General features: G+C 54.0%; 90 protein-coding genes. 9 read left to right on the top strand and 81 right to left on the bottom strand.

Annotated elements, in window-relative coordinates; genetic code table 11:
- Positions 1-32: 32 nt before the first annotated feature.
- From IDH41_RS10525 to IDH41_RS10430, 20 genes are all read right to left on the bottom strand, one after another.
- The gene (locus IDH41_RS10525) at positions 33-1,508 is read right to left on the bottom strand and encodes a sulfatase-like hydrolase/transferase (RefSeq protein ID WP_190860779.1); all 1,476 of its coding nucleotides are present in this window, start codon (positions 1,506-1,508) and stop codon (positions 33-35) included.
- Positions 1,509-1,560: 52 nt separating this feature from the next.
- Positions 1,561-3,822 carry a helix-turn-helix domain-containing protein gene (locus IDH41_RS10520; RefSeq protein WP_190860778.1) on the bottom strand — a complete coding sequence of 754 codons (2,262 nt, stop codon included), beginning with the start codon at positions 3,820-3,822 and terminating at the stop codon, positions 1,561-1,563.
- Positions 3,823-3,904: 82 nt separating this feature from the next.
- The gene (locus IDH41_RS10515) at positions 3,905-5,509 is read right to left on the bottom strand and encodes an extracellular solute-binding protein (protein ID WP_190860776.1); all 1,605 of its coding nucleotides are present in this window, start codon (positions 5,507-5,509) and stop codon (positions 3,905-3,907) included.
- A 58-nt stretch (positions 5,510-5,567) separates the two neighbouring features.
- Positions 5,568-6,458, bottom strand: coding sequence for a carbohydrate ABC transporter permease (locus IDH41_RS10510; protein WP_190860775.1), 891 nt, complete (start codon positions 6,456-6,458; stop codon positions 5,568-5,570).
- A gap of 30 nt (positions 6,459-6,488) precedes the next feature.
- Entirely contained in the window at positions 6,489-7,439 is a 951-nt protein-coding gene (locus IDH41_RS10505; RefSeq protein ID WP_190860774.1) for an ABC transporter permease, read from the bottom strand.
- 581 nt (positions 7,440-8,020) lie between these two features.
- Positions 8,021-9,451, bottom strand: a complete 1,431-nt coding sequence (locus IDH41_RS10500; protein WP_190860772.1) for a sulfatase-like hydrolase/transferase — start codon at positions 9,449-9,451, stop codon at positions 8,021-8,023.
- 680 nt (positions 9,452-10,131) lie between these two features.
- A complete protein-coding gene (locus IDH41_RS10495; RefSeq protein ID WP_190860770.1) occupies positions 10,132-11,580 on the bottom strand; it encodes a sulfatase family protein in 1,449 nt (482 codons plus the stop codon).
- Between the two features lie 15 nt (positions 11,581-11,595).
- Complete coding sequence (locus tag IDH41_RS10490) at positions 11,596-13,275, bottom strand: extracellular solute-binding protein (protein ID WP_190860769.1); 1,680 nt, start codon at positions 13,273-13,275, stop codon at positions 11,596-11,598.
- A gap of 43 nt (positions 13,276-13,318) precedes the next feature.
- Complete coding sequence (locus tag IDH41_RS10485) at positions 13,319-14,215, bottom strand: carbohydrate ABC transporter permease (protein WP_190860768.1); 897 nt, start codon at positions 14,213-14,215, stop codon at positions 13,319-13,321.
- Between the two features lie 18 nt (positions 14,216-14,233).
- The gene (locus tag IDH41_RS10480) at positions 14,234-15,049 is read right to left on the bottom strand and encodes an ABC transporter permease (protein ID WP_190860766.1); all 816 of its coding nucleotides are present in this window, start codon (positions 15,047-15,049) and stop codon (positions 14,234-14,236) included.
- 243 nt (positions 15,050-15,292) lie between these two features.
- Complete coding sequence (locus IDH41_RS10475; RefSeq protein WP_190860765.1) at positions 15,293-17,626, bottom strand: helix-turn-helix domain-containing protein; 2,334 nt, start codon at positions 17,624-17,626, stop codon at positions 15,293-15,295.
- A 218-nt stretch (positions 17,627-17,844) separates the two neighbouring features.
- A complete protein-coding gene (locus tag IDH41_RS10470; RefSeq protein WP_190860763.1) occupies positions 17,845-18,594 on the bottom strand; it encodes an ABC transporter ATP-binding protein in 750 nt (249 codons plus the stop codon).
- On the bottom strand, positions 18,587-19,399 hold the full coding sequence (locus IDH41_RS10465) for an ABC transporter permease (RefSeq protein WP_223829638.1): 813 nt from the start codon (positions 19,397-19,399) through the stop codon (positions 18,587-18,589). The genes IDH41_RS10470 and IDH41_RS10465 overlap by 8 nt, the downstream gene beginning before the upstream one ends.
- A gap of 5 nt (positions 19,400-19,404) precedes the next feature.
- Positions 19,405-19,998, bottom strand: coding sequence for a nitrous oxide reductase accessory protein NosL (locus IDH41_RS10460; protein ID WP_190860760.1), 594 nt, complete (start codon positions 19,996-19,998; stop codon positions 19,405-19,407).
- Positions 19,995-21,404 (bottom strand): right-handed parallel beta-helix repeat-containing protein, encoded by a 1,410-nt coding sequence (locus IDH41_RS10455; RefSeq protein ID WP_190860759.1) that lies wholly within the window; start codon positions 21,402-21,404, stop codon positions 19,995-19,997. The genes IDH41_RS10460 and IDH41_RS10455 overlap by 4 nt, the downstream gene beginning before the upstream one ends.
- Positions 21,401-21,796 carry a hypothetical protein gene (locus IDH41_RS10450; RefSeq protein WP_223829619.1) on the bottom strand — a complete coding sequence of 132 codons (396 nt, stop codon included), beginning with the start codon at positions 21,794-21,796 and terminating at the stop codon, positions 21,401-21,403. Before IDH41_RS10450 ends, IDH41_RS10455 begins: the two co-directional genes overlap by 4 nt.
- Before the next feature lie 194 nt (positions 21,797-21,990).
- Positions 21,991-22,638 (bottom strand): response regulator, encoded by a 648-nt coding sequence (locus IDH41_RS10445; RefSeq protein WP_190860758.1) that lies wholly within the window; start codon positions 22,636-22,638, stop codon positions 21,991-21,993.
- A 1-nt stretch (position 22,639) separates the two neighbouring features.
- Complete coding sequence (locus tag IDH41_RS10440) at positions 22,640-23,575, bottom strand: sensor histidine kinase (RefSeq protein WP_317890730.1); 936 nt, start codon at positions 23,573-23,575, stop codon at positions 22,640-22,642.
- Entirely contained in the window at positions 23,569-23,901 is a 333-nt protein-coding gene (locus IDH41_RS10435) for a hypothetical protein (protein ID WP_190860756.1), read from the bottom strand. The genes IDH41_RS10440 and IDH41_RS10435 overlap by 7 nt, the downstream gene beginning before the upstream one ends.
- Positions 23,894-24,418 carry a redoxin domain-containing protein gene (locus tag IDH41_RS10430; protein WP_223829618.1) on the bottom strand — a complete coding sequence of 175 codons (525 nt, stop codon included), beginning with the start codon at positions 24,416-24,418 and terminating at the stop codon, positions 23,894-23,896. The genes IDH41_RS10435 and IDH41_RS10430 overlap by 8 nt, the downstream gene beginning before the upstream one ends.
- 208 nt (positions 24,419-24,626) lie before the next feature.
- Here IDH41_RS10430 and IDH41_RS10425 point away from each other — a divergent pair, with 208 nt between their 5' ends.
- Entirely contained in the window at positions 24,627-25,058 is a 432-nt protein-coding gene (locus IDH41_RS10425; RefSeq protein WP_317890721.1) for an SCO family protein, read from the top strand.
- Positions 25,059-25,078: 20 nt separating this feature from the next.
- Here the strand turns inward: IDH41_RS10425 and IDH41_RS10420 are convergent, their stop codons facing one another.
- Entirely contained in the window at positions 25,079-26,380 is a 1,302-nt protein-coding gene (locus IDH41_RS10420) for a hypothetical protein (protein ID WP_190860750.1), read from the bottom strand.
- Positions 26,381-26,670: 290 nt separating this feature from the next.
- Positions 26,671-27,378: a DNA alkylation repair protein gene (locus IDH41_RS10415; RefSeq protein WP_190860748.1), complete on the bottom strand. Its 708-nt coding sequence runs from the start codon at positions 27,376-27,378 to the stop codon at positions 26,671-26,673.
- Between the two features lie 216 nt (positions 27,379-27,594).
- Between IDH41_RS10415 and IDH41_RS10410 the strand changes: the two genes are divergently transcribed.
- Positions 27,595-28,392 (top strand): phytanoyl-CoA dioxygenase family protein, encoded by a 798-nt coding sequence (locus IDH41_RS10410; RefSeq protein WP_190860746.1) that lies wholly within the window; start codon positions 27,595-27,597, stop codon positions 28,390-28,392.
- 89 nt (positions 28,393-28,481) lie between these two features.
- On the opposite strand, the gene IDH41_RS10405 is transcribed toward IDH41_RS10410, so the two are convergent.
- The 19 genes from IDH41_RS10405 to IDH41_RS31265 all read right to left on the bottom strand — a co-directional run bounded on the left by IDH41_RS10405 (position 28,482) and on the right by IDH41_RS31265 (position 54,374).
- On the bottom strand, positions 28,482-28,799 hold the full coding sequence (locus tag IDH41_RS10405; protein WP_190860745.1) for a type II toxin-antitoxin system RelE/ParE family toxin: 318 nt from the start codon (positions 28,797-28,799) through the stop codon (positions 28,482-28,484).
- On the bottom strand, positions 28,777-29,067 hold the full coding sequence (locus tag IDH41_RS10400) for a type II toxin-antitoxin system Phd/YefM family antitoxin (protein WP_190860743.1): 291 nt from the start codon (positions 29,065-29,067) through the stop codon (positions 28,777-28,779). The genes IDH41_RS10405 and IDH41_RS10400 overlap by 23 nt, the downstream gene beginning before the upstream one ends.
- A gap of 165 nt (positions 29,068-29,232) precedes the next feature.
- Positions 29,233-34,338 (bottom strand): InlB B-repeat-containing protein, encoded by a 5,106-nt coding sequence (locus IDH41_RS10395; protein WP_190860741.1) that lies wholly within the window; start codon positions 34,336-34,338, stop codon positions 29,233-29,235.
- Complete coding sequence (locus IDH41_RS10390) at positions 34,335-34,688, bottom strand: sialidase family protein (RefSeq protein WP_190860739.1); 354 nt, start codon at positions 34,686-34,688, stop codon at positions 34,335-34,337. Before IDH41_RS10390 ends, IDH41_RS10395 begins: the two co-directional genes overlap by 4 nt.
- On the bottom strand, positions 34,681-35,181 hold the full coding sequence (locus IDH41_RS10385) for a YhcH/YjgK/YiaL family protein (protein ID WP_190860737.1): 501 nt from the start codon (positions 35,179-35,181) through the stop codon (positions 34,681-34,683). Before IDH41_RS10385 ends, IDH41_RS10390 begins: the two co-directional genes overlap by 8 nt.
- A 110-nt stretch (positions 35,182-35,291) precedes the next feature.
- Entirely contained in the window at positions 35,292-36,956 is a 1,665-nt protein-coding gene (locus IDH41_RS10380) for an extracellular solute-binding protein (protein WP_190860735.1), read from the bottom strand.
- A gap of 72 nt (positions 36,957-37,028) precedes the next feature.
- Positions 37,029-37,748, bottom strand: a complete 720-nt coding sequence (locus IDH41_RS10375) for a carbohydrate ABC transporter permease (protein ID WP_190860733.1) — start codon at positions 37,746-37,748, stop codon at positions 37,029-37,031.
- Between the two features lie 165 nt (positions 37,749-37,913).
- On the bottom strand, positions 37,914-38,798 hold the full coding sequence (locus IDH41_RS10370; RefSeq protein ID WP_317890720.1) for an ABC transporter permease: 885 nt from the start codon (positions 38,796-38,798) through the stop codon (positions 37,914-37,916).
- Between the two features lie 106 nt (positions 38,799-38,904).
- Positions 38,905-41,595, bottom strand: coding sequence for a sensor histidine kinase (locus tag IDH41_RS10365; RefSeq protein ID WP_190860732.1), 2,691 nt, complete (start codon positions 41,593-41,595; stop codon positions 38,905-38,907).
- A 10-nt stretch (positions 41,596-41,605) separates the two neighbouring features.
- On the bottom strand, positions 41,606-43,213 hold the full coding sequence (locus IDH41_RS10360; protein WP_190860730.1) for a response regulator transcription factor: 1,608 nt from the start codon (positions 43,211-43,213) through the stop codon (positions 41,606-41,608).
- Between the two features lie 90 nt (positions 43,214-43,303).
- Positions 43,304-44,224, bottom strand: coding sequence for an N-acetylneuraminate lyase (locus IDH41_RS10355; RefSeq protein ID WP_190860728.1), 921 nt, complete (start codon positions 44,222-44,224; stop codon positions 43,304-43,306).
- Between the two features lie 30 nt (positions 44,225-44,254).
- Entirely contained in the window at positions 44,255-45,265 is a 1,011-nt protein-coding gene (locus IDH41_RS10350) for a sialidase family protein (protein ID WP_190860726.1), read from the bottom strand.
- Between the two features lie 29 nt (positions 45,266-45,294).
- Positions 45,295-48,141 carry a glycoside hydrolase family 2 protein gene (locus IDH41_RS10345; protein WP_190860724.1) on the bottom strand — a complete coding sequence of 949 codons (2,847 nt, stop codon included), beginning with the start codon at positions 48,139-48,141 and terminating at the stop codon, positions 45,295-45,297.
- Between the two features lie 32 nt (positions 48,142-48,173).
- On the bottom strand, positions 48,174-49,553 hold the full coding sequence (locus tag IDH41_RS10340) for an ABC transporter substrate-binding protein (protein ID WP_190860722.1): 1,380 nt from the start codon (positions 49,551-49,553) through the stop codon (positions 48,174-48,176).
- 85 nt (positions 49,554-49,638) lie between these two features.
- Positions 49,639-51,399 (bottom strand): sensor histidine kinase, encoded by a 1,761-nt coding sequence (locus IDH41_RS10335; RefSeq protein ID WP_190860720.1) that lies wholly within the window; start codon positions 51,397-51,399, stop codon positions 49,639-49,641.
- Complete coding sequence (locus IDH41_RS10330; RefSeq protein ID WP_190860718.1) at positions 51,396-52,985, bottom strand: response regulator transcription factor; 1,590 nt, start codon at positions 52,983-52,985, stop codon at positions 51,396-51,398. Before IDH41_RS10330 ends, IDH41_RS10335 begins: the two co-directional genes overlap by 4 nt.
- Positions 52,986-53,177: 192 nt before the next feature.
- Positions 53,178-53,531 (bottom strand): type I restriction-modification enzyme R subunit C-terminal domain-containing protein, encoded by a 354-nt coding sequence (locus tag IDH41_RS10325; protein WP_263364568.1) that lies wholly within the window; start codon positions 53,529-53,531, stop codon positions 53,178-53,180.
- A gap of 43 nt (positions 53,532-53,574) precedes the next feature.
- Positions 53,575-54,081 (bottom strand): ankyrin repeat domain-containing protein, encoded by a 507-nt coding sequence (locus IDH41_RS10320; protein ID WP_190860716.1) that lies wholly within the window; start codon positions 54,079-54,081, stop codon positions 53,575-53,577.
- A gap of 89 nt (positions 54,082-54,170) precedes the next feature.
- Positions 54,171-54,374, bottom strand: a complete 204-nt coding sequence (locus IDH41_RS31265) for a helix-turn-helix domain-containing protein (RefSeq protein WP_223829636.1) — start codon at positions 54,372-54,374, stop codon at positions 54,171-54,173.
- 16 nt (positions 54,375-54,390) lie between these two features.
- Between IDH41_RS31265 and IDH41_RS10310 the strand changes: the two genes are divergently transcribed.
- A complete protein-coding gene (locus IDH41_RS10310) occupies positions 54,391-54,957 on the top strand; it encodes a hypothetical protein (RefSeq protein ID WP_190860714.1) in 567 nt (188 codons plus the stop codon).
- A gap of 180 nt (positions 54,958-55,137) precedes the next feature.
- Here the strand turns inward: IDH41_RS10310 and IDH41_RS10305 are convergent, their stop codons facing one another.
- Positions 55,138-55,668: a TetR/AcrR family transcriptional regulator gene (locus IDH41_RS10305; RefSeq protein WP_223829617.1), complete on the bottom strand. Its 531-nt coding sequence runs from the start codon at positions 55,666-55,668 to the stop codon at positions 55,138-55,140.
- 347 nt (positions 55,669-56,015) lie between these two features.
- Between IDH41_RS10305 and IDH41_RS10300 the strand changes: the two genes are divergently transcribed.
- Complete coding sequence (locus tag IDH41_RS10300; RefSeq protein ID WP_190860713.1) at positions 56,016-56,600, top strand: GNAT family N-acetyltransferase; 585 nt, start codon at positions 56,016-56,018, stop codon at positions 56,598-56,600.
- Between the two features lie 74 nt (positions 56,601-56,674).
- On the opposite strand, the gene IDH41_RS10295 is transcribed toward IDH41_RS10300, so the two are convergent.
- From IDH41_RS10295 to IDH41_RS10270, 6 genes are all read right to left on the bottom strand, one after another.
- Positions 56,675-61,021: a family 43 glycosylhydrolase gene (locus IDH41_RS10295; RefSeq protein WP_190860711.1), complete on the bottom strand. Its 4,347-nt coding sequence runs from the start codon at positions 61,019-61,021 to the stop codon at positions 56,675-56,677.
- A 38-nt stretch (positions 61,022-61,059) separates the two neighbouring features.
- Positions 61,060-63,282 (bottom strand): helix-turn-helix domain-containing protein, encoded by a 2,223-nt coding sequence (locus IDH41_RS10290; RefSeq protein ID WP_190860709.1) that lies wholly within the window; start codon positions 63,280-63,282, stop codon positions 61,060-61,062.
- A 43-nt stretch (positions 63,283-63,325) separates the two neighbouring features.
- A complete protein-coding gene (locus tag IDH41_RS10285; protein WP_190860707.1) occupies positions 63,326-65,002 on the bottom strand; it encodes a type 2 periplasmic-binding domain-containing protein in 1,677 nt (558 codons plus the stop codon).
- Complete coding sequence (locus IDH41_RS10280; protein WP_190860705.1) at positions 64,983-65,858, bottom strand: carbohydrate ABC transporter permease; 876 nt, start codon at positions 65,856-65,858, stop codon at positions 64,983-64,985. The genes IDH41_RS10285 and IDH41_RS10280 overlap by 20 nt, the downstream gene beginning before the upstream one ends.
- Positions 65,859-65,871: 13 nt before the next feature.
- Positions 65,872-66,837 carry an ABC transporter permease gene (locus tag IDH41_RS10275; protein ID WP_317890719.1) on the bottom strand — a complete coding sequence of 322 codons (966 nt, stop codon included), beginning with the start codon at positions 66,835-66,837 and terminating at the stop codon, positions 65,872-65,874.
- A gap of 245 nt (positions 66,838-67,082) precedes the next feature.
- A complete protein-coding gene (locus tag IDH41_RS10270; protein ID WP_190860703.1) occupies positions 67,083-67,955 on the bottom strand; it encodes an AraC family transcriptional regulator in 873 nt (290 codons plus the stop codon).
- Positions 67,956-68,078: 123 nt separating this feature from the next.
- On the opposite strand from IDH41_RS10270, the gene IDH41_RS10265 reads away from it, so the two are divergent.
- On the top strand, positions 68,079-69,032 hold the full coding sequence (locus IDH41_RS10265; RefSeq protein WP_190860701.1) for a phytanoyl-CoA dioxygenase family protein: 954 nt from the start codon (positions 68,079-68,081) through the stop codon (positions 69,030-69,032).
- 16 nt (positions 69,033-69,048) lie between these two features.
- Here the strand turns inward: IDH41_RS10265 and IDH41_RS10260 are convergent, their stop codons facing one another.
- From IDH41_RS10260 to IDH41_RS10235, 6 genes are all read right to left on the bottom strand, one after another.
- Positions 69,049-71,451, bottom strand: a complete 2,403-nt coding sequence (locus IDH41_RS10260) for an alpha-L-rhamnosidase-related protein (RefSeq protein WP_190860699.1) — start codon at positions 71,449-71,451, stop codon at positions 69,049-69,051.
- A gap of 27 nt (positions 71,452-71,478) precedes the next feature.
- The gene (locus IDH41_RS10255; RefSeq protein ID WP_190860697.1) at positions 71,479-72,363 is read right to left on the bottom strand and encodes a carbohydrate ABC transporter permease; all 885 of its coding nucleotides are present in this window, start codon (positions 72,361-72,363) and stop codon (positions 71,479-71,481) included.
- Between the two features lie 31 nt (positions 72,364-72,394).
- Positions 72,395-73,294, bottom strand: coding sequence for an ABC transporter permease (locus IDH41_RS10250; protein WP_190860695.1), 900 nt, complete (start codon positions 73,292-73,294; stop codon positions 72,395-72,397).
- Positions 73,295-73,359: 65 nt separating this feature from the next.
- Positions 73,360-75,102, bottom strand: coding sequence for an extracellular solute-binding protein (locus IDH41_RS10245; protein ID WP_190860693.1), 1,743 nt, complete (start codon positions 75,100-75,102; stop codon positions 73,360-73,362).
- A 97-nt stretch (positions 75,103-75,199) separates the two neighbouring features.
- Positions 75,200-76,825, bottom strand: coding sequence for a response regulator (locus tag IDH41_RS10240; protein WP_190860691.1), 1,626 nt, complete (start codon positions 76,823-76,825; stop codon positions 75,200-75,202).
- Positions 76,794-78,512, bottom strand: a complete 1,719-nt coding sequence (locus IDH41_RS10235; RefSeq protein ID WP_190860689.1) for a sensor histidine kinase — start codon at positions 78,510-78,512, stop codon at positions 76,794-76,796. Before IDH41_RS10235 ends, IDH41_RS10240 begins: the two co-directional genes overlap by 32 nt.
- Before the next feature lie 176 nt (positions 78,513-78,688).
- On the opposite strand from IDH41_RS10235, the gene IDH41_RS10230 reads away from it, so the two are divergent.
- Positions 78,689-78,937: a hypothetical protein gene (locus IDH41_RS10230; protein WP_190860687.1), complete on the top strand. Its 249-nt coding sequence runs from the start codon at positions 78,689-78,691 to the stop codon at positions 78,935-78,937.
- A 266-nt stretch (positions 78,938-79,203) separates the two neighbouring features.
- Here the strand turns inward: IDH41_RS10230 and IDH41_RS10225 are convergent, their stop codons facing one another.
- The 4 genes from IDH41_RS10225 to IDH41_RS10210 all read right to left on the bottom strand — a co-directional run bounded on the left by IDH41_RS10225 (position 79,204) and on the right by IDH41_RS10210 (position 83,804).
- Positions 79,204-80,907, bottom strand: a complete 1,704-nt coding sequence (locus tag IDH41_RS10225; RefSeq protein ID WP_190860685.1) for an extracellular solute-binding protein — start codon at positions 80,905-80,907, stop codon at positions 79,204-79,206.
- A 66-nt stretch (positions 80,908-80,973) separates the two neighbouring features.
- The gene (locus IDH41_RS10220) at positions 80,974-81,861 is read right to left on the bottom strand and encodes a carbohydrate ABC transporter permease (RefSeq protein ID WP_190860683.1); all 888 of its coding nucleotides are present in this window, start codon (positions 81,859-81,861) and stop codon (positions 80,974-80,976) included.
- A gap of 9 nt (positions 81,862-81,870) precedes the next feature.
- Positions 81,871-82,806: an ABC transporter permease gene (locus tag IDH41_RS10215; protein ID WP_317890718.1), complete on the bottom strand. Its 936-nt coding sequence runs from the start codon at positions 82,804-82,806 to the stop codon at positions 81,871-81,873.
- Positions 82,807-82,835: 29 nt separating this feature from the next.
- Positions 82,836-83,804: a CehA/McbA family metallohydrolase domain-containing protein gene (locus tag IDH41_RS10210; RefSeq protein ID WP_190860681.1), complete on the bottom strand. Its 969-nt coding sequence runs from the start codon at positions 83,802-83,804 to the stop codon at positions 82,836-82,838.
- A 314-nt stretch (positions 83,805-84,118) separates the two neighbouring features.
- Here IDH41_RS10210 and IDH41_RS10205 point away from each other — a divergent pair, with 314 nt between their 5' ends.
- A complete protein-coding gene (locus IDH41_RS10205) occupies positions 84,119-84,784 on the top strand; it encodes a GntR family transcriptional regulator (RefSeq protein ID WP_190860679.1) in 666 nt (221 codons plus the stop codon).
- 98 nt (positions 84,785-84,882) lie between these two features.
- Here the strand turns inward: IDH41_RS10205 and IDH41_RS10200 are convergent, their stop codons facing one another.
- The 8 genes from IDH41_RS10200 to IDH41_RS10165 form a co-directional block, all read right to left on the bottom strand.
- Positions 84,883-85,641, bottom strand: coding sequence for an ABC transporter ATP-binding protein (locus IDH41_RS10200; RefSeq protein ID WP_190860677.1), 759 nt, complete (start codon positions 85,639-85,641; stop codon positions 84,883-84,885).
- Positions 85,642-85,645: 4 nt separating this feature from the next.
- Positions 85,646-87,967, bottom strand: a complete 2,322-nt coding sequence (locus tag IDH41_RS10195; protein ID WP_190860675.1) for an ABC transporter permease — start codon at positions 87,965-87,967, stop codon at positions 85,646-85,648.
- Between the two features lie 33 nt (positions 87,968-88,000).
- Positions 88,001-88,648 (bottom strand): TetR/AcrR family transcriptional regulator, encoded by a 648-nt coding sequence (locus IDH41_RS10190; protein WP_190860673.1) that lies wholly within the window; start codon positions 88,646-88,648, stop codon positions 88,001-88,003.
- 870 nt (positions 88,649-89,518) lie between these two features.
- On the bottom strand, positions 89,519-89,911 hold the full coding sequence (locus IDH41_RS10185) for an Imm41 family immunity protein (protein WP_190860672.1): 393 nt from the start codon (positions 89,909-89,911) through the stop codon (positions 89,519-89,521).
- A 100-nt stretch (positions 89,912-90,011) separates the two neighbouring features.
- Positions 90,012-91,493, bottom strand: coding sequence for a 23S rRNA (uracil(1939)-C(5))-methyltransferase RlmD (rlmD, locus tag IDH41_RS10180; RefSeq protein ID WP_190860670.1), 1,482 nt, complete (start codon positions 91,491-91,493; stop codon positions 90,012-90,014).
- Positions 91,494-91,599: 106 nt separating this feature from the next.
- Positions 91,600-92,514, bottom strand: a complete 915-nt coding sequence (locus tag IDH41_RS10175) for a diacylglycerol kinase (RefSeq protein ID WP_190860667.1) — start codon at positions 92,512-92,514, stop codon at positions 91,600-91,602.
- Between the two features lie 92 nt (positions 92,515-92,606).
- Positions 92,607-93,377, bottom strand: coding sequence for a sirohydrochlorin chelatase (locus IDH41_RS10170; RefSeq protein ID WP_190860665.1), 771 nt, complete (start codon positions 93,375-93,377; stop codon positions 92,607-92,609).
- 8 nt (positions 93,378-93,385) lie between these two features.
- Positions 93,386-93,676, bottom strand: a complete 291-nt coding sequence (locus IDH41_RS10165) for a YerC/YecD family TrpR-related protein (RefSeq protein WP_020619046.1) — start codon at positions 93,674-93,676, stop codon at positions 93,386-93,388.
- Positions 93,677-93,917: 241 nt separating this feature from the next.
- On the opposite strand from IDH41_RS10165, the gene IDH41_RS10160 reads away from it, so the two are divergent.
- Entirely contained in the window at positions 93,918-94,469 is a 552-nt protein-coding gene (locus IDH41_RS10160) for a hypothetical protein (protein ID WP_190860663.1), read from the top strand.
- Between the two features lie 368 nt (positions 94,470-94,837).
- A complete protein-coding gene (locus IDH41_RS10155; RefSeq protein ID WP_190860661.1) occupies positions 94,838-95,497 on the top strand; it encodes an endonuclease domain-containing protein in 660 nt (219 codons plus the stop codon).
- 1,696 nt (positions 95,498-97,193) lie between these two features.
- Here IDH41_RS10155 and IDH41_RS10150 read toward each other — a convergent pair.
- From IDH41_RS10150 to purH, 15 genes are all read right to left on the bottom strand, one after another.
- Positions 97,194-98,189 (bottom strand): inorganic phosphate transporter, encoded by a 996-nt coding sequence (locus tag IDH41_RS10150; RefSeq protein WP_190860659.1) that lies wholly within the window; start codon positions 98,187-98,189, stop codon positions 97,194-97,196.
- Between the two features lie 27 nt (positions 98,190-98,216).
- Positions 98,217-98,828, bottom strand: a complete 612-nt coding sequence (locus tag IDH41_RS10145; RefSeq protein WP_190860657.1) for a DUF47 domain-containing protein — start codon at positions 98,826-98,828, stop codon at positions 98,217-98,219.
- 224 nt (positions 98,829-99,052) lie between these two features.
- Entirely contained in the window at positions 99,053-100,126 is a 1,074-nt protein-coding gene (locus IDH41_RS10140) for a DUF3048 domain-containing protein (RefSeq protein WP_190860655.1), read from the bottom strand.
- Between the two features lie 179 nt (positions 100,127-100,305).
- A complete protein-coding gene (locus IDH41_RS10135; RefSeq protein WP_190860654.1) occupies positions 100,306-101,130 on the bottom strand; it encodes an alpha/beta hydrolase in 825 nt (274 codons plus the stop codon).
- Positions 101,131-101,313: 183 nt separating this feature from the next.
- Positions 101,314-102,372, bottom strand: a complete 1,059-nt coding sequence (mnmH, locus tag IDH41_RS10130; RefSeq protein ID WP_190860652.1) for a tRNA 2-selenouridine(34) synthase MnmH — start codon at positions 102,370-102,372, stop codon at positions 101,314-101,316.
- 29 nt (positions 102,373-102,401) lie between these two features.
- Entirely contained in the window at positions 102,402-103,454 is a 1,053-nt protein-coding gene (selD, locus tag IDH41_RS10125; protein ID WP_190860650.1) for a selenide, water dikinase SelD, read from the bottom strand.
- Positions 103,455-103,474: 20 nt separating this feature from the next.
- Positions 103,475-104,233: a phosphonate ABC transporter ATP-binding protein gene (gene phnC, locus IDH41_RS10120; RefSeq protein WP_190861061.1), complete on the bottom strand. Its 759-nt coding sequence runs from the start codon at positions 104,231-104,233 to the stop codon at positions 103,475-103,477.
- A gap of 1 nt (position 104,234) precedes the next feature.
- Positions 104,235-104,981 (bottom strand): phosphonate ABC transporter, permease protein PhnE, encoded by a 747-nt coding sequence (gene phnE, locus IDH41_RS10115; RefSeq protein ID WP_190860648.1) that lies wholly within the window; start codon positions 104,979-104,981, stop codon positions 104,235-104,237.
- A 2-nt stretch (positions 104,982-104,983) separates the two neighbouring features.
- Positions 104,984-105,901, bottom strand: coding sequence for a phosphate/phosphite/phosphonate ABC transporter substrate-binding protein (gene phnD / locus IDH41_RS10110; protein ID WP_190860646.1), 918 nt, complete (start codon positions 105,899-105,901; stop codon positions 104,984-104,986).
- Positions 105,902-106,235: 334 nt separating this feature from the next.
- Positions 106,236-107,630: a HAMP domain-containing sensor histidine kinase gene (locus IDH41_RS10105; protein WP_190860644.1), complete on the bottom strand. Its 1,395-nt coding sequence runs from the start codon at positions 107,628-107,630 to the stop codon at positions 106,236-106,238.
- Positions 107,627-108,433, bottom strand: coding sequence for a response regulator transcription factor (locus tag IDH41_RS10100; protein ID WP_190860643.1), 807 nt, complete (start codon positions 108,431-108,433; stop codon positions 107,627-107,629). Before IDH41_RS10100 ends, IDH41_RS10105 begins: the two co-directional genes overlap by 4 nt.
- Positions 108,434-108,453: 20 nt before the next feature.
- Positions 108,454-109,908, bottom strand: a complete 1,455-nt coding sequence (locus tag IDH41_RS10095) for an FG-GAP repeat domain-containing protein (RefSeq protein WP_190860641.1) — start codon at positions 109,906-109,908, stop codon at positions 108,454-108,456.
- Positions 109,909-109,947: 39 nt separating this feature from the next.
- Complete coding sequence (locus IDH41_RS10090; RefSeq protein WP_190860639.1) at positions 109,948-111,069, bottom strand: polysaccharide deacetylase family protein; 1,122 nt, start codon at positions 111,067-111,069, stop codon at positions 109,948-109,950.
- A gap of 190 nt (positions 111,070-111,259) precedes the next feature.
- Positions 111,260-112,525, bottom strand: a complete 1,266-nt coding sequence (purD, locus tag IDH41_RS10085) for a phosphoribosylamine--glycine ligase (RefSeq protein ID WP_190860637.1) — start codon at positions 112,523-112,525, stop codon at positions 111,260-111,262.
- Positions 112,526-113,202: 677 nt separating this feature from the next.
- Positions 113,203-114,750 (bottom strand): bifunctional phosphoribosylaminoimidazolecarboxamide formyltransferase/IMP cyclohydrolase, encoded by a 1,548-nt coding sequence (gene purH / locus IDH41_RS10080; RefSeq protein WP_190860635.1) that lies wholly within the window; start codon positions 114,748-114,750, stop codon positions 113,203-113,205.
- Positions 114,751-115,343 lie beyond the last annotated feature (593 nt).

The following is a 115,343-nucleotide window of genomic DNA, read 5'->3' as shown; positions in this document are numbered from 1 at the left end:
AAAGCCTCCTTGGCCGCTTGTCGTTAGAAACATCACGATTCGGCGATTGCCGCTTCAAGGGCTCGAGCCAGCCGGCGGGAATCGTCGCCCGTATCGTCGAACCGCTTCATATTGGCCAATAATCGGGCTCTCATCTCGGATAAGATCGGCGCATAAGCAGGATCGGAGCAAAGATTGTTCATCTCGAACGGATCCGCCTGAAGATCGTACAGCTCGTGCACCCATTCGTCGCTTGCGACATATTTGTAATTCTTGTAATAAAGAGCTCTCTGCACGGCGTGCACGTCGAAGTGGCCGTAATGCTCCGCCATGAAATCCTCGCGCCGATTCGCGGCCGCGCCGCCGAGCTCGGAGACGAGACTCCTGCCGTCCATCCACTCCGGAACGGCGGCTCCCGCAAGCTCAAGCACCGTCGGCACGAGGTCGAAATTGCTGACCAGCGCTTCCGACCGCGCTCCCGCCTTCACGCCGGGCCCGCGAACGACCAATGGAATATGCATAAGCTCCTCCATCATGTCGCCCGCTTTATCCACCATGCCCCCGTGACTGCCGAGCGAATCCCCGTGATCCGCGGTATAGAGGACGACGGTGTTATCGGCCAGACCGAGCGCCTCGAGCCGATCGAGGAAGCGATGGACCGCGTTCTCGATATAATTGTAGTGCTCGTACGCCCGCTGCATGACGGGCTGCCATTCCTCCCATGACTGCGCGGCGTTGCGATCGCGAATATTGGCATGATACGACTGAACGAAGCCCGGCCGGTCCTTCATTTCATCGGCGAAGCTCGGATATTCCTCGATCGCGCGAGGGTCGATCGTATCCTTCGAAGCGAGAGGCACCTGATACGCCTGATGAGGTCCCCAAATGTCGACGCGAAGCGAGAACGGCTGCCCGGCGGGGCTCGTCTCCGATGTCAGCCAATCCTCGGCCATGGCGAGCAGGAAGTCGGATTCATGGACGGGACCGGGCGACTTGATATAGCCGGAGGAATACGTATTGAAGTTGTTCGTCTCGGTCAGATCATATTCGCCGTTCGGGAATCGCCCTTGATTGATCCCCCACTCCTGCACGAAGACCGGCGCCTCCAAGCCGTTACGCGTTAAATACCGCTTGTATTCGTCGGTCAAGTAAGGATTGCCGTAGCCGCCCGGATAGAAGCCTTCCACGCCGAGGGGCTGCAGCTCGAACCCGCTATGGTTTTTGCCGAAATAGCCGACCCGGTAGCCCTGCTTCGCGAGCGTCTCGAAATACAGCGGGTAACCGGCATCCTCCTGGCCTTCCCGATTGCGATACTTGCGATGCTTATGCGCGTAGACGCCCGTCATCATCGACGCTCGCGCCGGCAGGCAGAGCGGATGGACGGAGCGGCACTGCGTAAACTCCGCCCCTTCTCCGGCCAGGCGCTCATAGGCGATCAGCGCCGGTTTGGCCCCGCTTGTCATTTTATAATGGCGGAATGTGACATGGTCCAGCATGATCCATACGATATTCGGCTTTCGATCTGTCATTTCCGAATTCCTCCTCTATTGGATGACGGGAACCGCCGTCGACCGGCACGGCTCACGGCTTCCCCATAATTTGACGATACTGGCTCGGCGTCACGCCTTCGATCGTTTTGAATTTCCGTACGAAGCTGGGCACGTTCAAATAGCCGATATCGAGCACGATATCTTGAATGAGCTTATCCGACCGCTGCAGCTGCAGCTTCGCCTCGTGCATCCGAAGGCTCGTCACGTAATCCATGAACGTCACGCCCGTCTCTTCCTTGATGAAGCGGCTTACATAAGACGCGGACAGGCCGTATTGCCGGGCAATATGCTCAAGCGACAGCTCCGATTCCTTGAAGTGCTCGTTGATGTACGTGATGATGCTGTTCTTCCGCTCGAGCCGCCTGCTCGATTCGAGCTCGTTGACGCGCTTGCAGAACAAGACGGTAAATTCCTCAAGCCCGGACTGAAACTCCTGGAGCGTATTGAATTTCAACAGCTCCTTGATCTCGCCCGCGAAGCTCTCCGCATTCAACTGATTAATCGCTTTCAAAATATGATTGACGACGTCGAAGCACAAGCAGCGGACGATCAGGTACGAGGTCGTGCCTACCGTCATCTGTTCGATAAGCGCTTTCACCGCTTCCAGCGCGATCGCCTCGTCTCCCTGCTTCAAGCTCTGGATATAGAGCGCCTGCTCCTTCGTCGGATACCAATGCACCTGCTGCTCGCCGTTGTCCATCTGATCGAACAGATGGACCGACTTTTTGTCGTTGATCTGATTGTCGAAGAGCACCGCCGACGCTTCCAAATAAGAAGAGCCGATATGGTCCAAATCCGGGTAAAGCTTGCCGATGCCGATCGTTAAGCTGACGCCGGCCTTCTTCCTCGCGGTGTCGATCAAATTTTTGGCGATGTCCGACCGCTTCTGCACATGATCCTCGGGCGCTTCCTGAAGCGCGACGATAACCGCCGTGTACCGCTCCTCGGATATTTCCACCCCGTAGCCCCAGCCTCCGGGGAACATGATCGTTTCGAGCAGCGAGGACAGCTCCTCCTCCAAGAAAGTCCGATCCGCCTCGGCGGCCCTTGCCGTAATGGCCATGCAGAAGTAAGCCTCGCCGGTCATCATGACGTTGGAGCATTTCAACAAATAATCCCGCTCCGTCTTGTCGACTTTCCCGCCCTTCAGCAGCGTCAGCAAGCATTGATCCTTGACGAACGGTCGCTGTGCGTTCATCTGGATCAGCATTTCCTCGTTCTTCTGCAGCGTGCTGTCGAACGTATGGCGGATGATCTCCCATTCGTTCTTCCCTTCCGCGGGATCGGGCGCATGCGGCGTCATCGCGAAGTAAGCAAGCAGCGACTTGACCGGCCGATAGCTCCGGGACGAGAAGAGCAGCGCGCCGAACACGCCGATGACCAGCAGCACGATCGTAATCGCCATGATCCAGGCTCTCATCGCGTAGACCTGTTCGTAGAAGACGGCCGACGGAACGGCGATGACATAGCTCCAATTCAACTCCTCGGAAACCATCCGCGATACGACGAACGGCTCGCCTCCGGATTCCAGCTGGAACACGCCCGTCCCCTTCAGCTTGCGCAGGTCGAGGCGAAGCTGCTCGGACGAAACGGCCTGCCCGGGGTCGCTGTACGTGACGAGCGGCTCGTAATACTGATCGTAAATGAAAATATGGCCCTTCATATCTCCCATAATGTTGGTGAACTTCGAGAGAAATTCGTCCTCGTTAATCGTGAATAAGACCGTTCCTTGCGGAAAGGTCTCCAAGTACGGTACGGGAAACAGGAACGCGATCGTGCTGCCTTGGACGGACAGCCCCGACTCCTTCGCCTCGACGCGCTTCGCCGCCGGCCCGGACAGCTCGTTCAACTCGCGGAAAAATCCGGCCTTGGTCCAAGCGTAGTCCTTCTTCAATTCATTCTCGAACGTATCGTAAGCATAGCGGCCCGTGCTCAAATACATGCGGGTATCGCCGCGGTAATAGAACATCATGTCGTTAATGAACGGATAATGCTCCGTATAAGCGACCAGCTGCGGAATAAGCAGGCCTTCCCTCTCCATCGGGTCGGTCGTCGAATAGATCTCCTCCTGGGAAGAGAGATGGTAGATCACTTCCCTTAACGACTTCAGCTCCAGATCGATCTGGTTCCGCACTTGCGTCAGCTTAGCCGTATTCGCTTCGGCGACCTCCCGTTGATAGCCGACGACGTTCACGTAATAGAACACGCCGATCAGAATGAGCAGCGGGATCGCAAATATGACGAGATAAGAGATAAACAATTTGAAAAACATGCTGTTTCGCCAATTGCGCATGCCGATTCTTCCCCTTCTGGATGACGTGTTCGCGCCGGACGAAAGCACGAGCCTCCGTCCGGCGCGATTCATGAATGATCGCTTATTTCGTTAAATAACGGTCATAAGCGGCTTGCGTCAGGCTGACGGCCTTGTCGATGCCGAGCTTCTTCACCTGGCTGACGTAATCATCGAATTTGCTCAGCGGCTCGACGCCAAGAATGAACTTAAGCACCATTTCGTTGCAATACGTATTGACTTCCGTCATGATTTTGGCTCGTTCGTCCGACTCCTCCGAGGTGAGCTGCAGCGTAGGCAGGAACATGGAGCTGTCCACGTTCGGATCGTCCGCCCATTTCATCCGGATCGCCGCCGATTCCGGCGACTTCGCCAGATTCGGATTCGAAGCGATGTCGGTATATTGCAGCTTCGGCGCAAAGTGAACTTTCAGAATGAAGTTCGCATTGTCCGTTCCGAACTTGGGGTTATTCAGAATATAGTCCGTGTACTGCGGCTTCCCGTCCACCATGTTGTACGTCTTGCCTTCGATGCCGTAGTTGAACAGCATGGCTCCTTCTTCCGAATACGCGTAATTCAGCCAGCGGATCGCCTCCTTGATATGCTTGGACGAGGCGGCTACGACGGTTTCCTGTCCCGGCTGGGCGACCTGCTCCAGCGGCATGTACCGCACCTTGTCGTCCGGATTCACTCGCGGATAGGGGGCGGATACATAGGTCTGGCCCAATTGCTTGCCGCGGTTGAACGAGCCTACGATGGCATCTACGTACATCTCGGCCTTGCCGCTGTCGAACAACGCCAGCACCTGCGGCGTCTTCAATCCGGCGAAGTCCTTATTAATGTAACCTTCAGTATACCACTTGTTCATCAAAGTCAGGTACTCCCTGAATGCCGGCTCCGTTTGTCCGAACGCCACGGTGCTCTCATCCTTCAAGAAGAAGTTGGAGACGACGCCGAACGGCCCCATGAACTGATCTTCCAGTCCGGACCCCAGCAGGGCGTAGGGAGCAACGCCTTTGCTTTCCTTCACGGCCTTGAAAAACTTCTCGTAATCCTCGATCGTACGGGGTTCTTCCATCTGCACCGATTTGAGTGTCTCCTCCCTCAGGATGATTCTTCGGAACGGAGGATCCTGCTCGGGCTTGATCATGTAGAAGGCGGGGAAGCCTCCTTCGTCGTTCGTAACCTGCCGCTTGACTTCCTCGTCCGTAGTGACCAGCTTATAGTAATCCGGCGCGTATTGCTCCAGATAAGGCGTCAGATCGGCGAACACGCCGTCCCGTACGCCCTTGTTCGCTCCTCCGACATAACGGTTCGCTCCGATAATAATGTCCGGCACTTCGCCCGAGGCGATCATCAGGTTAAACGATTCCTGCTCCTGCCCTTGCGCCGGGTGAATGAATTCGATCTTGATTCCGGTGCGCTTCTCAAGCTCCATATAAGCTTCATTCTCGCTGTAGCTCTTGATGTATTGCGTGGCGTTCGGGTGAATCGGCGCCCATACTTGAAGCGTGATCGGCTCGTCCGTAATGGGATAGCCGGTCTCGCTCACGGCAGCCTCCGTCTCGCTGCCGCCCGCGTTGCCGTCATTGTTCGTACCGCTCGAACAGCCGGCCGCCACGCCCCCCAGCATCGTGACCAGGAGAGCGAACGGAACGATTTTTGTCCATCTTATTTGGTTGACGCTCATCTTTCTGCCCCTCTCTAAGCATACATTAGTCTTCCCTTAGCTTTGGCTTCCGTCTGCGTTACCCCTTCATCGATCCGAGCATCACTCCCTTCATGAAGTACTTTTGACAGAACGGATAGATGAACAGGATCGGCACTGTGGCGACGATAATCGTGCAATATTTAATGACGACGTAGACGAGCGCCTGATCGCCCTCCATCAACGAGACGCTCTCGATCGTATTGCCGCCTGTCGAGTTCGCGATCAGAATTTCCCGCAGCAGCAGCTGAAGGGGGTACAGCTCCCTGTCCCTCAAGTAGATCATCGCGTTAAACCAGGCGTTCCAATGGCCGACCGCATAGAACAGGACGATAACGGCGACCGTCGCCTTCGTAACCGGAAGAATGATGCGGAACAGAATCGTGAAGTCGTTCGCGCCGTCGATCTTGGCCGATTCCTCGAGGCCGTCCGGGACGGCCATGAAGCCCGTTCGCATCACGATCAAGTTCCAGGTCGCGATAAGGCCGGGAACGATCAGCGCGAGGCGCGTATCGTACAGCCCCAGCTCCTTGATCAGGAGGAAGTTCGGAATGAGTCCGCCGCCGAAGTACATCGTGAACACAACCATGATGACCATCGGCTTTTTGAGCATCAAATTTTTGCGGGACAGCACGTAGGCCCCCATCGCCGTCATCAGCACGTTCAGGACCGTGCCGACGACGACGTAAAACAACGTATTGAGATAGCCGGTCAAAATATTGGGATTTTGCAAAACGACCTCGTAGCCGACCAGCGAGAACCCTTGGGGTCCCCACAATATGCCTGAATGCTGCGCAAGCCGGGACGGAGCGCTTAAGGACGCAAACAGCACATGCAGCATCGGATATAAGCAGACGAGGCCGAACAGCAGCAGGAATACGTGGTTGGCGGTGTCGAAGGCCGCTTCCCCGAGCGAGAACTTACGCTTCATCGCGCGCATTCGCCTCCTTGACGAATAGTTTTACCATAAGCTTTCCTTCGCGTACTTGCGGCTCAAATAATTGACCGCCAGCAAAATAATGAAGTTGATGGACGAATTGAACAGGCCGACCGCGGCGCCGAAGCTGTAATTCGCCTCCTGGATGCCCCGCCGGTACACATAGGAGGAGATGACGTCGGCCGTCTCGTACGTCAACGGATTGTAGAGCAAAATGATCTTCTCGAACCCCTCGCTCATAATGTGGCCCATGCGCATGATCAGCAGGATCAGAATCGTCGGCACGAGCGCAGGGAACGTAATATGAACGAGCTGCCTGAACCGTCCCGCTCCGTCGATCGACGAAGCCTCGTAGAGATGCGGGTCCAATGTGGACAGCGCCGCCAAATAAATGATGCTGCCCCAGCCGACCTCCTGCCAAATGCCGCTGGAGACGAAGATGGTGCGGAAGAGGTCCGTATCCATCAGCAGATTGGCGCGCTCGCCGCCGAAGAAGACAATAATGTCGTTAATGACGCCCTCGCTCTGCGTGAAATCGACGAGCATCCCGCAAATGACGACGAGCGATATGAAATGCGGCATATAGCTGATCGTCTGGATCGCGCGTTTGAACAATTGGACCCTGATTTCGTTCAGAAGCAGGGCGAGCAGAATCGGCGCGGGAAAGCCGAAAATAATTTGATACACGTTAATCATTAACGTATTGCGAATGACCCGGAATGCGTAAGGACTCGTCAGAAAGTCCTGAAAGTGCTGCAGTCCTACCCAGTCGCTCCCCCCTATACCTTTGAAAGCGCTGAAATTTTGAAACGCGATGACGAGGCCGCCGATCGGAGCATAATGGAAAATCAGAAAGTAAGCGATTACAGGCAAAGCCATGAGATAAACGTACTTATTCATGACGATGTCCTTGCGCAGTCGGCTTACCTTGGCGTTTGGATTCCGTTTTGCCCCGGGCGTCTTAGCCAGCTCCATGGTGTTCCCCCCTTTTCGGTATAGCCCGATTGTAGGGGGAAGCCCGCCAAGCATGCAATTTGCGATTTTTTTCGACTATGCGTTTCTTGCGAGGCTTGATTTTATCGGGGTTTTGGCGGATTTGCAATAAAGAAAGAGCCGGTTCGATGGACAGCTCGCTTGACCAAAAACAAAAGATAAAAACGAAATGACGATGCCGGGATTATCCCTTCACCGCCATCTCGATTTTCCATCGGTTGCCTTCTGGAGCGGATGATGCGTCTCGCGCCTAAGCCGCCGCATGGTCTCCCCCTCCATAAGGTGCGTCTCGTGCTGAAGCCTGCAAATGTGCAGGCATTTGGTCGTTCCATTCGTGCTGCGAAGCAAATGCGTGCGAAAGTGCATCTTTTTCGTTCGATATGCACGCAAAAGGGGGGCGCCTCCCGAATTGCCTGCACTTACGCAGGCATTCTATCCGGCCGCTGCTTCGCTGGCGCTAAGACTGCACAATCGCAGGCTTTGCGCTTGGCTAGCCGATGATGCGCAGTCAGGGAGCATCTTTCCGTCATCTTGCGATAACGATCGAGACAGCCTCGGGTCGATTACGCTAGCAGCTTCTTCATGAACAGACTTGCCTCCGCGTTCCGCAGCTCCGCCAACTCGGCTGCGTATTCGGGCGAATCCGCAACGTTATCGAACTCGTTCGGGTCCTTCTCCAGATCGAACAGCTCATAATGGGTGCGGCCGTTCTTCTCGATATGAATATATTTCATCCGGCCGTCGCTGACGCAGAAGAAGCCTTCCCCTTCGCCGTACACGTACCGGTATCCGCCCTCGGCCATCAAATGCTTGAAATCGCGGCCGTCCGTTTCGTTCTTCATCATTCCGGCGGCGTTCAAGCACGTTGCCATAATATCGGTCAGCATCACCTTCGCCTCCGAGCGGACGGCCTGCCGCTCCCGCGGATATTGCACGAGCATCGGAATGTTCAGCACGTCCTCGTAGCCGCAGTCTCCTTTGCCCCAAATGCCGTGATTGCCCAGCATCTCTCCGTGATCCGCCGTGAAGATGACGAGCAGATTGTCCCCGAATTTCCGGTATGCCGTTTCGAGAATATGTCCGATTTGGTCGTCGATCTGCGCAATATTCGCATAGTAGCTCTTCCGCAGGTCATGCCAGTAAGCTTCCGTGTAATTTTTCTGCGCGAATTCGTCGGCGGAGAAGCTGCCGTCCGAGATTCCCCGGCCATCCCCGTGATAGCTTCGGTGATGAATTCTTCGCTCATCGTCGAATTCGCCCTCCAGCAGCGTCCGCGGCTTGTCCTTGGCCATGTCGACGCGGTCGAAATACGCCTCCGGCGGATCGAACGGATAATGCGGCCCGCTGAACGAAGCCCAGCAGAATAACGGCTCCTCCGGGTTATGGCCTTCCAGCCTCTCGACGGTCTTCCGGCCGACCCAGCTGTCCGGATGCCACTCCTCAGGTCCCGGGAACGGGAATACCTTCCGCTTGTTTCGATCCCATGTGAAGTCGCGATAGGCTTTCAAGTAACCGGCCTTATCCAGCTCCTTGGCGTAATCGTCGTAGAACCAGACCGATACTTGCTTGTCGTCCTGCAGATCCAGATGGTCGATTCCTAACGATAAGTAGTAGGCTTTGAACTCGTCGTACGGGAGCGTACGATCCGCTCTCGTCTCCCCGTAGGGCACTGGCGCGAAATGGCATTTGCCGTGAACCGAAGTCCGGTAGCCTGCCTTCTTCAATTCCTGGAACAGATTCGGCACCCCGGTGCTCAACTCGCATTTGCGGAAGTTGCTGTACGCGCCGCTATTGTGCGGGTACCGTCCCGTCAGCAGGGCGCAGCGCGCGGGCAGACACCACGGACTTGCCGTGTAGGCCTTATCGAACTGAATGGCTTGCGCGGCCAGACGATCCAGGTTCGGCGTCTCGATCGCTTCGTTCCCGTAACAGCTTAGCGCGTCCTTGCGCAGCTCGTCGGCCGTAATAAGCAGAATGTGGGGCTTCGTCGACATCGTCTTTCCCTCCTGTTTGTTCGGAAATGAGCCGAGGGGCTCTTTCCCTGCAATCTACAAGTTCACCATACAACACATAGCGGGAATGTCAATTTGCTATTTTTGACTCGGAAAGAAATGGGGTTATGATCGGCATATCGCCAGACTGCGTCCGGCAAATTTCGCAAGGGGCTTTTCCTTGGTGAATGGAGCTACCGGCCATCCGCTTGCCAAACGACTGCGCACCCGCAAGGCTAGCCAAGCGTAAAGCCTGCAATTGTACATCCTTTACGCTATCGATGAGGAGGCCGGACGGAGTGCCTGCGAATGTGCAGGTATTTCGGGACGCAAGCCCTTTCTGAGCGCTTACCGAACGCCAAAAGATGCACTTTCGCACGCATTTTGCTTCACCGATCGCATGGAGTGACCAAACGCCTGTACATTTGCAGGTTCCGTTCGTGATACGCACAGATGGGGACACAGATCACGGGACTGTCCCGTAAAGTAAGCAGACCTGCTTTTGGAACAGCCCCGTTCGGAGGCGAGTCACCTCCACTTTTAAATCAATCGCTAACTTAATTTTCCTACCAAAAAGCAGTTTTCCGAAGATTTATTCTCCGAAAAACTGCTTTTTCCTTGTCACATCGATTCCGATTTATTCATACCTTGACCGATTCGTTCGGGCCGCAGCGCCTCGACGCTCACCATACCGCCCTTCGCTCGGGAAGCGGATCGACCGTCTCCGCCATTCGATCGCACATCCGCTGCAGCATCTGCAGCTTCACGTCCGCATGGCCGGGGTCATGCCACAAATTGTTCGTTTCGCCCGGGTCCCGTTCCAAATCGTACAGCTCGCCTTCATTGCGCTTATGATACAGCGCCGCCTTGTACCGGGCCGTCCGCACCATCGTGGCGAACCCGCCGATTCCGCCTTGCTTCGAGCTGGCGTTATAGTGCTCGCAGTAGACGTCCTCCCGGAACGGCTCCCCGCCCTCGGGACGGCCATCTCGCAGCAGCGGCAGCAGCGACTTGCCCTGCATCCCCGGCTCCTTCGGCAGCCCTGCCGCTTCCAGCAGCGTCGGAGCCAGGTCCACGAGCTCCACCAGCTCCGCGCAAGTCGTCCCGGACGCGAAGTTCCCCGGCCAGGAGACGATGAGCGGCACGCGAACGGACGGCTCATAGAAGTAAGCGCCCTTCAGGTATACGCCGTGGTCGCCCAGCAGCTCCCCGTGGTCCGACATGAAGACGACGATCGTGTTGTCCTTCTGTCCGGTCCGCTCCAGCGCGTCCAGCATGCGCCCGACCTGCTCGTCAATGAGGTCGATCATCGCCCAGTACGCCGCCCGGATCATGCGATGATCCGTTTCGTTCATTTTCGAATACGGGTACAGCTTCGGTTCGCCGTACGCGCCGTTATGGTCGAATTGCTGGAAGTAGGTTTTGCGCTCCGGCTCCCCTTCCGCGTAATTGGGCAGCGGGATGTCCTCCAGCGCCTTCACATAGCGCTCAAGATGGCTCGCCGGCGGATTGAAGGGGTGATGCGGATCGAACAGATTGACCGAGAAAAACCAGGGATGATCATATTGCTGATTGGCTTCCATGAATGTAATCGCTTTTTCCGCGCACCATGTCGTTTGGTGATCCTCCGCGTCCGGGCCGATCTGCACATACTTGCTTTGCTCCGAAGGAACGGGGCGATACCGCTTCCCCTTGCTTTGCAGCCACTGAATGTATTCGTTCGTCGGCCAGTGGTCGTCCGGATGATGGGACCAATGGAACTCGTCGTAGCCGTCCTTGATTCTGCGCTCCGTGCCCCGAGTGACCGACGGGTTGCATGCGGAAATATGCAGCTTGCCCGAGAGCCCTCCGACGTATCCCGCATCGGAGAGCACGCGCGTAACGAGCCGCTCGTCCTCGGGAATGTCTTGCCCGTTCTGCCTGCAGCGCGTCGTCCGCGGGTAACGCCCGGTCAGGAAGCTGGCCCGGCTCGGCGTGCATACCGTCGCTTGACAGAACGCGTGCTCGAACCGCACGCCCTCGCTTGCCAGCCGATCGATGTTCGGCGTCCGCACTTGCTCGTTCCCGTAGCAGCCAAGCGTATCGAAGCGCTGCTGATCGGTGCATATCCACAAAATATTAGGCTGTTTCATAGTCCCCTCCTGCAATTATTGATGGTACTGCGCGTTGTAAGCTTCGTTATTGATGTCCAAATACCTTTTTAGATTCATATTTTCCAACGTGCTGACGTATTTGTCCCAATCCTTCTCGATCGACGTATCGCCGATAATGAATCGGGTGCGCATCTCGCTTACGTAATCCATAATCGTTTTCTTCAGATCGCTAAGCTCGGCGGATTGCTGCTCGTTGAAGAAGATCGGCGGAACCTTGAGCTCCTGCTTCATCTTGTAAGGCTCGTAGTTTTTCATCGTCTCCTCGTAGAGAACGCGAGGGATCTCGGTTGGTCCGGCAGCCAGCCCCTCGAACATTTCGCGGGGGAAGTGGAAGGCGGACGTCTGCATCCAATGATTGTTCTGCAAGGTGCCGTAAGAGATTAAGCGAATCCAGTTCGCCGGCTCGCCGTTCAGGCCAAGCTCGCCGTTCTCCGGCTTCTTCCAGCCGACGCCTTCCTCCCCGATGTTGGCCCGCATGTTAATATCCGCGTTGTACAAGGCGTCGGCCCAGCGGAACGCAAGCTCGGGATTCGCGGCCTCCGCCGTAATCAGGAAGTTGCCGCCGGCAAAGTTGTAGTAATTGTACGGCGTCTGACGCAAGCCCGAAGGCCCTGCGAGCGCCGGCACCGTCTTGTACGCCTTCCACCGCTCGCCGGCAATGTCGGAGAACGTCTGCGGCACCGTCGAGGAAATGACGCCTACCTTCGGCTCGCCGTTCTCGACCATCGCCTTCAGCTGATTGTTGTTCTGCGTGAATGATTCCGGCGCGATCAGGCCTTGCGCGTACAGCTTGTTCAAGTAGGCCAAGCCTTCCTTGTAGGCCGGCTTGTTGAAGTTGACGTCGACCTTCCCGTCCTCGCTCATCATCATAAGATCGGTGTTTTTATCGTGAAGCAGGAAGGCGTTCATCAGAAAGCTGTCGATGGCGGTATTCACGTTCTGGATGCCGCCGGCCATCGGAATTTCGTCGGCTTTGCCGTTGCCGTTCGGGTCCATTGTCTTGAACGCCTTCAGCACGTTCTCGAACTCCTCCGTCGTCGTTGGCATCGAGAGATTCAGCTTCTCCAGCCATGGCGTGTAAATCCACATTTTCTGCCCAGTAAACGTATGCGGGTTGCGGTCGATCGTGCTCAAGGAGTAAATGTTGCCGTCTGGCGCCGTCGACGCCTTCTTCACTTCCGGGTACGCCTCGAACAGCTGCTTCGTCTCAACGCCGTATTGCTCGATCAGCTCGTTCAGCGCGAGAAAAATGCCTTGCTGGCCGTACACCATCTGCTGCGCGGGAGAGACGTTGAAGCCCATAATGACGTCCGGCAGATCGCCGCTCGAGAGCGCCAGATTCAGCTTCTCCTGCCCTTCCTGGGACGTTGCGAACTCCCATTCCACCTTCACGTTCGTAAGCTCCTCGTACCACTGCGTAAAGGCGTTCGTCTCGTAATCCTCTACGAAATCGCTGTGAATCGCCAGGACGCGAAGCGTCTCCTTCTGCTCGGCCAGCGGGAAAGCGCCGGCCCCTTCCGCGGAGCCGCCTTGGGAGCCGTTCGCCCCTTCCGCCGCCGATTGGTTCCCCTCCGCCGCATTGCCGGCTTGATTGCCGTTTGGGCTTTGGCACGCCGTCAGGAACAGGGCGGCCGCCAGCAGGACGGCCATAAACAGGGACAAGCTTTTTCTCATCGAAACCCCTCCGAATAGTCATATCAAAAACCGGTTATCCGAGCTATCCCTTCAACGCGCCGATCATGACGCCTTTCACGAAATAACGCTGAACGAACGGATAGACGATCATCATGGGCAAGGTAGCCACCACGATGAGCGAGTATTTTAACAGCTCGGCCATGCCTACCATCTCCGCCACTTGCGCGGCGTTGCCGGCAATCTCGATATCCACCTGGCTCCGGATCAGAATTTGCCGAAGCACGAGCTGCAGCGGGTACAGATCCGGCGATTTCAAATAAAGCAGCGCGTTAAAATATTGATTCCAGTGCTCTACCGCATAGAACAGCGTTATGACGGCCACGATGGGACCCGACAAGCGCAGCGCGACATGCCACAGAAACTTGTAGTCGTTGCAGCCGTCCATCTGGGCGGCCTCGAGCAATTCGGTCGGAATCGTGGTCTGAAAGTAGGTGCGCGCGATGATCATGTTCCAGATGCTTAGCGCGCCCGGAAGCCAGAGCGCCCAAGGCGTGTCCAGCATTCCCAAATCCTTCACGAGGATATAGTTCGGAATGAGCCCTCCGGCGAAAAACATCGTGAAGCCGAACAAGAGCATGATCCGGTTCCTTCCGGCCAAGTCCTTGCGCGACAGCGGATAAGCCGCAAGAATCGTAATGACGACGTTAATGATCGTCCCTGCCGCCGTGTATCCTACCGATCTTGCGAACGCTTGCAGGAAGGTTGGCTCGCGGAATACCGCGCGATACCCGTCAAGCCCGAATTCGACGGGCCACAGCAGCACCCTGCCGGCGTTCACGGCTTCCTTCGAGCTGAGCGAGGAGCTGATCACGAATAGGAGCGGGTACAACACGATGATTAAGGCGCAGCTCATGACGACATAATTGATCACATTGAAAACCCGATCGCCTTTTGAATCCCACAGTCTGTTCGTTTCCAAACGCGTTGCCTCCCGTTGTTACCATAGACTGGATTGTCCGACCCTCTTGGAAATTTGATTGACGGTCAGGACTAGAATGAAAGCGAGTACATTTTTGAACAAACCGATGGCCGACGCGTAAGAGAAATTCGGCATCATCGACTGAAGCCCGACGTTGTAGACGTAAGTGTCTATAATTTCGGACGTCCGCGCGTTAAGCGGATTTTGCAGCAGAAGCACCTTCTCGAACCCGAGGTCGAAGATCCGCCCCATGTCGAGAATAAGCAGGATGACGATGATCGGCAAAATGCTCGGGATGTCGATGTGCCATATCCGCCGCACCTTCGACGCGCCGTCCATGATCGCCGCCTCGTGCAAGGCGGGATCGACGCCCGCGAGCGCCGCCAAATAGATGATGCAGGCAAATCCCGTATGCTGCCATATGCCGGACCAGACGTACACGCTCTTGAACATTTCCGGATCGCCCATCATATTCGGAAGCTCCCAGCCGAACCAGGAAGCGATCGCCGCAAGCGGTCCCGTCCGCGGCGACAGAAATTGGAGCACGATGCCGACCATGACGACGATCGAGATGAAATGCGGCGCGTACGTCACCATTTGGATGGTCTTCTTGAAGCGCGCATGACGGATGTAGTTCAGTCCCAGCGCAAGCATGATCGGGAACGGGAACGACGCAACCAGATGATAGAGGCTCAAGGTCAGCGTATTGCCCATGATCCGCCAGAAATCATACGAGTTGATAAATCGGTCAAAGTGCTTAAGACCGGCCCATGGGCTGTCCCACACGCCTTTGATAATGTTGTAATCCTTAAAGGAAATAATGGCGCCGTACATCGGCACGTATCGAAAAATAAGGAGATAGGCAATCGGAAGCAGCAGCAGCGAGTAGAGCTGCCATCCTCGTAACAGCCTTCTCGGCTTCGCGGTGGAGTACGTTCAAATCCCCTCCTGTCTGTATCGGTATCGCCCGGCCGAGGCTTGAGTCCAATATAGACAAGGAGGGAATCGACGTAAAGAGGAAGAAAAAATCGGTTGTGCAATTTTTGCGGAGGGGAATGTGCAATGGTTGCAAGCGCTTCAATTCTTGCTCTCGGCCATGATTTGATTGCGGTAAGCCATCGCGCTGACGCCGACGGACCGCTTGAAAGCGCGGCCGAACGTATTGGCGGAGCTGTAGCCGACCGTCAGGGCGATCTCGCCTACGGCCATGCCGGTCTCCGACAGCAGCGTCTTCGAGCGCTCAAGCCGACGATGCTCCACATGTTCAAAGAAATGAAAGCCGGTATGCTCCTTGAACCACCGGGACAAGTAGGTCTCCGTCACTTGAAACCGATCGGCCAGCAGGGCAAGCGACATCTGGGCGTCGGCATAATGCTCGTCGATGTAGCGAATGTATTCGTCGAACCGCCGGTGCTGTTCCGTTCGCTTGCTCTGTTCCACCGTACGGCACATGGCCAGCAGCCTGTCCTTGATGAGAAGGAATTGTTCCTCGATGCTTCCGGCGGAATCGACGGCGGTCAAGCCGACGGAATCGAGCTCTAGGCCCGGCATGCCCGTCTCGTCGGACAGCTTCACCACGCTGCCGATAAAGTCGAACAGAAACACCTTCAGAACAAAAAAAGACAACCGCCGGTTCGCGAAATTTTGCCGATGCAGCTCGTCGAGCAGCTCGGCCAGCTCGTCCACGTTGCCGGTGCGCAGCAGATGAATGAGCCGGTTCTCCATATTTTCCGGATACGAGTAGCCATCCCTTTGCGGGCCCATGTCCTTATGCCATGCAACCCCTCGAGTTCTGCCGCCCATGAGCGTCTGCTGCGCTTCAAGGAACGAGCGGGATATCGCCGTCCACCTGCGGCTGATGCCGCCCGCCGCGATCGACATCGCGATCCCGTACATATGCTCCATGTCGAACAGGAGGCATTCGAGCTTCGCCGCGGTCTCCTTGTAGATCGCTTCATCCGTGCCGCCACCCGGGAAATTGAAGATGAGCGCCATCTTATCGTCATCCGTCTCGTGCGCGTATGCGGGTCCCTGCGTGCCGCGCTGCACGTATTCGCTGACGACGGCCTTGCACTCGTTCAGCCGCTCGACCCTAAGCTCCCGTGCGCCGCCTTCGCCGGACGGGAACGACAATACCGCGACGACGAAGACATCCCCGTCGTCCCAATGCACCTTCAGGTTGCGCATGGCCGCCTCCATGTCCCCTTCCGAGGAGAACTGGCCCCGCAGCAGCCGTTCGAAGAACGACGCGCGCAGGAAAGGCAGCTGACGATTCACCTTCTCCTGCAACTGTTCGTTCGATTCGATAATTTTGGAGACGGTGACCTGGATGCTTCCAAGCGCGTTGCCTCCCGCTTTGACCGGCTCGGGGGCGTATTTGGACAGCGTTTGAAGCAGCGCCTGCACCGGCCTGCTGTTTCGATAGGCGAAATAAACCGCCACGAGCGATGCGGCAACCAGAAATAAGAAGAGCGCCCCGTATATCGTTTTTCGAAAATAATAGATTTTGTCGTACACGACCTGCGACGGCTGCGCGGCCGCATACGTCCACCCGTTGTACGGCGATTTGACGTACGTCACGATCAGGTCCTCGTCGCCGAGCCTCTCGCTTGCCATGCCCGGCGATTCCGACGGCTGATGTGGAGGCGCCGTCATCCCCGAGTCATCCCCTGACAGGCTGGTCAGGATGCGGCCTTCCTCATCCGCGATGTAAGCCCAGCCGCCTTCAATGTTCAAGCCGCCCAGCAGCTTGCGGATTTCATCCTCGTCCAGCAGGAACAGCATCGTTCCGTTCGAATGCATCGGAAACCCGAAGGAATGGGCGTAGGTGAGCACGTTGTGCGCCTTGCCGTTCAAGACGGCTCGCTTGCTCGGCAGCATTTCTTTGTAGTAATAGGATTTCTTCAGCGCAGGCAGAAGCTCCGCCTCTTCCGGGGAGTATGAGAGCGTATCCCCGAAATCCCCGAAGCGCGCAATAAACTTGTCGTTCAGGACAAGCTCGTTGTTCTTGTACAAAATAAAAAAGTCCAGCACGAGCTCGTTCAGGGCGGCATATTCCTGCAGCCGGTTCCTCGTTTCGATGACCCGATACAGGCTATCGCTGCCGAACGGCTCCGCGATTTGCTGAAGCCTTGCGACCGAAGAATCCTCCCCGATCTTCCGGATCGTCGCGTCAAGCTCCTGAAACCTGCTGTCCAGCGCGCCCATTCCTTGCTCCAGCAGCAGCCGGTTCGTTCGATTCGCCTCTTGTTCAAGCACATGAAGCGTTCGCTCGTAAATCATAAAGCCAACGACGATGGACAGCAGCATAATGATCACGAACGGCATGCTATATTTCATTAACATGATCATCGTCATTCTTCTTTCGTTTCCGCCGATGCCTGTCGCCGATCCTTCCCTTCCCCCTGCCATCCGAATTCCCCGTCTCTTCCATGATCTATTGGACATGCTGCGCCGATAACGATCCGCAATTTTGTAAGCGCTTGCTTTCTTTGAGCGGCAGAAGCGCATTCCGCTCTATCTTTCCTATTTTATCATAACTCGCATTTTGAACGCAGCAAGAAACGCTATGGCCTGCTGTTACAGGGCATAGCGTTTCTTGTTGCATTCCGCCTATTTCCATACGCGCGCTATCTGCCTGATCGCTCCATCGGAGGGCTGCCCGCCAACCCGAACAGCTCGCCGAACGCCTCATTCAAGCCCGCTGCGCCGTAATCGTTTCGAATATCCTCCGTCTTCCCGTCCAGTACGACGGCGCCGCTCTGCAGAAACACGATCCGGTCGGCAAGCGCTTCGGCGATGTGCAGCTGATGCGTGGAGAACAGCACGGTCTGACCGTCGGCGGCAGCCTTGCGAACCAATCCGACGAAAGTCTCCATCCAGTACGGATCGAGCCCATTGGTCGGCTCATCCATCATAATGAGCGGCGGCTTCGCCAGAAGCGCTTGGGCAAACAGCACGCGCTGGCGCATCCCCTTGGAGAAGGAAGCGACCGGCTTGCTGCCGGTATCCGACAAGCCGACGAGCGACAGCGCCTCTGCCGCCTCCCGCTTGCCAAGGCCGCGCAGCCGGGCCCAGAACAGCATCGTCTCCATCGCGGTCAGCCCCGGACTGAAGCGGTAATCGTCGGGCATATAGCCGATCTGCCTCGCGTAACGCCGTCTGTCCTCCCGCCAGCTGCGTCCATCCACCGTAATGGAGCCTCGGGTCGGCAGCATAATGCCGGCGAGCATGCGCAGCAGCGTGCTCTTGCCCGCACCGTTGCCCCCGCAGAGCGCAACGGTTTCTCCGCGTCCGATCGCCATGCTTAATTCCTCAATAACCGTCTTTTCCTTGAACGCTTTATGAACCGCATTCAGTCTGACCAGGTCGTCAGCCACGTCCTCTCCTCCTCTCCCAGATGAGATAGGCGACCGTCAAGGCGGCTCCGATCCACAGTAGGGCGGCGCCGGCAAATACGGGCGTGCCCCAAGGCGATTCGATCCAGACCATCCACTTGTAATACTCCGGACCAAGCGTAGAGCCGCCTCCCAGCTTTACCACCGTGAACAATCGGGTCAATTCCGCAGGATTCAGGGACGTCATTCCGATCACGGCGGGCTTGATCCATAAATAAGGCAGCATGCCAAGCGCGGCGATGAGCAGGGAAGGCCAGGCAATAATCAAGAAGAACCAGATCCCCACGACAATCGTAAGCGCCTGCCAGCGATTGCGGGCGAGCGTGCCCGCCAGCATCGCCACGCTCAGAAAAAACATGGACAGGCATGCGGAGAACAACAGCAGCGTGATATAGGTAGAGAAATCAAAACCGCTGCCGAGCAGCCAGCCCGCCGCGCCGGAGAGGCCAAATCCCATGGCCACAATCGTCAACAGGACGACCGCGAGACCGATGTATTTGCCGGCCAAATAAGGCCAGGTGCCGAGCGGATACGTCGACAGCAGCTCCCAGTTGCCCTCCTCCTTCTCCCCCGTGAGAGAGAAGGAGCCCAGCATCAGCGCCATAAGCGGGAGCAGATAGAGCGCCAAATTCAGCATCGTTCCGCTGCTTCCCGAATAGCCCTTCACATACCCTTGCGCGTTGATCAGCAGCAGGCTGAACATGAAGAGTGCAAAAAGGGCCATAAAGGAATAGGCCCATGGATTGCGAAAACCGATTTTTATTTCCCTTGACGCTACGTGGATCATCTCGCTCACGAGGCTTGGCCTCCGTCGTCATGCCCCTCTTCTTCCGCGGAATGCCCGTTCTCCCCATCCGACATATGACCGTCCATTCCGGCATCCCCGGACGAGTCCGAATGGCCGTGTCCGTCCATATTCATCATATCCCGGTTGACCTCCCAGGAATGATTGGCCAGATCATCGGCGGTCATCAGCTTTCCTGCGCCTTGCTCGTCGATGAACGACTGCGCGTCCTCTTCCTTCTCGAACGAAACGATGCCGTACGCCATCGGCGTCTGGATAGAAGAATCGTACACGTAATAAGCTTTCTCGTAGCGCAGCCACTGCTTGCTGTTATAATCGCGGACGAACGCGGCGCCGATCGTATCCGTGCCGTTCTCCGTCTTCCACGTATTCAAGCAGCCGATGTCGTCAAATTTGAGCGACTGCCCGTCCTTGGTCACGATCTGGGTTGCATATTGATCGTCCTTGACCGCCATCTTGCAAATGACGCATACATCCGTCGCTTCATTAATAGCCTGCGCTTCGTACTTCTCTCCGCCGCATGCCGCCAGCGTCAGCGCCAGCGTCAGCAGCAGCGCCAAGAGCCCCGTCCTTTTCTTCATATCCTTCGTCTCCTCATCCTGTAAAATATCGCGCACGAGCAGGCAAGCAATGCCGCGCCGACGGCTCCCGTCGCAGCCGTGCCCGCTGTGCGCTCTTCGTTCGCCCCGCTGCCGGGCGGCGCCATAAGCGGCGAACGGTCCGTCGCCCACAGGGCGCGCTCCGATTGATAAAGCCCCTCCAGAAACACCATTCCCGGCGATTGGAAGAACAGCTGGAACGCCGGCCGCTTCTTCGTCAGCCCCTGAAAAAAAGGATTGATCGCATAGGCCAGATCGCTGCGGCCATCCCCGTCCGCGTCGATGCCGCGGAAGCTGTCCCAATAATTGCCGGCAATTTCATTATCCTGGCTGCCGCGCGCCTGGGCATCCGCCACATTGCCCTGGAACCGGTTGCCCGAAACGTCGTTCATGGACGCGTCAATCAATTGAATGCCGACAAAATTGTAAGCCACCCGATTGCGCTCAAGCCGATTGCCCGTCGACAGCTCCACATACAGGCCCACCCGGTTCCCCTCGACGGTATTATCCGCGAAGAGCGACTGATGGGCGTCGTAGAGAAGAATGCCCTGGGAGTGGACATTCTCGTTCTGCTTGGTGAAAATATTGCGGGTGACCTCCACCTCGCGCGCAGTCATGACCATCGCGCCGGTCACGTTCCGGTTCCCCTCGTTGTCCCGGATAACCGTTCCCGCCGTATACATGCAATGAACGCCGTAACGGGAGCCTTCGATCCGGTTGCCGGACACAACCGCGTCGTCGCTGCTTTCCATGTAAATGCCGTCATGCACATCCTCAATGGCGTTATCGGCGATCTGCCACCGATGCGCATTATACAAATCGATGCCGTTGCCTTTGTCCGCCATGGGCACGCCGTCCGGCGCCCAGTCGATCACCGTACGCGTCACGATCCCGTCGTTTGCATCCCGGGCGGCTATGCCGTCCGCGCCCGTCTCGATTCGCAGCGCTTCAAGCCTGGCCCGATCGCCCGCAACGAGAACGGACGGACGCTCCTTGTACGCTTCGTCGCGAATATGCAGGCCAACGATTGCAACGCCGTCGGCCTCGATTCGCAGCGCGCTTTCCCCGCCTTCGTTCAGCAGCACCGCTTCCCCTTCCCGCTGTGCCTGAAGCGTTACAGGCTTGGCGATGACAATCGGCCCCCGGTAAGTGCCCGGCGGCAGCACGATCGTGTCTCCGGGCTTCGCCTCGTTCACGGCGTTTTGCAGATCGGCGCCGGCAGCCTCCGCGACTACAGGAGCAGCCGCCAGTTCGGCATCGCTTATGGCGGCCGTCTTGACGCCGCTTGGCGACGATGCCGCCGCCTCTTGGATCCCCGTCAAAGCGAATGCGATTAAACATCCCCCAAGCGCCGTTACAAGCGCCCGTCCGAAGCGCAAAGCCGTCATTTCACTTCCACCCATTTTTTCTTCGTAAGATGGAGATCTCCCTCGTACAAATGCACATATACCGTCTGAATGCCCTTATCCGGGAAGGTGAAGTCGGCATCGAACCCCTCCCCGGAACGGACGGCGTCCACCAGCTTCGGCTCGTCTCCGACCCGGAAATCGAACGTGACCTGGGCGTCATCGCTTAACTCTACTCCGGAGAAGGTTGCCTGCAGTTTGGCCGGAGTGCCTGCCGTTACCGTCTCCGGCTCGGTCGAAAGCGTCATCTCCACCAATTCCGGATCTATAGGCGGCTCTGCGGAGCATGCCGTCAGTACGCCGAAGACGGTTATAACCGCCATTATCGCCATCAGCGCTTTGCTCGCGCCGTGCCCTAACCGAATGGTTCTCATTTCCTCACCGCCCCGCCTGTCAATAATTGCAGCCACTCAAATTGTAACAATGCCCGTTGCTTTCTTGTATGGCTCTTTCGAGTCATTGTCCCCGTCAACATCGACAGCTTTGTGACTTCTATCCGAAATATTCTTTTTCCGCCAAATCCGCAAGCGTAATCATACCGATCATATCCCGCCTTCGCGCACAGCGCTTATCGCCGGCCCATCCAGCCCTGCTCGTAGGCGTATCGCGCGAGTTGAACCCGGTTCTCCAAATGAAGCTTCTGCAAAATATTTTTCAAGTGATTTTTGACCGTATGCTCGGAAATGTCCAGTGTCGAGGAAATGTCCTTGTTGCTCAACCCTTTGGCAACAAGCCCTAATATTTCCTTTTCGCGCCCCGTCAGCGGGCTGTTCTGCGATTCTCCCGCCCCTACCGGAGACAGCTCCTTCAGAATGCGGAACGCCAGCTCGCGCGACATCGGCGCTTCATCGACCGCGATCGCCTTTAAATATTCAATCCAGGCTTCCGGATTCAAATTTTTCAACAAATAGCCCTGCGCGCCCTTCTTGAGCGCATCGAACAAATGGGCGATATCGTCCGATACCGTTACCATGACCACCTTCAAATACGGGTATTTCTCCTTCAGCCGCTTGGTCGCTTCCAGCCCGCCTATGCCCGGCATTTGAATGTCCATGAGCACCAGATCGGGCATCCATTTCTCGCTGAGCGCGAGCGCCTCCTCGCCGCTGCTTCCTTCCCCTATAACTTCAAATGCGGGATCTCCCTCCAGGATGAGGCGCATTCCCTCTCTCGCCATTTCACTGTCATCGATGATCAGTACCCGAAATACGTTCATGTCAGCTCTCTCCTTTCCGAACCTCGACTATCGTCTCTCCGCCCGTCCGGGAAATATCGAACCGCCAGGACATCATTCGGGCGCGATCCTGCATCATCTTCAGCCCGTAGCGTCTGCCGTCCGACACCTCTTCGGGATTAAAGCCTTTGCCGTCATCGACGATCCGGCATGTCCATCCGCTCCCGGCCGTCATCGTCTCCAGTCGAACATGCTCCGCATCCGCATGTTTATGAATATTAAGCAGCGCTTCCCGGATAATCGCCAGCAATTCCACCTTTTCCTTGGACGACAGCGCCGCTTCGGGAATGGACCATGTCGTCTCGAAATTCATCCTCGTCTCGTGACGCAGCTCCGCGATCAGACTGTCGACGCTTTGCAGCCACGGGATCGAGCCGGCGTCTGCGGCATGCCGCAAACTCGCGATGGCCTGTCTTACGTAGTCATTGGTGCGATGCACGCTTTCTTTCAGCTTCTGCAGCGCCCCGCCGTCCGACGACTTGTTCTTCTCCAGGTTCGTCAATTGGGCGTTAAGAAAGAACAGCGACTGGGCAATGCCGTCATGAAGCTCGCGCGCGATCTTCTCCCGCTCCTCCAATACGGCATGCAGAGCCTTCGCCCGGTTAAGCTCCTCCTGATTATGTTCGATCATGGTGAACAGCTGGGTCAGGAACAACAAGGAAACAATCAGCACAAATACGGGAGCCAGCCAATTGCCGAGCTCCATGGATATATAGGGCAGCAGAAATTCATGCCGCACATATTCCCATACCCCGATCGTCAAAGTCGGTATGGTCAGGATGAGCCATTTGATTTGCTTGTAAGTCATTCTCGCGGTCCCCTCTCTTGCAGTCGTATAGCGTTCATCGTACACGGAAGCGGACAAGACCGCCGCTTGCGGCAAGCCGGACTTGCTTCCGTCCCTTCCGGCGGCTACCATGACCACGGGGACGGAAGCACTCCCGTACGCTCCCGGATCCAGTTCCACAACGAGACGGGAACGGGCTTCAGCCTGTCCGAGGTGCAAGCCGACTCCGGTCTGTACCCGCTGGCCTTCGCTTTGGACCAGGTGCTCTCCGTCAAATAGTTGGTTGCTCCCGCCTGCTCGAAGCATGGGGGAGCAATATACACTTCTTCCGTATGGTCCAGAATGAGGCGGGTATCCGCCGGTGGCCGGAACGGCCAAGGAATGACAAACAGCAGCAGCACCATCGCGATCAGGAGACCGCTCGCAATCCCTATCTTGCGCTTGCTCGCATTATTCATCCTTCAATCGCTCCATCAAGCGTAATATATCGGCCATATCCTTCAATTCTCCCTCATGCCTCTCTATCACTGCCCCCTGCGGATCGATCAGCACCGTTAACGGAAGACCGACGACTCGGTACCGCTTCTTGACCTGCTGCTCCTTGTCCAGCGCGATCGGAAACGCCAGCTCGTAGCGGTCGACAAACTTCTGCGCCGCCTCCGCGTCTTCCCCGACGTTGATCGCGATCATTTCAAAGCCGGCCAGCTTGTAGGCTTCGTTGAGAAGCGGAAGCTCGTTGACGCACGGATTGCACCAGGACGCCCAGAAGTTAAGCGCAAGGCCCTTCCCTTCATAATCGGCAAGCCGGAGCTTGCCGCCCTGCACATCCTCAAGCTCGAACGACGGAGCGCGGCCGCCGGGCATCGCGCCGGACTCCTTCGTGGCTTCCTGCTGAAACAGAGCGTACAGAACGGCTCCCGCCAGAACGATTAACAGCAGCGATTGAAACCATATTTTACGAAAAGGATTGTTCAATTGCACACACCTCGTTTCGAACCCTTTCCTCCCGGAAAAGGACTTCTCCAGCATTTCTTATTAATTGTAACAATACCGCAAGTTCTATCCTATGACTCTTTGTAGCTATTGATCATTCCTTATGCGCTCGGGCGCGCATCGCCCTATAGCTACAAAGAGTCATAGCTAGATGGAACGAGTATCGTCTAAAATAGGAAGCGTTATCCAAGTGGTTTCTTTTATTTTCACCCGCTGCCCGGACATATGCCCGGCAACTACGGCCAATATGGTGCTGCTGCAGGATTCGCTCCGCGAACGGGGAGTATTCGGCAAGGACGTCGAATTCGTATCGATCAGCTTCGATCCGGATAACGATACGCCGGAAGTGCTTCGGCAGTACGCCGACAGAATGGGAGTCGATCAGAACGGCTGGACGCTGCTTAGAGGAACGGAAGAGGAAGTAGGCAAGCTGGCCTCCGGCTACAACCTGTCCATTGCCAAGCTGGAAGACGGCTTGTTCGCTCATTCCGTCACCTCCTTGCTGCTCATCGACCGACAGCAGCGGGTCCGCAATATTTATCGCATGGGCGAAGATATGGACAATGAAATCATCTTGAAGGAAATTGACGACCTGCTCAAGGAGCGGCAGCGCAATTCATAACATGCGCTGCCGTCCTGCATTTATTCGATAACCTCCGTCTTCTCGTACGAATGCCGGTTCCGCTCCCCGTCGGTTACTTCAACCGTCATGCGCCATTCGCCTTGCTCGCTTATATAGACGCCCGCGGCTTCGTAAGAATATTTATCGAACCCTTCGAATCCGTACGGATCCGGCCCGCCCGACTTGAAGGCTACGGGTACCGCAATCCGGCTGTCGCCATGCTGCAAGGCAACCTCGACCATGGCCGGCTCTCCCATTCCGCCGGGCAGCCATACGTCCAGGCGAATCCGCTGGCCGGCTTCGTTCCCCCGGTTCTGGTTAAGCCGTAGCGACATGTGCGCCTCGGTTCCCATCACATGCCAATAAACCGGCTCTTGCGGGATGCGCAGGACGGAGCCGAGAGGCGAAGGCGTACACGCGGCGATCACAACGGCGATCGCCGTAAGACTTAACGCAAAGCGCAGCCGCTGCCGGAAGCGAAATAATCGGATGGCCCATCTATCGTCTCCGCCGCTTCGCCACCGCCTGAGGCCGCTGAACGCGAGCCAGGCAATTCCCGCCAGAAACAGCAGCTTCAGCGGAAGCAGCGCCCGGGTTAATGGATCCGCTTGTCCGGCAGCAGCGAATAATCGCAGCGCCAGATCCGCGATCGACGAAACGACCGCTCCCCCCAGCGCAAGACGGGAAGCCTTCGCAAATCGCGAGAACAGCCGGTTTATCGTTTCGCCCTGCTCCTCGAGGGAAGGCAGCGCCACGTACAATGATAGGCCGCCGCCAAGCCATACCGAAGCGGACACTGCAAGCAGCACGCCCGAGAACGCGCCCGCTGCGGCGGACAATGACGTATTGGCCCCTTCCAAGTGAAAGAGCGCCAACAGCGCAAGCGCGCAAGCTCCCTTAATGACGCCTGCCGCCAGGGGACGAGGGCGCTGGTACAGCGCGAACAGCAGCCATACGGCGGCGGCTCCCATCTTGAGGGGAGCCGATGAACCGGTCGTATCGGACAGGATGATCGTGATCAGCATGACCGCCGCAGCCCAGCGCTCGAGCCTAACGACGCCGGCAGGCGCTTCGCCCGCTCCGCTCCCGGGCCAGATGAATGAGGTAAACAGGCCTATGCCGCCAAGGAGCATGACCGCCCCGGACGCGGCGATTCCCTTCAGCGTATCCAATAGCGCAGCCCACTCGATCTCCGCAGCCGCATGCAGATGCTCGTGGTCGGAAGCGCCCTCCGCCCAGCCGTCCAACAACAGCGTACAGACGACCGCTATAACCGGCAGCATACAGATGACGATCTTTGCCGGCCCTTTATAATGCAACATGCTCGAACCTACTTTCTACTTGAACTATCCGATCGCGCTTCGCCGGCGGCGAGCCATTCCGCATACGGCCGCGCTCCCGGCTTGCTCATTCTTCCGCTTCCTGCCGCTCTGCTCCGGCAGCCAGGCGGCAAGCGAGGCAATCTCCTCTTGGCTTGGACATTCTCTACTATTTTCACTGAAATGGCCCCTTATTTAAATAGCCCCTTAGAGCTATGCGGCCATTCTCGAAGCGGCGCCGGATTCCAAGCCTTGCTGCCCTGCCGTCAGCCGAACGTTCCAAATCGGCTGATTTAGCACCTTACGTAGTTGCGTTTGAAGCCGATCTGCCCTTTGTCCACGGCCTTTTGAATAGTTTCGGAAGCGAGCAGCCATTTGCTCTTTCCTTTGTCCCGTTTGAGCTCCACCGGGCCCATTGCCTTTGCGGTCACGACCGCTTTATCGTGAAGCGGCAAATAGGACACCGCCACCGTGTACACAAAATTATTCATGGCGGATTTCGCCCGTTCCGGAGCACCGTGAATCGTCCTTTCGACCATCTCGAGCATATTGGCGATTTTGCTTTCGGAGAACTCAACATCCGGCCGGCTGCCGAGCAGCCAGCAGTAGCAGCTCCAGCCCGCCGACATTCTCAGCTCTTCGCCGCTTTCGATCCATTTATCGGAAACCTCTTGCGCGATATCGGTTTCGGCCAACGTCACCGCCACTACAAAGTCGGACAGCATATAAAAATAAGCCGAATCCATCCAGCGATCGAAATCCGCTTCCGTCATCGCTTTCGGATCCGCAATGATGCCGGCAAAATACATGGCGTCGTAATTTCCCGTGGCGTAAAGCTGCTCGGCCAAAGGCTGATTGATTTTGATTTTCTTCGCGAGCGGCTTCATCGCGCCTGTAGCCGCGCCAAACAGCGGTTCGTGCGCGCCATTGGATATGTACATCTTTTTGAGCCGCTCCTTGCCGAGCGCCTCAAGCTCCTGCATCACCGTTTCTGCGTTCATCGTCTATCACTTCCGTTTTTAAATTTTAGTTTGATCGTCGATAACGAGCGCTTGCTTCTGTTGCACCATCATCGTATCCCAAACGGCTTTGAAAGCCAAGCCTTTGGCATATCGGCTATATTTTCGCGCGAATCGTCCAAGAAAACGCCATCCCCTCGCCTTATTCTTGTAAGTAGGAAGTGTCATTCCTCATTCAAGAGAAGGAGCGTTGAAATGATGAATACCGTTAATGTACTGAACGCCAGGCAGCTGCAAGCAACGGAGCAGCAAATCCGCTATTACCGGGAAAACGGCTTCGTCCAGCTTGACGATGTCATTACGCCGGAGGAGCTGGCGGAGCTGCGCGAATATTTGGATGAAACGATGGGAGCGGCCGGCAGCAACGCCGTTCAGACGGATAAAGCCGGCGGCGCCTACTACAAAGTGCTTAATCAGCGGGTAAATACGTGGCGCGATCATGGCGGCATGGGCAAATTCTCGTTGTCGGAGCGCTTCGCCGGGCTGGCCCGACAATTGACCGGCGCTTCCGGCATGCGCTTGTTCCATGACCACGCCTTGTACAAAATGCCGCAGGATTCCAAGCCGACGCCTTGGCATCAGGACTTCCCTTATTGGCCGATGAAGGACTCCGGCGCCCTGTCGCTGTGGCTGACGCTCGATGACGTGGACGAGAACAACGGCTGCATGATGTTCATTCCGAAATCGCAAAAGCTGAAAAACTTGAAAAGCGTCGATTTCCTGGAGCCGCACGACCTGTTCGATGAGACCAAAGGACAGACCGACCGCAACACCGCCGTCGTGGTGCGCATGAAAGCGGGAAGCTGCACCTTCCATGACGGGCTGACGTTCCATTATGCCCATGCCAACCAAACGGACCGCCCGCGCCGGGTACTCGCCATCATCTTCATGCCCGACGGCACCATCTACAACGGCAAGCCGCATGTCGTCAGCGACGGACAAAATTTGGCCGCCGGCGAACCGTTCCGCGGACCGATGTTCCCTCTGCTGGCATAGAGGGGCGAACGGAATACCGTCATTCATTCATCATAAAAAAAAGAGGGGCTCGTCGCCCCTCTTTGCTATTTCCGCCAATATATCTCCTGTTATCGTACCAGCCAGCGATAATCTTGTCTGCAGTCTACGATGTGATCCACATACACCATTTCATCTTGAATCTGATACAACACCAGATACCACTTCTCCACAAACATCTTGTGATATTTGTTTGGAGGTATAAACTCCGCATCCAGAAAAGGATAGCGTTCCGGCATCAGCGCCAATGAACGTATCGCTTGAAGCAATTCGTTTTTCGTGCTACGCGCGGCATCGGGACTCTTCTCGGCCAGAAAACGTATATGACTGGCGAGCATCTGGCGGGCCCGATCAGAAACGATTACCTTATATCGAGGTGTTCTTTCCATGTTCAGCCTCATCAATAATGCTATCCAAATACGTATCCAGTTCGTCCGGCGTTACGCCTGCGCGTCCCGCCAAGCGATCCTCTTGAACAGCCAACAGATCTTCACGCAGCTTCAGCATCTTCTCGCGGCGAGAGAATGCTTCAATGTCCATCACTACGAGATCTCCTTCACCATTTTTGGTCAAATAGACCGGTTCACCGGTGGTTTTGCATAAATCTGCGATATCATTATAGTTTTGCCGAATGCTGGCCGATGGCTTGATTAACATCCTACCCGCTCCTTGCATAGCTATATTTTAGTTTTATTATACCCATTTTGTGCTATGCATTCAATGACTTCCGCCTTCCCCTGCGATGGGAATAATCCGACAAAGCCGACTCCAGCACAGTGGTCCTTTACCGCGATGAGCGTACCATCGCGGCCATGGATTCGATTACCTTAACTCTAATAATCTCGCTATGATCACGGCAGCCTCGGCTCTGGTCGATAAGCTCTTCGGAGCAAAGCCGGTTGCGCTTCTTCCTTCCAGAATGGCATATTTGACGCTCAAGGCTGCGAGATTCTTCGCATAATCGGAAATTTGCGATGCATCCGCATACTTTTCAAGAAATGGATTCGTTTCGGCCGGAAGCGACTTTCCTTTAAGCTTGATCAGCGCCCTGCCAATCATGACGGACATATCTTGGCGCGTAATATACCCGTTCGGGTTGAAAGAGCCTTCTCCGCTGCCTTCGATAAGCTCCGCTTGGACAGCCGAGGCGACCTCTTCATAGAACCAGTCGCTTTCCGATACATCGTTGAAGCTGCTAACGGCATCGTTATCCATCAGCTGGAAGGCTCTCACAAGCAGAGCCGCGAATTGGGCTCTTGTCACGTAGCCAGACGGCTCGAAGGCATTTTTTCCAGTCCCGTCGATGATTCCTCTTGCAGCCAGTGTCTCGATCGCGTCTCGTGCCCAGCCGACTTTACCGAGATCGGCGAAAGTTTTATCGTTCTCCATGGCGTCATAGTAACTGAAGTGCGAAGTCTTGAAGCTGATCCAGCCGGTCGCTTCATCGTAGACGCCCGCCATATTCTCAAGCTCGCCGCTATCATTGATGTACAATACCGTCATTTTATTCGGGTTCTCGCCCGGCTTCAGCGTGTACGGCAGCGCAATGTCAAGCGGCTGGCCGAAACGGCTGATCTCCGCGTCTCCGATAACCAGTTTGAAATCATATACGGAGCTGCTGCCCGCAGCCGCTTGAACCTCGGCAGAAAGTTCCGACGCATCCGCCTTTGTTACGGTAAGAGCTACCGCCTCATCGTCCTTGGCCACAATAGTCTCCGGCACGACTGCGACCTTAGCGATTCCTGTATCAATGACGATTTTGCCGATCGCATGATCCGATGCTTGTGCGATCAGGTGCGCCGGCAGCCGCGTTTCCGCTTCTTTCACATCGGCCAAGCCAGCAGCCTTGATGACAAGAACGGCATCTACCTGAGCATCAGCCCCCGCTGCCCCAAGCTCTTTGTTCAATTGATCGGCGGCATGCCGAATGTCACCCATTCGGGCGACAAGCGCCGCTGCCGTATGATCGTCAATAACCGCACTTGACTTGCCTTCGGCAACAACCGGTTGGACAGGTTCGGCAGACCATTTCGCCATTGCCTTGTCGGCCGCACGCCATAACGAGGCGGATACGGCTTGGCCGCTTATCCCTGCCGCTTCCGCATGGCGGATGACTGCCGAGGCGCTTTGAATGATGCCGACTGTCTTGTTCAAAGCTTCTTTCGGGTCTTCTATCTTATCTATCGCAAAGGCGGCCGCACCTACAAGCCTTGCCGCATCTGCCGCCGCTGCCGCCTTGTCGGCTGTCGTCGCTGCGCTTTCGGCCGCTTTGCCCAGTTCGGTCACAATCGCAATAGCCGCTGTCAACCCGCTCTTGGCATCGGCGTCTGAAGCTGCATTTGCAAGATCGTGAATGACCGCTTCCATCCTTTGTTCCGTTACCCCGTTCTCGTCAGATGGCGGCGGGGCAACCGGAGGCGTACCGTCGCCTGAGCCGCCGCTTACTGCGGCAAAGCCCGCAACCAGATGAACGGCTTCCGTCCCCATCGTAAACGTATAGGATGCTCCAGTGCCTGCCTCGGCGCCGTCTATCGTCCAACTTACAAAACGATATCCCGGGTTGGCCGCGGCAGTTACCTCTACGCTGTCGCCCTCGGCATAGCTTCCCGCCCCGCCTACTGTTCCTCCATGAGCCGGACTGGCCGTAACATCAACGGGATAAACAGCGACCAGTGCCGCCATCCCCGCTTGCAAACCGGCTAACGCCTCATCGATCCCTTCTTGCGTTAACGCATCGTCGTCCAGTTCGGCCTCCGCCGCCGTAACGGCCATTTGTAAGGCCGCCCAGCTCTGCGGGGAATAGTCCGCTTCATTCAATAATCCAGCCTCTATCAGCGCCGCATCGAGCAAGGAAGTATCGACGGACGTCTGCGATGCCAGCGCCCGAATGTCCTCGGCGTCCAGCCCATAATTATATAGACGCACTTCATCGATTTTTCCGTTCCAAGGACGGTCGGCGCCGCTCCTCGCCTTTCCGATTCGCAGCGTATTCGAACCGCCCGACACATGAAGAGGCAGCGAAGCCTTGTTGACGATTTCTTCTCCATTCACATAAATATACAGCTGATTCTCTTTTCTCTGGAAGGCAAGATGCGTCCATTCATTCTGCTTAATCGCATCGTTAGCCGTCCATACAATCGTTTCCGTGCCGCTAAAGCCTGTACTGAATTGTACGGCAGTTCCCGACGTTCGGGCCCACCATTGGCTGACGGGAGCTGCAAGCTCTCCGTACCAGAACAAAAATCTTTGCCCGTCCAGCTGATTCGCCTGCACCCAAGCCGTCACCGTAAAGTCGCCCGTACCGAACCGCATGCCGCCATCGTCCGATCCGGTAACATCGATATAATGAGAAGAATCGCTGAATGCGATAGATTTGCCGATATACCCCGTCGAAATAGCGGCGCCGTTAATGACCGCGCTGTCATTCCCCCGTCCCGACGAATCATGGATCCCGCTGTCGCCCGGTCTTTCAAACTTCCAGTTCGCAACAAGCTGCTGCTTGACATAATGCGCAGTTAGCTCGACATCCTCGGCGCCCACTACAAAGGTATAGTTCGGATTGTCGCTGACAGCCGTCCCGCTCTGTGTCCAGTTCACGAATTGATAACCGGCTTCGGCTTCGGCGCTTACCGTTACGCTGCTCCCCTGCACGTATTCCCCGCCTCCGGTTACACGTCCTCCGTTAGCGGGATTGGCGGAAACCGCAACGGTACGGGTAATCGTCATTTCAAAATTTGCGGTCAGATTGACGGCTTGCGCCCCCATCGTAAAGGTATAGGTTGGATTCGCGCCCACTTCCACCCCATCCTTCGTCCAATTAACGAATCGGTAATCCGTATTAGCCGCAGCGGTTAACGTTACGCTGTCGCCCTGCTCCGAATAACCGATATCGCCGGCCACGCTTCCCCCTTCTTCAGGAGAAACCCGGACTGTCACCGGATAGCCGGGCTCCAGCTCCGAAATAGCCGCCTGCAACTCCCCCTCGGCGTGATTGACGTTTGCTTGCGTCATGGCCTCGCTGTCCAATAAGACGTCGGCAGCCGTCAAGACCGCCTGCAGATTAGCCCACGCTTCGGCAGGATAATCATTGGCATTTAACGCCTTGGCCTCTCCCATCTTCGCTTCCAGCGCTGTCGTATCGACAGACGGCATTCCGCTCAAAGTCTGTATCTCCGCCTGGCTTAGCCCGTAATTGTACATACGGATTTCATCCATCTTGCCCAGCCAGCCGCGATCTCCTGACTTTGCTCTGCCGACATATAAGTTCGTCTCGGGGCCTCTGGATATATTTACTGGAGTCGAGCCTTTCCTGACCTTCCGAACGCCGTCTACATAGATTTCCATAATGCCGTTTTTTCTTTGAACGACGATATGATGCCACACTCCGGCCTGAATAGGAGCGTCTGTCGTTCCCGCATTAATCTCGACGCCGACGCCACCGGGTTTATTGCCGTTCGAGAACTCAAGATTCGCCCTTCCCGCAGCCGCATTCGGCTTTATACGTACCCACCACTGGCTAATGTCGCTTGTATTTCGTCCGTACCAGAAGAGGATATGCTGTCCGCCGATTACATCATCGGCATTGATCCAAGCGGATACGGCAAAATCCCCTGTCCCGAACTTCGTCGCATCAATGCCCGGGACGTCCAATAGCTCCCTCTCCTGAGTCGTTTGACCGGTCGGCAAATCATCAAACTTCAGCGCTTTGCCGATATAGCCTTGTTCGAATGCAATGCCCCTGAAGGTTGTAACCGCCTCATTGCCGAATCCGGACGAATCGCGCAATTTGCCGGCATCCGACTTTTCAAATTTCCAATTGGTTACAAGCCGTTTCTTGACGGGATGCAGCGTGTACGTATTGGTCTGCTCATTTGCCGTAACCGAAATCCGAATTTCTGCGGACTCCCCGGGAATCTCGACTTCGAACACTTCTCCGCTTCGGGCAGGCTCTCCGTTAATCGTAATCTCCGGATTGCTGTTCGGGTAAGCGACAGGAGTAACCGAAATCGTGGAAGCGGTTGCATCAACCCTTACGTCATAGTCGTAAACTTCGCTGATGAAGGTCGGTGCAAAATCGGCTCCAGGTATTTCGATATCGTTCAGCTGCGCCATCGGCGGCGGAGAGGTAAGCCACTCCAGATCAAACTTTTTCACAGTCAGAAATTTATAAGGGTCCCGCTCATAAAAAACGTAAATCGACTTATCCGGACCTACGGCAATATCGGAATAAGCCGCTCCTCCGAGCTGCAGCAGCCTAGAATAGGCCCAAGTCTGCCCATTGTCCTCGCTCATTCGCAGCGTCAGATGCTCCCTTGCCGTCTCGCTATTGGCATTCACGAACAGAATGCGGTTTTCGTCATAACGGACGATGCTGCCGAAGCATAACGGATCAACCAGCTCCTCGTCGAACACCGGCGTCGACCACCCGCTAATCCCATTCGCGCTGACCGAAACCGCTCTACGATTGCCGGAGTCGTTATTTCGCATATTAATCATGACGCGCCCATCCGACAGCTCCACCAGCGCCGACTCGTTCGGGTTGGACAGCTCAGGGCTGTCCGCCGCAATAATCTCGCCCATATGCCATGTTTCGCCGAGGTTGTCGCTATAAACCGACGAAACGACCGAAGGGCTATGAGCGGTAGGCTGCGCCGCTCCTCCATTCGCCATCCAGACAGCAGCCAGAAGCCGCCCGTTCTCAAGCTGGATGCCGTGGCCAGGGCCGACTGCAACAACTCTCCACTCATACTCGGATTCACGGAAGACGTCCGTGATGTTTTCCGGTTCGCTGGATTGCGGATCGAGCGGATTCGTCCATGTCGCGCCGCCGTCGGTGCTCTTCAAATGGAAGGTTTCCGCGTATTCCTTGCTGTACAGCAAATGCACCGTATTCGCGTCCTTCTCCGCGATCATGACCGGATTATTCATCGTGTTCCCGGTTGATACGCTTCAACAAGCTTTACCGGAGCGCTCCACGTCTGCCCGTTATCCGTGCTTCTCATCATCAGAATATCAATATCCGCCCAGTCCGAGGTTGTCGTCCTTGCTTCACAGTAGGCGATCAGCGTCCCGTCATGCGTAACGATAATTCCCGGTATTCGAAATATTTCGTAGTACCGGCCGTTGATTGTCGTTTTTTGGGCAAACAAATCGGTGCTGACCTCCACTTGATCCGAGTTTGGGGCTGCTTCGGCTTTCGCCGGCGAAAAAGCATAAAAATGAGTAATAAGCATGCATATGCCTACAAACAAGCCGATGAACTTGTTGAATTTACGCATGGTCTTCCTCCTTTTTTCTAATGTCGCCTATCCGGTCGCTATGAATTTTGACAACCAGCTTTACTAAGGCCGTACCGCCCTCCGGACTGCAATTCGGACGATGGTACTCCCCCGGCCAATAGACGGTGAATGCCCCTGGTCCGAGCTTAATGACCGTTTCATCTTCAACATGATCAAACAAAGCGTAATCGCTGTCTTCAAGCCGGTCCAATACCGGCTGATTGCGATTCGAGGCTGGCGCGAACGCCTGCCACTCCTCCCCCTCCAGGACGATATGGATATCGGCGTGAAGCGCATGGACTTCGGACGGCCGCTTGTCAAATCTCTCCGTCGTCGGCGTTTGTTTCATAACATACATCTGGCTTCCTACGATCTCGACGGTCGACGGCATTTCGTCGGTATTCAATGTTTGAATAAACGCCAATGCCTGTTGCACCGCCTCCCCATATTGGCTTTTGTTGCGCTCCCAATTCCGGATCGTATCAACGATCAAACGGACTGCCTCCCCTGCTGGTCGATTAGCATTCATAGAAAAGAGCTGTCCCCAGGTCCATATTTTCCGCCTAAGGGACAGCCTCTTTTCGTCATGTTCTATGAACCGGCTTATTGATGCGTTTTATAATATTCCTGACCATAAGCGATAATATCTTGACCGCCTGCTGCAAGCCACTTCTGCTGCAGTTCATTCCAATCCTTGTCAAAATCTTTGCTCATGATCGCCTTGAGCCAGCCTTCTCCATACGCGGATCTCAGCTTGCCCTGATCGCCAAGAAGATTGTCGTCAAATACGTTCATTAACGGCGGAGCGATAGAATACTTGGAGTTGATGGCAAACCAGTCCGGGAAGGAGCCTTTCGCCATATCCGTCGTAATCCAAGGCTGCAGGTTCGTGAAAGCTTCGTCGTAGTTGAAGTTGTTTTCTTCAATCGGAATGTAGCCGTATTCGAAATAGTTCATCGCGCCCCAGGACAGCGGATACAAGAAACCGTTTTTGTTCGTATCCCAATCCTTGGACATTTCCTCTTCATTGATCGTATAAATTCGGTTGCCATTCTCCTCTTTCACATCGGTGAAGTGGGTTCCTTCTATACCGAACAGCGTGAGCTCTCTGCCTTCCTTCGTATGCGTATATTCGATGAGCTCCAGCACCTTCTCGGGGTTTTTGGAGGTCTTCGGTATGACCGTTCCTCTCCAGAAGCCGCCGGAATGCCCCGAGTTGGCGGGAGTGCCGTTCTCGCCTTGAAGCGGTGGAAGATACGCAATCTTGGCATCAGGATTGACGGACTGCGCCTTCTGTACAAACAAGTCGGGCTTGGAGGTTACCGCGATGCCGTATTTTCCAGCGCCGAAATCATCGGATTCCGGTCCTTGGGCGCCGTCCGGCTTCAGGCTGAGCCAATCCTTGTTAATAAGATTTTCATCGACCAGCTTCTTGAAGAATGCGGCGGATTCCTTCGCATATGGAGAAGCTTCGAAGCGGGTAATGCTTCCGTCCGGCATCGTTACCCAGTTGTCTGTCCGTCCGGCAACCACATAGGCTCTGTTAATAAATTGTCCAAGCTGACTGATGGAAGGATCGGACATGCCGCTTGCCCTTGTATAAATACCGTAGGTATCGTCTTTGCCGTTCTTGTCCGGATCCTCTTCTTTGAAGGCTTTGATGACATTGTAAAATTCCTCGATCGTCGTCGGCATCTTAAGCCCCAGGTTATCCAGCCAGTCTTGGCGGATAATCCATCCCCACTGCATCGGAGCAAGACCGAGCGGCTTGAAATACGCTTTGCCGTCGATTCTAAAGCCCTTGTAAACGTCCGCGTTGATCACGGCCTTGAGGTGAGGATAGTTGCCGCTTTCCAAAAACTCATCGTACGGATAAATCAAATCATTTTTGGCCCATTCGATCATGGCCTTGCCGGCATCAACCGTCGCGAGGTCAAAGTCTTCCCCCGATGCGATCATGAGGCTGACTTTGTTGGCAAATTGGTCATTCGGAATGCTGATGATTTCGATTTTCGTGTTCGTTCTTTTTTGCAGCTCCAGCAGGATACGGTCCTTTTCCGGATCCTGCTCGTTAGCCGCGCGCACCCATTTGATCGTCACCGGTTCGCTTGACTCCGCTTCGTTCGAAGCGGCCGGGGTGCTCGTGTTCGAATTTTTCGAGCTGTCTCCGCCATTGGCCGGCTCCTGCTTTTGCGCGCATCCGCTCAAGACGGTACCGGCAAGCAGTGCGGACATTAACAACATCGTCATCATTTTCTGTTTTTTCAATTTCCGACTCTCCCTTCAAAGTACATGCTTCAACAACAATGTATCTATAACCCACCTGGTGGAGGATTACCGCTATTCCTTTACCGCGCCGAGCATAATTCCTTTGGTAAAGTACTTCTGTACGAACGGATAAATGAGGAGCACAGGGACCATGCCGATTACGATACAGGCCATTTTGAACTGCTCCATATTCGATCCCGTAGTCGATATGCCAACCTCCGCCGTCACCATGTCCTGAATAATCATCTGCCGCAATATGACCTGAAGCGGGAACCTATCATTGGAATTAATGAACAACGTGGCCAGGAAGTAGTCATTCCATAGCGCGACGCCGTAAAACAAGCTGACTGCGGCAAACACCGGCGCGGAGATCGGAATAATGATCTTAAACAAAATTTGAATGTCGTTATAGCCGTCGATCTTTGCCGCCTCTTCCAGACTCGGAGGGAGACTGGAAAAATAGTTTTTCATAATGATCAGGTTATAGGTCGAGACGGCTGTAGGCAGCACCAGCGCCCAGATCGTATCGATCAAATTCAGGTTTCTTACCAGCACGTAGAAGGGAACCAATCCGCCGCTAAAGAACATCGTGAAGATCAAAAAACGGAAAATGATGTTTCTGCCCGGCAGGTCAGATTTGGACAGCGCGTAAGCGCCGAGACTGGTAAGGATCATGCTGAGGGCCGTTCCCAGCGCCGTAATTTGCACGGTTTTGAATAAGGCGTTTGCAATCCCTCCGATGTTGCCGAACGCTCTCTTGTACTCGGTAAGACTGAAGCTCTTTGGAATCAAGTTATAGGTATCCGTTAAATACACCTCTTGCGAAGAAAACGAGATAACTAGAATTCTCCATAAAGGGATGAGTATAAGTAACGACCCCACAGCGAGCATGAGATAGATGAAAATATCCGCCATTGAAAATCTTTTTTGTATAGACACGTCTTACATCCTCCCGCGTTAGTAAATGCCTTCTCGCCCCATCGCCTTGGCCATTCGGTTAGCACCGACAAGCAGTACGACGCAAATGAGCGATTTCAAGATACCGGCAGCCGCTGCAAAGCTGAATTTGCTGTCGCTCAGGGCGGTTCTGAAAATGTAGGTATCCAGAATGTCGCCGGTGGAGTAGACCAATGGATTGTAGAAGTTATACACCTGGTCAAAGCCCCAGCCCAGGATTTTACCGATCGTAAGGATAAACATGATCAGGATGACGCCGCTGATGCCTGGCAGGGTCACGTGCCTGACAAGCGCCCATCTTCCGGCGCCGTCAATCGTCGCGGCCTCGTATTGCTCCGAGCTGATCCCCGCCATTGCCGCAATGTAGATAACCGTGCCGAAGCCCGCTTCCTTCCAGAGATCCGTAGAGATCAGTACATGCCTAAATAATTCCGGGTTAGTCAATATATCCTGCGCATTGTCTTTGAAAATGGCGGCAATCAGTCCCGACTCCGGATTGAAGAACGTGATAAAGATGGAAGCGACAATGACCCACGAAATAAAATGCGGCAAATAAATAATCGTTTGAACGCTCTTTCGGAATTTCAAATGCCGGACTTCATTCAGAAGCAATGCAATCATGATCGGAATGGGAAACGCCGTAACCAGACGATAAAGCGCAATAATGATCGTGTTCCAGAACGCTCTCCAGAAATCTTCTTCCGCAAATAACGCTTCGAAATGCTTCAAGCCGACAAACGGACTGTGGAAAAATCCCTTGCTCATCGTAAAGTCTTGAAAGGCCATCACGACTCCGTACATCGGAACATAACAGAAAATGGCGTACCAAATGAGCACAGGGATCAGCATGAAATAAAAGTACTTGTATTTGGCGATTTGCTTCACGTTTTTCTCCTTCTTTTCTCCTTTTTGTTGTGTGGCTTATGTGATGTCTTTATTGTAAAGCGTTTTCATAAAGGGCAACATGCCCCTAACTTAGCATTTGTTTTGCTTATTTAACCGGATAATGAATCGTGACCGTAGTACCCCTGCCCCGTTCGCTGTCAATCGTAATTCCGTACTCATTGCCAAAGAACAAGCGGATTCGTTCATGCACATTGATGATCCCGATGCTTTCTCCCGCCGCTTTCCCATCCAGCCTCCTCTTGATTTCCTTCAGCCTGTCCTCCGGCATGCCGGCGCCATCATCGCGGATCGTAATGACCAGCAGACGCTCGCTTGCTTTGCGCACGGCGATATGGATCGTTCCGCCGCGTTCCGTAACTTCCAGACCGTGATAGATCGCATTTTCCACAATGGGCTGAAGCGTCAATTTCAACACCGGAAGCTCCATGATGTCGTCGCTTACGTCATATACGGCATGGATCTTGCTCCCAAACCGCATTTGCTGAATTTCCACGTACGTTTGGACATGCGCGATTTCATCGCGAATCGCCACTGTTTTTTCGCCGCGCGTAATGCTCGATTTAAACAAGGCGATGAGCAGCTTGATCATTTTCTCCGTCCTGGGATCTTTGGCAAAGGCCATATATTGCGCGGTTTTGAGTGTGTTGTATAGAAAGTGCGGATTGATTTGGGATTGCAGCAAATACAATTCATATTCCTTCGCTTTCAGTTCCGAAATGTATTTCTCTTCAATAAGCAGGTCGATCCGCTCCAGCATTTCGTTAAAACTATGGCCGAGTTCATAGATCTCGTCTACCGTGCTGCTCTTGAAGCGAATTTGAAGGTTCCCTCTCTTCACCGATCTGACGGTTCTCAGCAAGGCCGAAACATTCAGAAGAAGAATGGAGGAGAAGCCGTACGAAAATCCATAGCTCAAAATAAGAAGTCCGAACAGCACCACAATGCTGTACACAAGGAGGGAGCCGTTCTCGTTGAAATTTTTCAATAGAAATACCAGTCTCCATTGGTTTTCCTCAAAGGATTTGGAAATCATCAAATAGTTATTTCGGCTATCCCGGAACACGACCCGTTCATGCTGATCCAAGGATATCTTGTGGTCAGCGAGTACTGCCGGCAAGCTTTTCCTATCGCTTCGGTCCAGATCGCTGAATATATCTTGTCCGGAACGGTCTACGAGATATAGCTCCAAATCGCTATATTTGAGAAAGGCGTCCAGCATCTTCACAATCTCTTCGCCGTTGAAGTCGATCAAAATAAAGCCGAGCAGCTTGCCCGCTTCAATCCCGTCCGCAACGCCCCGGATTTGCATCCCGACGCGGATGCTCTTCTTGTTAAACGGGGAATCCGCGTAGCTGCGCCATAAAAACACGCTAAAGTTATTTTTCACATAATCGAGATCGGATTGCGCATCCGGGCGCATCATAAACGAGCGTCCATACGTAGAGGAGTACACCAGCCGCCTATTGGCGTCGTAAAGAGTAATATTGGATATTCCTTTGTCAAACAGATTTCGGGAAAGAATAATGTCGTTCATCTCATCCCGAATTTCTTGATCGACGTCGCCGGTCGTGTCGCTCACATCCAGCAGCTTCTGCACATTATCGTTGACCGAGGAAGTCTCGATGATCAGCATCCGATAGTTGTGATACACGAACTGCATCTGCTGATGGAGAATTTGCGCGCTGTATTCGAACACGGACCCGACCTTGTTTTCTACCGTTTGCTTGGCGGATATATAAGAGCTGCCTGTAATAAGCACAACCGGGACCGTTACGATGCCGGAATATAAAATGAGCAGCGTTAATTTGAAACCGATTCTCCTCTTGGACAGGACGATTGGCTTATTCTCAATATCGCGGTGATTCAGCTTGCCGATCTGAGCTTCCATGCTCTGAATAGGCTTGACGATTTTTTTGCCTGCTATCGCAAGCACAAGAAGCGATAATGACAGGCAAAATAAACCAATGAGCACATTGATAACCAAATTGTTGCGAATCGACCCTTGAAGCTTGTCAAATGTGAACGTATTGGTAATGGTCCAGCCCTCATAGTTCAACGGGTTTTTGAAGGAGTATTGTTGTTCCCTCATTTCTCCTTCGGCCGGATTGTAGGAAATTTCCGCCGAGTTCCCCGCAAGATCGGTAATAAAAATGCCGTTCCCGGCAAACTGCATCTCCTCGATCAGCTTTTGGCTCAATACGACAATCAGGTACGCGTCAATCTCATCGGCATCGGACTCCAATATCGGACTGATGACCGCGAGCCTTTCGTAGCTCCCTGTTATGTAGCGATCGAGTAAAAACTGGCTATCCTCGCTCAGGAGATGAGGTTTTTTCAGGTTGGCATAAAAATCGGCGGATTTGTATTTGCTGTAGTCCTGTCCGACCGTATTGCTGGCATGAATAAAAATTTGCTTCTGCTGGTCCACAACCAGCACGGCGTCGACCTTATCGTTGCTGAGAATCAGATTGTTCAGATACGCCTCATAATCCTTCTGATCTTTGACGAGCGTATAGGGATCGGTTTCATCCAAATGAATCATCCGGTCGAAATACTCGTTCTTCATCGACAAGCTGACAATATCGGCAATTTCGCCTAAATACGTATTGGCCTTTTCGACGGCTGCGCCCGTCGCGATTTCATTCACGCGTTCAAATTGAAACAAAATAAACCGGTTCGTGACCCAATAACAGGTGAACGTTGTAATCGTGATCGAGATTATTGAAAACAAAAGTCCGAATAAAAGAATCTTTTTTTCCAGAGATTTGACTCCCATAGGCGATCGGCTATCCTTTACATTTTTCTCTGTATTCCAAAGGGGTAAGTCCTGTCATACTTCTAAACAGCTCGCTGAAATAACGCGGCTTCTCATAGCCGACCAGGTTCGAAATCTCATATATGCGATAATGGATGCCCTTGAGATGTTTTTTGGCTTCTTCAATACGAACCTCGATGAGCACTTGCTTGAACGTCTTTCCGATATCCTTGCTGAACAGTCTGGACAGATGCACCGGATGGACGTTTACATACTTGGCCAATTGCTCCAGGCTGATGGGCTCGGCATAATGCTGCCTTATATAGGCAATCGCTTCATCCACTACCCTGCTGTTTCGCAATGGGGTCTCCTCGTTCAGCTCTGCAAATGCCTCCGTCACATACGCTTCGAGCTTGCTGAACACCATCGCGATCGTCTCGCAATAACCGATTTCCTTAATCAAACCGTTGGATTTCTCGGAAAGCGACTCGGATCTTTTCCCTCGTTCCGCCAGTTCCTTGTCCAGAGCGAACACCAGCTTCACGGCAAAAGCCGCAATCGAGTCGATATCCGTATACTTCGCGGCTATCCATTGATTTTTCAATGCTTCAAAATAGTCCATGACATGTGCGTATGTCTTGCCATTGATCAGAGGGATGATTTCCTTCATCCGCTTGTCTTGTTCGGAGAATGGAAGGCTCAGCTTGCCGCCTTGCCCGAGTTCGCTCTCGTGAAGGATGCAGTCTCCGATATACGCCTTGTGCAGGCAGATGGACGATCTTAACTGGACAAACGAATGGCACAGGTTATGCGCGTCGTCCTTCCGATCGCCGTAAATGCAAGATAATGCAAGGCATTCTTCGTCGTTTTCTTTGTTATTCCACAGCTCTTCCTTCAGATCCCCGTACAATTCCATGACAGCCGGCACAAACTCCGCTTCAGGCACGCTCCATACGACGCAGAACAACTCCTGGAACGGGATGACCGAACCTTTGCCTTGTCCTTCGATATGTTGATACAAATAGCCGCGAATTAACGCTTGAATGCTCTCTACCCGGTCCGCACCGGAAGAAAAAACCAAGTGCCTGTATTCGTCCAATTGAAAAAGGCTGAGGCGCAAATCCGGCCTATTCGCAAATAAGCGGTTCACCAAATTTGTAAGCGCTTTCTTATTTTCGGTGTCGGAATAAGCTTTCAGCATTTCTTTAAACCGGCTTTCCCGCTTCATCCAGAACGCTTCGTCCGTCATCCGCATCTGATTTTCTTGATCCAAAACCAGCTTCAGCTTAGTGAAATGACGAACAATCTCGTCTTCTCCTTCCGATTTCAAAATATAACCGTCGACACCGCATTCGATCCCTTGCTTGGCGTAGTCGAACTCGTTAAACGCGCTGAACAGCGTGATCTTCGTTTTGGGATATCGGCTTTTCGTCTCCATCGCCAGCTCGAGACCATTGATTACGGGCATTCGGATATCCGCCAGAATCGCATCGACTTCCGTCCGTTCCAGAAACTCAAGCGCCTTGCCGCCGTTCTCGCAAACTCCCGCGACTTCGAATCCGATCGCCTTCCAATCGACAATGACCGGAAGCACGTTTCGGAAAATTTCTTCGTCTTCCACGATCAACAATTTATACAATTCCTCTTCACCTCCCGGAGGCGCGACTTCCTCCTGCGCGCCTCCACCAGGAAATCCGATTTTTGCTTTCCGCTCGCGATTGCCGCTCGGCTACCCCTGAAGAACTTGACTCTCCGTATAGAACGCCTTGATCCGCTCCCGCTCTTCCTCGGTGAACTGCTTGAGCGGCTGCCGGACAGCCGGCGTCCGAATGACGCCTTGAAGATGCAGCATCTGTTTCTCATAAGGGATTACGTCAAACCCGAGCATATGCGCGATCACCCCGTTCGCCTTCCCTTGCAGCTCTTGCAAGAGCGGCATGTCCGTCCGTTCCTCCGACGTGATCAAATCGTACATTTGCACGAACAGGCTCGGCATCATGTTGAACGTGCTGCCGATCGCTCCGTCCGCTCCCGCATAGGCGCCGCCGAGATACACCTCGTCATGTCCGTTATAGATCAAAAATTCGCTGCCGCATTTCTCGCGGATTTGCTGCATTTCGAACAGATTGAGCGATGTAAACTTGACGCCGAGACACTGCGGGTTGCGGCTCATCTGCTCATAGAAGTCCATGGACAGACTGACGCCGGTCGCTCCAGGGAAGTGATAGATGAGCATCGGCAGCGACACGGCTTCCATAATCGCTTCATAATGCTCGCGGATCTCCTTCATCGACACTTTATAATAGAACGGCACGACCGCCGACACCGCATCGACGCCTTGAAGCTCGGCATGCCGCGCCAGCTCGATCGATTCCATCGTGCTGATGCAGCCGACATGCGCAATAATCGTAACGCGTCCCGCTGCGGCCCGAACGACCGTCTCCAGCACTTGACGGCGCTCCTCGCTCGTAATAATAAACCCTTCTCCGGTGCTTCCTCCCACGTAGAAGCCCTTGACGCCCTGCCCGATTTGATGCTCGACAAGCGATACGAGCGAATCATGATCAATGGCGCCGTTCTCATTCATCGGCGTCACGAGAGCGGTATAGATTCCGCGGAATTTAGAATGTTGATCGATTATTTTGTCCATTGCAATTGCCTCCCTGGGTGTCATACTTCTTCAGCTTTCCAGCATAAAATCTTCTTCGCGCAGGCTGTATCCGCGTATTTGCCCCATTGGCGCGTCATCTACGATATACTGCACGACGTAGATTTCTCCGTCATCAAACTGCACCCAGCCGGAATAACCGAGATCGGCGACCGGACTGCGATCGAAATCGATCGGCATGATCCGCGTCCACTGCTCCCGCCTCTCCAATGCCTTGGCGGATTCCTGATCGGTAATGGCCGCAAAAAAGTTTTGCGTCCACTTTCCGAGCCAGCCCTTTCCGCCTTGCATAAACCGGTAGGTAATGAGAATCTGCCCGCTCTGCAGCAAGCCGGCGATGGGACGGTGGCATCCCGGAAGCGGCATCCGATAGAGCCCGCTCCAGCTTTCTCCCTGGTCATAGGAAATCGCTTTGTAGCAATCCCAGCCCTCGCCTGAATTTTCCCGCAAAAAAGCGACAAGCGTGCCGTCATCCAGCGGAAGAATACTGACCTCGCACAGCTTCAGGCCGGGATCGTCCGCAATGAGCACCGGCTCCGACCAATCGATCCCTTGGTTGTCGGAGTACCGGAGCCACTGCCCGTTATAGTGCGCGGAGAGCAGCCAACGGCCGGACGGAAGCTCGATCAGCTGGTCGGGGACGATGCCCGTAAGCGGCGTCGCGATAGGCTCCGACCAATGCGTGCCTTCGGCATCGCCGATCCACATATAATTAATGCCGCCTTCCGTATAACCCTTCGCGACCTGATCCGCCACAATGACGAGCCGTCCGTCGCGAAGCCGGGAGATGCGGGCGCAGTTCCAATGAGGATCTCCGTTCGTCAACTCGGTCAACGGCCGCTTGTTTCCCCATGTCCGCCCGCGATCCGTGCTCTCCGTGATCATAATGCGCGTCTGCGAACGATTTCCATGATGCGTGCATTGCGAGAATACGCATACAAGTTTGCCGGATATAGTCAGCGCCAGGTCCGGCCATGCCTCGTACCAATTATCGTCCCGGCTTACAGGAAATTTTTGAATCATATTCGCTCTATCCTCTCTATCGTCTCGCTTTAATTTCCAGGTCTATTTTTCAGCTTGAACAGACCGATCAACTCGCCGACGCTAAGCTGAACCTCGGGATTAAACTGCTCGCTGCGCAAGTATTGGACTGTCTGCCGGAACAGATGGGCCGCTTCCGGTCTCTTGGAATCGTAACCTTCGCTGAGCCGGAAGGATGAAACGAACAGCTTCCCTTTGCCGATACGGACTTCGAAGGCATAAGCCAGCTTCTTGGCCCGATTGAAGTTGTCCACGACCTCGACGATCGGGCGCACCTTCGGCAGCGCGTCCAGTCCGATCGCAGGGATGCCGTCGACCAGATGGAACCACTGCCAATTGGACTTTCCGTCATGGGGGAACCGGGACATGAGCGGATGATCATGAATCACCATGCCCATCGTCGTGCCGCCTTGCACCGGGAACCACAAGTAGTTCCAGAAGATCGGCAAAAACTTCGTCTCCACCTCGTCGTGCAGCCTTCCCGGCTTCGCCATCAGCCAGGCGCTGCCTCCATCGAGCACATATTGCAGAACGTAACGCGACAATTGATCCGTAATAGCCAGATCGATATCCTTCTCTTCCCGGTAACTCAGCCAGTCAACGCCGATATCGTGTTTGAATACCGAGCCCGGCAGGGCGGGCTTCAACGCTTGTATGTTCGTCCATATGCGGCCCGGCTCCGCCAGCAAGCGAGGGCGCGGATACACCCAAAACTCCCAGCTGTTGAATACCTGCTGATCTCCCCACGTAAGCGTTGTCCGCAGCTCCAGCGCAAGCGCGCAATCCGAATGGACGGAGAGCGGCAGCTTGCCGATCAGCCCCAGGCTTCCCGGCTCCGCCTGCAGACCCGTGATCGTCCCGCTTCCGTGCGATTTGCCGCCGGACGTCAATTCCCAATGCAGGACGCCTTCGCGAATCGGCTCCGAGCCGTAGTGCGAGCATTCCAGCAGGACGTCCAGCGTCTCGCCTGCATGGAACGTGCGACCCGGCGCTCGCATCACGAGAACGGTCGCATCGTTGAAGGAGCGGAACTGCTCCGGTTCGATCAACCCTTTCGAGTCCCAGAACACGTCCAAAATTCCGGTTGTCGCATGACCTTGTCCGGGGAAGTCGCGGATGTCGAGCAATTGGATGCCGCTAAGGCTCGGCGTACGGCGAATCCTCTCCATCGTTTCCTTCAAGGAACGAACAAGCAGCGTTCCGCTCGCATCGCCGAATTCCGAAATCCGATCGACCATTTGCTTCGATTCCAGCGTTTCCATCGTCGTCCGCAGCCAGTTCGGCCGCAAAACGCCGGTATATTTGCTCTCCTCGGAGGGCCGGACATACATCGTGAATTGCCCGTGCTCATGCGCGATCACCGGAACATCCGACAGCCCCGCCACCGCTTCGTAATCCTCATAAGAGTCGGGAGAAGCAGCGTAATCAATGCTGTGCGGGGTATGCCAGTTCAGCGTAGGGATATAATAATCGCCTTCCCTGTCCAGCGCAGGCAAATCGCCAAAGCCCGTATTATCGGAATATAATCGGGACGCATCCAGCTCTCTGGCCGCGTTAACCATCTCGTTCAAGCCGGGATGACCCTGTCCGTCCACCAGCTCGTTGCCGAGCGACAGCATCACGAAGGACGGATGCTCGTTTAACGTGCGGATGATTCGCGCAAGCTCCCGCTGAAAAAACTCGTGAACGCCTTCCGGCTGCTTGCCTTCGCGCGGATTGTACCAGTTGGACCAATGAGGCAATTCCGCCTGCACCAGCATCCCTTCCGAGTCGGCCGCCCGCCAGAAGGGAGCAGGCGCCGTCCAGCCATGAAGGCGAACGTGGTTGAACCCGTACGACTTCGCGATTTGGAATTGGCGGCGGTAGTGCTCCTCGCTCCATACGGGGTAGCCGGTTTGCGGGAAGATGCAGCAGTCGACGTAACCGCGCATGTAGACCGGACTCCCGTTCAGAAGGATTCGTTTGCCCTTGGTCTCGATCGTTCGCAATCCGAAACGGTGCCGCCGTTCATCCACAGTCGTCCCTTCCCGCTGCAGCCGAATGATCGCGTCATATAAGTACGGATTTCTGTCGGACCAGCTTACAGCCTCCGCTCCCAAATCCAAACTCACCGCCGCCGACCCGTCGGCTTCGGCTTCGCTTGCCCTCTGAATCGGAACCGCTTTCAAAGAAACCAAATTTCCTTCGGCATCCCGAATCTCCACCGTCGCCGCATAGCTCGAAGCCGCTTCGCTTTCCGGCGCAGTCAGCGTGAAGGCCATGTCGACAGCGACGGTTTTGTCACGGGCGTCCGGCAAGAGGTATACGCTTTCAATGCGACTTAAAGGCAATACTTCAATGCGCGCTCCTCCGGTGATGCCTCCCCACATCGTGGCAGTATGGTAGGAATGAATATGGCTCTCCGCCAGCGGCAATATCATTCGGTTGTCAAGCCGGACCGTTATCATTTGCTTCTGGCCCGGCTTGATGTTCGGGGTCAGGTCAAAAGAATGCTCGCTTACCAGACTGTCATGCTCGCCAACCGGTTGACCGTCCAGCCACACCTGCGACTTCCAGCGTACGCCCAATAAGATCAACCGATAGCTTTGGCCTGACAAATGCTCCGGCACCATAATTTCCTTCGAATACCAGCCGACTCCTACATACTCCCGCAGCTTTTTCCATGTGCCTATCGGATCATGCTTCGAAGGTTCGCCGAAGCCTTGCTCCTCCCAAGAGCCCGGCACCTCGATGTGCGAGTCCAATTGCGCGGGCGACACGGCATCGCCGGCCAATCGCTCCTCCGCATCCAGCGTGAAGCTCCATTTTCCGTTTAACGATAATTCAGACCGAACTTCCGAGGTCTTTATAGTTTCCATGCTGTCCAAATCCTCCTTGGATGTAGCTGGCGCTAGTTGACTTTCAAATCAGGCATTTTCGCTTGCACTTCCCCCAATATCTTCGGAAGCACATCCTCCAGCGTCGCTTCGGGATCGGCGTTCAGAACGTTCAGCGCCACTTTGGCGGAAGCCGTAAGCAGCGAGTCATATTCGGAAATAGTAGGCAGCTTCAAATTCGGAACCGCTCTCTCCATCCAGAACCTTCCGACATCCTGACCGCCAAAGTACGGATCGACGGCAGATACGAACCCGGCGTCCTCATACACCGATTTGAGCGGAATAATGTAGTTGAACGTTTTGCTGATCTCGGCGCCTTCCTTGGTCAGCAGCAGCCATTCGATAAATGCCCAAGCCAATTGTTTGTTTTTGCTGTCCTTGTTGATGCCGAACGCCGTCCCGCCCCAGGAGAACGGTCCACCGGGCGGCATCATCAGTCCCCATCTGCCGGAGCCTGCCGGATCGTTGGGTTTGATGTTGGATTGCGGGCTCCAGTTGGCAGCCGCGTAAAAGATATGATGGCCGCGCGCGATACTGGCATTCCATTGCGGGGACCAAAGCTGCAGTCTATCCACGATCCCGGCGTCCCTCATTCGAATGATCGACATGAGCGCATCCTTCACCCGCCCGGTTACGTCGAGCTCGCCGTTTTGCAGTAATGCGCTGTGATTTTGACCTACGAACAGATTGTACAATTCGCCCGTGCTGGCAAACATGAACACTTTGCCGCCGCTCTTCTGCCGTACTTCCTTCCCTTTCTCGATTATGGCGTCCCAGGTTGGAAACATCGCTTCCAGCTCCTCTGGATCGTCCGTACCGAAATATTCCTTGGCAAGGTCTCGCCGGTAAGCAAGCGCAGCGGGAGACACAGACTGCTCAATCGTCACGATTTCACCGTTCGGCTTGCTGTTCAGAGCCGGCAAATAGCCGAAAATCAGATTGCGGTCAAAATGGTAGGGAGCCGCTTCAAGGTTTTCCCATATGTCCAGCTGAAAGGCTCTGCCCCGCCAGTCCATTTCTCCGACAAGAAGATCGGGAAGCTCGCCGCCGGAGACGAGCGTCGTCTGCAATTTCTGCAAGTAATCCCTTGCCGCCACATTCGTCACTTCCAGCTTGATATGCGGATACTTTTTTTGGAATGCCGCGAACGTTGTTTCGTAGTAGTTGTGATCCCATCCCCATAATGTAATCGTGCCGCTGTAATCTTCCGGCTTCTTCCCTTCGCTTGCCCCGCTCTCGTGTACGCCATTATTGGCGATTGCGGACGGCGGCTGTTCCAATTGGTTCTCCGCCCGTTCTGCCTCATCATTGCCGCGGCAAGCCGCAAGTACGGCCGCCAGCATCGACAACGCAACGAGAATGGAGCAAGCGGCTCTAGACCTCAACATCATCATGAAGCGTCCTCCCGTGATCAAATCAGAGTGAGCCGCACCTATAAATCTATCAGTGCGAATCCGTTTTCAAAATACGACAATCCGGCTATTCTGTATAAAATTCGGAGTCGTGCAGAGGAATGACAATCGCAATGGTTGTCCCCCTCCCCGCTCCGCTTTCGATCCGGATTTCGGACGAGAGACCGTAATAAGCGCGAATACGGTCCCGCACATTGGCAAGGCCGATCGGCCTCATGCCCGATTCAAGCTCCCCAATCGCATCTCCATTCTCGAATTTCTCAATCAACGCAGCGTCCATCCCTATGCCGTTATCCGACACCCGGATGAAAAGCTGCCGCTCGGAGCGGTTGAACGAAATCGTAATCGTCCCTTGTTCGCATACCGGAATAAGGCCGTGGAAAATCGCATTTTCGACCAAAGGCTGAAGAAGCGTGCGCGGAATTCGTTCCCGCAGCGTATCCTCGTCAACCTGCCAATCGGTCACGAATCTGTCGGGATACCGGTATTTTTGAATAAGCAAATAATCGCGAACATTCGCGATTTCCTCTTCCACCGTCGCGAAATAGTCGTCCTTCGCAGTCGATATCGTATCTTGAAGCAGCCGAATGAACGACTCCATCATCTTGACGATGTCATAGTTGCCCTGCCTTTGCGCCAAATAAATAACGGTGTTCAGCGTGTTGTAAATAAAATGGGGGTTGATTTGGGAGAGCAGCAATTCGATCTGCAGCTTCTGCTTGATCTTCTCGTCTTGAATCGACTGCTCAATATAATTTTGGAGCTCCTGCAGCATTCGGTTAAAGCCGTTGCCAAGCAGCTCGATCTCATCGCCGCTGCGAATCGATACTTTCGAATCCAATTTCCCCATCGCCACCTGCTTCATCGCCTGTGTCAGACTTAGGATGGGTCTCGTAATATTGACGATAACCGGCGTTAACGTCAGTAGAATGAAGAGAATGCTGACGATTGTAGAAATTACGAAAAAGTAGGAAATATCGTCGATTTTTTGGAAAACAATTTGCTTCGACTTGAACGTCACCAGCTTCCATTGATCCAGCATCGCCTGATTGACGTTCGCGATCTGTCCGCGCGTCTCCTCGGAGTAAGCGGGCATGGAGCCGCTTCTTGCCAGCAGGCTGTCAAGCGATACGTCCACGTTTCGTTTCTCTTCGGCATGCAAAACCGAATTGCCGGCGTTCAGCAAATAAATCGCGTCGTATTCGGACGTATTCATCGATACGGCCTTTAACAGATTGTCCAGATTGATATGAACGATCAGATGATGCAGCCTGCTGTCCGGATTGAGCGCAGGATTGTATTTGATCATATAGCTGACGGCGTCCATTTCCCTGAGATTCGACTGCCATACATGCTTGTCCGAAAATCCGTCAAATACGTTCCGATTCAATAACTCCTGGTGCCAGTCTTCCTGCAGGCTGTCGGAATAATAACTGTTGTATATCGGGTTCGAGGAAATAACTTTGCCGTCATTGCCGACGAGGACAACGCTGTCGATATAATCTTTCAGCAGCAAATAGCTTTTCAGCTTCGTCGACAGCCACTCCTCGCTGCTTAACCGTTCATATACGTTATCCGAATACAACACATTCAGGCGCATTTGAATGTCGCTGTCCACCAGAATATACTGGGCAAACTGCCGGATATCGTTCTGGAAGTACTGGATTTGCGCCGAGGTCTGCTTGATCTTGATCGCTTCGTCGCTCATCACCTGCGTCTTGATAATATCGCGGAAATATTCGATCGAAACAGCCCCGACCGCCAGCAACGAAATCGTAATGATCGCGGCCGCGCTAAAAATAATTTTTGTTTTGATCCTTCGTCTCATTTGCCTTGACCCGATCTTTCTGCATATTCTTGCGGCGTGAGGCCTGTCCATTTTTTGAACACTTGACTGAAATATTGACCCGTCCGGTATCCGACCCTCTCTGAGATTTCATAGGTTTTGTATGTGCCGGTCTTAAGCATTTCTTTCGCCTTGTCGATCCGGACCCCCGTCAAGTAATCCGTCACGGTTCGTCCGACCTCGGCTTTGAACAAATGCCGCAAATAATCGCCGCTGACCGACAACGATTCCCCGATCAACTCCACCGTCAATTCATCCATATAATGCTCGTGAATGTAGCTCATCGCTTGCTGGACTTTTCTGGAATACGGCGAACTTGCTTTCGAGAAGCTTTGAATGCAGTCGATTTCGTCCAAAAACCATAGTTCGATTCCATTGACGGAATACCAGGAATTCGGTTCTATTTCCTTCCGGATAAACAAATCTTCGTAAGAGGGCATCCCGTTCATCCTTCTCAGCTGTTCCAGAACGCGAATAAACGTCCTGCAAATGAGCTTGAGCCCTTCGGGATGAAATCGTTCCGGCCGAAGCTCCACGAACGCGGCACGTATGCACTCGGTGAGCTTGCCGGTGAGCTGATCCTCATTGTGCCCCTCAAGGAGAGTACCGATTTCTTTGGCTCTAGCCCGCCACTGCTCAATCAGATGGAAAGCAGGCACAATAAAATCATGCGCATATTGAATGGCCTGTTTACCGAACAACATCAAATAAGCGGATTTCTCCGCCAGCTCGCGGCATCGTTTCGACAGGACATCCATTTGGACGAACGATGAAGAAATCATAATCGAAATGGAGTACCCCCTTGCTCCCGCTTCGTTCTGCAGGAAAGAGGCGAGCGAATACGTCTCCGAATGGAACTGCTTCTCGCTCGTACAAGTTGCTGCGGACAGGAACGCAATCTGCTTATCCTTGCCCGTTGCTATGCACTCCATCCAAGTCAGACTCCGCCATTCGGCATTGCCGCAAATCTCCTCCCATTCGGCAGGCTGCGGCAGCCTTGCGGCAGGCCAGTCGTAATCGAGAACGGGGAACGGAGTATCGGATTGCATGTAGAGGAGCAGGAACCGGTTTCCCGATGCCTTTGCGTTTCGCTCCAGCTTCTTCAACGATTCGCCTGGCTGCTCGTCGCCCGCCATTACTTCCTTCAAATGCTGACGAAAGACGAACCGCTCCTGCTGTTCCCCTTTTCCAAGATTGCTTCTCAGCTTGATCAGCAGCTCCGTCAGATTGGCTTTGTTCGTCTCATGCTTGAGCCAATAGCCGACAACTCCGATCTCCAGCGCCGTTTTGGCGTACTCGAAATCTCTATAGGAGGTGCACAACACAATCTTGACGCCCTCGTAACGGGAAAGAATGCGGCGGCTAAGTTCAAGCCCGTTCAATACCGGCATGCGGATGTCCATAAAAATGAGCTTAGGCTGAACGGTCTCCATCTGCTCCAGCGCAGCGTTTGCCGTAAGCGCTTGTGCTGCTATTTCAAACCCCAGTTCATTCCAGTCAATCAGGTTCGTTAAATGGTCGATGGCCAATATTTCATCATCAACGATCATGACTCGGATCGGTTTCATCTGCTTCTCCCCTTAGCATTATGTCAATGTGTCTCCCGATTCTCGCTTCGGCTTTCGCCATTTTATCGTATTAGAGCGGGAGATTCATGTAAAGGCTTACTCGGGCTTTTGGCCATCCCAAAAAACAGGACGCAGCTTAACAACGTTCTGTTAGCTGCGTCCCGCTCCAAACCGCATATGCACTACAATCTATCACAAAACCTTTACCGCATTCTCTTTAATCTGATTTACGGTCTCTACAAGACGTTTCTGCTTCGATCCGTCGAACAGCTTGATAAAACTTTGAGGCTTATCAAATGGAGGCTTGGTTAGCTCAGCTACATTCTCGATATAGCCGTTCTGCACAATATAATCGATAACTTTTTTAACAAATACGATTTGCATCTGACTTAGCGATTCATCGTTGATGAACGCGGAGAATGCTGCGGTCGCAGCTTCATATTCAAGCTTCGCCACTTTACGCACCAGCAAGCCGAACGGCGTATCCTGAAATTCCCGTTTGTAATCCTCTGCCGTCCCAAGCTCCCCTGTAAAGATGTGCTCCAAGCTCTCATAGTCGAGAGCCGTAAGCGGAATGTTATTACGAAGCTTATGAATCGCAAGCGCATCCTACGTTATTGTTGCCTTGCTTGATTGCAAGAGACAATGCAGTTTCTCCACCTTCAATTCTAGCGTTTACATCGGCTCCATGTTCGATCAATAAGCGTATAATTTCTATATTATCATCATGGAATGCAGCAGTGTGCAAACTAGTATGACCATTGCTGTCGAAAATATTCGTCTGCGCATTATGTGTCAAAAGCAGTCTAATGACATCCACATTACGCTCCCCCGCAATTGCTGCATGCAATGCTGTATTCGAGGGAATATAAGCAAGCTTGGAGTGAGATACCGCATCAACATCTGCACCATGACTTAGCAATATCTGCACTGTATCTTTGTTTCCAAAATGTGACGCATACCCCAAAGGCATAAGCCCATCACCATTTTCCGTATTTGCAAGGTGCGGGTGAGATTCTAAAATGTCTTTTATCCGTGAAGCCTCGCCAGACTGAGCCGCTTGAAATACATCATCAATAATTTGTGTTAACTCCATTCGTTTAGCCTCCATTTCGACTGTTTTATGCTATGTAAATACGGTTGTACTTAAATTATAACTACAGTTTGAAACTTGCTTCTTGAAAATCACTTTTTTTGACGGAACTGCGAAGGGGTCATCGAAAAACGTTTGGAGAATAAACCACTAAACGAACTAGGACTTTGAAATCCAACTTCTAAACAAATATCTTTTTTGCTACAATTTATAAGTGGCAATGTCGACGTCTTATACAATATTGCGTTTGGATTTTGGATTTTGGATGTTGTTGTCGTCTGTTCAATAGAGTCCATTAAAACTGGAGGTACCATGATAAAAATTGAAACATTCTTACTTTTGTCTCAGCAGACACTAAACAGATTTTATACAGAACAGTCAAATATAAAAAAACTAAGTGAATGTTTTACAAGTATTGAGGATGATATAGAGTCATTATCTACGGTGTATTCAAGTGATCTTCATAAAGATAGTAATGACTTTAATATGGCTATTATTATTAATATGAAAGATGAAACCTTGCTAGGCTATGAAAATTGGGGGTATGACCTCTGGAGAAGTTACCTTACATGTTTATCGAATTATGTTCAAAGTAACTTTGATTATGGTCATACAATGTATGGAATTGACCCCTATGATATTTCCTTTAAAAATGTAGGTGATCATAATATTGAGTTTACTTTAAGATTTGATGGAGTAAAAGACAACATGATCGTTAAGAGATTCGTTTTAGAAGAAAAGAACTTTATTATTTCTCTAATTAATGCTGCAGAATACTATTACATGCTGATGCAAGATCACAACTTTTCAACCCCTCAAAAGTTAATAGATCTATTGAATCAAATGAAAGGAAATATAAATACAAAGTTTAATACATAGTCTCCTTATCTATTAATAGGAGAGGAATGCTACTGAAGAAAAATAATTTTGTTCAGTGAGCTTAATAAGTTTATCTAGGTCTTTGAATTTATCCATGGGTTTCACCTTGCCATTTATATGATGTCACGCGGGATTTCCCCCGGAATCTTTGTTCATTTGGGCTGATTTCCGATCGTCTCTTTAGCTTGACGTGCGGTCAGAAGATTGAAATCCGCCAATGACGAATAACGAAACCCTTCTGGCGACTTCTTCTTTGGTCATATCCGTATTTCCAACTGCCCACTGTAATGCGCCTTCATGGATAGCTTGCGCAAATATAGGCACAAAAATATTCTTCTCGTCTTTTGTATAGCTATGTTCGAGACTTTGTGACAAAAAAGCTTTTAATTCATTCAATATTTTATCCTTCATCTGCGGAACAACTAAGCCTACATAGCTGCTGCGACATTGAATGTTCGGTTGTCGGTAAAAATCGCATAACGCAAGCACGAGCTGGAATATACGGTCTTGATCAAATTTCACTTCGCCTTCGGTTCGATTTTCGATTGCAGCCGATGCAGAGTCCCCCAAAATATAATCCAATAATTCGTACTTGTCATTAAAGTGCGCGTAGAAAGTGGCACGATTCACTTTGGCCCCTTTCGTTAAATCAGCAATCGTAATTTTTTCAAAATCCTTTTCATTCACTAAATTAACAAAGGCGTTAATCAACGCTATCTGCTGCCTGCCATTCTTTCGGTCAATGAAGTAGTTCCCGATATGGTGAAAAATGGTTCTGGTGCGATCCTTTTTACAACAGGGTTATCTGCTATGTTTCCCATTCCGTTTATCGGGAATGTCGGAATTTCTCTCAATCGGGACCATGATACAACCCGGAACAGTCGGAGATCCGGATGTCATCGCTGAAGTTTGGTATAACCTGTATGAAACAAAGGACCGCTTTGAAGAAATATTCCCAAGTGGATTTGATCCGACCAAAATTTCGATTTAATTTCCTCTTGAACAAAGAATAATCCATGTGTTATGTTTGTTGGAAATATTTTTTTGGAGCTGAGCCTATGGGCACTACGAATACTGACCCCATATTGTTAGAAATACCTGAACGTTTCGAAAGCGAACGCTTATTGATACGTGCGCCATTGTGGGGAGATGGAGCGGCTATTAACGAGGCCGTTAGAGAAAGTATTGAAGAATTACGACCGTGGATGCCATGGGCGCAAACCATTCCGACTATTGAAGAATCCGAAGCAGGAATACGGCATTCTAGATTACAATTCATAGAACGTAATGACCTGAGACTCCTTTTGGTGCATAAAGAAACAGGTCAGTTAGTCGGTAGCAGCGGACTTCATCGAATAGATTGGCAGGCACGTAAGTTTGAAATTGGATATTGGGTGCGTACCGCTTTTGAAAAACAAGGATACGTGACCGAAGCAGTAAACGGAATTACGAACTTTGCCATACAAGAGCTGCAAGCGAATCGTATCGAGATTCGATGTGATTCACGCAATTCACGAAGCGCAAAGGTAGCGGAACGCGCGGGATTCACATTAGAAGGTATTCTTCGCAACGATAAGTGCGATGTGGATGGTTCACTGAGGAATACCATGATATTTTCTAAGGTTCGCGGTGTTGAATATTAAGGCGAAACGCACTGCGCCGTCCTCTGGCGGCGCGGTGCGTTTCGTTGTTTTTTTACTCCCTTCCAATCAATGGCTCAGTTGTTGCGCCAAGCGATAAAGCGCGCAAGCATGGCGGACACTTCGGCCCGGGACGCAGCGCCGGCAGGCGCCAGAAGGTTCCCCGGCTTGCCGTTCAGAATTCCCGTCTCCACGGCCCAGCCCATCGCTTCCCTTGCCCAAGCGGAAATCTCTCCGCTGTCCGCAAAGCTCTTGCTGTTGCCGTTGCCGTTCGCAGCGGCTTGACCGGCGTACCGGTGCAGAAGAGTGATCAGCTGCTCCCGGGTAATGGCAGCCTCCGGAGCGCTGCCGTCGCTGATCCCCGCATCCGCAGCCCAATCCTGCGACTTGCTGTACCAAGAGGCGCCGCCTTCGGTCTCGGCGCCGTCCAGCCGGGCCAACACGGTGAAGAGCATCGCGCGGCTCATGGATGCATCGGGGGCAAACACGCCTTGCTCCGTTCCTAGGAACAGTTCGCGGCTGGCGGCAAAGGCTATCGCCTCGGCGGCCCAATAGTCGTCTGGCACATCATTGAAGCTGACCTCATTGTCTATCAGCCTCACCGTCATATCGCCCTTGGCGAAGAAGCTCAATCCGTCTTCCGTCAGAACCGAATCTCCTATGATTGTTCTGGAGCCGTCTTCCAGGGCCGTATAGGCTACAGTCGAGGCGGTGGCCTTCTTAACCGGAATCGTAATCCGCGCTTGCGCTACGCCTTCGGGCAGATGGACGTCGGCCGTTACTTCCCCAAGCGCTGTCGTGACGGTCTCTACCTTGACCCCCAACGCATCGGTGACGACAGAGCGGCTGCTTCCGTCGGGCTTGGTCACGACCTCGCGCTTGCTTCCATCCTGTCCGGTGACGAGTTCCGTTACGACGCCATCGCGTTCTTTCGTCACGACTTTACGGTCGCCGTTCGGCCAGGTGGTAGTCTCGGTCACCGTTCCGGTCGTCTGGTCGGTGACGATAGTGGTCGTACTGCCGTCTTCATTCTTGATTGTCGTAGCAGGCACGGTTGGGTCGGACGAACCGCCAGAGCCGCCGCCCGTACCGCCGCCGGGCTGATTGTAGGCTGCCAGGGTCAACTCCACATGGGGACTTGCTTGATGGGTATCCGTCTCCTTATATCGAACCCAATACGTCCCGGGCGACAGATTCGCGATGGTATCCCCCTCTACACTGGACCATGTGCTCCCGTTGTCGGAGGACCATTCCATGGAGGCGTTCACGCCGGTGATGCGTCCATCATTGGCTCCTGCCGCTGTTTCGTCGGTTTTCCCAACGCCTTCAGGCGCAGCCTTCTCTCCTCCGATCACCATGACTTTGAAATCGTCGTAATCGATCGAGGCATTGGCGTAACCATCGATGCCGAACCGCTGACCGGTCAGCTTATTGCCGCCTGTATGGCGGAAGGTGAAGTCGGCGGCCACCGGAACAGGATCGTCGTTTAGATAGACGGTATACGTCTTGGCGTCCCAGTTGGCCTCCATTCTGAATTTGTACCATGTATGGTATTGGAAGTCCTGGACTTTGACCTTGTTGGAAGGTCCATTCTGCACGACAATTTTTCCCATATCGAATGCGGTGACCATGGAAAAATTATTCGCGCCGCTGTCGTTTCTCACCATGGCGCCATTGGCGTATTGGAAGCTGCTGTTTAATCGGGCGCGATATTCGATGATAATGCGCTTATCTCCCGTTGCCGTTACCTCGCCAAGAAAGGGCAGAAACAGGTTTGCTTTGCCCGCCGTTGCGGTTGTCGTCAGCCGAAGGAATTTATTCCCGTCTTCTTCCTGCACGGCAGCGGCAGCGCCGTTGGTCAAATTCTCGACCGTAATCCCGAAAGGATACTTGCCCGTCTCATCGCCGGAGAAATCCCGGTAGGCGTTATAGAACACGCCATCCTGTGTACTGATCAGCGAACCTAACAGATCCGCTTCCGCCCCGGCAAGGGAACTCCGTTCCTGGTTAAACTGCTCTTCCGTCAGACTGCCGTCCGCGGATCGTTCCTCCGCATGGTTCAGCTGAGCCAGCAGGGCATCATATGCAGCTTGGCTATAATTGCCCAAGCCTTCGCCTAGAGGGTATGAGAAGCTGTCTATTCGGTACCGAACCTGCTTCACAAGATCGTCAAGCCCCCATCCAGGGACGACTTCTACGGCAACGACAGCAGAAATTTCCTCATCGTTCAGCGTCAATACGACAGGCACCTGAACCGTGTCAAGCGAGTTGAAGTGAATGCCCTCAAGCTTCCAACTGACTTCGGCATTGCCTTCCTCCCCATTGTAGACGACGTCAACAACGCCGGGCAGCCTCGGTGTCACTCCTGAAGGGGTCTTCACTTGAGAAACAACCTGAGGAACTTGAGACGGATCGGGAGTAACCGTCAGGTTGAACTCCGCTTCCTTGCCGCCGTATGTGGATGTAATCACCGTATCCCCCGGCGCTGTGTCATATACCTGACCGGTGACCGTAACCTTAGCCGCGGCGGGGTTGCTGCTAACGTACGCGGCGCTGGCCGTCACATCCTGTTCCTCATAGGTGTTATAACGTGCCGTTACCTGCAGCTGCCCTGTCGATCCGCTGGTCAGGACGTTGTTCAATCCGCTGATGGCAACGGACTGCACGGACTTAGGCTCAGGTGAAACGGTTACCGCGGCCGTGGCCGATTGCCCGTTATAGGTCGCGGTGATCGTGGCGCTGCCCGCCGCGAGCCCTTTAATCGCCATCCCTTCGATGGCAGCGACTTCCGGTTTGGAGGACTGGAAGGAAACTCCGTTGTCTACCGGAGACGATGCAGTGCCTGTAAGCGTATACACGGGCAAGCTGCGGCTTTCCCCGAGCCCCAGCGTGTACCCCGGGGAATCGAACAGAAGCTCCGATGCAACCTCAAGCTTGAATACATCCATACTGTCAATGACGGCCATATTGGCACCCACCGAGAAGCGGATCTTGTTGTCGCCTTCCTTCAAATACACCTTCGCCGTGGAGGCCCCCCATCGATCCCAGCCGGAGTAGACGATGCTTAATCTCGCACCGGGACCGCCGTTGACCGACATCATATGGGAGGCATCCGTCCCGCTCGAAGAGCCGTTGGCATTGCGCACGGACAGCATATAGAATCCCGCTTCTGGCACGTTGACCGTAAACTGGACGGAATCATTGGCATTCTTCATATTGGCGATCTTCATCCCGCCGGAAGCGGTACGATCTCGCCATACACTGGGGCCGATTTCGCCGCTGGGATCTTTCACCAGCAAGGCTGTCTCCGCCTCATAGCGCTGCCGTGCCGGCTCCCCGGAAGGCAAAGCAATCGGCGTGTTCGGATCGGCGGGCTCTCCCAGGTTCGGCGTTCCGTCCGCGTTCCAGGTGAATTGCTGCGCGCGGACATTGCGGGTCCATCCCGATCCCGACCAGCGGGCGGAATGGTAGATCATCCAGTCCTCGCTTCCGTCGGGGGAGGTCGTAAGACTGTGGTGGCCCGGACCGTATACGCCGTTCGCGCTGGAGAAGATCGGCTCATCCCGCTTCACCCAGGAATCGGGGTCCGTCAAATCGTCGCCAATGTTGGCGGTAATCAATCCAAGGCAGTAACTGTCTGTCCAGCTTCCGTTCGCGGAATAGACCAGGTTGATCGTATTGCCCCGTATATTGACCTGGGGACCCTCATTAATCCTCGCCGGAGACGTTTCCCAATCATGCTCGGGCGTCGAGATCAATACCCTCTCCGAGCTAATGGTCCGCGGATCGCTCATCTCCGCAATATATAAGTTTTGGAAGCTGCCGTCCGTCTCCTCCCAACCGGACCAGATGAAGTATGGCTTGTCATTTACGGTCAGCACCGTGCCGTCGATCGCCCAGCGATCCGTGGAATCGGTTATTTTCCCTTTGAACGCCCACGTACCGGTCATCGGATCCGCGCTGGCGTTCTCCAGCACGTACATGCGGTGGTTCGCGTTGGTCCCGTTGTCAGCCGCGAAGTAAATATACCATTTGTGCGTACCGTCGGTATCTTCGAGATAATGCATCTCCGGGGCCCACACATTGGAGCTGTACATGGTATCCTTGACCGGCGTCCAGGCCAGGCTCCTCTCGCCCGAATCAATGCCGGTGATGGTCTTCGCTCTGCGGATCATAATGCCGCTGGCGTTGACATAGACGTTGTAATAATAGCCGTCCGTGTGCTTGTAAACCCAAGGGTCGGCTCCTACCTGCATGATAACATTATAGAAATTGGACACCTCCGCTCCCCCCGTTGTCGACGCCGACCTCGAAGCTGCCGCATCCGGCGTGGATTCCGCAGCCGCAGCTGCTCCATTCCATAGCGGCAGCATCAGCAGCACTGCGAGACAAAGCAGCAGATGTCTGAACCTTTTTTTGACCATTTGCAATCCTCCCGGGAATCGTATCGCCTCTTCGGCATTCACACAGCCGTCTCTTTCTTGAGAACCGCTTGCTTCCGGTAATCTCCCGGAGCAAAACCTACCTGTTTTTTAAACACGCGCCCGAAAGACACATGGTGAAGATATCCGCATTCTGCCCCGATTTCCTGAACCGACTTGTTGGTCGTGGACAGCAGTAATTTGGCATGCCGGACACGCAGCTCCGTTACATAATCCGTCCAATTGATGCCGGTCGCTTCTTTGATTAATCGGCTCATGTGGCTGTTGCTCATGCAGAAGTGTTCCGCAATCTTCGCTAATGAAAGATCAGGGTCATGGAAGCATGCCTTCATGTATTGCTCGATCTGCTTGAACACCTCATATTTCTGATTGCCCGATCGAAGCCGCTCCAGCTCGTCAGCCAATGCGCTTACCGCCTTCAGCCAGCCATCCCTATATTCTTGTACGGTTTCGAATCGGTCCAGCAGGTTGATCAGATGAGGTTCTATCCTCTTATCGAATGTGTCCCGGTAACTCTCCGGCCCTTCCTTGATGACTTTGGACAAGCAAAAATTCATATATTGAAACAAGGTAAGCAATTTGCTCCTTGACGTAATGGACAACTCGATCGTATCGAATACTTGAGTCATCTGCTCCCGCCAACCAGCTGTCCCCATACGAAGGGAATAAGCCGCCTGCGAAGTCGACTCGATGACATTCAGGAGCTCTAATTGCGAGCCTCCGGAATCAGGGACCGCGGTGAAAATACGATCGATTCCTTGCGTTGCCTTATAAGACAACAATTCCAACGCTTCCTCTCGAGATTCGGCGATTTGGCTCGGTTCGTTCACCAAGCCGCTGATTCCAATGGACACGGTAAAGGGCAGATGCAGCCTCACCCAATGCTTGATGCGCTGGGCTTGTTCGAGCATCTCGCCTTGCGCCATTACCGTAAGTTGTTCCGACGATAACCATGACATCCATATTCGAATGTTGTCCTCGCTAATCGTCTCCTTGACTACTTGTTCTATCGCAAACTTGAACAGCGATTGATCGTTAGGCGAGTATTGCTCCTGGAATTCCTTGTAACGATCGATCTCAAACACCATCACTTGCGAGGTCGTCCATTCTTGCGTTACTCCTTCTTCATGTACGCGCGCGTTCCAATCCTCCGTGGAAATCATACGTTCCCCGGTCAATATTTCACGAAGCCATTGCTTACGCGTAATATCTTGATACTGGTTGGAAGCGAAATGATATTCGCTTGCCTGATGGATGAGTTCATCCATCAAATTATCCAAATATTCGAAATCGAGACCATTGAATTGTCTTTTGCTTGTAAGCCGATTAATTAACGAGTCGATCGGATGGGCGAACCGCCGCAATAACCACAGCATTCCTATCGTGATCGCAAGCACGCAGGCAATGCCGACAGCCATCCAGAAATTCAGGAAGGAGTACATCTCTTCAGAGATATCCTTGCTCGTCCATCCGGATTCGTAGAAATACCCGGAAACGGAGGAATTGACTTCCGAGACGACCTTCGCCTCGCCGGGAATATTCGTTGTCGCCGCAATGATATGGCCTTCCGAGTCCACCATGCGGACATATCCGACAGAATCGCCCGCATTTTCACGCAATAGAGCTTCAAGTCTGTTCACATTAATATTAATCACTAACAGGCCATTCTTGCTCATAAACAGCGGGACTTTACGAACGTAAGAAATGACCCTGACATTCTGACCCTCCACTTTGTATTCAACCAGAGGATAATACTCGTTATAAGTCCGTACGGAAGACCATAGCTCGGGCAATGCCTTGGCAGCTAATCTGGAAACAAACTCTTTGTCGCCAAATTCCCCGAGCTGTCGGAAGCTCCTTGAACTTAGCACCGTCTGATCGATCTCGCGGTACACATAAATCGAATCGATCAGGGGATTGAACTGAACGACCTTATTGAACGTTTGGGATAGCTGCGTTTTGAGGAATTGAAAAGCTTCCGTCCCGCTTTCCGTTTCGTACAGGAACTTCCGGAATTTCTCGTCTCGATCCAATTCCATAATGACTTGTTGCTCGATTAGCTTAAGCCAGCTATCCATCGTTTGCGCGCTCGTCTGTGCGAATTTATAATTCGCTTGATTTGAATAATTACGATGGGTATCGATAAGCATGATGATGAAAATAGAACTAAGGAGCACCACCACAATATAAAAAGAAGGTAGTATTACGAATGCCAAGCGACGAGTAAACTTCGGTTTTCCCATATTCCCCCTCCTATATGTGCGAAAGCGCTCCTTGCCTGCACCGTTACTTTAAGGAATCGTTAAATTCTATCAAATCCTTGGCTAATATGGCATTACCGCTGTTTTCAGCGTACCAATTCGCATACCACTCTTCCAATTTCTTTCCTCCAGCGCTATCCCAAACTTTTTTCATATCCTGCATGGCTTGTTCCGCGCTATAGGATTTCGTAATAATCGCTTTCGTGCTGATCTCTTCCATTGTTGGCGTAATCGTGCTGGATATGATCTGCAGATCGTCGGGAAGAGTCGGCATATGCTCCGGATGGGTCAACCACGGAATATCTTTCCCGTTGAAAGTCTCCTCTGCCTGATGGTACAAGTCCAGGAATTCTTTCTGAATCGGCACCTCCGGATTCAATTGTCCTTCAAGCGTAGCGCAATCGCCAAGCAGCGTTTTCGAAAACAGCATTTGGAAGTCGGCCGTCCAAGACACTTCATTCTTGTATCGTTCATCATCTAAAATTTTGGGGCAGCCGGTCGCGCTTTGTTCCCAATGCGTTCCTTCGAAACCATACAATAGCGTTTCGCCCGTTGTTTCCTGCGACATAAAATCAACATACTTGATCACGGATGCCGGATCTTTTGCGGTTGAGTTGATGACGGCCGTCATTTGCACCGGATTTTGGAAATACGATATGAAACGGCCGTATTTCGTTTCCGGCCAAGGGACGACGATCAGCTCGGCATCGGGATTGTTTTTCCTGAAGGTTTCATAAAGATTGAAGTCGGCCATACTGGCGATTCTGCCGGTATATACGCCTGCCCGTCCTTGAAGGAAGAATTGCCGTTGCTGCTCGCGGTTCTTATCCGTCAAGTAATCCTTGTCGATCAAGCCTTCTTCATATATTTTCTTATGATAATCCAAAGCGGCTTGCTTGCGTTCCCAATCTTTCACTAACTGGCCGTCTTGAACGATCCATTCCACATCCTGAAACATCACATAAAGCCCTCGTCCCTGGGCATCGGCAATCCCGTAAGTATCAGCCTTGCCGTTTCCGTCGGGATCCTCGGAGGCGAATGCCCTCATCACGTCGAGCAGCTCTTGATCCGTCGTCGGAGCCTTCAGATTCAACTTGTCCAACCAATCTTTACGGACGAACATCACTTCGTCCGGCAGCATCGGAGACAATTTCCCGATCTCGTATAATTTCCCGTCAGGCTTCGTCCCTGCTTTCCGCAGCACCGGATAGGTCTCGAGCAGCTTCTTATAAGTGGTAGAATGCTTTTCAATAAGCTCGTCAATCGGAATAACTTGGCCGGTTCTGTACAAAGAATCGCGGAAAGCGGTTGCATATTCTTGAATCAAATCGGGAGCATCTCCCGATGCCAGCAATACGTTGAATTTATCGGTACTTTCCCACCGGGGTACCGTAATAAATTTCACGTCTGTCGGCCCGTTCTCCACAACCCAATCCGTCCAACTGTTTTTCTCGGCCGTACCGGCTTCGGCCGGCACATTCCCCCGGTCATACATCGATACCGTGATCGATCCGCGTTTCGCGGAGTTCTCGCCCGAATGACTTGGCTGTTCCTGCCCGCCGGTATTCCCATTGTCGGAGCAGGCGACAATAAACAGCATCGCTAATAAAATGACCGTTATGGTTGCTGTCGGTTTGAACTTCAACATAGAGACCTTCCCCTCGCCATCTTTCTGAGATTTATTATCCTTTAATGGAGCCAATCATGACACCTTTTACGAAATACTTTTGCAAGAAGGGATAAACGATCAACATCGGAGTCACTAATACAAGGATGCCGGCTGCCCGGATCGATTCCGGCGTCATTGGAATTTGCCCCGCATCGGGCGCGTTATTCAGCCCTTCCAATATGGATTGGCTTTGGATCATCTGTTGCACAAGAAGAGTCAGATTTTGCATATCCGCTTGGTTGATGTAAATGAGCACGGAGAAAAAATTATTCCAATAGCCGACACCGTAGAACAGCGCAATCGTCGCAAATACCGGCACGGAAAGCGGCAACACGATATGAAACAAAGTTCGAAGCTCGCCGCATCCGTCGATTTCGGCTGAATCGAATAATTCTTCCGGCAAGCTTAGGAAGAACGTTCTGATAATCAACATATTAAATGTGCTTACCAGGCCAGGCAACCATAAAGCCCAGTAGGTGTTCAGCAAGTCGAGCGAATTGACAACCAGGTAAGTAGGAATGAGCCCGCCGTTGAACAACATGGTAAATACAAACGCCAAAGTAAAGAAACGGCGTGCATAAAATCTTTTCCTGGCCAACGGATACGCCGCCGCAGTGGTAAACACCAAGCTTAGCACGAGACCTACTAAGGTAATGATCACGTTATTGAGCAGTGCCCTTGGAACCCGGCCGCCTTCCAGCAGCAATTGAAAGGCTTCCGTCGACCACCCCTTCGGCCAGAGGGTAACAAATCCGGACATCACCGCATCGAAATCGCTAAACGCAAGCGCGATAACATGCAGAAGAGGAAATAAACAGCTTAGAGCGGCCAGAAGCAATATACCTTCGTTTACGAGATAAAATAGTTGTTCGCCCTTGGTCGGTTTCAACCGATCAGCCTCCTTACCATAAGTTTTGATTGAAACGCCGGGCGACTCGGTTGGCTGTCACAACCAGGATAAAACCAACCAGAGATTCAAACAATCCAAGCGCCGTACTTCTGCTGAATTGCGCTCCGAGCAATCCGATCTTGTAAATATAAGTGCTAAGAACCTCCGAAGAGCTGTAAACCACATCATTTTGCAAGACGTAAACATGATCGAAGCCGACTTCCATGATATTGCCCATGGACAGGATTAACAGCAAGAAGATGGTGGGCCGGATCCCCGGCAGCGTGATATGCCAGATCTTTCTGAACTTGCCGGCGCCGTCTACGCTTGCCGCTTCGTACAACGTAGGATCGATCGATGTTAAGGCAGCGAGATAAATAATGGCACTGAAACCGGCTTCCTTCCATATCCCCGAGCCTACATAGATGGAGATCCACGTATTGGCCTGGTATAAGAATGGCAGCGGTTCGTCTCGAAACAAAGTGATGATTTTGTTCACGATTCCCGATTCTTGAGAAAACAAGGTGATGAAGATTCCTCCGATGATCACCCAAGAAAAGAAGTGAGGCAAATACACAAGCGTCTGCACCGATTTCTTAAACAGCATGCTCCTCACTTCATTCAGCATTAATGCAATCAGGATCGGGAAAGGAAATCCGACGACGATATTTAGCAAACTTAGAAAAAGAGTGTTCCAGACAATCTTCAGGGTAAACGGGTCGTTAACGATAATTTCAAGCCATTTCAAGCCTACCCACGGACTTCCGAATACCCCTTTGGCGAACGTGTACTCCTTAAAAGCAATAACATATCCGAACATTGGAGCGTATTTAAAAATCAAATAAAAAGCCACAACCGGAACGAACATGACTAACAAAGGAATATTGCGTTTGAATCTCGCCCATGATCTTGATGCTCCCAAAGCATGCATGCGGTAATCTTTCTCCTCCCTTCCAAAATGAATTTTATCTTCGAACACTTCATTCTTACCCCAACATACGATCCTAGCTCAATATACAATTGATGCGATATGCAACATTAACGGCCAAGGTATAAAATATTTCATAAGCGGCGAAGCGCCGGACGGCGTGCGAGCGGATTGTCTATACGCGCGGCTCCCTTCTACGCAAAAAAACCTCAGAGCATGGTCTCTGAGGCAAATCTTTTTCGTTTGCTAAATAGTTAAGCGATATCCGTCATACGACTAACCTATTACCTAACCGATTAGATCATCCGCATGCGCATGCGGTACTGCGTCGGCTGCTCTCCTGTCGACCGTTTGAACCATTTGCTGAAATAATGGACGCTCTGAAATTGAAGCCGCTCCGATATTTCCGTAACGGTCATCCCGGTTCCTTCCAACAGTTTGCGGGCCATGCCGATTCTTCGTTCCGTATGATACATGTGCGGGGAAACTCCGAAACGATCCCGGAATAACCGCGCCATATAATCATGCGAATAAGGGGTCGACAATTGTATCCAATTCGAATGGTACGGCTCCCCCGCTTTCCGGTCCAGCAAATCTTTTATTGCCGCGATATGCCTCTCCAACGCCGAAGCGGGCAATTGCCGCTCCCGTACCCATGCGGACAATTTCACGATAAATTGCATGAACAGCCCCCGGAGCATCAGCGGAGCCATCGGCGCCCGGTTTCGATATTCTTTGACCGCCGCTTCAAAGAAAACCAAGGGCCACATCCCGGTTTGTTGAATAAAAGGGAACGGTTGCCCGCTGTCGCAAGCTTCGTTTTCCATCTCCATTCCAGGCCGGTAGGGAACAATCGGCGGAGGTTCCGGCGGCGGATGCTCTTCCAGAACGCCTTGCGGCGTAAAATGCAGTCCATAGAGCACGAAAGGATTGACTTCGCTAGCTTCTATTAAATGCGGCTGACGCGGGCCATAGTAAAACAAGCATCCGGGCGAGGCCTTGTAGGTTTGCCCGCACACTTGAATCTTTCCCGTTCCGGCGCTGACGAACAAAAATTGGCAATCGCTGATCAAGCGCGGACCGAATCGTTCTCCCGGCCGGCAAGCGAGCCGGTTCGCGTAATGAACGACAGGCTGGAACCGGTTGTCCAATGGCGGCCATAGACTCATGACGATCCCCCGCTCTAAAAAAATGATTCCGGCAAATGACAAACAAAGAATGCCATATGCAAATACAGTCTTCCGAAACGATGATACGATGATAACAAACTTGCGCAGGGAGGTTGTAACCAGGTGAGTACCCATCCGGAACAAGATAACGACAAACGTCCGATCGGCGGACCATTCAAAAATTCTGCAGAGTTGCTGACGCAGCCGGAACAACTTAGACAACGAGCCGAAGAAGACGGTTATTTATTCATCAAAGGTATGCTGCCGGCCGATGCGGTGAATTCGGTACGGCAAGACGTCCTGGCCGTATTGGATCGGCACGGCTTGCTGGATCCGGCGCACGCAGCCGAAACCGCTATGGGAAATATCGAAAGAATCCGCCAATATACCGCGGAGGAGATCGCTTGGAACGGTGTAGGAACCGTCATCGACGTATACAGAGACGTCCAAAAGCTGGAGTCGTTCCATGCGCTGGCGCAGTCGTCCGCCATATTGAATATGCTTTCTACGCTTTTCGGCGAAACCGCATTTCCGCATCCCCGCAACATTGCGCGCATTATGCTCCCCCACCCGGACGTCCATGTCACTCCGTCGCATCAAGATTATCTTCATGTGCAAGGAAGCGCGGATACATGGACCTGTTGGATTCCGTTAGGGGACGTATCCGCAGATCTCGGGGGATTGGCCGTGTTAAGAGGCAGCCATCGCGAAGGCTTGCTCGGCGTCGCCCGGTCGCCCGGCGCGGGCGGATTGGAATCGATTCTGTGCGGGCTCGGATATGAATGGGAAACGGCAGCGTATGAGTCAGGCGACGTGCTTGCATTCCACAGTTATACGGTTCATAAATCGCTGCCGAATCGAATCCCGGGCAAAATACGCCTCTCTTGCGATTTCCGGTACCAAAAAATATCGGATCCCATCGAACAGGCCTCGCTGCTTCCTCACGGCCCGTTCGCATGGGATCAATTGTATGAAGGATGGTCTCGAACCGACCTTCCATATTACTGGAACAACCGTCAGTTCAGCTACAAAGATTTCGACGAAACCGTTCGATGGCAGAAAGAAAAAATTTGCTAGCGATGCGGTAACGAGGTTAGGAGAATGTAAACTCGCCGCCGCCGGGGATCGACCGCACCGTTCCGTCCGGCATTACAAGCGTAACCGGCACGGTAACCGGCGCCGTCCCCGAGATCGAGTACTTGCCTTCTTTCTTTTCCCACTGCACTTCAACCAGGCCTTTCGGCGTTATGACCCGTCCTTCCGCTTCCCGCAGCGAAAGGCATTGCGGTTCGATCCGAATGGCCTCCCACCCGGGAAGCTCCGGACGAACGCCCAGCAAGCCGTTAGTGAATTCATAAAGCGGCAGAGCGCCCCAAGCATGACAATCGCTTCGCTGCATGAACGGATCTTCCGGCCATGTCGTCAATCCGAGCTTCAGAAGCTCTCTCCACGGACGCCATAACTCCTCCGTACGATCGTAGCGTCCGGCTTTCTCCAAAGCCCGGAATAAATAATAGGACATGGCGTACGAACAGGAAAGAAGCCCCTGCTCCGCAAGCATACGGTCCATGAGAGCCGCGGCGTCCTCGCCTTCCACGAGTTCCGCCAATACAGCCCAAACTTGGCTATGTTGGCTGTATTGTTCCCATTCCGGTCCTTCCCGGTACAATCCCTTTTCCTCCGACCAACAGAGCATATGCAGCGCTCCCGCGGTCTCCGCCGCTCTCCGCTCATATTCGAGAGCGGTTTCCACCCGTCCGGTTAAACGGGAGAGTCTCGCAGCCGCCTTCAATCCGCATATGTACGCCGCGTTATGATTGGCTGACGGACCGTAAAGCGTCGCCCGCGGGGAACCTTGCAAATCGTCCCACTCCTTGACCCAATCGAAAAACTCCCAATAGCCTAGCCGCTCGACAAGCCCTTGTTCGCCGCGCTTCCGCTCATACCAGGATAGAATGGAATCAATGACGGGCCGGCAGCGGACCGGCAGCTCCATGTCCCCCGTTTGCCAAACGTAGTCTTCCACCATGAAGATCCAATGGAGGGCGAACACGGGAATGACTTGAGGTTCCATGGAAGGATATCTCGCTTGAATGATCCCTTCCGGAAGCAAAGAGGCCCCGAAATCCTCGATTGCCTTCCGCGCAAGTCTCGGATCGCCGGAAGTCCGGTACGTAAACAAGATTTGCAATCTTGTGTCCATGATGTATTGAAGCTGTTCGTAGTAAGGACAATCCTCATACGTTTCGTGCATGCAGCGTTGAAGCGTACGTACGCTGACGTCCCAAAGCGGTCCCGTCCAATCGGCCGAGGTGCGCACCGTCGAAACGACCTCCAGCGGATAACCGGTTTCCCGGTATTCCGGAGGATGGACGACGACAGGCTCGCTGCCCGTCATAACCTCCAATCGCAGGAAGCGGAATGTCCGGAACCAGAACGGTTCATAGGTCTCGTCTCCGCCGGCCGGCCGGTACACGTCTTCATGACCAAGCAGCTCGTAATGGACGGCGTCATCCCGATTTCCTTTCTCCGGAAACCCTTTCGCGCTTTTCCTTGAATAGCTTTCCGCATATTTGAGCCGGATTTGGCTTCCGGCGCCTCCCCTCGTTCGAAGCGACACATAGCCGGTCGTTAGCTCGCCCGCATCCAGAACGACCGCCCGGACGCTGTTCGGCGGAACGACGAGCGGCTCGAAGAGACCGCGGCCGAACGAGCCGCGCGGCGTAACGTCCCGGCCTGCAGGCATCTCGCTTCGAAACCGGCGCTCTCTTTCATAAAGCAGCGGTATGGGTCGTTCCTGGAGCGGAAACGGCGGGATGAGCCCGTACGGTCTTCCGTTGGCGCGCCATTTGACGTCCGGAACGATCCATAATGCTTCATCCGCCTCAGCCGCCCGTTCGGAGCCGGAAGCCGGCTTATTCCAGCCATGCGGCAGCAACGCGCCGTTCACCCGCTCCATCGGGCCAAGAAACGCCGTCCCCCGGTAAGGCTCCCACTCGACCGCACGACCCAGCATCGCTTCCCAAGGAACAGCGTTCTTCTTTCCGGTCGCGATGTCCGCCGTGACGTCTCCGGAAGCCGACGACGCGAGACCGCTTACGATTAAACAAGGGCCGGCCGCGCTTGTCGTAACGGAGAACGGGCCGCCGCTTCCTTGAGGCTGAGCTTCGTATGGCGAGTAGGAAACGACTTTCACCGCAAGAACATTTTCGCCCGAACATAATAGATCGCTTACGTCGACCGTCTCGTAATAATGCCGCCACCGGTCGCCCTTGCACGGTCCGGATAGGATCGGTTCCCCGTTCACCCACAGCCGGTAACGGCTATGAGCGCTAATCGAAAGCGTCAGCCTGGTATCCTCCGCTTCGGACAAATCAAACCGGCAGCGGAAGTAGGCGGCCTCATTGCGGATCGGTCCGGCCTTCGTTCCGGCTGCATACTCCGAAGCGGGAACTCCAATCCACGATGCGTCTGTCAACTTGGTTACAATGTCCATGTTCAACCTCCATTTCTGAGTACGATTCTACTCTTTCACGCTGCCAAGTACGATGCCTTTCATAAAAAAACGCTGCAAGAACGGATAAACGAGCAGAATCGGCAACGCTCCCAAAAAAATCTGCGCCGCTTTCGCCGTTCTGTCGCTCACCTCCATAAGCGATTTCATGTCGGACGAAGATACGAGGCTCAAGTCGCGGTTGATGACGACGGTCTGCAGATAGCTTTGGAGCGGGTAATGCTCCGGCGAATTCATAAAGATCAGTCCGTCGAACCAGGAATTCCAATGGCCCACCGTCGCAAATAACGTAATCGTTGCCAGCGCAGGCGCAGAAAGCGGCACGATCACGCGCCACAGCGTCGTCCAATGGCCGGCGCCGTCGATAAACGCGGCTTCTTCCAGTTCCTTGGGCAATCCGCGGAAAAAGTTGAGAAGCAGCACCACGTTAAATACGGGAACCACCGAAGGGAGCACCAAAGCCCAGATCGTATCCATAATTCCCGTGTATTTCACAATCATATATTGGGGAATGAGCCCGCCGTGGAATAGGATCGTGATGACGAAAACCCAGACGTATACGGTACGGTACGGAAACTTGGTCACTTCCTTGGATAGCGGATATGCGACCAAGATCGTAAGCAGCATGTTGACCGTTACGCCGATCGCGACCCGTTGCAGCGTAACGCCGACGGAAGTCAAGAATGCCGGTTTGGCAAGAACGAACTGATAAGAGCTTGCCGTGAATTCGACCGGCCAAAGTTTTACAAGCCCTGCAGTTGCCGCCTCGCTCGAGCTGAACGATACGGACAGCACGTGGATCAAAGGAAGCAAGCACAGAAGCGACATAAACAGCAACAACGCATAGTTGACGGCGACGAAAACTCTTCTTCCGGTCGTCAATCGCTCGACCATCCTTCTTCCTCCTCTCTGCCTTCACGAAACGTTAAAAAATTCGATAGTTTGCCAGCCGGTAGGCTAAATAATACGAAATCGAGATAAATGCGAACGACACGACCGATTTAAACAATCCGACGGCGGTCGCCACCCCGTATTGCGCATCGATGAGACCGATCCGGTAAACGAACGTATCGATGATGTCGCCCGTTTCGTACACCTGCGGGCTGTACAAATTGAACACTTGGTCGAACCCCGCGTTCAGCACGTTGCCTAGGCTCAGAGTCAGGGTGAGCACGATAATCGGCATCATGCCGGGAAGCGTGACGTACCACGTCTGTTTCCATCGGCCGGCGCCGTCTACGATGGCGGCTTCGTACAACGACGGGTTAATGCTTGTCAGCGCCGCCAAATAAACGATCGTGTTGAAACCGAACTCCTTCCAAACGTCGGACATGACGAGCACCTGCCGGAACCAGCGGTTGTCTCCCAGAAAGTAGATCGGCTCGATCCCCACCCAAGCCAGCAGTTGGTTCACGATGCCGCTGGAAGGAGATAAGATATCGATCAGAATTCCGCCAAGGATGATCCAGGATAAAAAGTGAGGCAAGTAAATCATCGTTTGGATGCCGCGCTTGAAAACATCTTTGCGAACCTCATTCAGCAGAAGCGCCACGATAATCGGAACGATGAAGCCTGCCACGATTTTGAATAGAGCGATGATCACCGTGTTCCACAAAATTCTGGCAGAGTCGGGCATGTCCAGAACGTATTGGAAATTATCGAAACCCGCCCAGGGTGAATCGAAGAAGCCCTTGGCCGGCTTAAACTTCTGAAATGCCATAATAATGCCGAATAACGGCCCGTAGCTGTAAATTACAACAAGCAGCAGCCCTGGCAGCAGCATGAGATGCAGCGGCCAATACGGCGATTTGAGCTTCTTAATCATCCTGACACCTCCGGCAAAAAGTAAAGAGGGAAGATCCGGACGCAACTCTTCCCCCGCCTATCGAGTTATTTGGAAGCGTACCACTCGTTGACTTCTTCCGTAATGTCGTCGCCGCCGAGCTTTTTCCAATCTTCAACGAATTTGTCGAAATGATCGATCGGATCGCCGAGAATAATTTTGCTGAACACTTCGAGCTCCATCTTAAGCAGCGTCGCATCCTTCTCCACCATCGTGTCCGTCGGCGCGCCGAAGAACTCGTTCTGCAAAATCAGGCCTTCGTCCACATATTTGTCGATCGTCTTGAACGAGCCTTCTTTCCCGAACACCCGGTTATAGGCCCACCCGATTTCGCTGCCTGCTTTGCCTTCAAGGAAATCCTTGATTTGCGCATAGTTGTTCTGTTCCTCCGGATTAAGCTTCGACTCGTCGCCGCTGTCCATCGCTTCCGAAATATGCAAATGAATATCGAGGTTTTTACGGGCCGGCCACGTTTGGAAAGGGGTATATTTATGTTTTTCAAATCCGTCTTTTGTAAAATGTTCCGCGTAATTTTCCGGAGTCGTCGACTCTCCCCATCCGGTTTCTACGAACAGGTTAATAATCTTGAGCAGCGCTTCCGGATGCTTCGCCTCTTTCAACACGGCGTAATACGTGCCTACTGCGAGGTTGACGCGCGACTGCGCCGGTTTGTCATCGACGGAAACGAGCGGATAAGCCTGCCATTCGGCATTCGGGTCATTCCGTTTGTTGTCCACAAGCGGCCACAACGGATTCCACATTTGCCCAAAATGAAGCCCTGCTTTGCCGGCGGCTGCGGACTCGGCCGCTTTTCCTTGGTCCTTCACGCCGAATTCTCTGTCGATTTGGCCTTTCTTATTAAGCTCTTGCAGCTTGGCGAGCGCTACCTTCATTTCGGGCTGGATGCTGCCGAACACAAGCTTGCCCGAGCTGTCCTTCACCCATTGGCGCGGATAAGCATGAAACCCGTTAAGGAAACCGTCGATTCCGGCGTATCCGCCATACAAATCTTTATTGAGCGATAGCCCGATCGTATCCGCTTTGCCGTTGCCGTCCGGATCTTGCGTCGTGAACGCCTCGGATATTTTGAGCACGTCGTCCATCGTTTGAGGTTCGGGAAGATTCAGCTTCTTCAACCAGTCGGTACGCACCCAAACCATGAATGCTCCGTCCATCGCCGATCCCGTGTTCGGAATCGCCATCAGCTTGCCGTCGAACGTCGCCGATGCGAGTGCGTTCGGACCGTCTTGGTTCATGATTTCTTTCGTAAAAGGCGATGCATATTGCTCGTAGATGTCGGTCAAATCCATTAGAAGATCGCCTTCGACCAGCTGCTTCAGCTGTCTGGCGCTAACGGGAATGATTTCGGGCAAGTCTCCGGAAGCGATCGAGACGTTCATCTTCTGCTCGCCTTGTCCGCCGGGTCCGTCGCCGCTGACGACCCAGTCGTATTGGATGTCGATGCCGAGCTTATCCATAATGGTACGGCTCCAAATGTTGTTGTCGATATCTTCGCCTTCCGCGTATTTGAAAGTGTCGTTCACGATGCGGACGGAAGTAACCTCGACCGGAGGATCGTATTTGCCTAGCGGACCGGCCGCTGCCGGTTCTTCGCCGGTGCCGGAGTCGGTGCTTGCCGTTTCTTCGGCATTCTCATTCGTCTCCGCTGCCGGTTCGGGATCCGTCGCCCCCTCGCCTCCGTTTCCCGCACCCCCTGAGCAAGCGCTTACAAATACGATTGCCATAATCAATAAAGCTGTGAGCCATGCCCTGCGACTTGCAGTCTTCATGAACATCCTCCTTCATCGATTGTGATGATGATCTTGGCTTTAGTATAAGTCCGCTCGTACGACGGCGATATAACACACTGTTTGGATTTGTTCTCTTTTATTTTGGAAATGCTTGATTCCGGTAATCCTGCGGCCCGATGCCGGTATGTTTTCTGAAAAACCGGGTGAAATAACCGGCGTTGTCAAATCCGATCGCCGCCGCGACTTCGTGGATTTTGAGCGGTGTGGCCGCCAGAAGTTCTCTGGCTTTCTCCAGTCGGACGTTCGTGATGTAATCGGAAATATTTTGGCCCGTCGTCTGCTTGTATAAGAGCGACAAATAAGACGGATTCAAATAAACGGCTTCCGCGAGTGCCGTAAGCGAAACGTCATAAGCGATCCGTCCGCGGATAAATTTATTGACTTTGTCCACGATTCTATCCGCTCTTTCGTCTTGAACGTTCTTCTTCAGCGCGATCAAATGTTCGGCCGTCTTCTGCAAATATCCGATCGCTTGCTCCCTTGAATGATGACTTTGAATGTCCATCAGCCTCTCCAGCCGGATAACCGGATAGAGACGGTCGACCCAGCCCCAACGGTTCACGAGTCCGATGAATTTGTTTGCAATCGTATAGTAAGCCTCCAAATAAACGGCGTAATCATGAGCGCCCTCGAACCATGCGGAGATGACGGCATGCGCCTCTTCCGAACGCCCGCCTTCGAGCACCGTGTCGAGCCGTTCTCTTAACCTCGCCAGCATCGTCTCTCCTCGATTTTCGCAAGAACCCTCGGTACCGCCGTTCGATATGAACAGCATCATCGTATCGCCCGGACCGGCGCTAAGAACAAGCGCCTTCTTCATCCGGAAATACGTCTCCGGCAAATTCGCCCAATCCGCCTGCTCATGCCCGCACATGACGGAAACAGGAAGATGAAGTAACGTGCCGCAAGTGCGCTGCACGGTTTCAAGAGTTCCTCGCACGAATCGAAGTATGCCTTCCCGCTCCGGTTCGGATCGATTTCCCGGCTGCACCAAGAGCATAAAGCAGGAATCGTCCAATGCGATCATCTGCAAGGCCTGCGCTGTAAAATACTCGGAAATAATGTTCTCCATTGCGTAGATAAGAAGCTGCCGGTCCATAACGGAAATGCGTACCGGCCATCGGTCCACGCGCAGGAGCACGGGAAGCACGGGGGCATCCGCATGCAGAGGGCATGCCAGATCGGCAAGCCTCGATTGCGTCAGCCCCGCGTCCTCCGCTCCGTCATGCAGCAGCCTGCGGAACCAATCGTTGCGAAGGACCGGGAGCGCCTCTGCGAACCGTTCTTTCGCAATCCGCATGAATCTGTCATTATGAAGCTCTTCCTCCAGCCGCTCTATAGCGGACCTAATGCTTGCAACAATCGGTTCGTCGCCCTCGGTCTTCAGTATATAATCGACGCCTCCGTCACGAAGGCACTGTCTCACGTATTCCGAATCATTCATGCCGGTCAGGAATATGACCTTGCAGCGAGGCCACCGTTGCTTGATCCGCCGGTGCAGCCCCAACCCGTCCATCCCGGGCATCTTGATATCGCTAAGCACGATATCGATCTTCACTCGGCCAAGCCAATGAAGCGCTTCGTCCGCTGAATAAGCCCTGTACAATTCGAGCTCCTCCAGATCCGTTTCCTGCAGCATCTCATACAACCCGTCGACCGTGTACGGTTCGTCATCCACAATGAGCAGCCGGTACATGCTCATCCTCCTCCCGCCCTAAAGGAATTCGAAGCTCCGCTCTCAGTCCGCCCGATTCGCCTAATGAAAGCGATACGCCGCCTGCTTGTCCGTATTTGATCCGTAAGCGGCGGTGTACGTTGATTAACCCCGTGCTCTCGGAAGCCTCCTCCGGTACATACAGGCGAATGCAAAGCGATTGGAGCTTTTCCTCGTTCAATTCCTCCCCGTTATCCTCGACGGCAACAAGCAGCATCCCGCCGTCCGCTCGAAAGCTGACGCGGATCCATCCATCCTTCTTTTTATTCTCCAAACCGTGGTTGTAAGCGTTCTCGATAAGCGGCTGCAAGATTAGCCGCGGAACCTGCAGGTTCCGTATTTCTTCCGGCAGCTCGCCGAATTCGCCGTGAATCCGGTTCGCAAAGCGGAACGACTGGATGTCCATGTAAGTCCTCGCATACTTCGCTTCCGTCTCCAGCGTAGTTTCATGTACCCCGTCGCGGGTGATGAATTGGAAGTACTCTCCTAAAAATTTCGTAAACCGCTCGATATTTTCGTTATCGTGCAATTTCGCCATCCGGTGCAGGATGAAGAAGCTGTTATATAAAAAATGAGGATTGATCTGCGACTGAAGCTGTCTCAGCTCGGCAAGGCGGACGCGGTATTTTTGCTCATAAACCTCATGAACCAACACGTTCAGCTCTTTGACCATCGCATTGAACCGTCTATATAAAAAACCGAATTCATCCTTCAAGGGGTAGGTTAAGACGAAGTTGAAATTGCCCTGCTCTACCTTATTGAGAGAACGCACTAACGTCCGCAACGGCCGCTGGATGATCCGGTAGATGCTGAAAGCGAAGAAGATAATGACGGCCACGGACAGCGACGTCAGCAGAATCAACCAATACCGGTACCGCTTAAGCGAACCGAAAATACGGTTTTCCGGCATATAGATCGACAACGTGCTGTCCAGTCTGGACGACGACTTTCCGACGACAAGAAACTTTTCGCTGCCGGCATCCGAATCAGAACTTTCCGAACCGCTGGAAATCGACCACGGCAAATGATTGCCGGCAAGCACGGCTTGCTCCCCGTTCGTCGTAAATTGCCGCAGCGCGTTCCGGAGCTCGCGTTCCGACAGCTCTACGGTCAGCAGGAAAAGCGGCTCCTTGCCTTCCAACACGACGGGATCCGAAGACGGCACGCTGATGAACAGTCTGCCGTTCCACTGGAGGAAAGGGGCTTCATAACGGTTCGTCGTTACGCAGAGCGCTTCAAATTGCGCTTGATCAAAGGCGGTGATCGAGTTATCGTTGGACGTTACGCTCCTGTTAAGCAAGGGAATGAAGGCGTTCACTTGGTGAACGAATCGGCTGGACTCCTCGAAGAGATCAAGCTTGCTCTTCAGCGCGAGAATGGATTGCGTCTTTTCAATATCGGTCATGATCGAGGCGGAGGTGCTTAATTTCATCAGATCTTCGTCGTTGACATAGGCTTGGATCAATTTTACGATACGTTCCACATCGGACTCGATCAAATTCATATACAGCTCGACCTTCGTATTCATGGAATTGACGATTTCCGAACGGACCGCATCCGCGCCCGACTCGTTCATAAACAAATTCAAGCTGCAAAGCGGAATGAGAAGCCCTAAAAAGGTCATGACGATTTTGCCGAAGATGGAGCGTCTCGGTGATTGCATGAACGATTTCATATAGAGCCTCCTTAAAGGTCATAGGACAAGTTGTATACATACTTCTGGTTACGTTCGACGATTCCTCCAAAAAAAAGCAGGGACCGCACCGTAATAAACAGTGCGATCCTTCCTTTAAGCCAAACGCGGGAATGTACGCTCTAATTTGAATTTAATAGAAGTAGGAAGCTGCTTTCTTGGACGATTTAAGAAAAAACTTAGACGATCTGCCAAGTATCTTCAACATTAGCACGGGCGACGTATTTATTCTTGAGCCGAATGTATATCACAGCTACACCTGTTCCGGGACGAATATGCCACCCAATCCGACGGCTATCATCACCACAACAATGAATATTTATGGCCACGCTCTCCGAACTGCTGATCAGGTGGCCGTCGATAAGTTCGAATCGCTCTTAACAACTAAAGCTGCACAAGCACAATAAAGAAGACGCGCAGGAACTTCCTGGCGTCATCTTTATGTTCATTTAGGCTAATATCCTTCCGAGTTTTCATCGGAACGCAAAGGAGGAAAAACTGGCGGAACCTACCGGCTCTTGGCCGCGGTCTCCTTGCGGCTTAGAGCCGGTCGTTCGCTTGGCCGGCCCGACTAAACGATATGGGGGATCCAAAATAAATAGGCTTCTGCATTCCTTATTGGAGCCGCATCAGCCTCTTCTTAGGATGTGAATGGCCTTCAGGAGTGAACACATCAATGTGATTTCCGTTCTTTATCATAAACCTCGACTTCGCCATGAAGGGGATCCTTGCTGTCAAATGCCTGTTGATGCAGCGCAATATATCGGCTGACGTTCATTTCTTCCAGCGTCTCAAGGTACTGACTCCATTCCTGCTCGATGTCCGCTTGACCCAACACAAATTTGGCGATCATCTCGTCAACGTAATTCATGATCGTCATTTTCAGGTCGGCCACTTCCATACTTTGCTCCTCATCAAACAATAGCGGAGGGAGCACGGTTTCGATGTCGGCAAGGTGAGGGACGTATTTTGCTGTTAACTGATCGAATAAAATAGCGTTTATATCCCGGCTTCGATCTTCCACCGCAACCTCCATCGTCGCATCTTCGGAATACCAGAACGGACCGATGGAAAACCAGTGATTATTGCTAGACTTGCCGTATTGCGTAATCACTTTTATTTTGGCAGGACGGCCGTCTAACCCGACCATTCCTTCATCTGCTTCCACCCAATCCACACCTGGCACGCCTCTCCTTGCTTGCAACGTAACTTCCGGGAAGTACAATCCCTCCAGCCACCTGAAAGCAACCTCTTTATGGGCAAGAGCGGAACTTGTGATCACATCCGTCGCGACAATCCCGTAAGGAGAATGAACGGCTTGGCGTGTGCCATCGGGACCTTCCAGAGGCGGTACCATCACGTATTCGAGGTACCGGTTGCTCTCGGAGCCAATCTCCGTAAAATACCCTTGATAACCGCCAGGAACAGCTCCCAGAACGGCGTATTCCGGATGCTCGCCAAGTTGCGTAAGCTGCTGTCTATCCATAGTGAATGATTCCTCCGCCAGCAACCCTTCGGCATACAGCTTGTGCAAATACTTCAACCCTTCCTTCCATCCGGGCTGCATGAAACTGGCTTCCACTTTCCCGTTCGACAAATACAGCCTTTCGGGCGGGGTATATACAAAGGCATTCATCAAGAATTGCTCCACTCGCGCTAGCAATCCTTCCGCCGGGCTGCCGGCGAGCGGGATGACACCTCCATGACCTGTCGGATCCTGATCGCGGAATGCACGCAGCACATCATAGAATTGTTCCGTCGTCTCCGGCATGTCCAATCCGAGCTGCTCCAGCCATGGTTCGTAGATCCACATGTTCACCGGAGAAACGCAAAAGTCGCACTCGCTAACTTGCGGAAGGGTATAGAACTTTCCGTCCTGGCTGCTGATGAAGTCGAGAACATGGGGATTTCTCTCGAACATTTCCTTACTGATCGAGCCGTGTTCCTCGTATAGCTCACTCAGATCAAGGAACACTCCCTGTTCTCCATAAATTTTCTGCTGCGCCCGGTCAATCGGCATGCCCATAATAATATCCGGCAAATCCCCCGTCGACAGCCGCAGATTCAAAGCTTCCACCAAGCCGCCTTCCGGCGCCACTTCCCAATTGATCTTCACATTGGTCAATTCTTCGTAATACTTGGTAAATGCATTCGTTCGAATGTCCTCCATTCGCGCATCGGCGCGTGTCAAGACGGTCAATTCTACCGGGTCTCCTTCTACGATTGGAAACGTACCTGGCTCGGTCAGCCGGATCGTATTCGCGGACATGTTTTGCTCGGCATGGTTGGGGGTGTCTTTCGAACACGCAGCTAATAAAACGACAAGGGTGATGAGGATGACCAGGCGCTTAAATTTGCATTTTCTTGTTTGTTCCATCTTATGATTCTCCTCTCAATTGATAATCGCCTTTCTAATATGGAGCCTCCGAGCCGATTTGCTTGCTCAGCTTTTTATCGAACCGAGCAGCGCTCCCTTTACAAGATATTTTTGTAAGAAGGGGTATACAATCAACATCGGGGCGCTGGCAATAACAATGACGGAATATTTAAGCAGCTGCCGCAATCCGTTTTGAGCCTCAACCGACCCTAATCCGGTCAGCAATGAAGAATCCACCTCATTCTGCACCAGAACATTTCTAAGAAAAATCTGCACCGGAAACAAACTTTCGTCTCTCAAATAAATAAGTGCCATAAAATATTGATTCCAGTGTCCTACCGCATAAAACAAGGACAGCACCGCAATGATGGGGGCGGACAACGGAAGAGCGATCTTGAAAAAAAACGTTAAATCGCTTGCGCCATCCACCTGCGCGGCTTTTAATAATTCCTCCGGCAGCGTAATTTCGAAAAAAGTTCGAGCCACCAGTAATTGAAATACGGACAAAGCGGTCGGAAAGATCATCGCCCACCGGGTGTTCATGATCCCCAGAGCATCCACAACAAGAAATTCCGGAATCAGCCCTGCCTGGAACAAGGTCGTAAAGACAAAGATCGACAGAATAAAGACGCCAAACGGGAGATCTTTCCTTGATAGGGCATAGGCGGCCATAATCGTTACGACGACATTTAAGAATGTGCCGACTCCCGTGTAGAACATCGAATTGGCGAATCCTAGCCAGAACTTTTCATATTCCATGACGACCTTATACCCGTCCAAAGTGAACTCGACAGGCCAAACCCATACTCGCCCGGACACGACCGCCTGGGGAGAGCTGAGCGAGGAGCTGAGAATATATAACAGCGGATATAAGACATTAACAAGGATGAGGAACAACGCTGCATAATTGGCAGCCAGAAACCATTTGTCTTGTTTGGATTCTAGAATATTCATAGTTAGCTCCTACCATAGCGTAGCTTGCTTTGCTTTTTTGGCAGCATAGTTGACGATTATCAGCATAATCAGTCCTGCGACGGATTTAAACAGTCCTATCGCAGTAGCGTAGGAATAATTCGTCAGCGGCGAATTAAGCCCTATCTTGTATACATAGGTGTCAATAACTTCGGAAGCCTCCAGATTTAACGGGTTTTGCATGAGCAGCACTTTTTCATAACCGACGTTAAGGATATGTCCCGCATTCAAGATCAGAATAATCATGATCACCGGCATAATCCCCGGAAGATCGATGTGCCAAATTCGCCGGATTCTTGATGAGCCATCCATTAAAGCCGCCTCATGCAAGGTTGGATTAATACCCGATAAGGCAGCCAGATAAATGATGCAAGCGAATCCGGTATTTTGCCAGATGCCGCTGAGCACGTATATCGTTTTGAAATACTCCGGTTTGGCCATCCAATTGATCTGCGGATAACCAAAAAACTCGATCAATCCATTGATCAATCCCAGCCTGGGATCGAGAAATTGCACAACCATACCTACCAAGACAACAACGGAAATAAAATGCGGGGCGTACGTCACCAGTTGCACAGATTGTTTGAACAGCTTCGCACGAACCTGGTTCAGCATGAGTGCGAGCAGGATCGGAAACGGAAAACTGACGATCAGATCATAGAGGCTGAGCTCGATCGTATTGCCAAGCACCCGCCAAAAGTCATAAGATGCGAAGAAGCGCTCAAAGTGTTTAATCCCTGCCCATTCGCTGCCCCATATACCGTTTAAAGCTCTATAGTCCTTAAACGCCATCTGAAGACCGTACATGGGATAAATCTTAAATAGCGCAACGTATGTCGCAGCCGGGAGCAATAAGATATACAATTGCCAACTTTGCAGAACTTGTTTCCGTAACGGCCTGCTGTTCTTCATATGTGTTTTAATCACAGTTGACGCACTCCTATCCTCCTCAAAGTTTACAACCCCGGCAGGTTTTCTTCGAAAATCGGATTACTCCAGGCCACCTTGCCGTGAGCATCCATACATTCAACCCGCACGTACACCTCCTTGCCCGTCAATGAATAGCTCGCTTCAGTCAGGCTCGTCCCGTCTTCCGCGGTCCAGTTTTGGCCAAAGCTGCCATCCGTAATAAACCGAATGCTTTGAACCGGAGATGTTACAATCTTGATCATTCCGTCATCTATGCCGTACTCGTAAATTTCCGGCCCTGTCGAGGAATAGAAGCTTCCTTGAATTAGCGCTTCCGCAAGTGCAGAGCGGGATAGCTCGCGGGCCTTCACCATAATCCAACCGCCAAAGGAGTCCCTGGTCCGATTGCCGGCTTCCTGGTTGTGGTTATCATCGTCGGCTACTCCATACAACCGTTTTCCTTTCCGCAAGAGCCAGTCCCAGTAAAACGTTGCTGTGCCATTGCCGCAATATACTTCACTTTTATGGTTATAGATTTCTAATGCGAACAAACCTTCCAACCCCAGTATCTCTTCAGGCTCCACCCGCGATATGCGGGGATGATTATAAATGGACAGGTGCCCCGCCTCGCGCAAGCAGTCGATGGCTCTTTGAACGGCTCTATGGCTGTGTCCGCTTACGGATTCAAGGTATTGATCGTGCCCCCACTTCTGTTCTTCCCGGAAATGGTCGGATAATGTTCCAACGAACAATCCTTGAAGATCATTCCATTGATCCGGCTTGTTGAGGTGTTTTGCAGACCATTCCAGTCCCGGATACACCAAGAAACCCGGATCATCGAATTCCGTTGAATCAAAGAACTTTTCATGATCGCTCAATACAAGAAACGAGTATCCCCGTTCCTTATACATTTCCACCAGTTTGGCCGGTGCATAAAAACCGTCCGATCTTGTCGTGTGGCTATGAATATTCCCTTTAAAAAATGTCCCGTTTTCTATAAACTGCGACTTTCGCATCGTTTTTCACTACTCTCTTTTCCTTTTATTTTTTGCAAGACAACAGTACGATGAGCATGATCGGCATACGTGCCTGACCAGTACGCCGGTTACGCGGCAACTGACGACAACTACTTGATCAGTAGTAAATCACTCCTCTAATCTCCATTTGGATCCAACTTGGATTCAATTAAATAATGCTTGTCTATTATTTCCCCGATATTATCGGAAGGTGAATAATTCGTAAAAATGACGGGGCGACCCGGTTAATTGTAATGGCTAGCAACATTCTGTATGATATTAAATAAAAAAACGAAATGGAGCTGTTCGATACGATGGCATCGGAATCGGTACGTATCGCTTATGAAAAAATTTTGAATCGCATTATGAACGGCGACTATATGCCAGGAGATTTGTTATCGGAGAACGAACTTGCGGAGTGGCTGAACATGAGTCGAACGCCGGTACGGATGGCTGTTTATAGACTGGAGAGCGAGGGCTATGTTGATTTATTAAAAAACAGAGGGATCGTGGTAAAGGAACTGTCACTTGAAGAAATGCTGGAAACAGTCGAATTATTTGACGCATTACTGAAACATGCGTTCGATAAGGTGGAGGAATATCGTATTGACTTCGATCTGGAGAAGATTCATGATTATTTGCAGAAACAAATCATTGCGACAGAAGAGAAAAATTATTATGAGTATTCGCTCAACTCCGTCGCCTTTATTCTTAGCATCTTTCAAGCTTTCCGCAATCAAGTGATGCTGGAGACTATCGAACGATTACTCAAAAAACTCATGATAACAGCTGTGATCAGTTATAAACGGGCACCTCATCTTAGTCACTTTTCCGCTACCCCTCTAAACAAAAAATTATATGACTACCTGTTAAACAAAGATTACGAGCGTATCAAGAAATGGGCGCAGCACTATGTGAATTCAGACTCGTACATCTCCCCCAAGGTGCGTTCTATAATTTCAAGTCATTCGAAAGATTGAGTTTACAACTGGGAACCACAATAACGAAGGTGTGGAGAGAGGCGTTCGTATCCTCTTCCACACCTTTTTCCTTCCAATTCCTAAAATAAGCAACCAAATTATATGCCAATCTCCCGCATTTTCACTGCTACTTTCTCTACTCTGCCATCCATATCCGCCCCGTCATACTTCGGAAGCTTCAGCTCGCTTACGATGGATCCGTCGCGCATAAACATAATGCGCTCCGTCCGCGCCGCAACCTTGGCGTCATGAGTGACAAGCATAACCGCAGTACCGTCCGCGTTGATCTCGGAAAATATGTCCATAATCTCCTCCGCGGTTTTTGAGTTGAGCGCACCCGTCGGCTCGTCGCCGAAGATGATCCGCGGGTTGTTCATAAGCGAACGGCATATTCCCGCGCGCTGGAGCTGACCGCCCGAAACCTGTGTAATGTCGCGCTTTTCAAGCTCTGCTATGCCTACCCTTTTCATAATTGTTCTAGCTTTCTCCGAGATTTTCGCGGCGTTTTTACGATTGTCGCGCATGGACGGAAGAATGATATTATCGAGGATATTCAGATTTTTCAGCATTGTCGGCTGCTGAAAAACAAATCCCATTGCCGTTCTGCGAATATCCGATAGCTCGTTCTCGGAGGCCGTCGATAGATCCCTGTTATCAAACACGACCTTTCCGCCGTCAACGTTATCCGTTCCGCTCAGCGCATACATGAGCGTCGATTTTCCAGAACCCGAAGGTCCCATAACCGCAACGAACTCGCCCTCGTTAATTTCAACGGACACTCCGTCGAGGACATTGCGCTTTTCATCGCCTTCGCCGAAAGATTTTACTATTCTGTCACCAATAATAATCTTAATCATTGTTCTACTCCTTTATATGTTCGAAAATTTTGATTTGTCCTGCGCGCGATGTGCCGAGTATGGTTGCGATAAGTACCGAGATGATCATCATCAGCGGACTAAGCAGATACGCCGAAAGCGGGTTGACCGCAAAATCAAACTTCGATGCTCCGAACGAGGAGATCACCATACCCGCAAGCATTTCTCCAAGCGTGTTCGCCAGAAGCGTACCGAGAGCAATTCCGACAATCAGAACGAATAACGAACGCGAAACAAACTGAGCTTTAACATCCGAGTTTCTAAAACCGAACGCTTTCATGACGGCAATGGAATATCTGTCCTTTGCGACAAGCATTTTCATAAATAACAATGTAACGAGCACAGTTATAACCAGCGCAACGGCAATTGCGGCGTAGGAGGCCGTTTCAACGGAGCTTATGGTCGAGCCAAGGGTCTGTGTAACAAATTCATCAACGTTCGAGGTTTTGGCAAAATCAAACTTGGCTGCATATTCCTCAACCTCCGCGTCAACAAGGGATTTATCCGACAGTTCGGCGCTGACAATGCTCCACATCATACCCGCCGAATCGTCGGTGAATACGGCCTTTGCGGTTTTGCCGCCGTTGGTAATGTCGGAATAGATTCCGCTTACCTTGAGATCTTTTTCCGTCCCTTCAATCGCCAGCGTAATGTCATCGCCGACCTTAAGGCTCCATTCATCGGCGTATATCGTCGAGAGCGCAATTTCATCATCCGCGGCGGGTGCCTTGCCCTCGGTATATGCGATAGGAAATATCGAATGATCGCCGAGTTCGATTTTCATATTTTCTTCCGATCCGTCTTCCATCTTTGCTTTGAATGTTTTTGTTGTAAGGACGGCAACCTTGGAAATAGCTTGATCGCTTTTCACCGTCTCTACGATTTCGGAGACTTTATCATCGACATTGTCGATATTGCCGGACAACTGTATGCGCAGATCGTAGTTTCCAATCCCCATATAATTAATGAAGCTTTTTGAGGAAATCGAGGTATACAGGTTTTGCGGAACAATCAGGATAAATGCCGAAATCACCAACACAGCAAGCATTGTGATGTAGAGTCTTTTCCTTGCGAGAACATCTTTGATACCGAGAAAAATATTCGTGTTGAACAACCTGTTCCCGCTTAGGGTAAAACGCTTTGTGCCTGCGGATTTTTCTTGCGCGGTGCCGAAGCGTATGGCTTCCGCGGCGGATATTTTCCGGAATCGTTTAAGCACACCGTTGACATAGACTATAATGGCAAGAAATACTAGAAGGATGCCGGCGATTCCTAAGACATAAACAAAAGAGGAATATTTGCTTTCTCCCATATAAAGCCGTATATTTTCAAGAAGCATGCCTTTGAAAACAAACGAAAGAGCAAAACCGAGAATAGAGCCTGCCGCCGCAATTGCCGCGTATTTTGCCAAATAAATCTTCTTGATGTCGGAGACGCGCAGCCCTATAGCCTTCATCACACCAATTTCGCGATAATCGTCTTCGATCTTCGCAAGGAGCGTAAAGCGTATGCACATGAACGCGACGGCAATGACAAGCAGGCCTACCAGAAGGATAACCCCAATCATAATCCCGTCGGAAATGGCATTCATCATTCGGAAAAGCGCATACGTAACCGTTGGCCCGTTCATCTCAAGTCCTGCGTTGGCATAGGCGGTTTCGAATGCGCCTAGCCCCGACCTATCCTTTAATCTGAACTCGATCAGATACTCCGGATTTCCTAGGGTTTTAACTTCTGCATAATCACTGCTGCTTACAAGAAATCGCTTTGAAGCGGAGAGTGATGAATTCATGGTGGAATCGCGCAAGAAACCCGCAACGGTAAATTCTTTTCCGCTTATGACGGCCTTGTCCCCGACCTTGGCGGTGTTGTTCTTCATATAGCTTACCGGAACATAAACCTCGCCGTCGGATACGTTAATTACGTTACCTTCAAGATCTAGCAGATAATCGAATTTCTCGCTCTGTACGCTTAACCCGTTGTCCTGCACGCTGTTCGCGAGCGATTTTTCGCCGAATATAAATTGCGCGCCATCGACGTTCAGAAATTCAACCACCTGAAACTCATCGACATTGCTGTTCTGCTTTGCGAAAGCCGTAAGCCGCGCAGTATCAATCTCACCTGCGTGCATCTGCATAAAATGCGGCGTTTTCGCTTTTGTCATTAACGTATCCAGCGCGCCATACAGATTGACGGCGAGTATCGCCGCGAGCGAAACCAGCATAGCCGCGGCAGCAACAAATATCATCGTTGTCACTGTAATCCATTTGCTCTTTATCATGTCATTGCGGATTATTTTGTTATACATAAGTCACCTCTGTGTTCTATGTTGAGCCACGAATTATTCAAGGCTGTCCTCATCTCCGTTATCAAACATCTGCATAACGGACATAAGGCTTCCCCTTTCGGCGCCGAGCAGCCTTTCCGCGTTGACAACTAACGCTTGAACGCGGGAAGCCCTCTCCTCGTTCGTCATTGAAACCAGGTCATCATCAAAAACGGTATTCGAATATACGACAATCATTTCCATGCACTCATACGGGTAAGGCGTGTTGAACAGTCCCTGCTGAGTACCCTCGCGGATGATTCCCGCCAGGATCGGCGTAACGCCGTTAATGATGACCCTTTGTATTTTCTGATGCAAAAGCGCGTTCTGCGGCTTGTGAATGTGCTCCATAATTTCCTTGCTGCTTCCACCGCTTAAGTTCAATGCCATAACGACGCGGATGATGCGCTCGACTACGGGTATACTCTTGTCTTTGGCAATTTCTTGCGCTGCACCTAAAAGACGGACACTATACCGCTCAATCAGCGCGTCCATAATATGCTCCTTCGACTTGAAGTGATAATACAGCGTTCCCCGCGCAATTTCGACCTTTTCGAGAATATCGTTTGTACTCGTGCCGTCAAAGCCTTTCTGACTGAACAGCTCATCCGCCGCGTCAAGTATTTCGTTCCTGCGTACCTCGGCTGTTTTTACAACTCTCATTCTTATACCCCCTTTTACCGACCGACTGCCTGTCGGTTTAATATTAGCATGTTTTATTGTTTTATTGTTTCAAGATTTTGTTAAATCAAAAAAAGAGCGAACCGAAGCGAAGTTTGGCTAATTACACCATTTAATGATGGTAACTAACCATTTTACGGTTCTCCCTAGTGCGTCACTTAAAAGAAATAGGTTATAATTTTAAAGCATTATTGTACGCACAACATATTTGCAAAAAAATCATAGAGGCATTACGACAGTTACATGGATGAGCTCGAAAAGCGATAACAATTTGTGAATTAATAAAGTTCGGATTATAGAGCCATATTTTCAGATAGAATGGTTCATTTAATCTTTTCATCTGTTGAGATCAAGATTGGTAAACTTCTATCATTGCCTCCAGTATTAATCGAGAATACCACATCGGAGGATTACGTCTAGTTAACCGGTAGAATGGGTCAATCCATAACTTTACATAGCCTCTATTGTTACGACTTAATCGTTCAATGTCCAATCAATATGACGTTGTTTCCATTGTTTAATCTGCTTAATTCTACGCTTCCAACCACGGATTTTCTTTTTATTAGAGAATGGATTTGCCATATTATCGTCCTTCACTTAATTTGTTTGAAATATATGGAGAGTAACTTTTCATGACCCACTCATGAAATATTCGATAAGCCGAACTGGAATCAGATACAGGAAAAATGAACGTGCCCTATACTTGTCTACGGCTTAATTTTGAATCGACAAGAAATTTGTCATCCTCTTCATTTAAGAATACATTATACGTTTTATCTTTATTTTTGAATCCCACAGCATGGATATCAAGCCCCTCCTTAAAAAACCTAAGTGAATTATGGGTGGCTCTGATTAAACATTTTCATTGAAAAGTGGATTTTGTAATTCTTCGTCAAAGTTGCTCTCATCAATGAGATAACCTTGAAAATATCCATCTACCAAGAAACTAAGTCGCTCAATTATTAAATGAAGTTTGTCGAAAGGAAAGTTTTTAATTTGACCTAAATTATTATCAGAGTACTCCCATATGATATGTTCTAAGATTTTTGCATGCGTGAAACTAATTGCTCTAGAGATTTCTCTATCTAAAGGTTTATCAATAGTTTCTTTAATTACTACCCTTACACTATTGTAGTAATCCCAAAATGAAGGAAAATCAAAAAAAGATTCTTCGCTCAATTTATGTATAAAGGTGTTCTCTACGCAATTATAGTTATTCATAAGTACCTGCAATTCGTTCTCCATAAAGCCCCCTCCGATTTTTTACTCTACTTAAAAAGTTCCACTCTAAAACGAAAAACCCTTCCAGTAAAAGGAAGGGTCTGAGCACCGATACATCTTAATATTAGTCTTTCCTTACCAACAGTGAGCAACACTCCACATGCATCGTCTGCGGAAACATGTCCACCGGCGTCACCTCAACCGTCCGGAAGCCGCCGTCCTCCAGCACGCGCAGGTCCCGCGCCAGCGTCGACGGGTTGCAGCTGACGTAGACGACCCGCTCCGGCCGCATCGCGATGATCGTCTCGAGCAGCGCGGCGTCGCAGCCTTTGCGCGGCGGATCGACGACGATAACGTCGGCCGCGATCCCTTCCTCGCGCCAGCGCGGGATGACGACCTCCGCCGGCCCCGCCTCGAACGCCGCGTTCGCGATGCCGTTCAGCTCGGCATTCCGCGCAGCGTCTTCGATTGCCTCCGGCACGATCTCGACGCCGTATACGCGGCCCGCCCGCCGGGCGAGGAACAGCGAGATCGTGCCGATCCCGCAGTACGCGTCGATGACCGTCTCCGAGCCGGTCAATCCGGCGTAATCGACCGCCTTGCGGTACAGCTTCACCGTCTGTGCCGGGTTCACTTGGTAGAACGACCTTGCCGATATCGCGAAGCGAATGCCGTCCAGCTCGTCGTAGATCACGTCGCTGCCCCACAGCGTAATCGTCTCCTCGCCGAAAATCGCGTTCGTGCTCCGCTCGTTCACGTTCTGCACGATGCTCTTCACGGCCGGCACCACCTCGCGAATGCGCTCTGCCAGACGGTCCGCCTGCGGCAGCTTCCTGCCGTTCGTAATTAGCACGACCATGATCTCGCCGGTCACGACGCCCGTTCGCACGACCACGTGGCGAAGCAAGCCGCGGCCGGACTCCTCGTCGTAAGGGGGCACGCCAAGCTCGCTCGCGATCCGCTTCACCGCGCGAATCGTCTCGTCGTTCCGCTCATCCTGGATATGACACTCGTCCATATCGATAATCCGGTGGCTGCCTTGGGCGTAGAAGCCCATGGCGAGGCCATCTTCCTCGGCGCCGGCGCCGACGGGAACGGCCGCTTTGTTCCGGTACCGCCAAGGCTCGTCCATCCCGACCGTATCGCGAACGACGACGCCCTCACCCGCCTCCTCCGCCACGGTCAGCTTCCCGATCCGCGTCAGATTGTCCGCGACATGCTGCCGCTTCCACGCCAGCTGCGCCGGGTAGTCCAGGTGCTGCAGCTGGCAGCCGCCGCATTCCTTATGAATGGGACAGAGCGGCTGCACGCGGTCGGGGCTGGCTTCGAGCAGCTCCTCCAGTCTCGCGTAGCCATACTGCTTCTTCACCTTCATAACCTTCGCGCGCACGCGCTCGCCGGGAAGTGCCCCTTGTATAAAAAGGGTAAAACCGTCCGCGCGGCCCACCCCTTCTCCGTCATGCGTCAAGCCGATGATGTCGGCGACGACCTGCTCGTTTTTTTGAAAAGGCGCATCCGCCGCCGCTGCGGCCGCAGCCGTTCCTCCCGAACGGGTACCGCCGCGCGCTCTGCCTCTGCCGCCTTTATGTTTTCCGCTGTTCTGCATCGCTTCTACTCCGCTCTTCCTTCCGATTTCCAGGCGCCAGGCCAGACCTACTCCTATCGTTATTCCCCTCGCCCGTGCCGCTTAGCCGCAGACTCCTGCCCGCCGCTTACCGGTACGTCGACGAGCCCGTCTCATCCGCGAAAATATGCAAATGCGACGGCAGCACCGAGAAGCTGCACGGCAGCACGCCGCCGTATTCGCCGTCGAGATTGATCTGCACGTAATCCGGCGTCGTCACCTTCAGCTCGTTCGTCCGAAAATGGATGACATGCGGATCGTTCAGATGCTCGCCGCGCAGCGCCAGCGTCACCAGCTTGATGAACTCCGGCAGGTTGCACTTTCGGATCAGCAGCACGTCGAGCAGGCCGTCATCCAGCTTCGAATCCGGCGCCAGCCGCTCGAAGCCGCCCACCGAGTTGCTGTTGCAGATGAGGAACATCATGAACTCGTCGTGAAACTCGCCTACCTCCGCCGCTTGAAAATGCAGCTCGGTCGGGCGGAGGCGGGTCATTTTCTCCATTCCCTTCATATAATAAGCGAGCTGGCCGATCATCGTCTTCAGTTTGCTCGGCACGTCGTACGTCAGCTCGGTGAGCGAACCGCCGCCGGCGATGTTGATGAAATAACGCTCGTTCGCCTTGCCGACGTCGATCGGCCGCGAGTATTGCTGAATGATCAGGTCGACGGCGTACTCCCAATGCTTCGGAATGCCCATCGCCCTGGCGAAATCGTTCGTCGTGCCGACCGGCAATATCCCGAGCGGAGGTCGATCCGCCTTGCCCGTGAGGCCGTTGATCACCTCGTACAGCGTGCCGTCGCCGCCCGCCGCGATGACCATGTCATAGCCGCGGTCCGCCGCCTCGGACGCCGCGAGCGTGGCATCGCCTTCGCCGATCGTCATATGGCAGCTCGTCTCGATGCCGCCTTTCTCCAGCCGCTGCAAAATATCCGGCAAGCGCCGTTTCATCTCTTCTCTTCCCGAAGTCGGGTTATATATAAGCCGCGCCCGTTTGATGGCCATTACGGTACACCCCCAGCAATCCATTCCGCTCTGTCTATTTTGACCCAACGCCGCACCACGCAACCGTAAGGCGCAGCCTATGATGATCGTCCCTAATGCAGCAGCCACTCCGTCATTTGCCGGACCAGCCAGCGCTCGACCGCCGGGTGAGGGAGCATCGCTTGTCCGTTGTAACGGTAGTCGAGCCCTTCAAGCCGGGATGGAATGACCTTATTCGTAAAATATCCGCTGCTCAAAAAAATCGGTACGACGATGACCGCCTCTCCGGGGCGCTCCGCCTGCATCGCCTTAAGCTTCGCCGCCGCCTGATCGGGCAGCAGCATGGCGGATTCCGCCCGCGCATAGCCGCCAAGCGAACGCAGCCGCTCGCCGAGAAGCGACAGCCCCTCCCGCCAGCGGTCGTGGAACACCTTCTCCTTGCTGCCGTGGCCAATCAGGAGAAGCGCTTCGCGCGCGGGATCCGTCGACAGCTCCGCGATGTTCGCGGCAAGCAGCTCGGCGATCTCCGGATCGGCGTCGATCGGCTTCCCGTAGCGGAGCTTGGCGTTAAACCGGAACATGCTGAGATCCCCCTCCAGATCCGATATCCGGGGGAGTCCAAAAGCTTGGCCGATCTCATCCACGTGCGTACTTCCGGAGGAGATGAACAGCGGTACGACGAGCATGTCCGTCACGCCCATCCGTTCCAGCTCGTCGATCCCGTCCTGAATCAGCCGTCCCTCGACGATCTCGAGGAAGGAGGACACGACCGGAACGCCGGCCACGGACGGCGAAGCGGCCGCAGCCTCGACCGCGGCATCCACGAGCCGCACCCACTCGGTTTCCCTGGAGCCGTGACTGACGACGAGAATACCGGGCTTCATCGCGCAGCCTACCTTCCGAGACGCTCTAGTGCCATTTTATAGCCGTCGTTGCCGTAATTCAAACAACGCTTAACCCGCGAGATCGTTGCCGTGCTGGCGCCCGTCTCCGCTTCGATTTGGTTATATGTACTGCCTTTGCCGAGCATTCTAGCTACTTCGAGCCGCTGCGACAACGACTGGATTTCGTTCACCGTGCACAAGTCGTCAAAAAATACGTAACATTCCTCAACCGATTTTAACGTCAAAACCGCTTCGAACAATTGATCGATCGCTTTATCGTTCAGCTTCTTCAGCTGCATCGTTATCCACTCCCGGTTTAGTACTAACTAATAATTTTATTGTAACTTTTTTATCCGTATTATTCAAACGTTAGCGTATTCACGCTTTAGAGAAAGGAAGAGCCCGGATTGGCCTTTTCCCGCTCTTAGAGCATATACGAGCACCGGGCATTTATCCATAAAAAGTTCCGCATTCGGGACATTCGTCCAATCGGAATGTTTGCCTAACCCATAAACTAATAAAAAAAGGGTTGTGATCCGTGTGAATTACCGCAATAACCCCGGACCGGGCAACCAACGTTACGGCATGCCGCATGGCTCGCACCGGCAACAAGGGCCGTTCCCGCCCAGCAAATCGTTCGGCGCCAAGTCCGGCGGATTTCCCGGCGCGAATTCCGGCGGCTTCCATATAGGCGGGGAATTGCCGACGATGCCCCCCGCCGGTCCGATGTATGGGCAGGAGCTGCTGCCTGCCGTCCATCCCAATTCGACTGAAGTATCCGAATTAACGTCCGCCCCTTCCAAGGGAGGCGGCTTCTCTCTTGCCAACCTGAGCGAGCTCAAAGGCTTAGTCGACCGGATGGGCGGACTCGACGGGATCCTCTCGACCGTGACGAAGGTGCAGAAGGTCATGTCGAGCGTCTCCCAGATGGCGCCGCTCGTCAAAGTGCTCCTCGGCTCCTTCGGCAAAAAGTCGAAGGCCGACTCGGATGACGATTCCGAGAGCATCGAGTGGAAGCCGAAGCGCCGCCGGAAGCGCCGCAAGACCGGCAAGGGCGGCGGCGGCAAACGTCCGGTCAAGCGCCGGCGCTAGCTTATCCTCGCATCCGGCGAAGCATAGCCCCGGCTGCGGCGTTTATCGCATGCGGATCGGGGCGCTGCCGCTGCTTGAGGCGGGCCCGAATTGTGGCCGAACGGGGCCGGCAGCCATCGGCGGGGCTTGCCGTGGCGCTTCCGCCCCGTATGAAACCCTGCGCCTGTCCGATACGCGGACCGACGACGTCCGCCCCTGTACCAGCGCCGGCAGCTTCGTCGTTTCTCGCGATTAACGGTTGCTTCCTCTCCGTTCTTCCGTTATGATGAACCTAACTACATTGCCCGAGTGAAGCACACCCCGGCTGCAAGCGTTTATCGCCTGCGGACCGGGGTGTTTTCGTTCCGCGGCGTTCAGGAGGAATCGGCATGCACCCGAACTTACTGCGATTTATTGAAGCATTTGAACGAGAGTCCGCCGTCAGCGGCTCCTTTCGGAACAAACTGGACAAATCCGCCCTAACGTTCCTTGAACTGGTGTGGGGCCCCGCCTTCGATCATAACTACGACGGGCTGCGCGCCGAGCATCCTTTCGTCGACCATAAGGGAGGCCGCCGCTTCGCGGATTTCGTCTACGTCAGGCACGGCATGCGCCTTGTCGTTGAGGTAGACGGGTTTACGACGCATGCCCGGGATCTATCCCCCGGCGAATTCAACGATCATCTGCGCAGGCAGAACGATCTTGTCTTAACGGGCTGGATCGTTCTTCGCTTCTCCGCGTGGCAGGTCGCCAATCAGCCTCAAGCCTGCATGTCCCAGCTCAAGCAGGCGATCGGACATTGGTGGTCGATTACGCAAGCCGGACATAACGCGGAGGCGTCGAACGTTTGGGACATCCGCAAGCGGCTTCTCGTCCAAATGGCGATTCGTAGAGACGGCATGCTGAAGCCCGGCGAAGTCGCGCGCGAATTTCAAATCAGCAACCGGACCGCGATCGACTGGCTGCAGCGGTTCGAACGGGACGGCGTTCTGCGCGGCGACTCGTCCGGCCAACGAATTACGAGTTATTTACTCACAACCTTCGCCTAATCGACGATTTTTGCACGTTTGCACCCATACCGTTTCGACAGTTGTTCCTCTGTGGATAAGCCAAAATCGCAATTTATCCACAATAATTCGAGCATGTGACAAGTCCTCCTATCGTTCGCCTGTGCACAAATGCACCCTTTTACATGCTTCTCCATCCGCATAATTGTGCATAAACGGTGCATGACCTCCCGGACGCGGCCGGTTAGGCCGATTTCATGCACAACTGTGCGTAGAATTGTGTACATGCGCATGATTCGCCATTTTTCGTCAAAGGTTATCCACGCCTCAGGTTATTGATGGCAAGATGGCAGGCCTGATTCGGAGGGGCGAACCAATTAGTCGCACAAGCAGAATGCAAGGCTAGCACAACAAATCGTATCTACTGAGGCAAGGCTCACTTTATATGAAGGAAAGCTCATTACGAGCTTGGCTGCAGCCGCGAAAAATAAAAATAGTGAGACAGACCTCATTCCCCATGAACCTGGGCTCATGGCGAGTGAGGTTTGCCTCACTATTTCACTAAAATGCACCTCATTCAACTCATTTCATGAGGTTTCCCTCACTATTTAGTGAGTTTGCCTCACTAGCCCATCATACGTAAAACGGAGGAGGAGGCATAGTGAGTTCGCCTCACTAAGGCCCACCGCGCATGCATATTCCGGAGAACGAGGAGGAAGAGGTGGTGGTGAAGAGGAGATAGAGGCGGCGGCACTCGATCGCAGCCAATCCGCCGGCTGCGTGCTAGTAGAAGTTACTGAGGGAAAGCTCACTGTTTATGAAGGAAAGTTCATACCGAGCTTGGCTGCAGCTGCGAAAACATAAAAATAGTGAGGCAACTCTCATTCCCCATGAACCTGAGCTCATGGCGAGTGAGGTTATCCTCACTATTTCATTTAAATGCACCTCATTCGAATCAGATAATGAGGTTCCACTCATTATTTAGTGAGTTCGCCTCACTAAGAGCCCTCATGCACAAACGAAGAGGAGCACTCGATCGCAGCCACCCCGCCGTCTGCGTACTAGTTGAAGTTACTGAGGCAAAGCTCACTGTTTGTGAAGGAAAGCTCATATCGAGCTCAGCTGCAGCTGCGAAAACATAAAAATAGTGAGGCAAACCTCATTCCCCATGAACCTGAGCTCATGGCGAGTGAGGTTATCCTCACTATTTCATTAAAATGCACCTCATTCGAATCAGATAATGAGGTTCCCCTCATTATTTAGTGAGTTTGCCTCACTAAGAGCCCTCATGCACAAACGAAGAGGAGCACCAGGTCGCTGACTCACCAGCCGGCTGCAAGATACTGAGTTTCCTTCTTAACCCCCATCATTCGATGCAAGAGAAACGACCAAATCCCCCGCAGGCCGCATCGAATTCATTTTCCGGTGAGGGAGAAGCCCTACTCCCTGCTCCACACTCCCTGTCACTGTCTTACCAGCCGGCTGCGTGCGTACTAGTTGAAGTTACTGAGGCAAAGCTCACTGTTTATGAAGGAAAGCTCATATCGAACCCAGCTGCAGCCGCGAAAAATAAAAATAGTGAGGCAAACCTCATTCCCCATGAACCTGAGCTCATGGAGAGTGAGGTAATCCTCACTATTTCATTCCAAAGCACCTCATACAACTCATTTTATGAGGTTACCCTCACTATTTAGTGAGTTTTCCTCACGAATGGCCATCATGCACTCCACTCCCCCTCTTACAAGAAGAACAAGTGGATCAGCCAGAAGAAGAACATCGCCATCAGCACCGTGATCGGGATGGTGATAACCCACGCGATCAGAATCCGGCCGGCGACGCCCCACTTCACCGCGGAGAAGCGCTTCGCGCTGCCCACGCCAAGAATCGAGGACGTGATGACATGCGTCGTGCTGACCGGCAGATGGATCATCGTGGCCGTCAGGATGACCGCCGCGGAACCGATGTCCGCCGCAAAGCCGTTGATCGGCTCGATTTTGAAAATTTTCGTGCCCATCGTCTTGATGATCTTCCAGCCGCCGACGGACGTGCCGAGCGCCATCGCCGTCGCCGCGGATATTTTAACCCAAAGCGGAACGTCCATCGTATCCTGCATACCGGCCGCCACGAGCGCGAACACGATGATGCCCATCGCCTTCTGCGCGTCGTTCGTGCCGTGCGAGAACGATTGGAACGCCGCCGTTATGATCTGCCCGAAGCGGAAGCCTTTGTTCACCTGATGCGGACTTGACTTGGCGAAGACGAGCTTCAGGATCCACATGATGATGAAACCGGCGGAAAAAGCAATCAGCGGCGACAAAATAAGCGCCTGGATAATTTTCATAATGCCGCTTGAGTTGATTTCGTCCAGACCCGCGCCCGCAATAACCGCCCCGGCCAGCGAGCCGATCAAGGCGTGCGACGAGGAGGACGGAATGCCGAACCACCATGTAATGAGGTTCCAGGCAATGGCCGCAAGCAAAGCCGCGATGACGATTTCGACGCCGTGATCCAGCTTCGAAGGGTCGGCGACGCCGCTGCCGATCGTCTTCGCAACGCCGGTGAACGTAATCGCGCCGACGAAGTTCATAACCGCCGCCAATATAATGGCGACCCGCGGCTTCAGCGCGCGCGTCGATACCGAGGTTGCGATCGCGTTGGCCGTGTCGTGAAAACCATTTATAAAATCAAACGAAAGCGCCAGAAAAACGACGATCCATAATACGATTAAATCCATTTCGAAGGACTCCTGCCTCTCCTAAACTTAGCTGTTGCGCATAATGATCGATTCCAGCGTATTGGCAACGTCCTCGCAGAAGTCGGTCGTTTCTTCCAGCATTTCGTAAATTTCCTTGCGCTTCATCAGCTCGATCGGGTCCGTCACATTGGCGAACAGGCTCTTGATGCAGATGCGAAGCAGGTCGTCGGCCTGGTTCTCCAGCTCGTTAAGGGCGATGTTCGGCTCGCGGATCGCCAGCAGCTTCTTCTCCGTCAACAAGTAGATCGCCTTCTTGATCTGGTGGGAGGAACGCACAAGAATGTCGCCGAACAGCGTAATGTACTCGTCCTTTTCCTGGATGTTGTACATCTCGAAGCGCGACGCGCAGGCTTCGATGCCGTCGAGCACGTCGTCGAGCGACGTCGTCAGCGCCATAATGTCCTCGCGTTCGATCGGCGTAATGAACGTTTTGTTCAATTCCTTCAAGATCGTATGCGTGTACTGGTCGCATTTGCTCTCGAATTCCTTCATGGTCTTGGCGAAGGCCGCAACATCCGATAAGTCCGATACGCCTTTAGAGAAAAACTCAACCGCCTCGACGAGCGTATCCGCCATTTCTTCGAACGTTTTAAAGAAAATGTCTTTTTTCTTGAACATCGTAATCCCCTTTACCGACTTTGGATGTTTAGGCGTCTAGCTATGAGCCCACAATATCTTAACATAGTTTACCTACGAATTGTTAAGAGAATGTAAAGGATTTATGAAAACTTTTCGTTTTTCAAAATATAATAATAAAGACGCCGATCCCCGTTACGGGACCAGCGCCTTCTTCTCCCTTGGAAGCCCATCCGTTAACGTCTGTTAACAGTGTTTCCAATTCGCTACGATTGTACCCACGTCACATGCTCGGCGAAGGTCGGTTTCGTCGGCACGATGTGGAAAAAGGTTTTGCCCGGAACGAGGGGCAGCTCCTCCCCGTCCCTCACGATCCGGATCATGCCGTCCGGCGCGCGCACCCATTCCGCCTCGATCGCCTTGCCCTTCTGGAACAGCACGGCCGAGCCGCCCGCCGTCAGATCGACCGCGAGCCGGCCTTCGTTGTCCAGCGTCCGGTGGCTCGCCCCGATGACGACGAGGTTCGCTCCGGACAGCTGCTCGCCGTTGTTCAGGTCGATGTGCGGCTCGTCGCCGATCGAGCGCTCGTAAAGCCCCGTCGCGGCGTCGTACTTATAGCCGACCTTGTAATTGTCCATCAGAAACTTGATGGCGATTTCCGTCGCCGGCTCGCCAGCCTCCGCCGCTCCTTCTTCCTTGAACGGATAAGAGGGAACCGTCACGTCCTTCCGGTACCCCTTCTTATCGGCACCCTCGCGCAGCTTCTCGAGACTCGAATAGAGATTATGAGGCGCCTTCCGGTCCTTGCTTCTCCAGTAAGAGCCGCCCGCGTTCGAAATTTCGTCCAAATAAGGCTTGTCCTGCCGCTGCAAAATCGCATAGCCGTCGTTGCTCGCTCCCGCGTGCGCAAGCACGGCTCCGTAACTGTCGCCGATGTCGATCAAATAAGGCCGTATGCTGCGGATCGGTCCGATGTTGTCGGTCAGCGCGTCCGTGCTTTGGAACACGGCCACGAGCCGCGTGATGCCGCCCTCCGCGAGCACTTCCCAGACGGCGTCCGCGTTCGTGAGACCGGACTGCGGCCTCGCCGCCGCATAGTTGTTGATCATGACGACGACCGGCCTCGCCGTCGCCTCCTCCGCGAGCTTCAGGCCGGTGAGCGGCGCATCGTACGGAAGAGGCGTCGCCTCGGGCGTCGGTGTCACTTCCGCGACCGTCTCGGTCGCGGCGTCCGTCGGTTCCGGCGACGCGCCTTCTCCGTCGCCGCCGCTGCACGCCGACAACAGAAGGCCGAGCGACAGAAGCAGCGCTCCGACCGGCGTAAGCAATCGTTTGTTCATGTGCAACCCTGCCTTTATCTCCGGTATATACGGCATGTTTTCGCTTTCACTTAACTTCCATTTAAACACATTTCGGGCAGGATGTCTCGTCATCCATTCCTTTTTTTCCGCCCAGGCACGAAAAAAAGCAGCGCCGATGCGAGCCGTATTATGCTCCGCGCTGCCTGATCCGGTAACCGTCAAATGCTCCAGTGATGCCATTCCTCCTGCTTCTTGTCGAGCCCGCCGAGCCACTCCGACGTCACGCGGATCGCTTCCTCCTGATGCGTGCGGGACGAATACGTATGATTCGCCTGAAAAATAATTTCCTTGTCGCACAGCCCCTCGCTCCGGGTCCAGAACACCTTCTGGTAGAGGAAGCTGTAATCGACCGGAATAAGCTCGTCGCTCGTGCCGTGAACGAGCAGCACCTCGCCCCCGAATTTCGTCGCCGCCTGGAACGGCTGATGCTGCAGCAGCGAATCGAAGAAGACGGGCTGCAGCGTGTAGCCTTGGTGATCCGAGCTCCCGGTCGTAACGGCTTCGTCGTAGCTGCTTCGGCCGACGATGCGCACGATATCGTTGAACGGGTAAGCGACGGGCGACCAAAGCACGAGCCGCTTCGCCCTTCTGTCCTTCACCGCCGTCATGATCGCGACCGCTCCCCCGAGGCTGTGCCCGAGCAGGACGATCCGGCGGAGATCGACGCATTCCATGTCCGCTACGTAATCGATCGCCGTCCTCGTCTGATCGACCATCGAATCGAAGCCGAGCGCCCCGTAGTCGCCGCCGCTCTCGCCGCAGCCGCCGTAATCGAATCGCAGCACGTACGAGCCCTGCGCGGCGAGCGCCCGCGCCGTCTTGACGAACAGCCGGTCCACGCCGACCCGCGAGCCGATAAAGCCGTGGCAAATAACGATCGCCTGCTTTTTCTCCGAACCGTCACGGCTCCCGCCGTCCGTCGGGTAATGCAGCGTCGCCGCCAGCTCCAGTCCGTTATGCCGCAATGTCAATTGCTTCTCCATTCCGATGGCCTCCCTTGCCGCCTGATAAATATAATAATTCCTACCCGTATACTATGAATTTGAGTAAAGCCATGATACCATCGTTTCCAAGCGCCTGTCAATCACCTTCACGCAGAAAAAAAGGCCATTCCAAAGCATCTCGCTTCGAATGGCCATGGCCGAACGTTTCCTGATCGCTTTGCCTTACGACGCATCCCGCGCCCAGTCCGCCGGAAGCTTCGGAAGGCCGCGGATAATCATCTCCAGCGCCTCGTTCACACCCGCGGCCGCGATCGTTATCCGCTCCTGCTCATATTGCTCGGTCGCGTATTGGTAACGAGGGTCGTAATAATGGAGCAGCAGCAGCCTGGCCGCGTCCTCGAACCGGTCTTCCGCGAGCGAAGCCCGAATTTCGGCGGCAACGGGCGTATGAATCCGCTTCTCGATCCGCTCGAAGGAACGGACAAAATCCTCCTTATGCTCAGCGGGCTTATAATCTCCGACGATATTCGCCACTCTCGCTTCGATCGGCATTTCGACATACAAGGAAGTTCCCGCTTCCTTCGCCTTCATCAGAAATTCGGGCAGCACGATCTTGCCGATCCGCTTGCTCTCCGCTTCCAGGATGAGGTAAGGCGCGTCTTTCAAGCGGATGAGCTCGTGAACGAGCCGCGAATCGAACGTCTTCTGGTTGCTTGGCGAGAGGCCGATGTGGCCGAAGATCGATCCGCGGTGCTGGGCCATCCATTCCAGATCGAGTACCGGGTAGCCGCGTTCGCGCAGCCTGGCCAGCAGCTCCGTCTTGCCCGTGCCCGTGAAGCCGTTGACGACGTAGCAAGGCGGCAGCTCGGCGATGCCTTCGAGCGTCTCGACGACCCATCTCCGGTAAGCGCGGAAGCCGCCGGTCAAGCGGTACATTTTGTGCCCCATCAGCGAAGCGAGCGTCGCCGAAGTCCGGCTCCGCATGCCGCCGCGCCAGCAGAAGACGACCTTGCGGGGCGGGCCGCTCCCCGCGATCTCCCGAATGAAGCCCGGCAGCTTGCCCGATACGATCTCCAGCCCCCGCTCCTTGGCCGCCTCCACGCTTTCCTGCTTGTACAGCGTGCCGATCTCCGCCCTCTCCTTATCGTCGAAGAGCGGAATATTGACGCTGCCCGGAATGGTGGACTCCGCGTATTCGGACGGGGAGCGCACGTCGATCAGCTGCGCTTCCCCTTTGCGCCGAAGCTCGAGAAGTTCTTCTACGGTGATGTCTTGAAACATGCGGTCAGCAGCTCCTTTTCGATCTCTTCCTATACCGTTATGCGTATGTGGCCCGGATGCTCGTCCGTCGCCTCTCCGATCTGATGGGCGTCGACGCCTGCGGCGCGCAGCTCGCCTAACAGCGCATCGGCCTGCTTCGGCTCGACGGCGATCAGCAATCCTCCGGAAGTGACGGCGTCGCATAGAATCCATTGATCGATCTGATCCAGCTCTTCGGCGAACGTCACCGAGCCCTCCAGATGCGCGTAGTTGTTTTTCGTCCCGCCCGGCACGAAGCCCGCCTCCGCCAATTCGCGAACCCGCGGCAGCGTCGGAACGCTTCCTTTGGCGATGCGAATGCCGACGCCGCTTCCCTTGGCCATCTCCGACGCGTGGCCGAGCAGGCCGAAGCCGGTCACGTCCGTGCAGGCATGGACGTCATACGGCTCCATCGTCTCCGCCGCAGTCTTGTTCAGCATCGACATGACGCGGACGACCCGGTCGATCTCATCCTCGGCCAGCTGGTCCTTCTTGATGGACGTCGTCAATATGCCGACGCCGATCGGCTTCGTCAGAATAAGCTTATCCCCGGGCCTCGCCCCGGCATTGGTGCGGACCTTGTCCGGATGGACGAGACCGGTGACCGCGAGCCCGAACTTCGGCTCCTTGTCGTCGATCGAATGCCCGCCGACAAGCGTCGCGCCCGCTTCCTTCACCTTGTCCGCAGCGCCGCGCAATATGTCGGTCAGAATCTGCTTGTCCAGCGTATGAATCGGGAAGGCGACGATGTTCAGCACGGTGAGCGGCTTGCCGCCCATCGCGTAGATGTCGCTGATGGCATTGGCCGCGGCGACCTGCCCGAAGGCATACGGATCATCGACGATCGGCGTGAAAAAGTCGACCGTCTGCACGAGCGCCAGCTCATCGCTAAGCTTGTACACCCCGGCGTCGTCGCTCGTATCGAGTCCGACGAGCAGCTGCGGGTTCGGCTCCTGCGCCGGCAGATTGCGAAGCACCGCCGCCAGATCGGCCGGGCCGATTTTGCAGCCGCAGCCTCCTTTGCTCGATAAGCTGGTCAATTTTATTTTATCGCTTTGGGACATCTCTATCGCTCCTCGCTCGTTTAGTGTGCGCCATCTTCATCGTCCGGCGGATAGATGCGGCGCAGCGCCGCGTCCGTCAGCTGCTTCGGCGCGCCGTTGAACACGACGCGGCCGGCGGACAGTCCGATGATCCGCGACGCGTAAGCGCGGGCCGCCGCCACGTCGTGCAAGTTGAGCATGACGGTAACCCCATGCCGCCGGTGCAGACCGGCAATAAACCCCATGACCCGCTCCGCGGTCACGGCGTCGAGGCTCGAGATCGGCTCGTCACCGAGCAGCAGCTTCGGCCGCTGCATGAGGACGCGGGCGATCGCGACGCGCTGCTTCTGCCCGCCGCTCAGCTCTTCGACCCGGCGCCTCGCGTACTCCTCAAGCCCGACCTCCCGCAATGCCGCAAGGGCGCGCTGCCGGTCCTCCGCGGAGAACGCGCCGAGCAGCGGACGCCAGAGCGGCATGCCGGCAAAGCCCCCCGCCATGACGTTCGTCCAAGCCGACAGCCTCGTAAGCAGCTGAAAATGCTGGAAGACCATGCCGATCTCGCCCCGGATGCAGCGCAGCTGCCTTGCGTTCATGCCCGTAACGGAGCGGCCGTTCCATACGACCTCGCCCTCGTCCGCCTCGACGAGCCGGTTGATGCACCGGATCAGCGTGGATTTGCCCGCGCCGCTCCGCCCGAGTACGACGACGAATTCGCCGGGCCCGATGCGCAGATCGACGCGTTCCAGCGCAGGCTTCTTCTCGCCTGCGTACGTTTTGCTTATTCCTCTAAGCTCAAGCAGCTTACTTCACCCGCTTTCGGATCAGCGCGCCCGCGTAATCGACCGCGGTGACCAGAACCATAATAAGCAGCACCTCGAACGTCACTTTCTGATACATGAACTGCTTGAAATCATTATACAGCATTTGGCCGAGGCCGCCCGCGCCGACGATGCCGAGGATCAGCGTCGTGCGGATCGCCACCTCCAGCCGGTAAAAATAATGGGAAAGCGCAAGCGGGAGCATCTGCGGAATAATGCCGTACAGCGCCACGAGCAGCCTCGTTCCGCCCATCGCCTTGACGGCCTCCTGCGGCCCGTCGTCCGCCGCTTCGATCGTCTCGGACAGCAGCTTGCCGAACACGCCGATATTATGGATGATTAAGGCCATGACCGCCGGCATCGGGCCGAGTCCGAGCGTCGGAATGAAGACGAGCGCCAGGACGAGCTCCGGAATCGACCGGATGAGATTAAACCCGAACCGGGTCGCATCGTACAGCCAGCGATAAGGCGCCCAGTTCCGGGCGGCCAGGAAGCTGAGCGGAAAAGCGATCGCAAGCGCGGCCAGCGTGCTGAATACCGCGATCTGCAGCGTATCGGCCATCGCTCGCAGCGCGGTTTTCCAATCGGCCAAGTCGGCCGGAAACCAGTGCTCGGCGACGAACGCGAACGTATTGCCGAGGTCGCCGAACGCTCCCGCCGAGAAGCCGATCCCGGCGCCCGACCATACGAGCAGGGCGACAACGGCTGCCGCGGCAGCTATCCTCCTCACGCTTACTCCCGCGGTTTGATGCGCCCGTCGGCAATCGCAGCCTGCCTGATCGACGCATAGTCGTCATTGCCGGCCTCGGTGAAACCGCTGGCGCCGCCGAACGCGCTCAGAATGTCCTCGTCCGTAATCGAGAGCATCGTCTCGCGGATGGTCGCGATGTCCTCCTCGGACATGCTGCCGACGACGGCCCACGGATACTGGAACAGCTCCTCGGATTGCCAGACGATTTTGAATTTCTCCCCGTCGATCTTCCCCTGCTTCGCGAGGTTGTTGAAATAAGCGCTGTCGATCGCCCCGACGTCCTGCATCCCGTTCTGGATCGCGAGCGCCGTCGCCGTATGGTCGCCGGTATAAGTCACGCTTTTGAAATCATGCTCCTGCTGGGATTTGAACACGCCGGCGTCCTTGAGCGCAATCCCCGGAATGAGACTGCCCGATGTCGAGCTGATGTCACCGAACGCGAACCTTATATCCTTTGCGTGCGCCACGACGTCGTCGAGAGACGCGTATGGGGTATCGGCCGGAGCGATCAGGTAGGAATAATAATAGGGCTTGCCCTCGATCAGCTGCGTCACGATCGCTTCGACGTCGTACCGCTCATGTGCCTCGACGTAAGTGAGCGGTCCCAGATAGGACATCTGCACCTTTCCCGCGCCCATCGCTTCGACGACGCCGTTGTAATCCGGATAAATTTCCGCGCGCACGCCGTAGCCGAGCTTCTCCGCCAGCCGCTCCGCGAGCTTGTCCGCCCCGAGCTTCATCTGATTGCTGCCCTGCGCCGGAATGACGCCGATCAAGAACTCCTTCGGCTTGCCGCCTTCTTCCCCGGCTTCGCCGGCCGGCTTCCCGCAGGAAGCCATCATCAGGCAAGAGACCAGAAGACATGTTAATACCAAAAAAAATTTTTGTTTTCGGAACATCTCTTCACTCTCCTCCATTTTCATAATCGTGTCCCAATTATTGAGATTAGCACAATTTTTGTCGAAACAGAACCGCTTTAATTGAAGCGTGCGCCAAAAAGGCGGCGCCGCCGGGCTGCCGCTCGCTTCGATAATTTCCTTGTCTTCATGGAATAATAAGAACGGGAAAATTCCGTATGGGAGGTGCGTTTGGCGATGCCTTTATGGATCGAATGGCTAAGCGAGCATTGGCTGTCTTTCCTCATTATCCTCGGCGCGGTGATCGCGATCATTTACGTCGTGGCGAGGCGGAAATTGCTTTTTTACAAAGAATGACGGCTGGGCGCCGCTTCGCTTACGCCTCGTGCATAAGCGGCACCCGAACCGTCACGATCGTCCCGGCTCCGCGTTCGCTGTCGACGGTAAGCCGTCCGCCGTGGAGCTCGATGATTTCCTTGCAGATGGCCAGCCCCAGGCCGGAACCGCCTTGACCCGTAATCGCCTTGTAAAACTTCTCGGTCACATGGGGCAGATGCTCTTCGCCGATGCCGCAGCCGGTATCCGACACCGTCAGCATCGCCTCGTCCTTCTCCGACGAGGTGGCGACCCGAATCGTGCCGCCCGCCGGCGTGAATTTGAACGCGTTGTCGATCAGATTGATCATGACCTGCTTCAGCCGGTTGGCGTCGCCTCGGACGACGATCGGCCCTTTGCCGTACGCGGCCAGCAGCCTCACCTTCGTCTGCTCTTCCCGCACGGTCAGCTGGCTCACCGTCTCCCGCACCGGACCGTTGAAGTCGAGCACCTCGGTGCTCAGCTCCATCGCCCGCGCAGACAGCTTCGAGAAATCGAGCAAATCCTCCACCAGCCCCGTCAGCCGCTCCGTCTCCTTGCCGATGATCGACAAGCCGAGCTTGACCTCTTCGTCGTCCTCCCCGGGCTTGCTTTCCTTCAGCGTCTCGCTCCAGCCCTTGATCGACGTCAGCGGGGTGCGGAGCTCATGGGAGATCGACGATATAAAATCGTTCTTCAGCTTCTCCCGCTTGCTCAGCTCCATGGCCAATGTATTGAACGTTTCGGCCAATTGCCCGATCTCGTCGTCGCTCTTCTGCAGCGCCCGCTTCGTCCAATCGCCGCCCGCCATATAGCGCGCGGCCCGCGTCAGCTCGCGGATCGGCCGCACGATCCGCTGCGCGAGGAACAGGCTGAGGCCGAGGAAGAGCAGCACGACGCCGATGCCGACGGCAGCCGCCATCCGGATGAGCAGGCTGACCATCGCGTCCACCTGCGCCAGCGAAGCCGAGTAGCGCAGCATCGATACGACGCGCGTCTCGTTCCAGAGCGGAATCGTCACGGACATGACGCGCTCCCCGAAGTAGGGATCGACGCCCCGCCAGCTTCCCGTCGCGCCGGCGATCGCCGCCCGCACGTCGGCGGTCTCGTACCGGATATCGGGAGCGAAGCCGTCCGAATCGATCCGGACGCGGCCGGTACTGTCCAGCAGCTGCAGGCGCGTGCCGCCTTCCACCATGTACTGCAGCATATAATCCGCCTGGTCCTGCACCGTGAGCGAGGACAGCGAGCGGGCATGAAGGTTGAGCGCAGACTCCGCACGCTGCTTGACCGAGCTCTGCGCGCTTCCGTAATAATAATTCCACATCAAGGCCGCGAATACGCCGCCCAGCACGCCGACGACAAGGACGATGAGGAGCAGGTAGCTCCACACCATTCTCGTTTGCACGCTTTTCATTCGCCCAAGCCCCGTTTCCAGCGGTAGCCGTAGCCCCATACCGTTTCGATGTACATCGGGTCCGACGGGTTCTTCTCGATCTTCTGGCGGATCCGGCGAATGTTCACGTCCACGACCTTCAAATCGCCTACGTAATAGCGTCCCCAAATCTCCGTCAAAATATGGTCGCGGCTGACGCTTTCGCCGACATGCTCCATGAGCAGCCTTACGAGCGCCCACTCGGTCGGCGTCAGGACGACTTCGCTCTCGTCCTTCCACAGCTTCCTCTCGCCGATCGACAGGCGGAACGGCTTCACAAGCAGCACCTGATGCGCGGCGAAGAAGGAAGCCGACGCCTGCTGCTTATGCGCCTCGATCTGCGCGGCGGCGACCGCCTCCGCCCGCGCCGCTTCGCCGGCCGCCGCCTCCTCCCGCCGCGCTCCCGCGGCGGCGGGCTCCGGCTGCATCCGCCGGTAGAGCGACTTGATGCGCGCGATCAGCTCGCCGGGACTGAACGGCTTCTGCACGTAGTCGTCCGCGCCGAGCTCGAGCCCGCGTATTTTGTCTTCCTCCTGCGACTTCGCCGTAAGCATGATGATGCCCATGCGCGGGTATCGCTTCCGCAGCTCCTCGCACACCTCGAAGCCGCTGATCGTCGGCAGCATGACGTCGAGCAGCGCGATGTCGATCGGGCCCTGCGTCTTAGCGAAGGCGAGCGCGTCCTCGCCGTTCTCCGCTTCGATCACTTCCATCCCGTTTCGCTTCAGGTTGATGCGGACGAAGCCGCGAATGGACTCCTCGTCCTCCAACAATAATATTCGCATAGGTCACCGCCGCTTCTTAATCACTGGAAATCGCTCCGAATCGTCAAGGAGGAGGCGAACCGCTTCCCCTCCGCCGCCATATCGGCGAACGCTTGCCTATCCTCGGCAAGCCACCCGGCCGGCGCTTCCTTCGCGAACGAAATCGCGAAGACGTTCCCGCTGTCCGTAAGGAGCTGCTCATAGGAGCGGGAGCTCTGCTTCCATGAAGCGAGCACATTCTCCCACTGCTTCTCCGGCACGGCGTACAACGTAGCCAGCCCGGCCTTGGCGCCGGTTCTTCTGTTCATATATTCCGCCTCGACGATCGCGTAAGCTTCGTCCTTGGGCTTGTTCAAGGTGTAGCGCCCGAACCACGGCTCGGGAATGCGCAGCCGGACGCCGTAGCGGTAATCGCTGAACTCTTCCGTTTTTTTCGTAAAGCCTTCCCGGCCGTCCCACTGCATCCAATCGTTGATCCAGATGGAATCCGAATAAGGGACGTTCGGATATCCCGAAGCCTCCCTTGTCCACTGCATCTCCAATATGCCGTCCCCGTTCATGTCCCTGCTCATCGTCGGCTTGCCGCTGATCCCGCCTTGCCCCTCGCCCGGACTCGGATAGACAAGCCTTAGTCTGCCCTTCTCCCACGCATACATAGCCGTATACGTGCCGTGCGCCCCGACGGAAGCCTCGAGAATGATGCCGTAATGCCTCGGCGAGACCTTCCCCATGATGAGCCGGTCATAGGCATTGACGTCGCTGAAAACCTCCGTGGCGGCAATCGGCTCGAGGCCGCCGTTCTTCCAGTTGTACAGCGACAGCCGAAACTCGGGAACGGAGACCTCCTTGCTTGTCCCCGTCTCGCTGATGACCGCGAGCTCCGGCTTGCCGTCGTCGTTCAGATCGCCCGTCTCCGCATACGAATACGGCAGCGATTCCAGCGGCCGGAGCGTAAGCTTGCCCGCTTCGTTGCGGACCGGCTTCGAGCGGAACGAATAGATCTCCAGCACGTTCGGGCTGTCGAAGCCGCCGATCCAGCCGGCGATCAGCTCCGGGCGGCCGTCCGCGTCCAAGTCCTCGAACTTGAGCCAGGCGATTTGCCTGGCGAGCGGCTGCTGCAAGAGCACCCATGACCGCCAGGCGGACGCCGTATATTTGAACGCCATAATCTCGGGCGTGCTGTATTCATTGTAATAGGTCACGATCGCTTCCTCCGTGCCGTCCCCGTCCACGTCCACGAGCCGGATCGCTTCCGTATGCTCCTCGCGGAGCGGCAGCGTCAGCTTGCTGTAGGCGGGCAGCGTCTTCTCGACCGCCGTCACGATCGCCTGCTTGCCCGGCGAGATGGACGGCTTCTGCAGAAGGTCCGCCGGAGCGGCCGTATACCGGCAGCCCGTCGCGAGGAGCAGGAACGCGAGGACGGCGCCGAGCCCGATGCCCGGCCGCGGCCCGCGGCCGCTTCCGCGCTTGCCGTCTGCCATGGTTGCTTCGTCCAACTTTACCGGCTCCCTCCCGTCTCCTTAGGTTTCGGTCGTTCAAGCGACCCGGTCGGCCGTTACGAACGTATAGCCCATCTCCGCCAAATCGTCGATGATTCCCGGGAGCGCCTCGACCGTATGCTTAATATTTTTGCCTCCGAAGGAATGCATCAATATTATACCACCGGGCTCCGTTTCTTTACGAATCATTTCGCGCATGTCCGCAGGCGACGTGCCCGCCCAGTCGCGCGTATCGACGCTCCAGCCGATCAGCTCGCGCTTGTTCGCCTTCAGCACGTTTTTGAGCGTATCGGATACGGCGCCGTAAGGAGCGCGGAACAAGGTTGGCGTAAAGCCGAGCGCGTCTTCGATGACCGCGTCCGAAGTGGACATTTCTTCGAGAATTTGCTGCTTGTTCAGCTTGGACAGATCTTTATGATTATACGAATGATTGCCGACGGCATGGCCTTCGTCTGCGATCCGCTTCAGCACGTCCGGATTCTTCTTCACCTGCTGCCCGACGACGAAGAAGGTGGCCGTAACGCCCTTTTCCTTCAAAATATCCAGAATGGCCGTCGTATAGTTCTTGTCCGGCCCGTCGTCGAACGTTAGCGCGACGAGCTTCTCCCCATCTTGTTCGCCGGCCGGCGGCTCCTGCGGATTCGCCGGTTCGTCCGGCTTGCCGTTCGCATCCGGCCGGTCGGCATCGTCCGGTTCTCCGGCCTGACCGGGCTTATCCGCGCCGTCCGGCCCGGTCGCTTGACTCGAATCGTCCTGCGATCCCGTCTGGCCCGTGCCGTCCGGCGTATGGTCCGTATCCGACTGCTCATCCGGCCGATCCGGACGGTCCTCCGGCAGGCTTACGTCCGGCCCGCCGTCTTGCTCGCCCGGCGGCACACCGTTCCCTTCGCCGTCATTCGGCGCGGGCTCCCAATCCCCGTGCGTAATGCCGCCTTCATTTGGCCCTTCCTCATTGCCGATGACGACAAGATCGCCGTCGCTTTCGGCGCCTCCCGCCGTCAACGGCCCCTTGCTGCCCACCGGGCCGTTCCCGCTTTGCATGAGCGCGGATAAGCCAAAGGAACCGTCCATCGCGCATCCGCCAATCCATACCATTACCGCTGCCAAAATGACCAATACCAACAAACCGCGACGACGACGCTTCCTTGCTTTCCTCATTTCGCTCACCTTCTATTCCTCGCTGATAGATTTATATTAAGGGAATGGAAGGTTAAGAGAGTTACAAATTAGTAACATGGTTCGAGCCGTTGCGACAAAAAAAAGAAGCCATCCGGACAACGCCTCTTAAGCGTTGCCGGATGGCCTATTCAGCGCGGGACGATGCCGCGATTTCGCCGAACGCGCGCCGTTAACGGAGCGCCTTCGCCGCGATGTCGGTACGGTTCTGCTTGCCCTCGAACTCGATGACGCCGACCGCCTCGTAGGCCCGCGCCCGCGCCTCCGCGATGTCGCGTCCGCGCCCGACGATGCCGAGCACGCGTCCGCCGCTCGTTACGAATTCGCCGTCCTTCTCGGCCGTGCCGGCGTGGAAGACGAGCGCGCCCTGCGCCTCGGCTTCGGCCAGGCCCTTGATGACGCGGCCCTTCGGGTAGGAAGCCGGATAGCCTTCCGACGCGACGACGACGCATACCGCCGCCTCGTCGCTCCACTGGATGTCGAGCTGGTCGAGTCTGCCGTTAAGCGAAGCGAGCACGATGTCGATCAAGTCGGTCTGCAGGCGCGGCAGCACGACCTGCGTCTCCGGATCGCCCATGCGCGCGTTGAATTCGATCGTCTTCGGGCCGTCCTTCGTAATCATGAGGCCCGCGAACAATACGCCGCGGAACGGGCGTCCTTCGCTGACCATCGCTTTCGCGGTCGGAATGATGATGTTTTGGATGGAATCATCGATAATGGCCTGATCGATATGCGGCAGCGGGGAGTAGGTGCCCATGCCGCCCGTGTTCGGGCCTTTGTCGCCGTCGAAGATCGGCTTATGATCCTGCGCCGGCGACATCGGCCGCACCGTCTCGCCGTCCACGAACGCGAGAATCGACATTTCCTGTCCCTCGAGGTACTCCTCGATGACGATCTGGTTGCCCGCTTCGCCGAACACTTTGTCGACCATCGCTTCGCGCAGCGCCTTCTCCGCTTCCTCGAGCGTCGCCGCCACGGTTACGCCTTTGCCTGCGGCGAGGCCGTCCGCCTTGATGACGATCGGCGCCGACTGCTCGCGCAAATAAGCGGCGGCCGCTTCGTAATCGGTGAACGTCTCGTACTTCGCCGTAGGGATATTGTACTTTTTCAGCAAATTTTTCATAAAAATTTTGCTGCCTTCGATTTCCGCCGCGCTTTTGCGCGGGCCGTACGTTTGAATGCCGGCCGCTTCGAACGCGTCGACGATACCGTCGGCGAGCGGATCGTCCGGACCGACGAAGACGAGGTCGACCGCCGCGTCCTTCGCGAAGCGGATCAGCTCGTCGAACTGATTGACCGCGATCGGCACGCATTCCGCAAGCTGCGCGATCCCGGCGTTGCCCGGCGCGCAGAATACTTCCTTGACCTTCTCGCTTTTTTTCAGCGCCCAGACGATCGCATGCTCCCGTCCGCCGCCGCCAATAACTAAAATGCGCATAAATGCCAACCTCCCACGTTACTTGGTCTAGCTTGTTTGTTCCGTTCGTCCGCGTCGCGAATGAGGCGAGACTCACTGTTTATGAGGTAAACCTCACTCTTTTCATCCTGTGCTTCGGACTTGACAGAATTAGTGAGGCAAAACTCATTAGCCATGAAGCTACCTTCACGGGGAGTGAGGTTTACCTCACTAATTGCCCCGAATGAAGAATACTGCCGCATAGTAATGAGATTTGCATCACTAATTAGTGAGCATCCCTCATTACGTTCCTAGCACAACGCTGGGCCGCTTTCCATACTCACCTGACGCCCTGTGCCCCGATGCACCTGATTCACCTTACACATCTGACGTCACTGTGCAACTGGTGCACCTATGCACCAGACGCCCCCGTGCACCTGATGCACTTAATGCCCCTGTGTACCTGTTCACTTGATGCACCTGATGCTCCTGCTTCACTTTACGCACCTGACACACCTGATTCACCTTACACATCTGACGTCACTGTGCAACTGGTGCACCTAAGCACCAGAGGCCCAGTGCACCTGATGCACCTAAGCACCAGACGCCCAGTGCACCTGATGCACTTAATGCCCCTGTGCACCTGAGCACCTGACTCACCAGACGCCGCACGCCGCTCCTATCCTTCCGAACCGGATACGGCTACGGCCATCTACCTGCTAGTGCTTGAAGTGGCGAACGCCCGTGAACACCATCGCGATGTTGTTCGCGTTCGCTGCCGCGATCGACTCCTCGTCCTTGATCGAGCCGCCCGGCTGAATAATCGCCGTAATGCCGGCTTTGGCCGCAAGCTCGACGGTATCTCCCATCGGGAAAAACGCATCGGACGCAAGCGCTGCGCCTTGCGCCTTCTCGCCCGCTTGCTCGATCGCGATGCGCGCCGCGCCGACGCGGTTCATTTGGCCCGCGCCCACGCCGACCGTCATGTCGTCCTTCGCGAGAAGGATCGCGTTCGACTTCACGTGCTTCACGACCTTCCAGCCGAACAGAAGCTGCTTCAGCTCTTCCGCCGTCGGCTTGCGGTCCGTAACGAACTGCAGATCCGCTTCGGCCAGGCTGTGCACGTCGCTTTCCTGGATGAGCATGCCGCCGTCTACCGAGGTCACGACCCACTCCGGCTTGCGCTCGGCGGCCGCGGACAGCTCGCCCAGCTTGAGGAGGCGGATGTTTTTCTTCTTCATCAAAATATCAAGCGCCTCCGGCGTGTAATCCGGCGCAATAATGATCTCGAGGAAAATGCTGCCGAGCAGCTCGGCCGTATCCGTGCCGATCGTCCGGTTCGCCGCCACGATGCCGCCGAAGATGGACGTCGGGTCGGCTTCGTACGCTTTTTGATAAGCCTCGTGAATGGTCGCGCCGATGCCTACGCCGCAAGGGTTCATATGCTTGACGGCAACGACAGCGGGCTCGTCGAATTCTTTGAGAATGGCCAGCGCGGCGTTCGCGTCGTTGATGTTGTTGTAGGACAGCTCCTTGCCGTGAAGCTGCTCGGCCGTCGTCACGTTGCCCGCCGCGGCAAGCGGCTTGCTGTAGAAAGCGGCCTTCTGGTGCGGGTTCTCGCCGTAACGAAGGTCCTGCACCTTCTCGTAAGTGACGGTATACGTCTCGGGAAGCGGCTCGCCCATCTGCTTCGAGAGGTAGTCCGAGATGAGGGAGTCGTACGCCGCCGTGTGGCGGAATACTTTGGCCGCCAGGCGCTTGCGCGTTTCTAGCGTCGTGTCGCCCTGCGCCTTCACTTCGCCAAGAATCGCGCCGTAGTCGCCGGCATCGACGACAACCGTAACGAATGCGTGGTTTTTGGCAGCCGAGCGCAGCATCGTCGGACCGCCGATATCGATGTTTTCGATCGCGTCCTCGTACGTGACGTCCGGCTTCGCGATCGTTTCCTTGAACGGATACAGGTTCACGACGACGAGGTCGATGTAATCCAGCCCAAGCTCCTTCATCGCTTTCTGATGCTCTTCGTCGTCGCGCACCGCAAGCAAGCCGCAATGTACGGCAGGGTGCAGCGTCTTCACGCGGCCATCCAATATTTCCGGAAACCCCGTCACGTCGGAAATGCCGATGACCGGCACGCCTTCCTTCTGCAGCAGGCTAAACGTTCCGCCCGTCGAAATGATTTGCACGCCCTGATTCGCCAGTTCGCGGGAGAACTCCACGATTCCCGTCTTATCGGATACACTGATTAACGCTCTCCGTATAGCCACACAAATACCCTCCTCATCGTTTTGACCCATTGCTATTTATCAAAAAAGGGAAGCTTCCCTTGCTTTGCGTATTACCTCGCCGCTCCGGCTCCCGGGACTATCAGGTCTACTTTCTAGACCTGATCTGTCCAAACCAGCCTAAGTTTGCGCATCAGAGCTAATTTCTAGCTCTGATTTGTCCGTCAGCCGCCGTATGAGCCCAGTTCCGCCGCTTCCGGGGCCATCAGGTCTACTTTCTAGACCTGATCCGCCCAAACCAGCCTAAGTTTGCGCATCAGAGCTAATTTCTAGCTCTGATTTGTCCGCCAGCCGCCGTATGCGCCCAGTTCCGCCGCTTCCGGGGCCATCAGGTCTACTTTCTAGACCTGATCTGTCCAAACCAGCCTAAGTTTGCGCATCAGAGCTAATTTCTAGCTCTGATTTGTCCGCCAGCCGCCGTATGCGCCCAGTTCCGCCGCTTCCGGGGCCATCAGGTCTACTTTCTAGACCTGATCTGTCCAAACCAGGCTAAGTTTGCGCATCAGAGCTAATTTCTAGCTCTGATTTGTCCGCCAGCCGCCGTATGCGCCCAGTTCCGCCGCTTCCGGGGCCAT

The organism is Paenibacillus arenilitoris, assembly GCF_014705655.1.
Classification (GTDB): domain Bacteria; phylum Bacillota; class Bacilli; order Paenibacillales; family Paenibacillaceae; genus Pristimantibacillus; species Pristimantibacillus arenilitoris.
Note: the sequence above shows the minus strand (reverse complement) of the source record. Positions and strands in the feature narration are given on the sequence as shown.

What these genes read in the sequence shown, in the direction of transcription:
- IDH41_RS10525 (WP_190860779.1), bottom strand. Translation starts at nt 1,508, where the DNA reads ATGACAGATCGAAAGCCGAATATCGTATGGATCATGCTGGACCATGTC.
- IDH41_RS10520 (WP_190860778.1), bottom strand. Translation starts at nt 3,822, where the DNA reads ATGCGCAATTGGCGAAACAGCATGTTTTTCAAATTGTTTATCTCTTAT.
- IDH41_RS10515 (WP_190860776.1), bottom strand. Translation starts at nt 5,509, where the DNA reads ATGAGCGTCAACCAAATAAGATGGACAAAAATCGTTCCGTTCGCTCTC.
- IDH41_RS10510 (WP_190860775.1), bottom strand. Translation starts at nt 6,458, where the DNA reads ATGAAGCGTAAGTTCTCGCTCGGGGAAGCGGCCTTCGACACCGCCAAC.
- IDH41_RS10505 (WP_190860774.1), bottom strand. Translation starts at nt 7,439, where the DNA reads ATGGAGCTGGCTAAGACGCCCGGGGCAAAACGGAATCCAAACGCCAAG.
- IDH41_RS10500 (WP_190860772.1), bottom strand. Translation starts at nt 9,451, where the DNA reads ATGTCGACGAAGCCCCACATTCTGCTTATTACGGCCGACGAGCTGCGC.
- IDH41_RS10495 (WP_190860770.1), bottom strand. Translation starts at nt 11,580, where the DNA reads ATGAAACAGCCTAATATTTTGTGGATATGCACCGATCAGCAGCGCTTC.
- IDH41_RS10490 (WP_190860769.1), bottom strand. Translation starts at nt 13,275, where the DNA reads ATGAGAAAAAGCTTGTCCCTGTTTATGGCCGTCCTGCTGGCGGCCGCC.
- IDH41_RS10480 (WP_190860766.1), bottom strand. Translation starts at nt 15,049, where the DNA reads ATGTACGGCGCCATTATTTCCTTTAAGGATTACAACATTATCAAAGGC.
- IDH41_RS10475 (WP_190860765.1), bottom strand. Translation starts at nt 17,626, where the DNA reads ATGGCAGGGGGAAGGGAAGGATCGGCGACAGGCATCGGCGGAAACGAA.
- IDH41_RS10465 (WP_223829638.1), bottom strand. Translation starts at nt 19,399, where the DNA reads ATGATCCACGTAGCGTCAAGGGAAATAAAAATCGGTTTTCGCAATCCA.
- IDH41_RS10460 (WP_190860760.1), bottom strand. Translation starts at nt 19,998, where the DNA reads ATGAAGAAAAGGACGGGGCTCTTGGCGCTGCTGCTGACGCTGGCGCTG.
- IDH41_RS10455 (WP_190860759.1), bottom strand. Translation starts at nt 21,404, where the DNA reads ATGACGGCTTTGCGCTTCGGACGGGCGCTTGTAACGGCGCTTGGGGGA.
- IDH41_RS10450 (WP_223829619.1), bottom strand. Translation starts at nt 21,796, where the DNA reads ATGAGAACCATTCGGTTAGGGCACGGCGCGAGCAAAGCGCTGATGGCG.
- IDH41_RS10445 (WP_190860758.1), bottom strand. Translation starts at nt 22,638, where the DNA reads ATGAACGTATTTCGGGTACTGATCATCGATGACAGTGAAATGGCGAGA.
- IDH41_RS10440 (WP_317890730.1), bottom strand. Translation starts at nt 23,575, where the DNA reads ATGGTAGCCGCCGGAAGGGACGGAAGCAAGTCCGGCTTGCCGCAAGCG.
- IDH41_RS10435 (WP_190860756.1), bottom strand. Translation starts at nt 23,901, where the DNA reads ATGAATAATGCGAGCAAGCGCAAGATAGGGATTGCGAGCGGTCTCCTG.
- IDH41_RS10420 (WP_190860750.1), bottom strand. Translation starts at nt 26,380, where the DNA reads ATGTTGCATTATAAAGGGCCGGCAAAGATCGTCATCTGTATGCTGCCG.
- IDH41_RS10415 (WP_190860748.1), bottom strand. Translation starts at nt 27,378, where the DNA reads ATGAACGCAGAAACGGTGATGCAGGAGCTTGAGGCGCTCGGCAAGGAG.
- IDH41_RS10410 (WP_190860746.1), top strand. Translation starts at nt 27,595, where the DNA reads ATGAATACCGTTAATGTACTGAACGCCAGGCAGCTGCAAGCAACGGAG.
- IDH41_RS10405 (WP_190860745.1), bottom strand. Translation starts at nt 28,799, where the DNA reads ATGGAAAGAACACCTCGATATAAGGTAATCGTTTCTGATCGGGCCCGC.
- IDH41_RS10400 (WP_190860743.1), bottom strand. Translation starts at nt 29,067, where the DNA reads ATGTTAATCAAGCCATCGGCCAGCATTCGGCAAAACTATAATGATATC.
- IDH41_RS10395 (WP_190860741.1), bottom strand. Translation starts at nt 34,338, where the DNA reads ATGAATAATCCGGTCATGATCGCGGAGAAGGACGCGAATACGGTGCAT.
- IDH41_RS10390 (WP_190860739.1), bottom strand. Translation starts at nt 34,688, where the DNA reads ATGCGTAAATTCAACAAGTTCATCGGCTTGTTTGTAGGCATATGCATG.
- IDH41_RS10365 (WP_190860732.1), bottom strand. Translation starts at nt 41,595, where the DNA reads ATGGGAGTCAAATCTCTGGAAAAAAAGATTCTTTTATTCGGACTTTTG.
- IDH41_RS10355 (WP_190860728.1), bottom strand. Translation starts at nt 44,224, where the DNA reads ATGGACAAAATAATCGATCAACATTCTAAATTCCGCGGAATCTATACC.
- IDH41_RS10350 (WP_190860726.1), bottom strand. Translation starts at nt 45,265, where the DNA reads ATGATTCAAAAATTTCCTGTAAGCCGGGACGATAATTGGTACGAGGCA.
- IDH41_RS10345 (WP_190860724.1), bottom strand. Translation starts at nt 48,141, where the DNA reads ATGGAAACTATAAAGACCTCGGAAGTTCGGTCTGAATTATCGTTAAAC.
- IDH41_RS10340 (WP_190860722.1), bottom strand. Translation starts at nt 49,553, where the DNA reads ATGATGATGTTGAGGTCTAGAGCCGCTTGCTCCATTCTCGTTGCGTTG.
- IDH41_RS10335 (WP_190860720.1), bottom strand. Translation starts at nt 51,399, where the DNA reads ATGAGACGAAGGATCAAAACAAAAATTATTTTTAGCGCGGCCGCGATC.
- IDH41_RS10330 (WP_190860718.1), bottom strand. Translation starts at nt 52,985, where the DNA reads ATGAAACCGATCCGAGTCATGATCGTTGATGATGAAATATTGGCCATC.
- IDH41_RS10320 (WP_190860716.1), bottom strand. Translation starts at nt 54,081, where the DNA reads ATGGAGTTAACACAAATTATTGATGATGTATTTCAAGCGGCTCAGTCT.
- IDH41_RS31265 (WP_223829636.1), bottom strand. Translation starts at nt 54,374, where the DNA reads ATGGACTCTATTGAACAGACGACAACAACATCCAAAATCCAAAATCCA.
- IDH41_RS10310 (WP_190860714.1), top strand. Translation starts at nt 54,391, where the DNA reads ATGATAAAAATTGAAACATTCTTACTTTTGTCTCAGCAGACACTAAAC.
- IDH41_RS10300 (WP_190860713.1), top strand. Translation starts at nt 56,016, where the DNA reads ATGGGCACTACGAATACTGACCCCATATTGTTAGAAATACCTGAACGT.
- IDH41_RS10295 (WP_190860711.1), bottom strand. Translation starts at nt 61,021, where the DNA reads ATGGTCAAAAAAAGGTTCAGACATCTGCTGCTTTGTCTCGCAGTGCTG.
- IDH41_RS10290 (WP_190860709.1), bottom strand. Translation starts at nt 63,282, where the DNA reads ATGGGAAAACCGAAGTTTACTCGTCGCTTGGCATTCGTAATACTACCT.
- IDH41_RS10270 (WP_190860703.1), bottom strand. Translation starts at nt 67,955, where the DNA reads ATGAGTCTATGGCCGCCATTGGACAACCGGTTCCAGCCTGTCGTTCAT.
- IDH41_RS10260 (WP_190860699.1), bottom strand. Translation starts at nt 71,451, where the DNA reads ATGGACATTGTAACCAAGTTGACAGACGCATCGTGGATTGGAGTTCCC.
- IDH41_RS10255 (WP_190860697.1), bottom strand. Translation starts at nt 72,363, where the DNA reads ATGGTCGAGCGATTGACGACCGGAAGAAGAGTTTTCGTCGCCGTCAAC.
- IDH41_RS10250 (WP_190860695.1), bottom strand. Translation starts at nt 73,294, where the DNA reads ATGATTAAGAAGCTCAAATCGCCGTATTGGCCGCTGCATCTCATGCTG.
- IDH41_RS10245 (WP_190860693.1), bottom strand. Translation starts at nt 75,102, where the DNA reads ATGAAGACTGCAAGTCGCAGGGCATGGCTCACAGCTTTATTGATTATG.
- IDH41_RS10240 (WP_190860691.1), bottom strand. Translation starts at nt 76,825, where the DNA reads ATGAGCATGTACCGGCTGCTCATTGTGGATGACGAACCGTACACGGTC.
- IDH41_RS10235 (WP_190860689.1), bottom strand. Translation starts at nt 78,512, where the DNA reads ATGAAATCGTTCATGCAATCACCGAGACGCTCCATCTTCGGCAAAATC.
- IDH41_RS10225 (WP_190860685.1), bottom strand. Translation starts at nt 80,907, where the DNA reads ATGGAACAAACAAGAAAATGCAAATTTAAGCGCCTGGTCATCCTCATC.
- IDH41_RS10220 (WP_190860683.1), bottom strand. Translation starts at nt 81,861, where the DNA reads ATGAATATTCTAGAATCCAAACAAGACAAATGGTTTCTGGCTGCCAAT.
- IDH41_RS10210 (WP_190860681.1), bottom strand. Translation starts at nt 83,804, where the DNA reads ATGCGAAAGTCGCAGTTTATAGAAAACGGGACATTTTTTAAAGGGAAT.
- IDH41_RS10205 (WP_190860679.1), top strand. Translation starts at nt 84,119, where the DNA reads ATGGCATCGGAATCGGTACGTATCGCTTATGAAAAAATTTTGAATCGC.
- IDH41_RS10200 (WP_190860677.1), bottom strand. Translation starts at nt 85,641, where the DNA reads ATGATTAAGATTATTATTGGTGACAGAATAGTAAAATCTTTCGGCGAA.
- IDH41_RS10195 (WP_190860675.1), bottom strand. Translation starts at nt 87,967, where the DNA reads ATGTATAACAAAATAATCCGCAATGACATGATAAAGAGCAAATGGATT.
- IDH41_RS10190 (WP_190860673.1), bottom strand. Translation starts at nt 88,648, where the DNA reads ATGAGAGTTGTAAAAACAGCCGAGGTACGCAGGAACGAAATACTTGAC.
- IDH41_RS10185 (WP_190860672.1), bottom strand. Translation starts at nt 89,911, where the DNA reads ATGGAGAACGAATTGCAGGTACTTATGAATAACTATAATTGCGTAGAG.
- rlmD (WP_190860670.1), bottom strand. Translation starts at nt 91,493, where the DNA reads ATGCAGAACAGCGGAAAACATAAAGGCGGCAGAGGCAGAGCGCGCGGC.
- IDH41_RS10175 (WP_190860667.1), bottom strand. Translation starts at nt 92,514, where the DNA reads ATGGCCATCAAACGGGCGCGGCTTATATATAACCCGACTTCGGGAAGA.
- IDH41_RS10170 (WP_190860665.1), bottom strand. Translation starts at nt 93,377, where the DNA reads ATGAAGCCCGGTATTCTCGTCGTCAGTCACGGCTCCAGGGAAACCGAG.
- IDH41_RS10165 (WP_020619046.1), bottom strand. Translation starts at nt 93,676, where the DNA reads ATGCAGCTGAAGAAGCTGAACGATAAAGCGATCGATCAATTGTTCGAA.
- IDH41_RS10155 (WP_190860661.1), top strand. Translation starts at nt 94,838, where the DNA reads ATGCACCCGAACTTACTGCGATTTATTGAAGCATTTGAACGAGAGTCC.
- IDH41_RS10150 (WP_190860659.1), bottom strand. Translation starts at nt 98,189, where the DNA reads ATGGATTTAATCGTATTATGGATCGTCGTTTTTCTGGCGCTTTCGTTT.
- IDH41_RS10145 (WP_190860657.1), bottom strand. Translation starts at nt 98,828, where the DNA reads ATGTTCAAGAAAAAAGACATTTTCTTTAAAACGTTCGAAGAAATGGCG.
- IDH41_RS10140 (WP_190860655.1), bottom strand. Translation starts at nt 100,126, where the DNA reads ATGAACAAACGATTGCTTACGCCGGTCGGAGCGCTGCTTCTGTCGCTC.
- IDH41_RS10135 (WP_190860654.1), bottom strand. Translation starts at nt 101,130, where the DNA reads ATGGAGAAGCAATTGACATTGCGGCATAACGGACTGGAGCTGGCGGCG.
- mnmH (WP_190860652.1), bottom strand. Translation starts at nt 102,372, where the DNA reads ATGTTTCAAGACATCACCGTAGAAGAACTTCTCGAGCTTCGGCGCAAA.
- selD (WP_190860650.1), bottom strand. Translation starts at nt 103,454, where the DNA reads ATGTCCCAAAGCGATAAAATAAAATTGACCAGCTTATCGAGCAAAGGA.
- phnD (WP_190860646.1), bottom strand. Translation starts at nt 105,901, where the DNA reads ATGTTCCGAAAACAAAAATTTTTTTTGGTATTAACATGTCTTCTGGTC.
- IDH41_RS10105 (WP_190860644.1), bottom strand. Translation starts at nt 107,630, where the DNA reads ATGAAAAGCGTGCAAACGAGAATGGTGTGGAGCTACCTGCTCCTCATC.
- IDH41_RS10100 (WP_190860643.1), bottom strand. Translation starts at nt 108,433, where the DNA reads ATGCGAATATTATTGTTGGAGGACGAGGAGTCCATTCGCGGCTTCGTC.
- IDH41_RS10090 (WP_190860639.1), bottom strand. Translation starts at nt 111,069, where the DNA reads ATGAGGAAAGCAAGGAAGCGTCGTCGTCGCGGTTTGTTGGTATTGGTC.
- purD (WP_190860637.1), bottom strand. Translation starts at nt 112,525, where the DNA reads ATGCGCATTTTAGTTATTGGCGGCGGCGGACGGGAGCATGCGATCGTC.